General features: G+C 63.1%; 104 protein-coding genes and 1 riboswitch (2 of these 105 only partly in view). Of the genes, 43 read left to right on the top strand and 61 right to left on the bottom strand.

Features of this window, described 5'->3' with window-relative positions:
• Positions 1-16, bottom strand: the 5' portion of a protein-coding gene (locus ABD847_RS06540) for a sensor domain-containing diguanylate cyclase (protein ID WP_345011198.1). The gene continues 1,523 nt to the left of window position 1, outside the view; the window shows 16 of its 1,539 coding nt (coding positions 1-16); it begins with the start codon at positions 14-16; its stop codon lies beyond the left edge, outside the window.
• A 248-nt stretch (positions 17-264) separates the two neighbouring features.
• On the opposite strand from ABD847_RS06540, the gene cydD reads away from it, so the two are divergent.
• The 6 genes from cydD (at position 265) to ABD847_RS06570 (ending at position 6,905) form a co-directional block, all read left to right on the top strand.
• The gene (cydD, locus tag ABD847_RS06545; RefSeq protein WP_345011200.1) at positions 265-2,043 is read left to right on the top strand and encodes a heme ABC transporter permease/ATP-binding protein CydD; all 1,779 of its coding nucleotides are present in this window, start codon (positions 265-267) and stop codon (positions 2,041-2,043) included.
• An 8-nt stretch (positions 2,044-2,051) separates the two neighbouring features.
• On the top strand, positions 2,052-3,785 hold the full coding sequence (gene cydC / locus ABD847_RS06550) for a heme ABC transporter ATP-binding protein/permease CydC (RefSeq protein ID WP_345011469.1): 1,734 nt from the start codon (positions 2,052-2,054) through the stop codon (positions 3,783-3,785).
• Between the two features lie 64 nt (positions 3,786-3,849).
• Positions 3,850-4,239, top strand: coding sequence for an Rcs stress response system protein RcsF (gene rcsF, locus ABD847_RS06555; RefSeq protein ID WP_345011202.1), 390 nt, complete (start codon positions 3,850-3,852; stop codon positions 4,237-4,239).
• Complete coding sequence (gene tsaA, locus ABD847_RS06560; protein ID WP_345011204.1) at positions 4,236-4,958, top strand: tRNA (N6-threonylcarbamoyladenosine(37)-N6)-methyltransferase TrmO; 723 nt, start codon at positions 4,236-4,238, stop codon at positions 4,956-4,958. Before rcsF ends, tsaA begins: the two co-directional genes overlap by 4 nt.
• A gap of 97 nt (positions 4,959-5,055) precedes the next feature.
• Complete coding sequence (locus tag ABD847_RS06565) at positions 5,056-5,262, top strand: hypothetical protein (RefSeq protein ID WP_345011206.1); 207 nt, start codon at positions 5,056-5,058, stop codon at positions 5,260-5,262.
• 89 nt (positions 5,263-5,351) lie between these two features.
• Positions 5,352-6,905, top strand: coding sequence for a SulP family inorganic anion transporter (locus ABD847_RS06570; RefSeq protein WP_345011208.1), 1,554 nt, complete (start codon positions 5,352-5,354; stop codon positions 6,903-6,905).
• Positions 6,906-6,958: 53 nt separating this feature from the next.
• Here the strand turns inward: ABD847_RS06570 and ABD847_RS06575 are convergent, their stop codons facing one another.
• On the bottom strand, positions 6,959-7,699 hold the full coding sequence (locus ABD847_RS06575; RefSeq protein WP_345011210.1) for a phosphatase: 741 nt from the start codon (positions 7,697-7,699) through the stop codon (positions 6,959-6,961).
• 205 nt (positions 7,700-7,904) lie between these two features.
• Here ABD847_RS06575 and ABD847_RS06580 point away from each other — a divergent pair, with 205 nt between their 5' ends.
• Complete coding sequence (locus tag ABD847_RS06580) at positions 7,905-9,629, top strand: proline--tRNA ligase (RefSeq protein WP_345011212.1); 1,725 nt, start codon at positions 7,905-7,907, stop codon at positions 9,627-9,629.
• 235 nt (positions 9,630-9,864) lie between these two features.
• A complete protein-coding gene (locus tag ABD847_RS06585; protein WP_345011214.1) occupies positions 9,865-10,743 on the top strand; it encodes a GGDEF domain-containing protein in 879 nt (292 codons plus the stop codon).
• Here ABD847_RS06585 and tilS read toward each other — a convergent pair.
• The 18 genes from tilS to rpsB all read right to left on the bottom strand — a co-directional run bounded on the left by tilS (position 10,740) and on the right by rpsB (position 31,093).
• Positions 10,740-12,065 carry a tRNA lysidine(34) synthetase TilS gene (gene tilS, locus ABD847_RS06590; protein ID WP_345011216.1) on the bottom strand — a complete coding sequence of 442 codons (1,326 nt, stop codon included), beginning with the start codon at positions 12,063-12,065 and terminating at the stop codon, positions 10,740-10,742. The genes ABD847_RS06585 and tilS overlap by 4 nt on opposite strands.
• 70 nt (positions 12,066-12,135) lie before the next feature.
• Positions 12,136-13,092 carry an acetyl-CoA carboxylase carboxyl transferase subunit alpha gene (gene accA, locus ABD847_RS06595; RefSeq protein WP_345011218.1) on the bottom strand — a complete coding sequence of 319 codons (957 nt, stop codon included), beginning with the start codon at positions 13,090-13,092 and terminating at the stop codon, positions 12,136-12,138.
• A 21-nt stretch (positions 13,093-13,113) separates the two neighbouring features.
• Positions 13,114-16,593, bottom strand: a complete 3,480-nt coding sequence (gene dnaE, locus ABD847_RS06600) for a DNA polymerase III subunit alpha (protein WP_345011220.1) — start codon at positions 16,591-16,593, stop codon at positions 13,114-13,116.
• Positions 16,594-16,613: 20 nt separating this feature from the next.
• Positions 16,614-17,213, bottom strand: a complete 600-nt coding sequence (gene rnhB / locus ABD847_RS06605; RefSeq protein ID WP_345011222.1) for a ribonuclease HII — start codon at positions 17,211-17,213, stop codon at positions 16,614-16,616.
• Positions 17,210-18,355, bottom strand: coding sequence for a lipid-A-disaccharide synthase (gene lpxB, locus ABD847_RS06610; protein ID WP_345011224.1), 1,146 nt, complete (start codon positions 18,353-18,355; stop codon positions 17,210-17,212). Before lpxB ends, rnhB begins: the two co-directional genes overlap by 4 nt.
• Before the next feature lie 2 nt (positions 18,356-18,357).
• The gene (lpxA, locus tag ABD847_RS06615; RefSeq protein WP_345011226.1) at positions 18,358-19,146 is read right to left on the bottom strand and encodes an acyl-ACP--UDP-N-acetylglucosamine O-acyltransferase; all 789 of its coding nucleotides are present in this window, start codon (positions 19,144-19,146) and stop codon (positions 18,358-18,360) included.
• A gap of 3 nt (positions 19,147-19,149) precedes the next feature.
• Positions 19,150-19,611 (bottom strand): 3-hydroxyacyl-ACP dehydratase FabZ, encoded by a 462-nt coding sequence (fabZ, locus tag ABD847_RS06620; protein ID WP_345011228.1) that lies wholly within the window; start codon positions 19,609-19,611, stop codon positions 19,150-19,152.
• A 13-nt stretch (positions 19,612-19,624) separates the two neighbouring features.
• The gene (gene lpxD / locus ABD847_RS06625; RefSeq protein WP_345011230.1) at positions 19,625-20,656 is read right to left on the bottom strand and encodes a UDP-3-O-(3-hydroxymyristoyl)glucosamine N-acyltransferase; all 1,032 of its coding nucleotides are present in this window, start codon (positions 20,654-20,656) and stop codon (positions 19,625-19,627) included.
• Between the two features lie 3 nt (positions 20,657-20,659).
• Positions 20,660-21,163, bottom strand: a complete 504-nt coding sequence (locus tag ABD847_RS06630) for an OmpH/Skp family outer membrane protein (RefSeq protein WP_345011471.1) — start codon at positions 21,161-21,163, stop codon at positions 20,660-20,662.
• A gap of 33 nt (positions 21,164-21,196) precedes the next feature.
• Positions 21,197-23,626, bottom strand: coding sequence for an outer membrane protein assembly factor BamA (bamA, locus tag ABD847_RS06635; RefSeq protein ID WP_345011232.1), 2,430 nt, complete (start codon positions 23,624-23,626; stop codon positions 21,197-21,199).
• A gap of 31 nt (positions 23,627-23,657) precedes the next feature.
• The gene (gene rseP, locus ABD847_RS06640; protein ID WP_345011234.1) at positions 23,658-25,007 is read right to left on the bottom strand and encodes a sigma E protease regulator RseP; all 1,350 of its coding nucleotides are present in this window, start codon (positions 25,005-25,007) and stop codon (positions 23,658-23,660) included.
• On the bottom strand, positions 25,004-26,197 hold the full coding sequence (gene ispC / locus ABD847_RS06645; protein WP_345011236.1) for a 1-deoxy-D-xylulose-5-phosphate reductoisomerase: 1,194 nt from the start codon (positions 26,195-26,197) through the stop codon (positions 25,004-25,006). Before ispC ends, rseP begins: the two co-directional genes overlap by 4 nt.
• Before the next feature lie 10 nt (positions 26,198-26,207).
• Positions 26,208-27,044: a phosphatidate cytidylyltransferase gene (locus ABD847_RS06650; protein ID WP_345011238.1), complete on the bottom strand. Its 837-nt coding sequence runs from the start codon at positions 27,042-27,044 to the stop codon at positions 26,208-26,210.
• Between the two features lie 23 nt (positions 27,045-27,067).
• Entirely contained in the window at positions 27,068-27,841 is a 774-nt protein-coding gene (gene uppS, locus ABD847_RS06655; protein ID WP_345011240.1) for a polyprenyl diphosphate synthase, read from the bottom strand.
• 88 nt (positions 27,842-27,929) lie between these two features.
• Entirely contained in the window at positions 27,930-28,487 is a 558-nt protein-coding gene (gene frr, locus ABD847_RS06660) for a ribosome recycling factor (RefSeq protein WP_345011242.1), read from the bottom strand.
• Positions 28,488-28,562: 75 nt separating this feature from the next.
• Complete coding sequence (pyrH, locus tag ABD847_RS06665) at positions 28,563-29,297, bottom strand: UMP kinase (protein WP_345011244.1); 735 nt, start codon at positions 29,295-29,297, stop codon at positions 28,563-28,565.
• 71 nt (positions 29,298-29,368) lie between these two features.
• The gene (gene tsf / locus ABD847_RS06670; RefSeq protein WP_345011246.1) at positions 29,369-30,247 is read right to left on the bottom strand and encodes a translation elongation factor Ts; all 879 of its coding nucleotides are present in this window, start codon (positions 30,245-30,247) and stop codon (positions 29,369-29,371) included.
• Positions 30,248-30,364: 117 nt separating this feature from the next.
• Positions 30,365-31,093: a 30S ribosomal protein S2 gene (rpsB, locus tag ABD847_RS06675; RefSeq protein ID WP_345011248.1), complete on the bottom strand. Its 729-nt coding sequence runs from the start codon at positions 31,091-31,093 to the stop codon at positions 30,365-30,367.
• 297 nt (positions 31,094-31,390) lie between these two features.
• On the opposite strand from rpsB, the gene map reads away from it, so the two are divergent.
• Genes map through dapD form a run of 3 tightly spaced genes read left to right on the top strand, consistent with a single transcriptional unit; the run spans position 31,391 to position 35,714 of the window.
• Complete coding sequence (map, locus tag ABD847_RS06680; protein ID WP_345011250.1) at positions 31,391-32,179, top strand: type I methionyl aminopeptidase; 789 nt, start codon at positions 31,391-31,393, stop codon at positions 32,177-32,179.
• 44 nt (positions 32,180-32,223) lie between these two features.
• Positions 32,224-34,854, top strand: coding sequence for a bifunctional uridylyltransferase/uridylyl-removing protein GlnD (gene glnD, locus ABD847_RS06685; RefSeq protein ID WP_345011252.1), 2,631 nt, complete (start codon positions 32,224-32,226; stop codon positions 34,852-34,854).
• A gap of 35 nt (positions 34,855-34,889) precedes the next feature.
• Positions 34,890-35,714 carry a 2,3,4,5-tetrahydropyridine-2,6-dicarboxylate N-succinyltransferase gene (dapD, locus tag ABD847_RS06690; protein WP_345011254.1) on the top strand — a complete coding sequence of 275 codons (825 nt, stop codon included), beginning with the start codon at positions 34,890-34,892 and terminating at the stop codon, positions 35,712-35,714.
• A 145-nt stretch (positions 35,715-35,859) separates the two neighbouring features.
• Here dapD and ptsG read toward each other — a convergent pair whose 3' ends face one another.
• The 5 genes from ptsG to ABD847_RS06715 all read right to left on the bottom strand — a co-directional run bounded on the left by ptsG (position 35,860) and on the right by ABD847_RS06715 (position 41,681).
• The gene (gene ptsG / locus ABD847_RS06695) at positions 35,860-37,332 is read right to left on the bottom strand and encodes a PTS glucose transporter subunit IIBC (RefSeq protein ID WP_345011256.1); all 1,473 of its coding nucleotides are present in this window, start codon (positions 37,330-37,332) and stop codon (positions 35,860-35,862) included.
• Positions 37,333-37,822: 490 nt separating this feature from the next.
• A complete protein-coding gene (locus ABD847_RS06700) occupies positions 37,823-38,890 on the bottom strand; it encodes a MalM family protein (protein ID WP_345011258.1) in 1,068 nt (355 codons plus the stop codon).
• Between the two features lie 69 nt (positions 38,891-38,959).
• On the bottom strand, positions 38,960-40,183 hold the full coding sequence (locus ABD847_RS06705; protein WP_345011260.1) for a maltoporin: 1,224 nt from the start codon (positions 40,181-40,183) through the stop codon (positions 38,960-38,962).
• Between the two features lie 443 nt (positions 40,184-40,626).
• Positions 40,627-41,349: a tRNA pseudouridine(65) synthase TruC gene (truC, locus tag ABD847_RS06710; RefSeq protein ID WP_345011262.1), complete on the bottom strand. Its 723-nt coding sequence runs from the start codon at positions 41,347-41,349 to the stop codon at positions 40,627-40,629.
• Positions 41,350-41,351: 2 nt separating this feature from the next.
• The gene (locus ABD847_RS06715; protein WP_345011264.1) at positions 41,352-41,681 is read right to left on the bottom strand and encodes a YqcC family protein; all 330 of its coding nucleotides are present in this window, start codon (positions 41,679-41,681) and stop codon (positions 41,352-41,354) included.
• Between the two features lie 85 nt (positions 41,682-41,766).
• Here ABD847_RS06715 and ABD847_RS06720 point away from each other — a divergent pair, with 85 nt between their 5' ends.
• From ABD847_RS06720 to ABD847_RS06730, 3 genes are all read left to right on the top strand, one after another.
• Positions 41,767-42,123, top strand: coding sequence for a DUF3301 domain-containing protein (locus tag ABD847_RS06720; RefSeq protein ID WP_345011266.1), 357 nt, complete (start codon positions 41,767-41,769; stop codon positions 42,121-42,123).
• Positions 42,124-42,195: 72 nt separating this feature from the next.
• Positions 42,196-42,498: a DNA-binding protein gene (locus ABD847_RS06725; protein WP_345011268.1), complete on the top strand. Its 303-nt coding sequence runs from the start codon at positions 42,196-42,198 to the stop codon at positions 42,496-42,498.
• The gene (locus tag ABD847_RS06730; RefSeq protein ID WP_345011270.1) at positions 42,495-43,268 is read left to right on the top strand and encodes a Zn-ribbon-containing protein; all 774 of its coding nucleotides are present in this window, start codon (positions 42,495-42,497) and stop codon (positions 43,266-43,268) included. The genes ABD847_RS06725 and ABD847_RS06730 overlap by 4 nt, the downstream gene beginning before the upstream one ends.
• Here the strand turns inward: ABD847_RS06730 and syd are convergent.
• Complete coding sequence (gene syd, locus ABD847_RS06735; protein WP_345011273.1) at positions 43,233-43,805, bottom strand: SecY-interacting protein; 573 nt, start codon at positions 43,803-43,805, stop codon at positions 43,233-43,235. The genes ABD847_RS06730 and syd overlap by 36 nt on opposite strands.
• A gap of 54 nt (positions 43,806-43,859) precedes the next feature.
• Here syd and queF point away from each other — a divergent pair, with 54 nt between their 5' ends.
• The 6 genes from queF (at position 43,860) to ABD847_RS06765 (ending at position 51,642) form a co-directional block, all read left to right on the top strand.
• Complete coding sequence (gene queF, locus ABD847_RS06740) at positions 43,860-44,708, top strand: NADPH-dependent 7-cyano-7-deazaguanine reductase QueF (RefSeq protein ID WP_345011275.1); 849 nt, start codon at positions 43,860-43,862, stop codon at positions 44,706-44,708.
• A 35-nt stretch (positions 44,709-44,743) separates the two neighbouring features.
• Positions 44,744-47,050 (top strand): tetratricopeptide repeat protein, encoded by a 2,307-nt coding sequence (locus ABD847_RS06745; protein ID WP_345011276.1) that lies wholly within the window; start codon positions 44,744-44,746, stop codon positions 47,048-47,050.
• Between the two features lie 33 nt (positions 47,051-47,083).
• Positions 47,084-48,682, top strand: a complete 1,599-nt coding sequence (locus ABD847_RS06750) for a GGDEF domain-containing protein (RefSeq protein WP_345011278.1) — start codon at positions 47,084-47,086, stop codon at positions 48,680-48,682.
• A 69-nt stretch (positions 48,683-48,751) separates the two neighbouring features.
• Positions 48,752-50,107, top strand: a complete 1,356-nt coding sequence (gene ppnN, locus ABD847_RS06755) for a nucleotide 5'-monophosphate nucleosidase PpnN (RefSeq protein ID WP_345011280.1) — start codon at positions 48,752-48,754, stop codon at positions 50,105-50,107.
• A 3-nt stretch (positions 50,108-50,110) separates the two neighbouring features.
• Entirely contained in the window at positions 50,111-50,899 is a 789-nt protein-coding gene (gene xni / locus ABD847_RS06760) for a flap endonuclease Xni (protein WP_345011282.1), read from the top strand.
• Positions 50,900-50,946: 47 nt separating this feature from the next.
• Complete coding sequence (locus tag ABD847_RS06765; protein WP_345011284.1) at positions 50,947-51,642, top strand: SDR family oxidoreductase; 696 nt, start codon at positions 50,947-50,949, stop codon at positions 51,640-51,642.
• Positions 51,643-51,722: 80 nt separating this feature from the next.
• On the opposite strand, the gene rlmM is transcribed toward ABD847_RS06765, so the two are convergent.
• The 7 genes from rlmM to hemA all read right to left on the bottom strand — a co-directional run bounded on the left by rlmM (position 51,723) and on the right by hemA (position 59,247).
• Positions 51,723-52,823: a 23S rRNA (cytidine(2498)-2'-O)-methyltransferase RlmM gene (rlmM, locus tag ABD847_RS06770; protein WP_345011286.1), complete on the bottom strand. Its 1,101-nt coding sequence runs from the start codon at positions 52,821-52,823 to the stop codon at positions 51,723-51,725.
• Positions 52,820-53,788, bottom strand: coding sequence for a transcriptional regulator GcvA (locus tag ABD847_RS06775; protein WP_345011288.1), 969 nt, complete (start codon positions 53,786-53,788; stop codon positions 52,820-52,822). Before ABD847_RS06775 ends, rlmM begins: the two co-directional genes overlap by 4 nt.
• Positions 53,789-54,331: 543 nt before the next feature.
• The gene (kdsA, locus tag ABD847_RS06780; RefSeq protein ID WP_345011290.1) at positions 54,332-55,186 is read right to left on the bottom strand and encodes a 3-deoxy-8-phosphooctulonate synthase; all 855 of its coding nucleotides are present in this window, start codon (positions 55,184-55,186) and stop codon (positions 54,332-54,334) included.
• A 13-nt stretch (positions 55,187-55,199) separates the two neighbouring features.
• Positions 55,200-56,000 carry a SirB1 family protein gene (locus tag ABD847_RS06785; RefSeq protein ID WP_345011292.1) on the bottom strand — a complete coding sequence of 267 codons (801 nt, stop codon included), beginning with the start codon at positions 55,998-56,000 and terminating at the stop codon, positions 55,200-55,202.
• Positions 55,991-56,857: a peptide chain release factor N(5)-glutamine methyltransferase gene (prmC, locus tag ABD847_RS06790; protein ID WP_345011295.1), complete on the bottom strand. Its 867-nt coding sequence runs from the start codon at positions 56,855-56,857 to the stop codon at positions 55,991-55,993. Before prmC ends, ABD847_RS06785 begins: the two co-directional genes overlap by 10 nt.
• Positions 56,857-57,945 (bottom strand): peptide chain release factor 1, encoded by a 1,089-nt coding sequence (prfA, locus tag ABD847_RS06795; protein WP_345011297.1) that lies wholly within the window; start codon positions 57,943-57,945, stop codon positions 56,857-56,859. The genes prmC and prfA overlap by 1 nt, the downstream gene beginning before the upstream one ends.
• A 45-nt stretch (positions 57,946-57,990) precedes the next feature.
• Positions 57,991-59,247, bottom strand: coding sequence for a glutamyl-tRNA reductase (gene hemA, locus ABD847_RS06800; RefSeq protein WP_345011299.1), 1,257 nt, complete (start codon positions 59,245-59,247; stop codon positions 57,991-57,993).
• A gap of 118 nt (positions 59,248-59,365) precedes the next feature.
• Here hemA and lolB point away from each other — a divergent pair, with 118 nt between their 5' ends.
• The 4 genes from lolB (at position 59,366) to ABD847_RS06820 (ending at position 62,396) form a co-directional block, all read left to right on the top strand.
• Positions 59,366-59,959, top strand: a complete 594-nt coding sequence (gene lolB / locus ABD847_RS06805) for a lipoprotein insertase outer membrane protein LolB (RefSeq protein ID WP_345011301.1) — start codon at positions 59,366-59,368, stop codon at positions 59,957-59,959.
• Positions 59,941-60,807 carry a 4-(cytidine 5'-diphospho)-2-C-methyl-D-erythritol kinase gene (gene ispE, locus ABD847_RS06810; protein ID WP_345011303.1) on the top strand — a complete coding sequence of 289 codons (867 nt, stop codon included), beginning with the start codon at positions 59,941-59,943 and terminating at the stop codon, positions 60,805-60,807. Before lolB ends, ispE begins: the two co-directional genes overlap by 19 nt.
• 84 nt (positions 60,808-60,891) lie before the next feature.
• Positions 60,892-61,839: a ribose-phosphate pyrophosphokinase gene (locus tag ABD847_RS06815; RefSeq protein WP_345011305.1), complete on the top strand. Its 948-nt coding sequence runs from the start codon at positions 60,892-60,894 to the stop codon at positions 61,837-61,839.
• 128 nt (positions 61,840-61,967) lie between these two features.
• Positions 61,968-62,396 (top strand): META domain-containing protein, encoded by a 429-nt coding sequence (locus ABD847_RS06820; protein WP_345011307.1) that lies wholly within the window; start codon positions 61,968-61,970, stop codon positions 62,394-62,396.
• A gap of 60 nt (positions 62,397-62,456) precedes the next feature.
• Here ABD847_RS06820 and ribB read toward each other — a convergent pair whose 3' ends face one another.
• Together ribB and serA are read right to left on the bottom strand one after the other, a co-directional pair.
• On the bottom strand, positions 62,457-63,110 hold the full coding sequence (ribB, locus tag ABD847_RS06825; RefSeq protein WP_345011309.1) for a 3,4-dihydroxy-2-butanone-4-phosphate synthase: 654 nt from the start codon (positions 63,108-63,110) through the stop codon (positions 62,457-62,459).
• An 84-nt stretch (positions 63,111-63,194) separates the two neighbouring features.
• Positions 63,195-63,353, bottom strand: a riboswitch (FMN riboswitch).
• A gap of 135 nt (positions 63,354-63,488) precedes the next feature.
• Positions 63,489-64,721, bottom strand: a complete 1,233-nt coding sequence (serA, locus tag ABD847_RS06830) for a phosphoglycerate dehydrogenase (RefSeq protein ID WP_345011311.1) — start codon at positions 64,719-64,721, stop codon at positions 63,489-63,491.
• A gap of 144 nt (positions 64,722-64,865) precedes the next feature.
• On the opposite strand from serA, the gene ABD847_RS06835 reads away from it, so the two are divergent.
• Positions 64,866-65,762 carry a LysR family transcriptional regulator gene (locus ABD847_RS06835; protein WP_345011313.1) on the top strand — a complete coding sequence of 299 codons (897 nt, stop codon included), beginning with the start codon at positions 64,866-64,868 and terminating at the stop codon, positions 65,760-65,762.
• Between the two features lie 59 nt (positions 65,763-65,821).
• Here ABD847_RS06835 and tyrS read toward each other — a convergent pair whose 3' ends face one another.
• Entirely contained in the window at positions 65,822-67,021 is a 1,200-nt protein-coding gene (tyrS, locus tag ABD847_RS06840) for a tyrosine--tRNA ligase (RefSeq protein ID WP_345011315.1), read from the bottom strand.
• Between the two features lie 131 nt (positions 67,022-67,152).
• On the opposite strand from tyrS, the gene ABD847_RS06845 reads away from it, so the two are divergent.
• Positions 67,153-68,463 carry a peptidoglycan DD-metalloendopeptidase family protein gene (locus ABD847_RS06845; RefSeq protein WP_345011317.1) on the top strand — a complete coding sequence of 437 codons (1,311 nt, stop codon included), beginning with the start codon at positions 67,153-67,155 and terminating at the stop codon, positions 68,461-68,463.
• A gap of 3 nt (positions 68,464-68,466) precedes the next feature.
• Positions 68,467-69,570: an anhydro-N-acetylmuramic acid kinase gene (locus ABD847_RS06850; RefSeq protein ID WP_345011319.1), complete on the top strand. Its 1,104-nt coding sequence runs from the start codon at positions 68,467-68,469 to the stop codon at positions 69,568-69,570.
• A 61-nt stretch (positions 69,571-69,631) separates the two neighbouring features.
• Here the strand turns inward: ABD847_RS06850 and ABD847_RS06855 are convergent, their stop codons facing one another.
• The 9 genes from ABD847_RS06855 to ABD847_RS06895 all read right to left on the bottom strand — a co-directional run bounded on the left by ABD847_RS06855 (position 69,632) and on the right by ABD847_RS06895 (position 79,057).
• On the bottom strand, positions 69,632-70,267 hold the full coding sequence (locus tag ABD847_RS06855) for a DUF2057 family protein (RefSeq protein WP_345011321.1): 636 nt from the start codon (positions 70,265-70,267) through the stop codon (positions 69,632-69,634).
• 205 nt (positions 70,268-70,472) lie between these two features.
• On the bottom strand, positions 70,473-72,467 hold the full coding sequence (locus tag ABD847_RS06860; protein ID WP_345011323.1) for a TonB-dependent receptor domain-containing protein: 1,995 nt from the start codon (positions 72,465-72,467) through the stop codon (positions 70,473-70,475).
• Between the two features lie 98 nt (positions 72,468-72,565).
• A complete protein-coding gene (locus tag ABD847_RS06865; protein WP_345011325.1) occupies positions 72,566-73,345 on the bottom strand; it encodes a 2,3-dihydro-2,3-dihydroxybenzoate dehydrogenase in 780 nt (259 codons plus the stop codon).
• Positions 73,342-74,133 carry an ABC transporter ATP-binding protein gene (locus ABD847_RS06870; protein ID WP_345011326.1) on the bottom strand — a complete coding sequence of 264 codons (792 nt, stop codon included), beginning with the start codon at positions 74,131-74,133 and terminating at the stop codon, positions 73,342-73,344. The genes ABD847_RS06865 and ABD847_RS06870 overlap by 4 nt, the downstream gene beginning before the upstream one ends.
• Before the next feature lie 3 nt (positions 74,134-74,136).
• Positions 74,137-75,180, bottom strand: a complete 1,044-nt coding sequence (locus tag ABD847_RS06875) for a FecCD family ABC transporter permease (protein WP_345011328.1) — start codon at positions 75,178-75,180, stop codon at positions 74,137-74,139.
• 27 nt (positions 75,181-75,207) lie between these two features.
• A complete protein-coding gene (locus tag ABD847_RS06880; protein ID WP_345011330.1) occupies positions 75,208-76,239 on the bottom strand; it encodes a FecCD family ABC transporter permease in 1,032 nt (343 codons plus the stop codon).
• Positions 76,236-77,198 (bottom strand): iron-siderophore ABC transporter substrate-binding protein, encoded by a 963-nt coding sequence (locus tag ABD847_RS06885; protein WP_345011332.1) that lies wholly within the window; start codon positions 77,196-77,198, stop codon positions 76,236-76,238. The genes ABD847_RS06880 and ABD847_RS06885 overlap by 4 nt, the downstream gene beginning before the upstream one ends.
• A gap of 18 nt (positions 77,199-77,216) precedes the next feature.
• Complete coding sequence (locus tag ABD847_RS06890; protein ID WP_345011334.1) at positions 77,217-78,041, bottom strand: siderophore-interacting protein; 825 nt, start codon at positions 78,039-78,041, stop codon at positions 77,217-77,219.
• A gap of 59 nt (positions 78,042-78,100) precedes the next feature.
• Positions 78,101-79,057, bottom strand: coding sequence for a hypothetical protein (locus ABD847_RS06895; protein ID WP_345011336.1), 957 nt, complete (start codon positions 79,055-79,057; stop codon positions 78,101-78,103).
• A gap of 73 nt (positions 79,058-79,130) precedes the next feature.
• Between ABD847_RS06895 and ABD847_RS06900 the strand changes: the two genes are divergently transcribed.
• Complete coding sequence (locus ABD847_RS06900; protein WP_345011338.1) at positions 79,131-80,351, top strand: MFS transporter; 1,221 nt, start codon at positions 79,131-79,133, stop codon at positions 80,349-80,351.
• A gap of 97 nt (positions 80,352-80,448) precedes the next feature.
• Here ABD847_RS06900 and erpA read toward each other — a convergent pair whose 3' ends face one another.
• Together erpA and clcA are read right to left on the bottom strand one after the other, a co-directional pair.
• Positions 80,449-80,799: an iron-sulfur cluster insertion protein ErpA gene (gene erpA, locus ABD847_RS06905; RefSeq protein ID WP_345011340.1), complete on the bottom strand. Its 351-nt coding sequence runs from the start codon at positions 80,797-80,799 to the stop codon at positions 80,449-80,451.
• Positions 80,800-80,853: 54 nt separating this feature from the next.
• Positions 80,854-82,263, bottom strand: coding sequence for a H(+)/Cl(-) exchange transporter ClcA (clcA, locus tag ABD847_RS06910; RefSeq protein WP_345011473.1), 1,410 nt, complete (start codon positions 82,261-82,263; stop codon positions 80,854-80,856).
• Positions 82,264-82,422: 159 nt separating this feature from the next.
• On the opposite strand from clcA, the gene hemL reads away from it, so the two are divergent.
• From hemL to tpx, 5 genes are all read left to right on the top strand, one after another.
• Positions 82,423-83,742, top strand: a complete 1,320-nt coding sequence (gene hemL / locus ABD847_RS06915; RefSeq protein ID WP_345011342.1) for a glutamate-1-semialdehyde 2,1-aminomutase — start codon at positions 82,423-82,425, stop codon at positions 83,740-83,742.
• Between the two features lie 15 nt (positions 83,743-83,757).
• Complete coding sequence (gene msrA / locus ABD847_RS06920) at positions 83,758-84,393, top strand: peptide-methionine (S)-S-oxide reductase MsrA (protein WP_345011343.1); 636 nt, start codon at positions 83,758-83,760, stop codon at positions 84,391-84,393.
• Between the two features lie 135 nt (positions 84,394-84,528).
• The gene (locus tag ABD847_RS06925) at positions 84,529-85,431 is read left to right on the top strand and encodes a DMT family transporter (RefSeq protein ID WP_345011344.1); all 903 of its coding nucleotides are present in this window, start codon (positions 84,529-84,531) and stop codon (positions 85,429-85,431) included.
• Between the two features lie 44 nt (positions 85,432-85,475).
• Positions 85,476-85,964 (top strand): GNAT family N-acetyltransferase, encoded by a 489-nt coding sequence (locus ABD847_RS06930; protein WP_345011346.1) that lies wholly within the window; start codon positions 85,476-85,478, stop codon positions 85,962-85,964.
• A gap of 120 nt (positions 85,965-86,084) precedes the next feature.
• Positions 86,085-86,585: a thiol peroxidase gene (gene tpx, locus ABD847_RS06935; protein ID WP_345011347.1), complete on the top strand. Its 501-nt coding sequence runs from the start codon at positions 86,085-86,087 to the stop codon at positions 86,583-86,585.
• 73 nt (positions 86,586-86,658) lie between these two features.
• Here tpx and ABD847_RS06940 read toward each other — a convergent pair whose 3' ends face one another.
• The 4 genes from ABD847_RS06940 to dgcN form a co-directional block, all read right to left on the bottom strand.
• Positions 86,659-87,219 (bottom strand): gamma carbonic anhydrase family protein, encoded by a 561-nt coding sequence (locus ABD847_RS06940; protein WP_345011349.1) that lies wholly within the window; start codon positions 87,217-87,219, stop codon positions 86,659-86,661.
• Positions 87,220-87,348: 129 nt separating this feature from the next.
• Positions 87,349-88,209: a D-amino-acid transaminase gene (locus ABD847_RS06945; protein ID WP_345011351.1), complete on the bottom strand. Its 861-nt coding sequence runs from the start codon at positions 88,207-88,209 to the stop codon at positions 87,349-87,351.
• Positions 88,210-88,240: 31 nt separating this feature from the next.
• The gene (gene dgcA, locus ABD847_RS06950) at positions 88,241-89,218 is read right to left on the bottom strand and encodes an N-acetyl-D-Glu racemase DgcA (protein ID WP_345011353.1); all 978 of its coding nucleotides are present in this window, start codon (positions 89,216-89,218) and stop codon (positions 88,241-88,243) included.
• Positions 89,219-89,227: 9 nt separating this feature from the next.
• Positions 89,228-90,232: an N-acetyltransferase DgcN gene (dgcN, locus tag ABD847_RS06955; RefSeq protein ID WP_345011355.1), complete on the bottom strand. Its 1,005-nt coding sequence runs from the start codon at positions 90,230-90,232 to the stop codon at positions 89,228-89,230.
• A 638-nt stretch (positions 90,233-90,870) separates the two neighbouring features.
• Between dgcN and ABD847_RS06960 the strand changes: the two genes are divergently transcribed.
• Together ABD847_RS06960 and alr are read left to right on the top strand one after the other, a co-directional pair.
• On the top strand, positions 90,871-92,244 hold the full coding sequence (locus ABD847_RS06960) for an alanine/glycine:cation symporter family protein (RefSeq protein WP_345011357.1): 1,374 nt from the start codon (positions 90,871-90,873) through the stop codon (positions 92,242-92,244).
• Positions 92,245-92,316: 72 nt separating this feature from the next.
• Positions 92,317-93,408: an alanine racemase gene (gene alr, locus ABD847_RS06965; RefSeq protein ID WP_345011359.1), complete on the top strand. Its 1,092-nt coding sequence runs from the start codon at positions 92,317-92,319 to the stop codon at positions 93,406-93,408.
• A gap of 88 nt (positions 93,409-93,496) precedes the next feature.
• Here alr and ABD847_RS06970 read toward each other — a convergent pair whose 3' ends face one another.
• From ABD847_RS06970 to ABD847_RS06990, 5 genes are all read right to left on the bottom strand, one after another.
• Positions 93,497-94,045 (bottom strand): PEP-CTERM sorting domain-containing protein, encoded by a 549-nt coding sequence (locus tag ABD847_RS06970; protein ID WP_345011361.1) that lies wholly within the window; start codon positions 94,043-94,045, stop codon positions 93,497-93,499.
• Positions 94,046-94,229: 184 nt separating this feature from the next.
• Positions 94,230-95,141: a DMT family transporter gene (locus tag ABD847_RS06975; RefSeq protein ID WP_345011363.1), complete on the bottom strand. Its 912-nt coding sequence runs from the start codon at positions 95,139-95,141 to the stop codon at positions 94,230-94,232.
• A gap of 78 nt (positions 95,142-95,219) precedes the next feature.
• The gene (locus ABD847_RS06980; RefSeq protein ID WP_345011365.1) at positions 95,220-96,014 is read right to left on the bottom strand and encodes a helix-turn-helix transcriptional regulator; all 795 of its coding nucleotides are present in this window, start codon (positions 96,012-96,014) and stop codon (positions 95,220-95,222) included.
• 1 nt (position 96,015) lies between these two features.
• Positions 96,016-97,392 carry an anti-phage deoxyguanosine triphosphatase gene (locus ABD847_RS06985; protein WP_345011367.1) on the bottom strand — a complete coding sequence of 459 codons (1,377 nt, stop codon included), beginning with the start codon at positions 97,390-97,392 and terminating at the stop codon, positions 96,016-96,018.
• Between the two features lie 124 nt (positions 97,393-97,516).
• Positions 97,517-100,381, bottom strand: coding sequence for a choice-of-anchor Q domain-containing protein (locus ABD847_RS06990; protein ID WP_345011369.1), 2,865 nt, complete (start codon positions 100,379-100,381; stop codon positions 97,517-97,519).
• Positions 100,382-100,648: 267 nt separating this feature from the next.
• Between ABD847_RS06990 and ABD847_RS06995 the strand changes: the two genes are divergently transcribed.
• Positions 100,649-101,818 carry a hypothetical protein gene (locus ABD847_RS06995; protein WP_345011370.1) on the top strand — a complete coding sequence of 390 codons (1,170 nt, stop codon included), beginning with the start codon at positions 100,649-100,651 and terminating at the stop codon, positions 101,816-101,818.
• A 256-nt stretch (positions 101,819-102,074) separates the two neighbouring features.
• A complete protein-coding gene (locus tag ABD847_RS07000) occupies positions 102,075-102,644 on the top strand; it encodes a DVUA0089 family protein (protein ID WP_345011372.1) in 570 nt (189 codons plus the stop codon).
• Positions 102,645-102,745: 101 nt separating this feature from the next.
• Here the strand turns inward: ABD847_RS07000 and mrcB are convergent, their stop codons facing one another.
• Both mrcB and hrpB read right to left on the bottom strand, forming a co-directional pair.
• A complete protein-coding gene (mrcB, locus tag ABD847_RS07005) occupies positions 102,746-105,097 on the bottom strand; it encodes a penicillin-binding protein 1B (RefSeq protein ID WP_345011373.1) in 2,352 nt (783 codons plus the stop codon).
• Positions 105,084-107,540, bottom strand: a complete 2,457-nt coding sequence (gene hrpB / locus ABD847_RS07010; RefSeq protein ID WP_345011374.1) for an ATP-dependent helicase HrpB — start codon at positions 107,538-107,540, stop codon at positions 105,084-105,086. The genes mrcB and hrpB overlap by 14 nt, the downstream gene beginning before the upstream one ends.
• 109 nt (positions 107,541-107,649) lie before the next feature.
• On the opposite strand from hrpB, the gene thpR reads away from it, so the two are divergent.
• Entirely contained in the window at positions 107,650-108,171 is a 522-nt protein-coding gene (gene thpR, locus ABD847_RS07015; protein ID WP_345011376.1) for an RNA 2',3'-cyclic phosphodiesterase, read from the top strand.
• A 1-nt stretch (position 108,172) separates the two neighbouring features.
• On the opposite strand, the gene ABD847_RS07020 is transcribed toward thpR, so the two are convergent.
• The 3 genes from ABD847_RS07020 to sfsA are packed head-to-tail and all read right to left on the bottom strand — an operon-like array spanning position 108,173 to position 110,305.
• A complete protein-coding gene (locus ABD847_RS07020) occupies positions 108,173-108,649 on the bottom strand; it encodes a heme-degrading domain-containing protein (protein ID WP_345011378.1) in 477 nt (158 codons plus the stop codon).
• A 37-nt stretch (positions 108,650-108,686) separates the two neighbouring features.
• Entirely contained in the window at positions 108,687-109,583 is an 897-nt protein-coding gene (locus tag ABD847_RS07025) for an ion transporter (protein ID WP_345011380.1), read from the bottom strand.
• Entirely contained in the window at positions 109,577-110,305 is a 729-nt protein-coding gene (gene sfsA, locus ABD847_RS07030; protein ID WP_345011382.1) for a DNA/RNA nuclease SfsA, read from the bottom strand. The genes ABD847_RS07025 and sfsA overlap by 7 nt, the downstream gene beginning before the upstream one ends.
• Before the next feature lie 406 nt (positions 110,306-110,711).
• Between sfsA and dksA the strand changes: the two genes are divergently transcribed.
• The 5 genes from dksA to panB form a co-directional block, all read left to right on the top strand.
• On the top strand, positions 110,712-111,161 hold the full coding sequence (gene dksA, locus ABD847_RS07035; protein WP_345011384.1) for an RNA polymerase-binding protein DksA: 450 nt from the start codon (positions 110,712-110,714) through the stop codon (positions 111,159-111,161).
• A 144-nt stretch (positions 111,162-111,305) separates the two neighbouring features.
• Positions 111,306-112,208: a tRNA glutamyl-Q(34) synthetase GluQRS gene (gluQRS, locus tag ABD847_RS07040; RefSeq protein ID WP_345011386.1), complete on the top strand. Its 903-nt coding sequence runs from the start codon at positions 111,306-111,308 to the stop codon at positions 112,206-112,208.
• A 96-nt stretch (positions 112,209-112,304) separates the two neighbouring features.
• The gene (gene pcnB / locus ABD847_RS07045; RefSeq protein ID WP_345011388.1) at positions 112,305-113,711 is read left to right on the top strand and encodes a polynucleotide adenylyltransferase PcnB; all 1,407 of its coding nucleotides are present in this window, start codon (positions 112,305-112,307) and stop codon (positions 113,709-113,711) included.
• A 1-nt stretch (position 113,712) separates the two neighbouring features.
• Positions 113,713-114,210 (top strand): 2-amino-4-hydroxy-6-hydroxymethyldihydropteridine diphosphokinase, encoded by a 498-nt coding sequence (gene folK / locus ABD847_RS07050; protein WP_345011390.1) that lies wholly within the window; start codon positions 113,713-113,715, stop codon positions 114,208-114,210.
• Positions 114,211-114,221: 11 nt separating this feature from the next.
• Positions 114,222-114,316: the start of a 3-methyl-2-oxobutanoate hydroxymethyltransferase gene (gene panB / locus ABD847_RS07055; protein WP_345011392.1), read on the top strand. Its footprint extends 700 nt past the window's final position; 95 of the gene's 795 nt are visible here — the first part of the coding sequence; its start codon is at positions 114,222-114,224; its stop codon lies beyond the right edge, outside the window.

Genomic DNA, 114,316 nt, shown 5'->3' on the forward strand with positions numbered 1-114,316 from the left:
GCAGGCAAAGCAGCAAAAACTTGTGCCAAATAGATAACTGTCGCCTTGGCAACCCAGCCACCCCCTTGTTATTTAAGGAAGAAATTATCACCACACCCGATAATGCCCTTCAATCATAGCCCAAGGCGCTCCTCGCAGACGAGGTCAGGCGCACAGGCTGCGTCTGCTGCTGTAAAACAAGCATACAAAAGGCTTCTAATTGCCAAGGTAACGGGCTCGGGGTAGGCTTGCACGGCTATTTTCACGAGTGAACCGCCTGGTCCCATGGATAAATCACGTCAACGCACCCTGACCGGCTGGCTGCGTCAGGGCAGCCGCCTGGCCCGCCCCTGGCTGGGCATCACACTGCTGCTGGGCACCCTGTCAGCCCTGGTCATCATAGCCCAGGCCTACCTGCTGGCCCGCCTGCTGCACGGCATCATCATAGACCAGCAGGACAGGCACAGCCTGCTCATGGGCATCACAGGCCTGCTGCTGCTGGCCCTGCTGCGCGGCCTGCTGGCCTGGGCCAAGGAGCAGAGCGCCTTCCGTGGCGCCGCCCGGGTACGCCAGGGGGTGCGGCGTCAGGTGCTGGACGCCCTGCAGGCCAGAGGCCCCGCCTACCTGCAGCAAAAACCCGCCGGCAGCTGGGCCAGCCTGCTGCTGGAACAGGTCGAAGAGCTGCATGACTTCTATGCCCGCTATCAGCCCCAGGCCATGCTGGCGGTGCTCCAGCCCCTGCTGATCCTGCTGGTGGTGTTTCCGGTGAACTGGGCCGCCGGCCTGATACTGCTGGCCACCGCCCCCCTGATCCCCTTCTTCATGATCTTGACCGGCATAGGTGCGGCCGACGCCAACCGGCGCAACTTCCAGGCCCTCTCCCGCCTGTCGGCCCATTTTCTCGATCGTCTCAAGGGCCTGGCCACCCTGCGCCGCTACCACAGGGCCCAGGCCGAAGGTGCCGCCATCACCGCCGCCTCGGAGGATTTTCGCGAACGCACCATGGAAGTGTTGCGCATGGCCTTCCTCAGCTCGGCGGTGCTGGAATTCTTCGCCTCCGTCTCCATCGCCGTGGTGGCGGTCTATTTTGGCTTCTCTTATCTGGAACATCTGAATTTCGGTGATTACGGACGGGGCGTCACCCTGTTCGCCGGCCTGTTTGTGCTGCTGCTGGCACCGGACTTCTTCCTGCCCCTGCGGGAGCTGGGCAGCCACTATCATGCCAAAGCCCAGGCCATCGGCGGCGCCGATCAGCTCGAAGCCTTCCTGGCGCAACCCCTGCTGCAACTGCAACAGGGGGACAGCCCCTTCCTGGCCGACGGCCCCGTCAGCATCGAAGCCCGGGATCTGGAGGTGCTGAGCGCCGACGGCCAACGGCTGCTGGGCCCATTGAGCTTCAGCCTGCCCGCCGGTTGCCGCACCGCCCTCATAGGTCGCACCGGCGCCGGCAAGAGCAGCCTGATCCAGGCCCTGCTGGGCTTTGCCCCCTATCGCGGCAGCCTGAAGGTCAACGGCCAGGAGCTGGCCAGCCTGGAGATGACCAGCTGGCGCCGCCATCTGGCCTGGCTGCGCCAAAACCCGCGGCTCATTCACGGCAGCCTGCGGGACAACCTCTGTCTGGGGCTGGACGCGGTCGACGAGGCGGCCAGGCTGGACGCCCTGCGCCAGGCCGGCGCCCTGGCCCTGCAGCAGGACAAGGGCTGGGACTACCCCATAGGTGAGCAGGCCGCCGGGCTGTCGGTGGGTCAGGCCCAGCGGCTGGCCCTGGCCCGCACCCTGCTGCACTCGGCCCAGCACCCGGCTGGCCTCTGGCTGCTGGATGAACCCACCGCCAGCCTGGATCGCCATACCGAGCAGCAGATCATGGACGCCCTGGCTCCGCGGCTGGCTGGCCCCACCAGCCTGATGGTCAGCCACAGACCCGAACAGTTGCAACAGGCCGAACGCTGGCTGCTCATCGAGGCCGGCCAGCTGGTGGCCGACGGCAGCCCGGCGGAGCTGGCCACCCATCCGGCCTATCAACGGCTGGTCATTCACCACAACGCCCAGGAGCCGCGCCCATGATCGCCGCCATCCAGGCACTCTGGCCCTACTTGCGCCTGTATCGCCAGCACGCCCTGCCCCTGCTGTTGGGGCTGTTGCTGAGCCTATTCACCCTGGCCGCCGGCATCGGCCTGCTCTCGCTGTCCGGTTGGTTCTTGAGTGCCTGTGCCGTGGCGGGGCTGACCCTGGCCACCCGGCAGAGCTTCAACTACCTGTTCCCCGCCGGCGGGGTGCGCTTCTTGTCCATCATGCGTACCGCCGGGCGCTGGGCCGAGCGGGTGGTGAGCCACGACGCCACCTTCCGCCTGCTGACCAGCCTGCGCAGCCGCTTCTGGCAACAGCTGCTGCCCCTGCCGTCGGCGCGGCTGCAGGGCTTCCGCCAGGCGGATCTGCTCAACCGCCTGGTGTCGGACATAGATGCCCTGGATCACCTCTACCTGCGCCTCATCACCCCACTGCTCAGCGCCCTGCTGATGTTGCTGGCGCTGTTCGGCTTCCTCTGTCTGTTTGACCCCAGCCAGGCGGCCGTGCTCACCGGGGTGCTGAGCCTGCTGGTGGTGCTGCTGCCCCTGCTCTTCTACCGCCTGGGCCAGGCGCCGGGCCGCGCCCTGGCCCTGAGCCGGGCCAGCCTGCGCACCCAGCTGGTGGACTATGTGGACAACCAGGCAGAGCTGCTGCTGTGCGGCGCCGAACCCAGCTGGCGGGCCAAACTGGAAGCAGACGAAGCCCACCTGCTGACCCAGCAACGCCGGCTGGCCAGCCTTGGCGGGCTGGCCACCGGCCTGTTCCAGTCCCTGCTGGGCATGGTGACGGTATTGATGCTCTGGCTGGCCGCCGATGGCGTGGGTGAGGCGCCCCCCGGCCCCCTCACCGCCCTGATGGTGTTCGTCAGCCTCGCCGCCTTCGAGCTGGTGCTGCCATTAGCCAATGCCTTCACCCACCTCTCCACCACATTGACCGCCGCCCGCCGTCTCAACGAGATCACGGCCCCCGGAGAACGGCTGACCTATGGTGAACACCCAACACCGGCCCAGACGGGCCAACTGCATATCCGCGATCTGGCCTTTGCCTACGGCGCCGCTCCCCGGGTGCTGACGGATCTGTCGCTGGAGCTGGCGCCCGGTCAAAAGGTGGCGATTCTGGGCCCCACCGGCTGTGGCAAGTCCACCCTGCTGAGCCTGCTGACCCGGGAGCTGACCCCGGCCAGCGGCAGCCTCACCCTGGACGGCAGGCCCCTGGCCGACTATTCAGAAGGCGCCTTGCGCGCCTCCATGGCGGTGGTAGGCCAGCGGGTTCACCTGTTCAGCGCCACCCTGGCGGACAATCTGCGGCTGGCCAAGCCCACGGCCACGGACGACGAACTGCTGGCGGTGCTGGCGGCGGTGGAGCTGGATCGCCTGCTGCCGGAAGCCGACCCCCGCAAGGCCCTGGCCCTGTGGCTGGGGGAAGGTGGCCGGCAGCTCTCCGGCGGCGAGCTGCGCCGGCTGGAGCTGGCCCGCGCCCTGCTGCACGACGCGCCCCTGCTGCTGCTGGACGAAGCCACCGAGGGGCTGGATCCCGCTACCGAGCAGGCGATCCTGGCGCTCATCCTGCGCCACGCGCAGGACAAGAGCCTGCTGATGATCACCCACAGACTCACCGGCCTGGCCCAGATGGACAGCATAGGTCTGCTGGAGGATGGGCGTCTGCGCTGCCTGGCCCCCCACGCCGAGCTGCTGGCCCAGGACGACCATTACCGCCGTCTGCATCAACAGTTGGCCTAGCCGACTGGAGCCCAAGGGGAGGCTGGCCCTATAATGGTCGCCTCCCTAACGCTCAGGATGCCCCATGCGCAGATTACCCCTTGCCCTGCCCCTTTCGCTCTGTCTAACCCTGCTGACCGGCTGCAGCTACTTCAGCGTTCACACCAACATCGATAAAGAGAACTTCACCGAATACTTCAAGCCGGGCTCGGTGGCCCTGGTGGAGAAGGCCCAGCTAGAAGATCTCAACTACCAGGTGCTGGGCACGGTAGAGGCCGAGTCCTGCCAGGCCGATGCCGACCAGCCGGTGCCCAATCTGGGGGATGCCAGAACCGAGGCCCGCCGCAAGGTGGCGGACATGGGGGGGAACGGTTTGCTGATGGGCAAGTGTGTCACCCTGGCGCAGACCGCCGATTGCCTCAGCAGCCTGCTGTGTTACGGCCAGGCCCTCAAGGTGGCGGAGCCGGCACAGTGAGCCCGTTACCCCAGCTGCAGGCGGTGGGGCGAATCCACTCCCCCTACCAGGAGAAGTTCTCCGTGCCCCGCCAGCCGGGGCTGGTGACCGCAGGTGAAGCCCGGTTGCAACTGCTGCCCCCCTTCGACGATCCCCTGACCCTGGAGGGGATCACCCAGTTCTCCCATCTCTGGCTTATTTTCGTGTTCCATGAGTGTCTGGCGCAGGGCTGGCAGCCGCGGGTGCGGCCGCCGCGCCTGGGCGGCAATCAGAAGGTGGGGGTGTTCGCCACTCGCAGTCCCTTCCGGCCCAACGGCCTGGGGCTGTCGGTGGTGCGCCTGCGGGGCGTCACCCAGGATGCCGACGGTCTCTGGCTGGAGCTGGAAGGGGTGGATCTGGTGAACGGCACCCCAGTGGTGGACATCAAGCCCTATGTGCCCTTCGCCGACAGCCTGCCGGAGGCCGACGGCGGCTTTGCCCCGGCGCCGCCCACCACCCGGGAGGTGATCTTCACCCCAGCCGCCCAGGCGCAGCTGGCCCAGGCCAGCGCGCAGCATCCGCAGCTGGCGACCTTCCTCATTCAGGTGCTGGGCCAGGATCCCCGCCCCGCCTACAAGCAGCTGGCCGAGGACCCCAAGGAGTACGGCGTGCACCTGTATGACTACAATGTGCGCTGGCAGGTACAAGATGGCCGCATCCAGGTGCTGGCGCTGGATCCCTGGCCAGGGTCCCAGGCATAGGCCCCCTGGCAAGAGTCCCAGGCATAAGCCCCCTGGCAAGGGCCCCTGGCATAGGCCCCCAGGCAAACGACGACAGGCAAGACACCGAGGTGACCGAATGAAGATACTATTCCTGCTGCTCCCCCTGGCCCTGGCCGCCTGCGGCCCCGCCAAACCCGACAAACCGGCCCAGGCCAAGCCACGCCCGCTGGAGAGCCAGCATCAGGCCCTGGATCAGGCCCGCGCGCTGGAGCAGCAACTGCAGCAACAGGCGGACGCCCAGCAAACGGCCATCCGCCAGCAAACCGACGCCGCCAGCCAGTAATCCGATCCGGTTTAGGGTTGTGATCCGCCGGTCATGCCGTTAGCATGACCGGCTTTTTTATGACCAGCGCAAACCCTAGGGATGGCACCATGTTTCAATTTCCACACTTCGCCCGGGCCAACACCCGGCAGGATCTGCTCTCCGGCCTGACGGTGGCCCTGGCCCTGGTGCCGGAGGCGGTGGCCTTCGCCTTCGTCGCCGGGGTCTCCCCCATGGTGGGCCTGCACGCCGCCTTCATGATGGGGCTCATCGCCGCCCTGTTTGGCGGCCGGCCGGGCATGATCTCCGGCGCCACCGGCGCCATGGCGGTGGTGGCCGTCGCCCTGGTGGCCGAACACGGGGTGGAGTATCTGTTTGTGGCTGTGTTGCTGGCCGGCCTGCTGCAGCTGGGTGCCGGCCTGCTCAAGCTGGGCAAGTTTATCCGCCTGGTGCCCTACCCGGTGATGATAGGGTTCGTCAACGGCCTGGCCCTGGTGATCTTCCTGGCCCAGCTGGGGCAGTTCAAGGTGCCGGATGCCAGCGGCCAGCTGCATTGGCTCGGCGGCCCGGATCTCTACCTGATGCTGGGGCTGGTGGCCCTCACCATGCTGATCATCTGGGGCCTGCCCAAGCTCACCACCGCGATTCCCGCCTCCCTGGTGGCCATCCTCACCATCACGCTACTGGTGCAGGGACTGGGGCTGGAGACCCGCACCGTCATCGATTTTGTCCGCGGCATGACGGGGGATGCCGGCGCCAGCCTGGCCGGCAGCCTGCCGGCCTTCCACCTGCCCCAGGTGCCCTGGAGCCTGGAGACCCTGCAGATAGTGCTGCCCTATGCGGTGATCCTGGCCTCGGTGGGCCTGATCGAGAGCCTGCTGACCCTGAACCTCATCGACGAGATGACCCAGACCCGGGGCAACGGCAACCGGGAGTGCCTGGGCCAGGGGCTGGCCAACGTCACCAACGGTCTGTTTGGCGGCATGGGCGGTTGCGCCATGATAGGCCAGTCCATGATCAACATCGAATCCGGCGGGCGCGGTCGCCTCTCCGGCATCAGTGCCGCCCTGCTGCTGATGGGCTTTGTGCTGTTCGGCGCGCCGCTCATCGAGCAGATCCCCCTGGCGGCCCTGGTGGGGGTCATGTTTATGGTGGTGCTGGGCACCTTCGAGTGGGCCAGCTTCAAGATGATGGGCAAGGTGCCCAAGCAGGACGCCTTCGTCATCCTGCTGGTGACCCTGGTGACCCTGCTGACCGATCTGGCCCTGGCGGTCTTTACCGGCGTCATCGTCTCGGCCCTGGTGTTTGCCTGGCAGAACGCCCGCCAGATCCGCGCCCAGCGCTGCCAGGAGGGCGAGATCCTGGTCTACCGGCTGAGCGGTCCCCTGTTCTTCGCCTCCAGCCGCCGCTTCGGTGAGCTGTTCAGCCCCCAACAGGATCCCCAGCGGGTGATACTGGACTTTGCCGACTCCCGGGTGTGCGACCACTCGGCCATCGAGGCCATCGACAGCCTGGCGGAGCGCTATCAGCAGGCCGGCAAGCGGCTGCAACTGCGTCACCTGAGCCCGGACTGCCGCCGCCTGCTGCGCCGGGCCGGCGATCTGGTGGAGGTAGACCTGGCCGAAGATCCCCTGTATGCGGTGATCAGCGAGCTGCAGGACTAGCCGCCCAGCAATGACAAGGGGACCCTAGGGTCCCCTTGTTGTTTTTAACGGCCTTACAAGTTCGCCAGCTCGGCGATGGGCGGCTTGCCGCGAGACTCCAGAAAGTCCAGCAGGGCGCGGGGCGAGCGGTTAAGCAGGCGCTCCTCCGGGAAGCCCACCGCCGCCAGCAGGGCCTCACCCTTGGCGTGGTTGCCCAGATCGAAGGCGATGTGGGCATCTGAGCCCAACACCAGGGTGGCCCCCAGATCCCGCGCCAGCTCGGCGATGCGCCGGCAGTTGCTTTCACTGCCCACTCGGGACTGCAGGAAGGAGGAGTTGTTGATCTCCAGCGCCACGTTGAACTGCACCGCCGCCGCCACCACCGCCTCCATGTCGATGGGGAAATTGGGGTTGCCCGGATGAGTGATGATGTCCACCACGCCACCGCGCATGGCATTGATCATGGCCCGGGTATGATCCTCCTGGCAGCTGGGCGGAAACACCGGCTGGTGAAAGCCCGCCAGCACGATATCCAGGCAGCCCTGCAGCCGCTCGTCACAGTCGGTCTCACCGAACAGGTTCTTGATGTTGGCTTCCATGCCTCTGAGGATGCCGATGCCATCCACCAACCTAGGCACCACCTTCATGTTGATGAAGTGCCAGGGATGGGGGGCGTCGGCCATGGCCGGGCCATGATCCGTGGTGGCAAACAGGCGGATGCCCTTTTGCCGGGCCTCTGCCAGGTAGTCATGCAAGGTGCTGTAGGCATGGGTGCTGGCGACTGTGTGGCTGTGGACATCAACGAGATACGGCATGGTGATAACCCTCTTAAGCGACCGGCCACAGGATACCACAGGCGGCCTCCCCGGCGGCACAATGCCGGCCAGTGAGTGACGGCTTACGGTCCTGGCGCCCACGCCGGCAATTTCCCCTTTATGCCCAATACCCTGGCCTGCTAGAATTTCCGGCCATTCTGTTGTTAAGTCTATCGCCCGTGGCGGCGCCCAAAGGTCCAAGGATATGCGTACCAGTCAATATCTGCTCTCCACCCTCAAGGAAACCCCCTCCGACGCCGAAGTGATCAGCCACCAGCTGATGCTGCGGGCCGGCATGATCCGCAAGCTGGCCTCCGGCCTGTACAACTGGCTGCCCACCGGCCTGCGGGTGCTCAAGAAGATTGAAAACATCGTGCGGGAAGAGATGAACAACGCCGGCGCGGTGGAAGTCTCCATGCCGGTGGTGCAACCGGCCGAGCTGTGGCAGGAGTCCGGCCGCTGGGAGCAGTACGGCCCCGAGCTGTGCCGCCTCACCGACCGCCACAACCGTCCCTTCGTGCTGGGCCCGACCCACGAGGAAGTGATCACCCACCTGGTGCGTTACGAGGTCAGCAGCTACAAGCAACTGCCCCTGAACCTCTACCAGATCCAGACCAAGTTCCGTGACGAGGTCCGCCCCCGTTTCGGCATCATGCGTGGCCGCGAGTTCCTGATGAAGGACGCCTACTCCTTCCACATTGACAAGGCCAGCCTGGTCGAGACCTACGGCAAGATGCACGCCGCCTACTGCGCCGCCTTCAGCCGCATGGGACTGGATTTCCGTCCGGTGCAGGCCGACACCGGCTCCATCGGCGGTACCGGCTCCCATGAGTTCCAGGTGCTGGCGGACAGCGGCGAAGATTTGATCGCCTTCTCCACCGGCTCCGATTACGCCGCCAACATCGAGATGGCCGAGGCCCTGGCGCCGGCCGGTGAGCGTCCGGCCCCCACCGCCGCCCTGACCCAGGTGGCCACCCCCGATGTCCATACCATCGACGAGGTGTGTGCCTTCCTCAAGGTGGACGCCAAACAGGTGGCCAAGACCCTGCTGGTGCTGGGCGAAGCCGACGAAGCCGGTGAGCAGCCGGTGATCGCCCTGGTGCTGCGCGGTGATCACGAGCTAAACGAGGTGAAGGCCGAGAAGCAGCCTGGCGTCGCCAAGCCGCTGACCTTCGCCAACGACGCCCAGATCCAGGCCGCCGCCGGCTGCGACGCCGGCTCCATCGGTCCCAAGGGGCTGAGCTGCCGGGTGATCGTGGATCGTAGCGCCGCCCATCTGGCGGACTTCGTCTGCGGCGCCAACCTCAACGGCCATCACCTCACCGGCGCCAACTGGGATCGTGACATCCAGGGCTACGAGGTGGCCGATCTGCGCAACGTGGTGGAAGGCGATCCCAGCCCCTGTGGCCAGGGCACCCTGCTGCTCAAGCGCGGCATCGAAGTGGGCCACATCTTCCAGCTGGGTACCAAGTACTCCGAGGCCATGAAGGCCACAGTGCTGAACGAAGAGGGCAAGGCCACCATCATGGAGATGGGCTGCTACGGCATCGGCGTCTCCCGCCTGGTGGCCGCCGCCATCGAACAGAACAATGACGCCGCCGGTATCATCTGGCCGGACGCCATAGCGCCGTTTGAGGTGGCCATCATCCCCATGAATATGCACAAGTCCCACCGGGTGGCCGAGCTGGCCGAGCGTTACTACGCCGAGCTCAAGGCCGCCGGGGTGGACGTGCTGTTCGATGACCGCAAGGAGCGCCCGGGCGTCATGTTCGCCGACATGGAGCTCATCGGCATTCCCCACGCCATCGTCATCGGCGAGCGGGGCATCGACAACGGCGTGGTGGAATACAAGTCCCGCCGTGACGGCAGCAAGCTGGAGGTGGCCATCGACGCCATAGTAGCCGAGCTCGTCGCCCGTCTGGGGCGCTAAGCCCAACGCCAACAAAAAGGCCCTCACCGGGCCTTTTTTGTTGGCCGTGCGGCGAGCCGTCACCCGACGACGAGCCCTCCTCACTCCCGGAGACAAATCTTCCGGAGAAAATCGGGCCACCACGCCGCCATTGCCACTCCCCTGGCCCGTCCCCGACAAAATCCCGCGCAATAGGCAGATTGGCACAGCTTTTGCGATATATGGCCATATCGTCAAAAAAATGTGGAGATGTCGGATGGAGAGCCTTCAACTGGTTGCCGCCTATGGACGGGCCCCCGAGTTGCCGATCGGCCGGTTCACCGGCTTTAGCGCCATCTCCAGCCTGGAACGGCTTGAACTGATGGAAAGTCTGATGGGTCAGGATGAGCCCCTCCGCCTGCTGCAAACTTTTGCCGGGTGGGTCGTCAATTTCTTGCCGGTTTGCCGCCTGGAATACAGCCACCGCGGGCAAGACCAGTTGCTGGTAGAAGGTCCCCAAGGGGAAATGCAGCTGCTGATCCCCTTGCAGGATCGTCTCAATCACAACATGGGGGAGCTGTGCTACGGCCTGACCGCCCCCCTGCAACAGCATCACCACCGTCTGCTGCAACAGCTGCACCAGATACTGATCTATCCGTTGCGCCTGCTGCTGCGCATTGAGGAGATGGATCTGCTGAGCCGGCAGGATCACCTGACCGGCATCGGCAACCGGGCCAGCTTCGACGAATCCCTGGCCCGGGCCATAGATCTGAGTCAGCGTCAGGACAACGGCCTGCTGCTGCTGTTGCTGGATCTGGATCACTTCAAGCAGATCAACGACACCCACGGCCACCCCGTGGGGGATCGGGTGCTGGTCCGTTTCGCCAGCCTGGCCAATCAGGCCATCCGCAGCACGGATCTGGCCTTTCGCTTAGGCGGCGACGAGTTTGCCCTGTTGCTGCAGCCGGCGGACCCCTTCGCCGCCCATCGAGTGGCCAGTCGTCTGCAGCATCTGCTGGCCCAGGACAGCGAACTGAGCGCCTGGCAGGTGGACTTCAGCTTCGGTCACGCTGCCTGGCAAGCTGGCATGGACGCGCAGAGCCTGTACCAGCAGGCGGATCAGCAGCTCTATCTCAACAAGGCCCGCCCGCGCTAAGCCGCAGGCGGCACCCAGATGAGTTCAGCCCGCGCCTCGCCTGGCCGAGGCGCACCCGCCTCGCAGACCAGCTTGCCGGCAATCGCCACCGGCACCTCGCCGTAATACAGTACCGGCCAGCGGCCTCGCAGCCAGGGCGCTACCCCCAGCTCCTGCCACAACTTCTTCAGCGGCCGAGAGCCGCCTCGCCCCACCGGCCGCAGGCGAGTGCTACCGGGCAAGCCCCAACGCAGGCTGACCGACTCTGATCCAGAAGGTAGCCGTAGTTCGCCCCTGTCACACATCCTCAGCCCAGCCCACCCCAGCTCCGCCGGCAGCCGGCACAGACCATCCCGCGTCAGGGAGACGGTGCCAGGCGACAAGACCCCTTGCCTGGCCACCTGATGCAATGCCTCGGCAAAACGATACAGGGTGCCGCCGGCCCACTGCAGCGCCGGCATGGCATCGGCCTGGGCCTGTACCAGTTGCGGCCAGATGCTGCGCAGCTGGACTTCGCTGGGCACGGTGCCGGTTTGTTGACGCAGCCAGTGGCGCAGCAGATTGTGCCGCCGGGGCTCGGAGAGGCTCGCCAGCGGCGCCAGCGCCAAACTGGCGCCGTCCCCCCGGCACAGCGCCAGATCGGCACGGGCGATCTCCTCCGCCAGCGCCTCCTGCTCGGCACACAGGCGGGCCGAACGGCTGGCCGCCTGGGTAAAGCCGGGCCAACGCGCCTGCAACGGCGGCACTATGGCATGACGCAGGAAGTTACGATCAAAACCCAGGTCCGCGTTGCTCTCATCCTCGATCCAGCTGAGCCCCGCCGCGTTGGCCCAGGCCGCCAGTTCGGCGCGGCCATGACTCAGCAAGGGCCGGATCAGCTCGCCACCGGCAAAGGCTTGCCGCAATCCCATGGCCGCCAGTCCGCGCGGGCCCGCACCGCGTTTGAGGGCCAGCAACAGGGTCTCCAGCTGGTCATCCTGGTGGTGCGCCGTCAGTAAGCGCTCACCGGGGGCCAGCCGCGCTGCCAGGGCCCCATAGCGCGCCTGCCGCGCCACCGCTTCCAGGCTCTGCCGCGGGCCACACGTCAGCCGCAGCCGCACCACCTCCAGCGGCACGGCGTGGGCGTCGCAGAGCTGCTGGCAGTGGGTCGCCCAAGCATCGGCATTAGGGCTGAGCCCATGGTGCACATGCACGGCCCTGAGTGAATAACCCGGATAGGCATCCCGCAGGGCCACCAGCCAGGCCAGCAGCACCCTGGAGTCCAGGCCGCCGCTGTAGGCCAGCAGCAAGGGGCCCGGCGGCAGCAGTTGGCGCAATTCGGTCAGCGGCACGGCGGGGGACATGTGAGCTCCTTAGTGAAAGACCCAGACAAAAAGGCCGCCCCGAGGGACGGCCTGTTGCGGCTGAGCAGACTTAGCAGTAGCCATAACCCATCAGACGCTGATAGCGCTTGGAGATCAGCTCCTCAGCGGTCAGCAGCCGCAGCTCGGACAAGTCCGCCAGCAGGCGGGTCTTGAGGTGCGCCACCATCTCGTCCAAGTTGCGGTGGGCGCCGCCCAGGGGCTCGGGAATGATGTTGTCGATGAGCCCCAATTCTTTCAAGCGTTGGGCCGTGATGCCCATGGCCTCGGCGGCCAGGGAGGCCTTGTCGGCGCTCTTCCACAGTATGCTGGCACAGCCTTCCGGGGAGATCACCGAGTAGGTGGAGTACTGCAGCATGTTGACCCTGTCCCCCACGCCGATGGCCAGGGCACCGCCGGAGCCGCCCTCGCCGATCACGGTGCAGATCACCGGCACCTTGAGGCCGGACATCACCTTGAGATTGCGGGCGATGGCTTCGGACTGACCACGCTCCTCGGCCCCCACGCCAGGGTAGGCGCCCGGGGTGTCGATGAAGGTGATGATGGGCATCTTGAAGCGCTCGGCCATCTCCATCAGCCGCAGGGCCTTGCGGTAGCCTTCGGGCCGCGGCATGCCGAAGTTGCGCTTGATCTTCTCCTGAGTGTCCCGCCCCTTCTGCTGGCCAATGACCATCACGGGCTCATCGTCGAAACGGGCCACCCCGCCGACGATGGCCTTGTCGTCGGCATAGGCACGGTCGCCCGCCAGCTCGTCGAATTCGGTGAACAGGCGATCGATGTAATCCTGGGTATAGGGACGCAGGGGATGGCGGGCCAATTGGGAAATCTGCCAGGCACCCAGATCGCTGAACAGCTTACGAGTCAGCTCCTCGTTTTTCTTCTCCAGCCGCGCTATCTCTTCGGAGAGATCCACGTTGCGGCCCACGCCGCTGCTCACATGCTTGAGCTCGTCGATCTGTGCCACCAGCTCGGCGATAGGCTGTTCAAACTCAAGGTAATTCAGATTCATAGTCAATTCCGAAATCGCTACTTAAAACAAGAGCTCGACCGCGGACTTGCCCAGCAAGCTCCGCAGGTCGTCCAGTAGTTGATCGGTCGGCGTCACCCGCCACTGGGTGCCCAAGGCCAATTGCGCCTGGACGCCCGGTTTGCGATAGCATACCTGAACCGGGCAGACCCCGGCACGGTGTGGCTCCATTATTTCCATAAAACGTTGGAAAAAACGGCCGTCGATCTGATTGTTATCCAGTTGCAGCCGCAGTTGCCGGGCATGTCTGGCCCGGGCCTCGGCAATATCCATGACATCACGGGCCGACATTTTAAGGCCACCGGAGAAGTCGTCAAAGCCGACCTGTCCGCTGACCACCAGAATCCGGTCCTTTTCCAGCAAGGGTTCGAAACGCTCCAGCGCCTCGGAGAACAGGGTGACATCCAGGCGGCCGGAACGATCGTCCAGGGTCATGATCCCCATGCGGGTCCCCCGCTTGGTCACCATGACCCGGGTGGCGATCACGAGTCCCGCCGCCGTGGTGATCTTGTCCCGCTCCGTGGGGTGCAGATCGCACAGGCGCGCCGAGGTGTAGTGCCTGAGCTCCGCCTGGTATTGGTTGATGGGGTGACCCGTGAGGTAAAGGCCCAGCGTCTCCCGCTCGCCATCCAGCCAGACCTTGTCCGGCCACTCGGGCACCTGGGCGAATACCGGCGGCGGCACCACGGCGTCGTCGGCGAACAGATCGCCAAACAAATCGTTCTGCCCCAGCGCCTGATCCTTGGCCTTCTGCTCGGCGGCCTTCATGGCCTCCGGCAGCGATGCCATCAGGGCGGCTCTGTGGGGCCCCAGGCGATCCAGGGCGCCGGCCAGGATCAGCTTCTCCATCACCCGCTTGTTCAGGCGCTTGATGTCCACCCGGTTGCAGAAGTCGAACAGATCCCGGAAGGGGCCGCCGGCGTCCCGCGCCTCGAGAATCGCCTCGATGGGGCCTTCCCCCACCCCCTTGACGGCGCCGATGCCGTAGACGATGTGGCCCTGCTCGTTGACGGTGAAGCGGTAGCGCCCCGTGTTCACATCCGGCGGTATGATGGTGAGCCCCATGCGCTGACACTCATCCACCAGGGTCACTATCTTGTCGGTGTTGTCCATGTCCGCCGTCATCACCGCCGCCATGAATTCGGCCGGGTAATGGGTCTTGAGCCACAGGGTCTGGTAGGAGACCAGGGCATAGGCGGCGGAGTGGGACTTGTTGAAGCCGTAACCGGCGAACTTCTCCACCAGGTCGAAGATCTTCATCGCCAGCTCGCCGTCGACGCCGTTCTTCACCGCCCCTTCCTCGAAGCCGGCCCGTTGCTTGGCCATCTCCTCGGGCTTCTTCTTACCCATGGCGCGACGCAACATGTCGGCGCCCCCCAGCGTATAACCCGCCAGGGTCTGGGCGATCTGCATCACCTGCTCCTGATAGAGGATGATGCCGTAGGTGGGCTCCAGGATGGGCTTGAGGCTCTCGTGCTGCCAGGTGGCATCCGGGTAGGAGATGGCTTCCTTGCCGTGCTTACGGTCGATGAAGTTATCCACCATGCCCGATTGCAAGGGGCCCGGCCGGAACAGGGCCACCAGGGCGATCATGTCTTCGAAGCAGTCGGGCTTGAGGCGCTTGATCAGATCCTTCATGCCGCGGGATTCCAGCTGGAACACAGCCGTGGTTTCGCAGCCCAGCAGGCTCTTGAAGGAGGTGGGGTCATCCAGCGGGATGGCGGCAATGTCCACCGGCGGCTTGCCTTCTTGCGCCAGCCGCGGGTTGATCATCCCCAGGGCCCACTCGATGATGGTGAGGGTGCGCAGCCCCAGGAAGTCGAACTTCACCAGGCCCGCGTATTCCACGTCGTTCTTGTCGAACTGGGTCACCGGGTTCTTGCCTTCGCCGTCGCAATACAGGGGGGCGAAGTCGGTGATCTTGGTGGGGGCTATGACCACGCCACCGGCGTGCTTGCCGGCGTTGCGGGTCACCCCTTCCAGCTGGCGGGCCATGTCGATGAGGGCCTTGACCTCCTCATCCTGGTTGTAGATCTCCGGCAGCTTGGGCTCGGCCTCGAAGGCCTTCTCCAGGGTCATGCCCGGATCCGGCGGCACCAGCTTGGAGATGCGATCCACGAAGCCATAGGGATGCCCCAGCACCCGGCCCACATCACGGATGGCCGCCTTGGCCGCCATGGTACCGAAGGTGATGATCTGGGACACCGCCTCCCGACCGTACATGTCCGCCACGTGCTCGATCACCTTGTCCCGGCGATCCATGCAGAAGTCCACGTCGAAGTCAGGCATGGAGACCCGCTCCGGGTTCAGGAAGCGTTCGAACAGCAGGTCGAATTCAAGCGGGTCCAGGTCGGTGATCTTGAGGGCATAGGCCACCAAGGAGCCCGCCCCCGAGCCACGGCCCGGCCCCACCGGGATGCCGTTATCCTTGGACCACTGGATAAACTCCATCACGATGAGGAAGTAGCCGGGGAAGCCCATCTGGTTGATCACCTTGAGCTCCACGTCCAGCCGCTCGTCATATTCCGTGCGGCGCTGGGCCCGTACCGCTGGATCCGGGAACAGGAATTCGAGGCGCTCCTCCAGCCCCTCCTTGGACTTCATCACCAAAAAGTCTTCGGTGGTCATGTCGCCGGTGGGGAAGTTGGGCAGGAAGTATTCCCCCAGACGTACCGTGACGTTGCAGCGCTTGGCGATCTCCACCGTGTTGGCCAGGGCCTCGGGCAAGTCGGCAAACAGCGCGACCATCTCATCAACGCTGCGCAGGTATTGCTGGCGGCTGTAGCGTTTGGGCCGGCGGGCATCGTCCAGGGTGTAGCCATCGTGGATGGCCACCCGGATCTCGTGGGCCTCGAAGTCCGACTCGTCACGGAACACCACCTCGTTGGTGGCCACCACTGGGATGCCCTGCTCGCCGGCCAGCTTCACCGCCATGTGCAGGTAGCTCTCCTCGTCGGTGCGCCCGGTGCGGATCAGCTCCAGATAGTAACGGTCGGCAAAGTGCTGCTGATAGAAGCCCAGGGTCTGGGCCACCATGGCCTGATTGCCCTTGAGCAGGAAGCGCCCCACGTCCCCCTCGCGGCCGCCAGACAGCAGAATGAGGCCGGCGGAGAGCTCCGCCAGCCAGGCCTTGTCCACCACGGGACGGCCCTGCACATGGCCGCGCAGGTAGGCGCGGGAGATGAGTTGCACCAGGTTCTGCTGGCCGTCGTTGTCCATGGCCAGGGCGGTGAGGCGGTAGAGTTCGTCCCCCAGCTCTGGGCTCTGCAACCAGAGATCGGCGCCGACGATGGGCTTCATGCCCTTGCCATGAGCCTCACCGTAGAAGCGCACCAGGCCGCACTGGTTCATCTGATCCGTCAGGGCCATGGCCGGCATGCCAAACTCGGCGGCGCGGGCCACCAGGGGTTTGACCTTCTGCAGGCCATCGATCATGGAAAAGTCGGAATGCACCCGCAGGTGAATGAAGCGTGGTTCCGCCATGGTGGGGCTCCCTCCAGTGTTCAGGCCAGGCCCAACGCCAGGCGCACGGGTCTGAAGCTACGACGATGGAACTCGGTCACCCCGAACTGGGCGAGGCGCTCCAGGTGCAGGGCGGTGGGGTAGCCCTTGTGCTGGGCAAACCCGTATTGGGGGAAGCGGGCATCCAGCGCGTCCATCTCGGCATCCCGGGTCACCTTGGCCAGGATGGAGGCGGCACTGATCTCGGCCACCAGACCATCGCCCTTGACCACCGCCAGGGAGGGCACACCGAAGTCCGGGCTGCGATTGCCGTCCACCAGCACCGCCTGGGCGGCGATGGGCAGGGCCGCCACCGCCCGCTGCATGGCCAGCAGGGTGGCCTTGAGGATGTTGAACTCGTCGATCTCGGCGGGCGAGCAGCGGCCGATGGCAAAGGCCCGGGCCTTGTCCCGGATCTCGTCATACAGCGCCAGCCGCTTCTTCTCCGAGAGCTTCTTGGAGTCCGCCAGGCCTGTGATGGGCCGAGCCGCATCAAGAATGACGGCGGCAGTCACCACGTCCCCCACCAGGGGGCCGCGGCCCACTTCGTCCACGCCGGCCACCCGCAGCAGGGCCGGATCCCAGGGATAGTTAAAGCTCATGCCACCTCCAGCAGTTCCAGCACCGCCTGGGCGGCCTGGCTGTCGGCATCACAGCGGATAAGCTGATGCAGCCGGGTGAATTCATCCAGCAGCTGACGATTGTCGCCGACCAGCCGCTGGGCCAATGCCGCGGCGATGGCCTCGGGGGTGCAGTCGTCCTGAATGAGCTCCGGCACTATGTGACGACCGGCCAGCAGATTGGGCAGCGAGAAGGTGCGGATCTTGACGAGCTTCTGCGCCAGCCAGTAGGTCAGCGGCTTCACCTTGTAACCCACTACCATGGGGCGCTTGACCAGCATGGCTTCCAGAGTGGCGGTGCCGGAGGCCAGCAAGATGGCCTCGCTGGCCGCCATCACCTCCCGGGCCTGCCCGTCGAACAGCTGCACCGGCAAGTGAGGGAATGCCTGCAACATGGCTTCGAACTGGGCGCGGCGCCGGTCGTTGACCAGGGGCACGATAAAGGTCAGCTCGGGGAAGCGCCCATGCAGCAGGGCGCAGGCCTGCAGAAACACCTGACCCAGCATGCCCACCTCCGCCTGCCGGCTGCCCGGCAGCACCGCCAGATAGCGGCCCTGCGGGCTCAGGCCCAGGGCCTGACAGGCCGCAACCCGATCACTCACCAGGGGGATGGCATCGGCCAGGGTATGACCGACAAAGCGGCAGGGCGCCTGATGCTGGTCGTAGAAGGCCTTCTCAAATGGCAGGAAGGCCAGCACCAGATCCGTGGCCGCCTTGATCTTGTGAATGCGGGATTGGCGCCAGGCCCATACCGAGGGACTGACGTAATGCACCGTCTTGATGCCGGCGTCTTTGAGTACGCGCTCCACCCCCAGGTTGAAGTCCGGGGCATCCACACCGATATAGAGATCCGGCGGGTTGGCCTTCAGCGCCCGGATCAGCTGGCGGCGCACCTGCAACAGACGCGGCAGGCGACCCAGCACCTCGACAAGGCCCATCACCGCCAGCTCTTCCATGTCGAACAGGCTGTCGATGCCCAGGGCCTGCATGCGCGGGCCGGCAATACCGACAAATTCAATCTGGGGGTGGCGGCTGCGCAGGGCCTGCATCAGACCGGCAGCAAGAATATCGCCGGAGACTTCTCCGGCGACAATGGCGATACGCAGAGGGCGAGACGCGGCCATGATCAGCGAACGATGCCGCGCTCGTTCTGCTTGAGGAAGTCCACCAGCGGTTGCACCGCGGCCTCTTCAGCAGCCAGCGCCGTCAGCTCGGCCATGGCTTCTTCCACCGTCAGCCCCTGACGGTAAAGCAGCTTGTAGGCCTTCTTCACCGCCGAAATGGCCTCGGGGGTAAAACCGCGACGCTTGAGGCCTTCGCTGTTCACGCCGAAGGGCTTGGCATAGTGACCGGCGGCCATCACGTAGGGCGGCACGTCCTTGTTCAGGGCGGCCATGCCGGCGACGAAGGCATGAGAGCCGACACGACCAAACTGGTGAATGGCGGACAAGCCGCCGAAGATCACCCAGTCACCCACGGTGACGTGGCCGGCCAGGGTGGCGTTGTTGGCGAAGATACAGTCATCGCCGATCACGCAGTCGTGGGCCACATGAACGTTGACCATGAAGAGGTTGCGGCTGCCCACCTTGGTGAGGGCCTGATCCTGCACGGTACCGCGATGGAAGGTGCAGTGCTCACGGATGACGTTGTCATCCCCCACTTCCAGGAAGGTGCGCTCACCCTTGTACTTCTTGTCCTGGCAATCCTCGCCGATGGAGCAGAATTGATAGATCTTGTTGCGCCGACCCAGCTTGGTCGGGCCCTTGATCACCACGTGGGAACCTATCCAGGTCCCCTCCCCGATCTCCACTTCGGCCCCGATATGGCTCCAGGGGCCTATCTCCACCCCAGGGCCAATCTTGGCATCGGGATGGACGATGGCGGTTTCATGAATCACGGCACTGGCATCGATCACGTATCAGCTCTCGCGTTTGGCACACATCAGTTCGGCGGTACAGACAATCTCGCCATCCACGGTAGCAACGCCGGTAAACTTGGCGATGCCACGACGCTCCTTCAAAAACTCCACATCCAGCACCAGCTGGTCGCCCGGTACCACGGGACGCCGGAAACGGGCATTGTCGATGGAGGCAAAATAGTACAGCTCGTTAGGACCCGGCTTGCCCACCATGCGGAAGGCCAGGATGCCGGTGGCCTGGGCCATGGCTTCCAGGATCAGGACCCCGGGCAGCACCGGTTTCTGGGGAAAGTGGCCCTGAAAAAACGGCTCGTTGAAAGAGACATTCTTGATGCCGCGCAACACCTTGCGCTCATCGGAAATCTCATAGCTGACCACACGGTCCACCAGCAGGAAAGGGTAGCGGTGGGGCAGCAATTCCAGGATCTGTTGAATATCCAGCTGATTAAGTTCGTTGCTCAAACCAGGTTCCTTTTTACTTTTGTTCTGGGTCCACCAGCTGCTTTTCCAACCGGCTGAGGCGGGCGTGGAGATCCTCCACATGCAGGAGCCGGGCGGCCATCTTGCGCCACTGCTTGTTGGGCTGGGCGGGCACGCCGGAGGAGTAGATCCCAGGCTCGCTGATGGAACGCATGACCATGGCCATTCCGGTGATGGTGGCCTGATCACAGATGCTAATGTGACCGTTGAGGACGGAAGCGCCACCAATAATACAGTATTTGCCGATCTCCACGCTACCAGCGATGGTAGTACTGCCAGCAATCGCCGTGCCATACCCTATCTCCACGTTGTGGGCGATCTGGCACAGGTTGTCGATGATGACATTGTCGGCAATGCAGGTATGGTCGATAGCCCCCCGGTCGATGCAGGTGTTGGCACCGATTTCCACCCGGTTACCAATGCGCACGCCACCCAGCTGCGGGATCTTGATCCACTCACCACGCTCGTTGGCATAGCCAAAGCCATCGGCCCCCAGCACTGTCCCGGACTGGACAAGACACGCCTCCCCCAGCCAGACATCATGGTAGACGGTGACGTTGGCCCACAGGCGGGTGCCCTTGCCCAGGCGGCTGTCCCGGCCGATGAAACAGCCGGGACCCACCACCACACCTTCGGCCAGCACGGCACCCGACTCCACCACCACATTGGCCCCCAGCACCACATTGGCGGCCAGCTGGGCATCCGGCGCGACCTGGGCCGAGGGATGGATACCTCCGGTGGCTTGTGCCGGCGTGGTGTCCAGCAACTGAGCCACCCGGGCAAAGCCCACGTAAGGATCAGCCAACACCAGGGCATTGGTCTGGCACAAGGGCAGATCGGCGGCCTTGAGCAACACGGCAGACGCCTTGGTCTGCTGCAGGAAGTCCCGGTATTTGGCCGAGGTGAGGAAGGAGATGCTCCCCTCCTGGGCGGTTTCCAGGTTGGCAATCCGCTGAATAACGACCTGCGGATCACCATGCAGCTCGGCACCCAGCTGCTGTGCCAGTTCTCCAAGGGTCATGCTCATGAATTACTTGCCTTTGCTAACTTGATCGATCACTTGCTGAGAGATATCCACCTTCGGACTGGCGAAGATGACCGCCTGACCATTCAGCACCAGATCGTAACCCTGCGCCTTGGCAATGCCATCCACGGCGGTACGCACCTTGGTCAGCACCTGTTGCTGCTCTTCACCATAGCGACGCTGTTGATCTTCCTGCAGAGCCTGACCCTTGAGATTGTAGTCGGACTGCATCTCGGCCAACTTGCGCTGCATCTTGGTGCGCTCATCGGCACTCATGAAGGACTCGTCCTTCTTGAGCTTGGCAGCCATGGCCTGACCATCGCTCTCCAGACGCTGCATCTCACGCACCCGACCTTCGAACTCCTTCTTGAGCTTGGCTTCGATGACCTTCATCTGCGGCAGCTCAGACATGACTCGCGGTACGTTCACCACGGCAATCTTCTCAGCCATGGCGGCAGAAGAGAAACCCAGGCCCATCAGCGCCAGCCCCAGGCCGGCAACACGAAACATCTTATTCACTTACGACTCCTTGCTTAAATCGCATCAGAAGGTGCGGCCAATGTTGAAACTAAACACTTCGGTCTTGTCTCCCGGTTGCTTCTTCAGAGGATAAGCAAACGAGAAAACCAACGGCCCCATGGGAGAGAGCCATTGTAACGCTACGCCGGTCGAGGCCCGGTAGAGGCTGGGATCGGAATAATCGTAAAACTTGTCACAGCCAGAGACGCACTGAGCGTAGGTGGCCGGGTCGAAGGTGGTGTCCCATACCGAACCGATATCAAAGAACACCGAGGTTCTGAGCTGATTACGGTAGGACTCCGGCGCGAAGGGGGTGGGCACGATAAACTCGAGGGACGCCACCGCCTGAGCATTACCACCCACGGCCTGATCCGTGCCTATGGTGCCGGACTGCCCCTGATCGTTCACCAGGTAGATGGCCTTGGGGCCCACCGTGTTGCTCTGGAAGCCACGCAGCCACTCACTGCCACCGGCATAGTAGTTCTCGAAGAAGGGCAACACCTGGCTATAGCCGTCGACGGAACCATACCCATTGCCATAGGCCATGCGGAAGCGACCGGCAATCACCCACTGGTGATCCTGATCCAACGGCAAGTAGTTGCTGTTATCGAAACTGAGCTTGTAGAACTGCAGATCCGAGCCCGGTATCGTCACCTTACCGGTAAACTGCTGGCGGTTACCTGCGGTGGGGAACATCCCCTTGTTCAGGTAGTTGCGGGTCCAGCTGCTGGTGAAGTTAATGTTGTTAAACACCACCCGCCCCTGGGAGTCGGTTTCACCGGAATACAGACTCCAGAACTTGCGGATCTGGGCATAGGCCTTCAGTTGGGACAGCTTGTTGTTCTCAAAGCCCAGACCGTACTCCAGCCGGTTATTTTCGTTGATCGGGTAACCGAAGGTGGCACTCACCCCCAGGGTTTCGTTGTTATAGTCCACCAGGTTGGCATTGCCGGCCTCAAACTTGGTGTAGTAGGCCCGGCCGCCCAGGCTGACGCCATCCATGGTGAAATAGGGGTCGGTATAGCTGACATCATAGGTCTTGCTGTAGTCGTTCATGTTGAAATTGAACGCCACCTTGTTGCCGGTGCCCAGGAAGTTGTCCTGCTGCAGACCAAACTGGAAGCTGACACCGGACTCCGTACCGTAACCCACCCCACCGGAGATGGAGCCCACCGGCTGCTCCTTGACCTTAACGTCCAAGTCCACCTGATCCTGATGGCCAGGGATACGCTGGGGCTGCACCTCTACCGTCTCGAAGAAGCCCAATCGGTTCAGGCGGCTTTTGGAACTCTCCACCTTCTCGTTAGAGAACCAGGATCCTTCCATCTGGCGCATCTCGCGGCGCACCACCTCGTCACGGGTCACCTGGTTACCGCTGATGTTGATACGGCGCACATGGATACGGGCACCCGGCTCCACGTTGATGTTGAGCTCCACCTCGTGAGTCTCGTCGTTGATCACCGGATAGGTATGCACCTGGGGATAGGCATAACCGAAGCGGCCGAGGAACTTGGACAGACTCTCTTCGGTATGGGCCACATCGGCGGCCGAATACAGCTCGCCCACCTGCAGCGGCACCAGGGCCTTGAGCTCGGACTCGCGACCAATGAGATCGCCGCGCAGCTTGACCGCGCTGATCTTGTACTGTTCGCCTTCCTTGAGGTTCAGGGTGATGTAGATGCCCTTCTTGTCCGGGGTCATGGCCACCTGGGTGCTATCCACCCGAAAACGCAGGTAACCCCGGTCCATATAATAGGAGCGCAAGGCTTCCAGATCCCCGGCCAGCTTCTGCTTCTGGTACTTCTGATCGGCGATGAAATTCCACCAGGGCTTTTCGTCCCGCAGCGACATCTGGGCCAGCAGGCGCTCTTCGCTAAACACCTTGTTACCGACGAAGTTGATCTGTTGGATCTTGGCCGACACCCCTTCGATGAAGTTGAACTTCAACGCCACCCGGTTGCGGGGCAAGGGGGTCACCACTGCCTGTATCTTGGCGGAGTACTTGCCCACGCCGTAATAGAAGTCTTCCAGTCCCTGTTCCAGGGTGCGCAACACGGTTCTGTCCAGCGCCTCACCCACCCGGACGCCAGAAGAGTCCAGCGATTGTTGCAGCTGCTCTTCTTTGATGTCCTTGTTGCCGGCGAATTCGATGCTGCTGATGGTGGGGCGTTCCCGCACCTGTACCACCAGGGCGTCGCCATCCCGCATCAACTGGATATCTTCAAAGTTACCCGTGGCATAAAGCTTCTTGATGGCGTTGGCCTGGGCCGCCGCATCCAGTTCATCACCCACCCGAATGGGCAAGTTAAGCAGAGCCGCCCCCAGGGTGACCCGTTGCAGACCTTCAACGCGAATATCTTTCACGACAAAGGAGGAAGAAGCCCCATGGGCACAGGGTGCCATTAGACTGACGCCCAGCAGGCAAGAGGCGGCCAGCGCTTTTCTTACAGCCATGTTGTTCTCTTTTGTCCTTATTCTGAGCCTTTTAGAGGCGAGCAAAATCATTAAACAGGGCAATCGCCATCAAACAGACCAGGATGGCTGCGCCGAACTTGAATGCATACTCCTGAAATTTCTCAGGAACGGGTCGGCCGGTGACGGCCTCCACCAGATAGAACAGCAGGTGACCCCCATCCAGGATGGGGAGCGGGAACAGATTGATAATCCCGAGATTCACACTGACCAGGGCCAAAAAGCCGAGGAAGTATACCAGACCGAATTCGGCACTGCTCCCCGCACCTTTGGCAATCGAGATCGGACCGCTGAGATTATCTAGGGAGAGGATGCCAGTTAGCAATTTACCCAGCATCGCCACTGTGAGGCTGATCATGTTGCCGGTCTTATCCAGCGCCTCAGCCACCGCCTTGAAGGGGCCATAGCGCAACTCAAACCGGTACTGCTCCGGCACCGGCTCCACGCTGGGCGCCAGGCCGGCAAAACCAAACATCCGCTTCCCCTCCTCCTTCAGCACCGGCGTCAGCACCGTCTGTTGCTCCTGGCCATCACGTCGGAAGGTCAGGGTCAGGGGGGTATCAGGCGAGTCTTGCACCCGGTTCACCAAAAATACCCAGTCGGTGATGGGCTGGCCATCCAGGGTCAACAGGGTATCCCCGGCCTGCAGGCCGGCTTGTTCACCCGGACTGCCCGGCACCACCTGTGCCAGGGTCAGGGTCAGCTTGGGGCCCAACGGCGCTATGCCCAGGCTGAGGATGGGCGACTCTTTTTCCGGGTCGAACTGCCAGTTATCCAGCGGCAGGGTCACCGTCTGTTCATCGCCCTGGGGAGTGCGCACCGTGAGGACGGTCTCGTGATCGCCAATCCGGCGCACCAGACCATAGGCCACCGACTCCCAGTCCGCTGTCGGCCGACCATCCACCTGCAGAATTTCCATCTGGGGTTGCAGACCCGCCTGGGCGGCGATGGATTGGGGCGCTACCGCCTCCACCACGGGGTGCACCGCCGGCACACCGATGAGGAACATCAGCCAGAAGGCAAACAGGGCAAACCCGAAATTGGCAAGGGGGCCGGCGGCCACGATGGCAAACCGCTTGGCGACCGATTTGTGATCGAAGGCCGCCGCCTCGTCACCGGGCGCCAGGGGAGCCACTCGGCCATCCAGCATCTTGACGTAGCCGCCCAGGGGGATCAGGGAGAGGGAGAACTCGGTGCCGTACTTATCGGTGCGGCTCCACAGCACGCGACCAAACCCCAAGGAGAACCGCAGCACCCGGACGCCACACAGGCGCGCCACATAAAAGTGGCCCCATTCGTGAACGGCGATCAGGATGGCCAGGGCCACCACAAAGGAGGCCAGATTCCACAAGACAGCTGTCATATACGCTCCTGGATCAATTGCAGCGCTAAACGCCGAGCCTCGTCATCCAGCCCGAGGATGGCCGTCAAGTCATCGGCAGGCGATCCAGCCAGCCGCTCCACCACACCGGCATTGATGGTGTGGATAGTGGTAAAACCGATCTGCCCGGCCAGGAAGGAGGCCACCGCCATCTCATTGGCGGCGTTCAGGGCCGTGGTGGCCCCCTGCCCCGCCCAACAGGCTTCCATGGCCAACTGCAGCCCAGGATACCGCTGATAATCCGGTGCCAGGAAGGTCAACTCACCCAGGCTGCAAAAATCCAGCGGCCCCACGCCGGAGGCGATACGCGCCGGATAGCTCATGACATAGGCGATGGGGGTGCGCATGTCCGGCTGCCCCATCTGGGCCAGCACGGAACCGTCCTTGTACTGCACCATGGAGTGGATCACCGATTGGGGGTGGATCACCACCTGCATCTGCTCGGGTTGGGCGTTGAACAGCCAACGGGCCTCTATGTACTCCAGGCCTTTATTCATCATGGTGGCGGAGTCCACCGAAATCTTGCGGCCCATGGACCAGTTGGGATGGGCCACCGCCTGTTCCGGCGTCACCGCCGCCAGCTGCTCCACCGGGGTATAGCGGAAGGGGCCACCGGAGCCGGTCAGCAAGATCTTGTGTACCCCGGCGGCGGCCAAGTCGCAAAAGCCCAGCTGTTGCTGCACGCTCTGCGGCAGGCACTGGAAGATGGCATTGTGTTCGCTGTCCACCGGCAGGATACGCGCCCCTGAGTCACGGGCCGCCTCCATAAACAAGGCCCCGGACATCACCAGGGCCTCCTTGTTGGCCAACAGCACCGTCTTGCCCGCCTTGACGGCGGCCAGCGCCGGCAACAGGCCGGCGGCCCCCACGATGGCGGCCATCACCTGATCCACCTCGGCCAGCCTGGCCACCTCACACAGCGCCTCGGCACCGCTGAGCACCTCGGTCAGGCTCTGGTGACTGGCCAGCGCTTCACGCAGCTGCTGCGCCGCCGCCTCATCGGCCATCACCGCATAGCGAGGTTCAAACTCCAGACAGTCCGCCAGCATGGCCGTCACATCACGGTGAGCGGCCAGGGCGGTGACAGCAAAGGTCTGCCGATGACGACGGATGATGTCCAGGGTGCTCCGACCGATGGAGCCTGTGGAGCCAAGCACGGTAACGCGTTGCATGCAGCAGACCTTAATTAATCAGCAGGTAACACAAAACAAAGATGGGCAGGGCGGCGGTGAGACTGTCAACCCGATCCAGGACACCGCCATGACCCGGCAGCAGGGTGCCTGAGTCCTTGATCCCCACCTCGCGTTTGAACAGACTCTCGCTCAGATCCCCCAGCACGGAGGCCAGCATGGCCAGCAGGGAGCACAACAGTATGCCCAGCGCCTGCACCAGGGGGAACCCTGCCCACAAGGGCACCACCACCGCCAGGGCGCCGGCGATGATGAGGCCACCCAGCAGGCCTTCGAGGGTCTTGTTGGGGCTGACCCGCGGCAGCATCTTATGCCGCCCCCATTGGCGACCGACAAAATAGGCGCCGCTGTCGGCACACCACACCAGAGCCATGACAAACAGCAGGATGAGCCCACCCTGCCAGCCGGGCGCCGCGCCGCGCAGCAGCACCAGGGCCCAGAAGAAAGGCAGCAGCGTCAGGACACCGAACAGGCCCTTGACGCCATTTTTGCCACGCCACCATCGGGTGGCGGCGGGATAACGCAATACCATAAACAGGGCGAGCAGCCACCACAGGCCGCCGAGACTCAAGATCAGCCACAGCCAGGGATTGGCCTGCCGCTGGGCCTGGCTCAAGGGCGCCAGCACAAACAAGGAGCCGGCCAGCAAGAGACCATAACAGAGCGGGATCAGCCAGCGAGGATACCCAGGGGTAAAGCGGGCCCATTCCCGGCTGGCCATCAGATAAATCAGTACGGCGCCACCCAGGAAAAAGGGTTCAGGCAACCAGAAGATCCAGCCCAAAACCAGAATAACCAGAACCAGGGCGGTGATAATGCGTTGTCTCAAACAGGCGTCCTCAAGAGGCAGGTTCAGGTGGCGGACTCGGCCAGCAGAGTGCGGATCTGCTCGCCAGTACAGCCAAAACGTCGTTCACGACCGGCAAAGGAGGCCACGGCCTCGGTGAAGGCGGCCTCGTCGAAATCGGGCCAGAGAGTAGGGGTAAAATAGAGTTCGGCATAGGCACACTGCCACAGCAGGAAATTGCTGATGCGGTGATCCCCGCCGGTGCGGATCAGCAGATCCACCGGTGACTGATCCGCCAGACAGAGGGCCTGGCCAAGACGGGTTTCATCCACATCGGCGACCGCCAGCTGACCATCTGCCACCTGCTGCGCCAACTGCTGGGCCGCCTGAGCGATATCCCAGCGGCCGCCATAGTTGGCTGCGATATTGAGAATGAGGCCGGTATTGTTGGCGGTCAGGGCTTCGGCTTCGGCAATCTTCTTCTGCAGGCGGGCATTAAACCGGCTGCGATCGCCGATCACCCGCAGACGGATGTTATTGCTGTGCAGCTTGCGCACCTCGCGGCCCAGCACATGGATGAAGAGCTCCATCAGGGCACTCACCTCATCCGCCGGACGGCGCCAGTTCTCACTGGAGAAGGCAAACAGGGTCAGGGATTCCAGACCCAGTCGGTTGGCGACGGAGACGCTCTGGCGCACCGCCAGCACCCCGGCCTTGTGTCCGGCGACCCGCAACTTACCGCGCTGCTGAGCCCAACGACCGTTCCCGTCCATGATGATGGCCACATGCTTGGGAAAGCAGGCCTGGGCCAGTTCATGCAGGGAGGTGGGTAACGACATGCTCTCTCTCCAATCGACAGCGGGCCAAAAAACAAACGGGCACCCAGAGATAGACCCATGGGCGCCCGTACTATAACTGATGTAACAATCAGATTTCCATCAGCTCTTTTTCCTTGGCCGCCAGCATATCATCAATGGTCTTGATGAAGCCGTCGGTCAATTTCTGGATCTCTTCCTGGGCACGACGATCGTCGTCCTCGGTGATTTCCTTGTCCTTGAGCAGGGCCTTGAGATCGTTGTTGCAATCGCGGCGCACGTTGCGCACCGCCACACGACCCTGTTCGGCCTCACCGCGCACCAGCTTGATCAGATCCTTGCGGCGCTCTTCGGTCAGGGGAGGCAAGGGCACGCGGATGGTGGTGCCGGCAGAGCTGGGGTTCAGGCCCAGATCGGAGGTCATGATGGCCTTCTCAACGGCCTGGATCAGGCTGCGATCGAACACGGTGACGGCCAGGGTACGGGCATCTTCGGCGGTGACGTTGGCCACCTGACGCAGCGGGGTGGCGGAGCCGTAATATTCCACCTGAATGCCATCCAGCAGCGCCGGCTGGGCGCGACCGGTCCGGATCTTGGACAGCTGGGACTTGAGTGAATCCACGCTCTTGTTCATGCGATCTTTGGCATCGCTCTTAATTTCATTGATCACGGTCGTTATCCTTTTTCTCTGGCTTGGCCAATCGCGCCTATTCTAGCCCGACCAGCCGCCTCGACGACAGCCGAGTTAGCTTTTTTTGTGGTGGATCAGGGTACCTTCCGGCTCACCCATGATGACTCGACGCAGGGCGCCGGGCTTGTTCATGTTGAACACGCGGATCGGCAGGTTGTGATCCCGGGCCAGGGTAAAGGCCGCCAGATCCATCACCTTGAGTTCCTTGTCCAGCACGTCGCTGTAATCCAGCTCGCTGAACAGCTGCGCGTCCGGGTGTTGCACCGGGTCGGCAGAGTAGACACCGTCCACCTTGGTGGCCTTCAGCACGCAATCGGCTTCGATTTCGATGCCCCGCAGGCAGGCGGCGGAGTCGGTGGTAAAGAAGGGGTTGCCCGTGCCGGCGGCGAAGATCACCACCTTGCCGGCACGCAGCTGGCTGATGCCTTCGGCCCAGTTGTAGGAGTTACAGATCCCCTGCAGACTGATGGCCGACATCAAACGGGCGTTCACATAAGCACGATGCAGGGCGTCCCGCATGGCCAGGCCGTTCATCACGGTGGCCAGCATGCCCATGTGGTCACCCACTACGCGGTTCATGCCCGCCTTCGCCAGGCCAGCACCACGGAACAGGTTGCCGCCGCCAATCACCAGGCCCACTTCCACGCCCAGCTCGACCAGCTCCTTGATTTCCTGCGCCATGCGATCAAGCACCGCGGGATCGATACCGAAGCCTTCATCGCCCTGCAGGGCCTCACCACTGAGTTTCAACAGAATGCGTCTATAAGCAGCTTTGGGATTGGTACTCATCTTCTTATTCCTGGTCATAGAAAGACCGCGACAGGTGTCGCGGTCTGAAACTGGCTTGACGGTCCGGGCGATTAGCCCTTCATGGCAGCGATTTGAGCCTGAACTTCGGCAGCGAAGTCGGTCTCTTCCTTCTCGATGCCTTCACCCACTTCGAAGCGTACGAAGGTCACCACGTCGGCGCCTTCCTTCTTCAGCAGGTCAGCCACCAGAATGGAAGGATCCTTGACGAACGGCTGGCCGGTCAAGGAGATTTCGCCGGTGAACTTCTTCATGCGGCCTTCAACCATCTTCTCGGCGATGTCCTTGGGCTTGCCGGAGTTGATGGCGATTTCCACTTGGATTTCGCGCTCCTTGGCAACCACTTCTTCGGACACATCTTCCGGCTTGACGAACTGCGGGCTGTTGGCAGCCACGTGCATGGCCAGATCCTTGGCCAGCTCTTCGTTGCCCGCCTTCAGGCTGGTAACAACGCCGATACGGCCGCCGTGGATGTAGGTACCCAGAGTCTCGCCTTCCACCAGGGTGACGCGACGCAGGTTCATGTTTTCACCGATCTTGGCGATCAGGTTGTTCAGGGTCACTTGTACGGACTCGCCAGCGCCGAAGTCAGTTTCCTTCAGCACTTCTACGTCGGCAATCTTGCCGGCCAGGGCGATGTCAGCCACCTTGTCACCGAAGGCGCGGAAGCTGGCGTCCTTGGCTACGAAGTCGGTTTCGCAGTTCAGTTCGATCAGGACGGCGACGTTGCCAGCGGAGCGGGCCACAATCACGCCTTCGGCAGCGATACGACCAGCCTTCTTGGCCGCCTTGGCCTGACCGGACTTACGCATGTTCTCGATGGCCAGTTCGATGTCACCATCGGCTTCGGTCAGCGCCTTTTTGCAATCCATCATGCCCGCGCCGGTACGTTCGCGCAGTTCCTTAACCAGAGCGGCGGTAATGTTTGCCATGTCCTCTATCCTCGGTCTGAGTGAATTTGTTTAAAAAACAGGGGCCTTTAAGGGCCCCTGCCAACCATTACGACTGTGGTTAATAAGGGCAACACCCAAGGGTGTTGGGGGTCCTTATTAGTTGCTTTCTACGAAGCCGTCTTGTTCGGCTTGAGCAACGATGTCCAGTTCGCGAGCTGCGTTGACGGCATCGGCAGCAGCAGCCAGGTAGAGCTGAACGGCACGGATGGCGTCGTCGTTACCCGGGATGATGTAGTCAACGCCATCCGGGTTGGAGTTGGTATCAACGATGGACACAACCGGGATACCCAGGTTGTTGGCTTCCTTGATGGCGATGTGCTCGTGGTCGGCGTCGATCACGAACAGCACGTCCGGCAGGCCGCCCATGTCCTTGATACCGCCCAGGCTCTTCTCCAGCTTGTCCATTTCACGGGAACGCATCAGCGCTTCCTTCTTGGTCAGCTTTTCGAAGGTACCGTCTTGGGCCTGGGTTTCCAGATCCTTCAGACGCTTGATAGACTGACGAACGGTCTTCCAGTTGGTCAGCATACCGCCCAGCCAGCGGTGGTTAACATAGAACTGATCGCAGGAAGCAGCGGCTTCCTTGACAGCTTCAGAGGCGGCGCGCTTGGTGCCCACAAACAGGATCTTGCCCTTCTTGGCAGCGGTGCTGCTCAGGAAGTTCAGGGCATCATCAAACATGGGAACGGTCTTTTCCAGGTTGATGATGTGAACGTTGTTGCGAGCGCCAAAGATGAAGGGCTTCATCTTCGGGTTCCAGAAACGGGTCTGGTGACCGAAGTGAACACCGGCTTGCAGCATGTCGCGCATAGAAACTTTTGCCATTTTAAACCTCTGTATTGGGGTTAGGCCTCCACACATCCCGTCACTCCGACCCTAAACAGGCACCCCGGAGCAGGTCTCGATGTGTGTGTGTTGTTGATAAAAGATGGTTTAAGTCGTGACATTGACGACTCGGCGCGCTTTATACCATAAAAACCATGTCAGATGCCACCACCCCACGCAGTCGGCGGGCCGGCGCTGTGATTCTGGAACTTGTGTCGGTTAAACGATAGACTCTCTCATTTAGACACACCCTTTGCGATGGCGCCTGCCGTCGCCGGTTCGGAGCTGTTGCAACCCATGTCAGTGATATTGAAAACCCCGGAAGAGATTGAAAAAATGCGTGTGGCCGGTCGCCTGGCGGCCGAGGTGCTGGAGATGATCGCGCCCCACATCCAGCCTGGCGTTACCACGGCCGAACTCGACCGTCTGTGTCACGAACATATTGTCACTGTGCAGCAGGCCATTCCGGCCCCTCTCAACTACCACGGCTTCCCCAAGTCCATCTGCACCTCCATCAACGAGGTGGTCTGTCATGGCATTCCCAACCATAAGAAGCTGCGGGACGGCGACATCATCAACCTGGACATCACCGTCATCAAGGATGGCTATCATGGCGATACCTCGGCCATGTTCATCGTGGGCCAGGCCAGTCCGCGCAACCGTAAGCTGTGCGACATCGCCCAGCAGAGTCTGTACGCCGCCATCCGCAAGGTGAAAGCCGGCGCCTGCCTCACCGAGATCGGTGCCGTGATCCAGCCGATGGCCGAAGCCGCCGGCTTCTCCGTGGTGCGCGATTACTGCGGCCACGGCATCGGCAAGGGCTTCCATGAGGAGCCCCAGGTGCTGCATTACCGCAACAGCCACAAGCTGACCCTGCAGGCTGGCATGTGCTTCACCATAGAGCCCATGATCAATGCCGGTACCTACCGCTGCAAGGTGGATCGCAAGGATGGCTGGACCGTCACCACCGCCGACCGCCAGCCCTCGGCCCAGTACGAGCACACCCTGCTGGTGACCGACACCGGCTGCGAGGTGTTGACCCTGAGATCCGACGAGCAACTCGAACGCCACATCATTGCCGGATAATCTCAAGGCGCCTGCGGGCGCCTTTTTGTCTTGAGAGGGACCTCATGCTACCCAGTCAGCTGGCTCCGAGCCTGTTACCGGACGACCAACTCACCCTGCCCCTGTGCAAACAATACCTGCAACAATTTCACACCTGGCTGAGCAGCCGCTTCGCCGCCGGTGACAATGTGATGGAGCTGGTGAGTGCCCGCACCCTGTTCACCGACCAGCTGTTGTGCCGCCTGTGGGAGCGCTTCGGCCTGCATCAGCATCCGCACTTGGCCCTGGTGGCCGTCGGCGGTTATGGCCGTGGTGAGCTGCATCCCCACTCCGACATCGACATCCTGATCCTCAGCAAGAAGAGCCTGGATCCGGCCACCGGCGAGACGGTGAGCCAGTTTCTGACCCAGCTGTGGGATCTGCGACTGGAGGTGGGCCATGCGGTGCGCAGCGTCAAGGAGTGCGTGCGCCAGGGCAAGGAAGACATTACCATCGCCACCAACCTGCTGGAGGCCCGTCTGCTCACCGGCAGCCAGGCCACCTTCAAGGAGCTGCAAGCCGCCACCCTGCCCCGCAAGTTCTGGCCCAGTGATGCCTTCTTCCGGGCCAAGCGGGAAGAACAAGCCCTGCGCTACCAGCAGTTCAAGGACACCGCCTACCTGCTGGAGCCGGACATCAAGCACAACCCCGGTGGTCTGCGGGATATTCAGACCCTGGCCTGGGTAGCCAGGCGCCAGCTGGGCGCCACCACCCTCTACGAGATGACCAGCTTTGGCTTCCTCAACCAGGCGGAATACCTGGAGCTCAAGGATTGTCAGGAGTTTCTCTGGCGCATCCGCTTCGCCTTGCATCTGGTCATCGGCAAGAACGACAACCGGCTGCTGTTTGATCGCCAACGGCTGGTGGCCAAGGAGTTGGGCTATCCCGGCGACGGCAATGCCCCGGTGGAGCAGATGATGAAGCGCTTCTACCAGACGGTGCGCCGGGTGGCGGAGCTCAACGACATGTTGTTGCAGCTATTCGATCAGGCCATCCTGGGCAACGATGAGCCTCAGGTCTGTGCCCTGAATGAGAAATTTCTGCTGCGCGGCAAGCTGATCGACGTGCGGGATCCCACCCTGTTTGCCCGGGATCCGGCCAGCATCCTGGAGCTGTTCTACCAGGTGGCCGAGCACCCCCAGGTCACCGGCATCTATGCCGGCTGCCTACGGCATCTGCGGGAGGCGCGCCGCAGCCAGGTCATCGCCCTGCAGGAGCTGCCGGAGTGTCGCCAGCTGTTTATGGCCATACTGCGCCACCCCAACGGCATCGGCCTGCCCATGACCCTGATGCACCGGCACGGGGTGCTGGCCGCCTACCTGCCCCAGTGGGGCCAGATCGTCGGCCAGATGCAGTTCGACATGTTCCATGCCTACACGGTGGACGAACACACCCAGCGTCTGCTGGTGAACATCAACCGCTTCACCCGGCCGGACAATCCCAAGGAACAACCCCTGTTCCGCGAGGTACACAGTCGCCTGGCCAAGCCGGAACTGCTCTATCTGGCAGCCCTGTTTCACGATATCGCCAAGGGCCGTGGCGGTGATCACTCCGAGCTGGGGGCCGGTGACGCCCTCTATTTTTGTCAGCTGCATGGCCTGGATCGTTCCGACAGCCGCCTGGTGGCCTGGCTGGTACGCCATCACCTGCTGCTGTCGGTCACGGCGCAGCGCCGGGATATCTACGACCCGGATGTGGTCACCGAATTTGCCCAGAAGGTGCGGGATGAGCAGCATCTGGCCTACCTCTATTGCCTGACGGTGGCGGATATCTGTGCCACCAACGACACCCTCTGGAACGACTGGAAGGGCACCCTGCTCAAGGAGCTCTACTTCGCCAGCCTCAAGGCCTTGCGTCTGGGGCTGGAGAATCCGCCCGACTTGCGGCTGCGCATCCGCGACAACCAGAGCGCCGCCCTGCAGCTGTTGCAACAGCAAGGCATTCCGGAGGCGGCCGCAGCCTTGCTGTGGCAGCAGTTCAAGGCCGATTATTTCCTGCGCATGACGCCCGAGCAGATCGCCTGGCACACCCAGCACATACTGCGCCACGGTGACAGTGAAGAGCCCCTGGTGCTGTTTGGTCACCACAAGACCCGTGGCGGCACCGAGCTGTTCCTCTATTGCCGGGACATGCCCAACCTGTTTGCCCTGGTGGCCTCGGTGCTGGATCACAAGAACCTGGACATCCACGATGCCCAGATCATGATCTCGAAAAACGACTTCGTCATGGACACCTTCGTGGTGCTGGAGCCCAACGGTGAGCAGGTGGACGCCGAGCGGCTGGCCCTGGTGCGTCAGACCCTGGAGCAACTGTTGCGTCATCCGGAGCAGGCCCTGCCCCGCCACAAGGCGCCGTCACGCCGCCATCGCCAATTTCAGGTGCCGACCTGCGTCAATTTCCTGCCCAGCAAGGGTGACAAGAAACACAGCCTGATCGAGCTCATCACCCTGGACAGACCGGGTCTGCTGGCCAAGATAGGTGCCGTATTCCAGTCCTGCCAGCTGGCGGTGCACTCGGCCAAGATCACCACCATAGGCGAGCGAGTCGAAGACTTCTTCAGCCTGAGTCGCCTCGATGGCAGTCCGCTGGATGACAACGACCGACAGCAGCTGGAAGAAAAATTAGTCACGCAGCTAAATCCGACGACGGATGTGTGATAAAAAGAGAACCATTTTTTGGAAGGGAGACAAAAATGACCGAGTTACAACGCATCATCGAGGACGCTTTTGAGCGTCGTGACGCCATCACCCCCACCACTGTAGATGCAGTGACCCGGGCCGCGATTCTGCAAACCATTGAGTTGCTGGACGCGGGTACCGCCCGTGTTGCCGAGAAGATCGCCGGTGAATGGGTGGTTCACCAGTGGCTGAAAAAAGCGGTGCTGCTCTATTTCCGGATCAATGAAAACCAGGCCATTGCCGCCCCCGGCACCCAGTACTATGACAAGGTACCCCTGAAGTTCGCCGATTACACTCCCGAGCGTTTCAAGCAGGAAGCCATCCGTGTCGCCCCGCCGGCGACCGTGCGCAAAGGTGCCTTTATCGCCCCCAATGCGGTACTGATGCCCTCTTACGTCAACATCGGTGCGCGCGTCGGTGAAGGCACCATGGTCGATACCTGGGCCACCGTCGGCTCTTGTGCCCAGATCGGTGCCAACGTTCACCTGTCCGGTGGCGTCGGGATCGGTGGTGTGCTGGAACCCTTGCAGGCCAACCCCACCATCATCGAGGACAACTGCTTCATCGGTGCCCGTTCCGAAGTGGTGGAAGGTGTCATAGTGGAAGAAGGCTCAGTGATTTCCATGGGTGTCTATATCGGCCAATCCACCCGCATCTACGATCGCGAAACCGGTGAAATCCACTATGGTCGCGTACCGGCCGGCTCCGTGGTGGTCTCCGGCAACCTGCCGTCCAAGTGCGGCAAGTACAGCCTCTACTGTGCCGTCATCGTCAAGAAGGTCGATGCCAAGACCCGCGCGAAAGTCGGGATTAACGCCCTGCTGCGTAGCATCGACTAACCCTCGACGGATTCCGGCACGGTAAAAGGGCGCTTAGGCGCCCTTTTTATTGGGCCCAGCCAGACATCCATTTCTACCGGCTGCCCGCTCAAACACAATAAAAAAGGGAAGCCGAAGCTTCCCTTTTTCAATCTGACCTGGGGTCTTAGTGGGACTTGATCCACTGGTCCATGTCGGTCTTCAGGTTGTCAGACTTGGTGCCGAAGATGGCTTGAACACCGGAGCCTGCGACAACAACACCGGCCGCGCCCAGTTGCTTGAGCTTGGCTTGGTCAACCTTGGCCACTTCCTTCACGCTGACACGCAGACGGGTGATACAAGCATCCAGGTTGGTGATGTTGTCCTTGCCACCGAAGGCAGTAACCAGTTGCTCAGCCATGAAGTGTTCAGCCATGTCGGCAACAGATTCTTCTTCAACGGCATCTTCGCGACCCGGAGTCTTCAGATCCAGCGCCTGGATAGCTACGCGGAAAATCACGTAGTAGATGACCGCGTAGATCAGGCCAACAACCGGGAACAGCCACAGCTTCTGAGCATTGGCAGACAGCACCACGAAGTCGATGAAGCCGTGAGAGAAGGAGGTACCGTGTACCATACCCAGCAGGTTGGTAACCACGAAGGCAGAACCAGCCAGCAGAGCGTGGATACCGTACAGAACCGGAGCCACGAACAGGAAGGAGAACTCGATAGGCTCGGTGATACCGGTCAGGAAAGAGGTCAACGCGGCGGAGATCATGATACCACCGATCTTGGCACGGTTTTCCGGCTTGGCGGCATGCCACATGGCGATGGCAGCGGCAGGCAGGCCGTACATCTTGAACATGTAACCACCGGCCAGTTGACCGAAGCCGTTACCGGCAACGCGAGAAGCCTCGTCAGCAGACAGGTAGCAGGTCAGTACGCCGTGCAGAGTCTCGCCAGCGGCATTCACGCAGGTACCAGCCTGGAAGAAGAAGGGCACGTTCCAGATGTGGTGCAGACCGAAGGGGATCAGTGAGCGTTCCACGATACCGTAGATACCAAAGGCCATCACAGGGTTCTGGCTGGCAGCCCAGTGAGAGAAGGAGTTGATGGCGCCACCAATGGGGGGCCAAATGAACGCCATTACCACGGCAGCCAGGATAGCGGCAAAACCGGTGATGATGGGAACAAAGCGCTTACCGGCAAAGAAGCCCAGGTAGTCAGGCAGCTGGATACGGTAGAAGCGGTTGAACATATAGGCCGCGATACCACCGGCTACGATACCACCCAGTACGCCGGTTTCAGACACCTTGCTGACCATGTCAGCATAGTTGGCGGCGGTCGGATCTAGGCCGGCTACCACAGGGGCAACCACGGTCAGGGTCTTGGTCAGAATAGCGTAACCAACGGTAGCCGCCAGCGCGGAGACACCGTCGTTGTTGGTGAAGCCCAGCGCCACACCGATTGCGAAGATCAGAGCCATGTTGCCGAATACGGCACCACCGGCTTGTTCCATGATTTGAGAAACAATGGCTGGCAACCAGCTGAACTTGGCGGCACCGACGCCCAGCAGAATACCTGCCACGGGCAATACGGATACCGGCAACATCAGCGATTTACCGACTTTTTGCAGGTTGGCAAATGCATTTTTGATCATAGTGTTTGAGCTCCTGAGGAGTGTGCATCCTGTAAGGTTTATTGCAATACACCGGGTTCTGTTTAAACCAGAACCTTCTGATTTTTACGAGTGTATTCAACGAGTGAACTATAACGTGAAGTCAGGATGAGCAAGTGGATTAAATGATGAAAACGGAGGGGGGATCACAAAGAAAAAACCATATAAAACAGCACCTTATAAATTAAAACAGGCGCTCACTATCAGCTTATCAAAAACAAATGACAAATATAGTTTCAGTTTGGTTAGTAATAATTTCGATATAAAACCCTATCTATCACAAACCACACCAAAAGTAACACAACGTAACACCGTGAATTGGTTAACAGAATTATGCGGATGCAGATAAAACAACAAGAGGCTGGCTCTTTTGGAGCCAATCTAGCACCTACCGCTAAAAATGCCTATTTTTTTATCATGAATAAAATAAGAAAAGCCGAGCGAAAGCTCGGCTTAATCATGTAGAAACAAATCAGTGCTGTGACTGTTTAACGGCCTGGATAAAGGTATTTTTTGCGCTAGCAGAACCAGCCCGCTCCGCCTCTGCAGCCAGAGTCATGGCTTTACCAATATCGCCAGCTTGCACCGCTTGCAGGATCATTTGGTTATACATCTGTTCGGTTTCCGCCAGCATGGTGGCAGACGAGTTAGCTACCGGCTGGGCCACAACCTGAGCATTGGGAGCGACTACAGCATTGTTTGCCGCTACAGTGGCCGTCGTTGCAGCCGCGGCGGTCAACTCGGCCGGAACCACAACTTGCAGCTTATTAGGTGCGGCGGCTGCAGCGACAGCCTCTGCAGATTTGGGACGATAAGCCGTATCCTGCGGTCCATATGTGGGCTTGAAAATGTTGGCTAATCCAGTCTCGCTAGAAACATCCGCCAATGAGATCTTAATTAAGCCCCAGGGTGAGTGTGGAATCTCAGGATCTGGCATACCCGGGTCCACCACAGCCATGGACTTGGCCATCAATTTTGCCGCACTGATGGTCTTGGTCATCTCGCCAAGTTTGTCGTATGGCGTGTAAAGGATCATATAGGTTTCATTATTGGGATTACCAATATAGGTACGGTCCACACTGAAGACACCTTCGATGCGATCACCATCCAAGAGTTTTTGTGGCTCGTAGTGGAAGATGCTGTCATCAATCACTCGAGTCACACGGAATTGAGCATCCAACATCACAATCTTTGGCTTAAACACCGTCTTGTCAATTTGTGCTGCAACGGAGATACGCAGGTCACCACTATTTTGCGGCAGCTGGTAGGCAGCGAAGAAGCTCTTGCCATCGGCAAACTGATAGACGGGAGAAGAACCATCGATCACCACCAAAGAGTCAAAATCGGCGGGAATAGCAGTGTAAGGGAAGTTGGCTACATTGGCGCAGCAACTGTTTGCCTGAGACAAGGCATCCATGGCTTGCTGTCGATTATCCAAAACGGCTTTGTATTGGCTGGTAGGCACTACCAGGTCGTCCATGGTGGAACATGCGCCCAGCATCGCGGCCAATAACACTATGGTCAATCTTGTCGCTTTCATCCAAACACCCTATATGGTTAAAAAAAATGCCCCCGTTAGACGGGGGCAGTCTTAACAGCTTGGTTTAGCTTACCACCAGGCTTCGGCTTGTACACCAAAGTTCCAAGCGTCATCCTGTGCAGTGCCGCTCTTATCAGCAGCGAAAGCACCGTCTTGGCTCAGGTAGGATACAAACACACGCAGTTCCGGACGAGCCCAGAAGCCGCTACCGGCAGACCAGGCTTGAGCCAGGGTGAACTTGGTGCCATCGGTAGAGGTCTCAGAACCACCAGCCGGAGTCACGTTGGTCTTGTAGTAGCCACCTTCGAAGATGGTCTTCATCACGTCGTTCCACTTGTACATGGGACGAGCCACGATGGAGAAGGTGTCGCTGTCGTCAAGCTGAGTGCCCCAGGACACACAGTCACTGCAGGTACCGTAAACGATGGCATGGCCCAGTTCAACCTTGTCACCCAGCGGCAGCACACCCCAGTTGATCAGACGCAGGCCATCACCCTTATCGGCAGACGGTTGCAGATCGCTACCAGTACCGGAACCGTAACCAACGGCATCGGCAGCCAGGCCATCGATGAAGTACTGAACCACAGTCTTGTTGAAGCCGCCCATCAGGCTGGCGTTCAGTTCGGCGGTGATCATGTGACCGTCGTTGATGGCATCAGTATCTTGGGCATCGGTCGGGTTAGCCTTGACGAAGTCATAACCCAGCTCCAGGGCAGCACCTTCCCACAGGGGGATACCGGCATAACGCACGTCAAAGGTGTTGGCGTCGGATTGACCCATCCAGGGGTCGTTGCGCAGCCAGGCAACAGACAGTTGGCCCGGGCCAGCACTGATGTTTTCTACACCGGCACCAGCACCAGAAACGTCCCAGTAGTAGAAGTCGGTGATGTGGATGTCGTGACGTTGATAGTAGCGCTTACCAGCCCAGAAGGTCTCGTTGCCGCCGAACAGACCCTTACCCTGCACATTGAACTGAGCCAGGGCGAAATCGGCAGTGGAACCACCGGTGTTTTCCCAGCCACGTACTTGGTTAGAGGACATGGCCACCATGGAGTCAACGTAGAAGGACTTGCCGGCCTTGTTGTAAACTTCTTGACCCAGTTGGATTTCACCGTAGGTGTCATCTTCGTTACCAAGACGACCAACCACTTTCTTGTTCAGGAGTTGCATGCCGCCGTTATCGGACATACCAACGCCGGAACGCATGTAACCATGGAAATCAACGGCGGAAGCGGAGACAGAAGCCAGCGCCATTGCCACTGCTGCAGAAATTGGAAGCCACTTTGCTTTCATAGTTTTTCCTTATATCCCTTGTTGGGTAACTGGATTTAATCGCGGAAACTGATCATCAGATGGAGTCATCTAACGACTGCCCGGGGGCCATTATAGGGATCCCCCCCCAGCGGGGAATTGAGTCTCGTCACAAATTCACAACGCCCCATCCCCTTCAACAAAAAACCACCAAAAGCCAAAATAACAAGATAATAACCCAATAAATTGACTATAATTGGATTACTTATCCTGTTTTTTATGGATTTACAGCATTCGAAAGAGTTTTGATAAGTAGTGCCTCATCCAATGCCAAACGACTTCATGAGGAAGATCACTTATTGGGAGGAACTTTTTTTTTCTTGCGATGTCGCCGGAAAACGGTTTCAAAATCTGATTATTTGCCCCCGTCGCCACCAATTGCGGATATTGCGTACAAGGCGGTGTCGGCGAACTAGGTTAACGCCCTAAAACAACCCCATATGCGTCAGAACTGTCTGCAGCTCGGCATCCAATTCTGTACGGATCTGGAGCGGCACCTGCAGATGCGGATGATGGAAGGTAAGGCTGTGATGGAGTAACAGGAGTCGATGCGAATCGAACTGTTCACGAAAGAATTTGTTATGCCGGCCATCGCCATGGGTCGTATCCCCCACGATAGGGTGAGACAGATGCGCTAGATGGCGTCGCAGCTGGTGCTTACGCCCGGTATGCGGCCGCAGGCGCACTAGGCTATAGCGGCTGGAGGGGTGGCGGGGAGACACGGCAAACGGCAACTCCACCTTAGCCAGCGTCTGCAGCCAGGTCTGAGCAGGCTGGGCAGGCTTGTCGGGATCACAAAAGCGATCCGCAATGGGATCCAGCTCTTCTTTCAGGGGATAGTCAATGTAGTGCGCAGATGGCGTCCAACCACGCACCACTGCCAGATATTCCTTGCTAACCTGATGCTGGGCAAAGGCCAGGCTTAGTTGACGGGCGGTCAGGGAGTCCAGCGCAAACAGCAGTATGCCGGAGGTGGGCCTATCCAATCGGTGGACAGGGAACACATGCTTACCTACCCGGTCTCGGGTCATCTGCATGGCAAACTGTGTCTCTGCCTTATCCAGCCAACTACGATGCACCAGCAAGCCACTGGGTTTATGTACCGCCACCAGGTAATCGTCTTGATACAGCAGCTTGAGATCACTCATGCTCAGCGCTCAACAGCCTTGCCACTCATGGCCTCATCCAGTTGGGCAATGCACTCCAGCAGGGGGCCTCGCAACACCAACTCGTGCTTATAGACTTCACACGCCATAGGATACACAGCCACCTTACTGGGCAAGCGGGCCCCCTGGGCCAGCAGGTCCCGGAGCCTGGGCAGATAGATAAATTGCAGCCATTGATGAAAGTCCAGACTGTCCACCGCAAAAGGCAGTTGGCTGGCCAATTGTGCCGGGGTGGGAGACTCATCACACCATAGTGTCTGGTGCTTCAACTCGACCTCAAGTGCATCCAAAAGACGAAGTAACGTGGCAGACATGCGCCCTCCTGAACAAGGGCGCGCACTATAGCATTAATGCGTCAAACTCCCTATATTGAGTGGCCTCGATTCAAGGGAGGATGGCATGCAAGAACTGCTTGCTCTCATGGGCATGGCGCTACTGATTGCCGAGTTTTGGCAGCGTCGCCGTCAGGCCGAGGCTGCCGAGCGCCACATTCGTCGTTACTGCCAACAGCACGACTATCAGTACCTGTCGATGGCCCGTGGTGCGGGCCTGCCTATGGTGCTGCTGGGATGCTTGTTGCGCCGTCCGCATGGATTCTGGTTTGAATTCAGTGACGATGGTGAAGCCAGCCGCCAAGGCGAATGCTTCCTCACCGGACTGGGCTCACCCATCTTCCGTATTGCGCCGCCGGAATCGGCCAGCGTTCGTAGTGCGCAGATACTTCCCTTCCCCGGTCGACGACAACAAAAGCCGTGAAGCCGGCTTCTTCCTTATATATAGGAAGAGGTCGTTTGCCCGGCGGGTTATCCCGGCTATCAAGAGGTCATCATGAGTTGCGAAGAGATTTTTGCCATCGCCAATGCGTTGCAGGCAGAAGGTAAGACACCGACAGTCGCCCTGATCAAGCACAGGTTGAGCGCACCTGTACCTTTAAATCAGCTCATCAGCACGCTACAGCGCTGGAAGCAATCCCCGTCCAGCCCCCCGGCGGCCAGTGAAGTGGATCTCTCCCCACCCGCGGTGCCAGAGGCCTGGCTGGCCCTGCTCCGCCCTCTGGAACAGGAGATACGCCAACTACGCGGTGAACTGGCGGAACTCAAGGCGCAATTGCAGGACAAGACAGCCCCATGATCCTCTGTCGTCTGCTGTTTGAGTGCTATCAAGACACCCAACTAGCCGCCGCCGAAGAGGCCATCGGCCTCTATCTGGCCGCCTTACGGGATCAGGGACAAATTCAGGGGCGGGAGTTTGCCACCTTGATGGAGGAAGGCGGCTTTGAGGCCCATGTGCTGTGCCCCGAGCCACGCAGCCTGCATCCCGACTTTGCCAGCCACCAGGTGCAACAAGCCGAGCGCGGGCTACACCAGGCCGGTCTGCTGGCGCCCAAGGTGAAAGTATTGGGGCAGGAGTTATTTAGTGATGAAACTGATCCCTGTGCCACGCCAGATGGCCTGATCTTCTTTACCAGCTTCCTGCACACCTGCTCGCCCATCCGTTGCGCCAAGCACTTTGCCCCCGTCCCCCTGTATCGCTTGCCGTCACTCTCCAATGGCGATCAAAAGCAGCTCATTCACTGGCAGGAAGATTGGCAGGCCTGTGATCAGCTGCAAATGAACGGCAGCGTGCTGCAGCATGCCGCCACGCAAGAGATCAGCAATCTGGACAGCGACTTAAGCCGCCGTGGCCGCAAACTGGCACAACGTCTGGCCGAACAAGTGGCCCGCCCGGTCTACTACTATCTGTATCGTTTGGGGGGCACCAGCCTGGCGGAAGAAAAAAACCGCCGCTGCCCCGGCTGCGGGGGCCATTGGTTACTGGCTGAGCCCTGGCATGGGCTATTTGATTTTTGCTGCCCCCAGTGCCAGCTAGTCTCCAACCTCTCCTGGGACTGGCGCGACTAACGGCTCAAGACGATTCAAAAACGTGGCGAGATCCGTAGCCAATACGGCCACGCAGCCCACGCCCAACTGCTCCAGCTGCACGGCTCCACTGAGATTGTCCAGGCTGATCACCCTATCGTCCCGCCTGGTGGTGGCGAGGAAATGGCTCTCGGGCAATTTGAGGCGACGCTGCATCAACCAGTGGGCCAGCAGGTTCTCCTGCAGACGCTCATAATCCGCCTCATTCCAGGGTTGCAACAGGGTCAGGCTGAGCCCTTTAAAGCTGGCTTGGAGGGGCTGAGAAAACCAATGACCATAAAAAGCGGCCACGGCGGGGTGGAAGCGGGTGTTCAAGGCTGATTCCAGGTTCGCCATGCTGCCGGGTGCCTGACGTAATGTGGGGCGCCAGCATTGCTGGCCATCCACCACAGGGCCATGGAGACAGGGAGAGACCCAATCGGGATCTAATGCCACCCTCAGTGGGAGCAACCTGCTTGACTGATAACGCAGCCAACGCTCGAAAAACGCCGACAAGGCGGAAACAACTTGATCCGACATGGGAATTACTCAAAATAGCGATTTAGATACCATCTTATCCCAGCAGAGAATTCCATGTCACAGCAGTCTCGCTACCAGGGTAATAGTGCCCTTGATGGCCTCGCCCTCGGCCAGCGGAGTGACTACATCGCCACCTATACGCCGACCCTGCTTCAGCCGGTCCCCCGCCAGCTCAACCGCGATGATCTCCAACTCCCCCTGCCCTTACCCTTTGCCGGGGAGGATATTTGGACGCTGTACGAGCTCTCATGGCTCAACCTCAAAGGTAAACCCCAGGTGGCCATCGGCGAGGTTCGGGTACCGGCGGACAGCCTCAACCTCATTGAGTCCAAGTCGTTCAAGCTATATCTCAACAGCTTCAACCAGTCGGCCTTTGCCGATAGTGCCACCGTGGCCGCACTGCTGACTCAAGATTTGAGTGCCTGTGCCCAGGGCGAGGTCAAGGTGCAGCTCTATGACGTAGACGCAGCGGACCATACCATTGCCCGCCTGGAAGGCGAGAGCCTGGATGCGCAAGATATCCTCATCGACGACTATGCATTCAACCCAAGTTGGCTTGCGGGGGCGGCGGGGGATGAGGTGGTAGAAGAGACGCTCTATAGCCACCTGCTCAAGTCCAACTGTCTGGTCACCCATCAACCGGACTGGGGCAGCGTGCAGATCCATTACCGCGGACCGCGCCTGGATCGTGCGCGGCTGCTGCGCTATCTGATCTCCTTTCGCCAACACAATGAATTTCATGAGCAGTGTGTCGAGCGCATCTTCATGGATCTCAAGCGCTACTGCCATTGCCAACAGCTGACCGTCTACGCGCGCTATACGCGGCGCGGTGGTCTGGACATCAATCCATTTCGCAGCGATTGGGAGGCGGCGCCCGCTAACCTGCGTCTTATCCGTCAATAATCGGTAGGTCGAGTCAACGAGCGAACAGATAGCCGATGCAGTTAGTCTCCTTGGTATTATTGTTGTCGGGCCTGCAGTTGCCCCCCCCCCTACTGGACAGGCCTGACCTGCCCAGCGAGTTGGCTCATGCCCAGGAGCAGGGGCTCAGCCGTCCGGATCTATGCATCCAGCTCAGTCATAACTTTTTGCGCCGCGACCCACTCAGCAACCGCCCGTTGAGCGCAGGCCGCAGCAATCAAGCACAACCTGAACTTGAGCAATACCGCACACCCAGTCAAACCGTCATGGCCCAGCTGATCCTCAGCCGCTGCCTGAGTCAAAATCAGCAATTTCCACCGGCAGAGCGACTACTGGAGGAGAGCCGGCAACTGGCGCGACGTGGCCACCAACCCGATCTGGAGGCCTTTGCCCTCTACCTGCAGGCTCGTCTGCTGGCCCTGGATACCCGGGATTACATCGGCAGCCAGTTGGCCGCCGAACGATTAGACAAACTTATCCAACGGGGAGCCCGCCTCCCTGATCCCCTGCAGGAGCAACGCTCCTGGCTGCAGATCCTCACCAACATTGAACGTAGCCATATTGATGACGCCCGCAATCAGTTAGAAAAGTGGCAGCAGAGATTGCAACGCTTCCCCACCCCAGGTAGCCAAGCCTGGTATTTTGCCCTGTATGGCGAATTGATGCGTAGCCAGCAACAGGATGATCTCGCCCTAGGTTACTATTCTGACGCCATGAAACTGGCAGGTGAGTATGATGACTTCCTGCTGCAGGCGCAGATGGCCGACCGCATGAGTGACATTCTGCACCGTCGGGGGGACATGACCCAGGCCATTCGCTGGGGCGAAATGGCTGTCGACAATTACCAACGCATCAATAACGGCGTCTGGCTGGCCGATGCCCTGATACGACTTGCCGATCTCGTGCGGGAATCGGGCAATGCCAATTTGGCCCTGGCGCTGTTGTTCAATGCGCTGGATCTGTATCGCAATGTCAACCGCCCCTTGCAGCTGGCGGAGCTCAACCATCAGATCGGCAAAACCTACCTGATGCTGGGCAAATATATCGAGGCCAGGGCCTATCTCATTGCCGCCCGCAACGCCTTCAAGCTAAGCAAGTCCTATTCGGGCGAGCTGCGGACCCTGCTGGCGCTGGGGGATCTCTATCTCGCCCAACAAGATGCCGGCGTCGTCATCCCCTTGGTGGAAAACGCCGTCCAGCAATTGCCCCAAGGTGAAACGCCACCGCCGGAGATCTTCTTGCTGCTCTCCCGCGCCTATGAACAAAAGGGCCTGTTTGCCGAGGCACTGCACAACTACAAACGCTTCAACGCCAGCCTGCGCCAGCAGCAGGAACAACAGCAGTCCCTCGGCAACGAGCAGTTCCGCACCAGTTATGCCCTGCTGGACAAGGAGCGCCAGCTCAAGACCATGGCGGCCACGCAAGCCGACTTGCTGGCCCAAAAGCGTCACTACCTTTGGTACTGTGCCCTGGCCACCTTGGGCCTGCTGACCCTTGGCTTTATCTTGCTGCAAGTCTGGCTGCGCGGCTGCCGAAGAGAAGATGAACTCCAGGCCAGCCGAGCCCGCCTGCTACAGGTGCCGAGCACTGGGTTGCCCAGCATGGAGCAGTTGCTGCAGGACTTGACCCCGCCGACCCCGCAGGGCTATGGCAACCTGAATTATCTGGATATCCACCCGGAACACCCCCTCAACCAGAAGCGGCAGTTTGTTGCCTTACGCCTGCCAGGGTTGGACCAGCTGAGCGATCAGATTGGTGAGCAGCAAACCGAGCGAGTAGAGCAGATACTGGTATCGCGCATCCGGGACCAGCTGCCTGAGCAGGCACAGCTCTATCATCAACCCGGTGGCAAGTTGATGATGCTATTTAGTCAAAGCAGTCCACAATCTGTGACCCACTGGCTGGAGACCATGTTTACGCAGCTCAAGGAACCCCTGCGGCACTTTGGTGTACCCGGACAGCTGGCTGCCGGCCTGGTGAGTTACCCCTTCCTCAGCCGCGCCCCGCGTGCCGTCTCCTCTATCCAGCTACTGGAAGTGGCACAACTGGCCTTGGCCGCCGCTCGCCAACTGGCCGAGAAAACCACGGCCAGCTCATGGGTTGAGCTCTCCGCCATTGACTGTCAGCAGGCGGCATTCTTCAATGGGCAAATTCGTGCCCGCACTTTGCAGGCTATTGACAAAGGATTGGTTAAAGTCAACGCTTTGCACGGAAAACAGCTGATAGACTGGCATCTTCTGGGGCTTAAGGATGCATTGGTGCAACAAGGCGAACTGGCCCCGCTCAGGGTGCCGACGACCGGCGAGCGCACAGCAGAAGAATAACTACGAGATAGAACCGCTTAGGAATAATCACAGATGAATGATGCGTCGGTCATCACAGGGCAGTTGACCCGTCTACGCGAAAAGCTGGAACAGAAGGAACTGGAGCTCGGTCAGCTGTCGGAGCAATCCGAACTGGAGCGCACCCGCAGCATTCAGTTCATTACCCGGCTGATGCAAGCTTGTCGCGGGCATGACAGAGAGCTGGATAACCGGCTGGCCAAGTTGCGTCAGCGCTTTGAAGAAAATCAGCCGATCCACCTGCTGGCCAACGAGCTGCTGGTAGTCGAAAAGCTGTTGCAAAACATCGATATCACGCTGGAAGAATCACTGCGTGCCGGCCGTCAGCAACTCAAGGAAGGCGGACGCACTCTGGGTGCCATTCGCCTGCTGCCCGAGAAGCTGCGCCGTGAAGCCAAGGAGCTGCAACAGGACACCGAGGGACAAACCCTCAGCGAGCTGCAAAAGCGGGTCGCCCACCTGATGGAGCTCTACCAGCAGGCCGTCCGCAATCTGTTGCTGAACAAAGAGATACCCCAGGCAGCAGCGAACATGGCCGAGGAAACGGCCAAGAATGAGTGTCGCACCCTGGATCCCCAGATGCACATCCGCATCTGCGATGAGCTGCAACGCCTGATCACCGAGCTGGACTTCACCGGCCCGGTGGGGGAACAGCTCTCCGAGATACGCCGCAACCTGCTCACCGGTGTGGAAGCCGCCGATCTACCGGCACTGTGCCTGGAGCTGGTAGAACTCATCATCGAAGGGGCTCGTCAGGAGCGCCGTGAATCCCACCTGTTTCTCGCCAGCCTCAATGACAGCCTAAGCTCGGTGCATCTGCAGTTCAGCGAGTCCATGGAGAGCAGTCTGGCCCTCCACGAGCAGGGATTGTCCAACAGCCGGCATCTGCATCGACACTTCGAAGACATCCATTATCAGCTGAGCACCGCCAGCACCCTTGAAGATCTCAAGGGCAGCATCCAGCAGAACATGACGCTCATCCAAACCCTGCTGCAGGAGCGGCAGTGTTTTCAGGAGCGTGAGCGAGAGCTGCTGGACGAGATGATGGCCATGGAAAGCCGGCTCAACCTGCTCAAGGATGAAACCGCCGAGTACAAGAAGCGCATGGCCCAGCAGAAACACAAGCTGCTGCTGGACAGCCTGACCCAGGTCTATAACCGCGCCGCCCTGGATGAACGGCTGGATCTAGAGTTCAAGCGCTGGCAGCGCTATCAGTCCCCGCTGGGCCTGGCCATCGTCGATATCGACTTCTTCAAGTCCATCAACGACCGCTTCGGCCACCTGGCCGGTGACAAGGCCCTCAAGGTCATCGCCCGCGCCATGAGCCGCGCCCTGCGGGAAACCGACTTCATCGCCCGCTACGGTGGCGAGGAGTTCGTGGTGCTGCTGCCCGGCATCGATGCCGACAGCTTCCTGGCGCCGCTGGAGAAGATCCGCGCCGTGGTCAAAAGCATCCCATTCCGCTTCAAGGATGATAAGGTGGAAATCACCGTCTCCATGGGGGCCACCCTGTTCAAGGACGGAGATAAATCCTCAGATGCCTTCGAACGGGCCGATCGCGCACTATACGAAGCCAAAAACAACGGCCGGGACAGGATTATCTACCGCAGCTAAGGCGCCGCCCCGGTCAACCTCAGTGCCCCACTCGGGGCACTGCTCACCCAGCCGTATCAGGGGTATCGCATGATCACCTATATCAATCCCGTCGGCTCCATGGAGCAGCTCTCCCAGCTGGAAGTGGATCGCCTCAAACAGGCCGCCTCGGGCGCCACCTACCAGCTGTTTCGCAACTGCTCCCTGGCCGTACTCAACTCCGGCAGCCAGACCGACAGCTCCAAGGAAATACTGGAGAAGTTCGCCAACTTCGAAATCAACGTCATCCGCCGGGAGCGCGGCGTCAAGCTGGAGCTGTTCCACGCACCGGACAGTGCCTTCGTGGATGGCGAGATCATCCGCGGCATCCAGGAACACCTGTTCTCCGTGCTGCGGGACATCCTCTATGTGAGCAACAAGCGTGAGGCGGACTGCACCATCAACCTGACGAGCTCGGTGCACATCACCAACTACGTCTTCTCCATCCTGCGCAACGCCCGCACCATCCACTCCGGCGAGGAGCCAAATCTGGTGGTCTGCTGGGGCGGCCACTCCATCAACGCCGAAGAGTACCAATACACCCGGGAGGTGGGCAGCGAGCTGGGATTGCGGGAGCTCAACGTCTGCACCGGCTGTGGTCCGGGCGCCATGGAGGGTCCCATGAAGGGCGCCGCCGTGGGGCACGCCAAACAGCGCTATGGCAATCGCCGCTATGTGGGGCTGACTGAACCCTCCATCATCGCCGCCGAGCCGCCCAATCCCATCGTCAGCGAACTGGTGATCATGCCGGACATCGAGAAGCGCCTGGAGGCCTTCGTGCGCATCGGCCACGGCATCATCATCTTCCCCGGTGGGGTGGGCACCGCCGAGGAGCTGCTGTATATCCTGGGGATCATGATGAACCCGGCCAACCAGCACCAGCCCATGCCCTTAGTGCTGACCGGCCCGGCCAGCAGCCGCGAGTATTTTCACAGTCTCGATGAGTTCATCCGCGCCGCCCTGGGCGAAGCGGCCACCCGCCACTACCAGATCATCCTGGATGATCCCGCCGAAGTCGCCCGGGTGATGAAGCAGGCCATGCCCAAGGTGCGGGAGTACCGCAAGGCGGTGGGGGATGCCTATTCCTTTAACTGGTCTCTGAAGATAGAGCCGGAGTTCCAGCTGCCCTTCGAGCCCAGCCATGAGGCCATGACGGCGCTGAACCTGCACTGGGAGCAACCGCCCCAGCAGCTGGCGGCCAACCTGCGGCGGGCCTTTTCCGGCATCGTCGCCGGTAACGTCAAGGAGGCCGGCCTCAAGGCCATTGAGCGCAAGGGCCCCTTCCAGCTCAATGGCGATAAAACCCTGATGGCCATGATGGACAAGCTGTTGCAACACTTCGTCGCCCAGGGGCGCATGAAGCTGCCGGGCAGCCACTATCAACCCTGTTACGAGATCATCCGCTAAGCCATGGCCCACCTGCTGTTACTGGATGCCATGAACCTGATCCGCCGCCTGTACGCCGTGCAAGAACGGCAACAGGCGGACCACCAATCCCGCTTGCTGGCCACCGCCCAGACCATGGAGCGCGCCGTCGGCAGCATACTGGCCGAAGTGGCCCCCAGCCATGTGCTGGCGGTGTTTGACGGCCAGGGTGACAGCTGGCGCAAGGCCCTCTACCCGGACTACAAGGCCGGCCGCAACGCCATGCCCGAGGCCCTCGCCGAGGGGCTGGAGCTGTTGCAGGCCCGGCTCTGGTCCCTGGGGGTGGATGCGCTGCTCAGCGACACCGACGAGGCAGACGATCTCATCGCCACCCTGATGGCCGGCATGGCCAGCCATGGTCAGCCAGTCACCCTGATCTCCACCGACAAGGGCTTCTGCCAGCTGTTACCCCAGGGCTTGCAGATCCGCGATTACTTCAACAAACGCTGGCTGGACGAGGCCTTCGTGCGGCAGCACTTCGGCGTCCCCTCCACGGCCCTGGTGGACTACTGGGCCCTGTGCGGCCTGGCGGGCTCCAACATCAAGGGCGTCCCCGGCATAGGTCCCAAGGGGGCGGCCGAGCTGCTCGGCCAGTATGGCAACCTCGACACCCTCCTCTCGGTCGAGGCCGCTGACAAGCGGCTGCACAAGGTGCAGCAGGCCGCCGACGAGGCTCGACTGGCGCAAACTTTGGTCCGCCTGCGCCAGGATATTCCACTAGGCTTTAACTTGAAGGATATCCGTTATACGCCTCACTCGGCGCCGTCCACCTGAGGCGACACCCGCCGGCTAACGCACCCGATAGCGGCTAAGGAGTCATCATGTCCCTGACCACACTGATCACAGGTGCCAACCGCGGCATAGGGCTGGCCCTGACCCACGCCTGCCTGCGGCGCGATGACCAGGTCATCGCCTGCTGTCGCGATCCCTATCATGCCCAGCAGCTGCACAAGCTGGCGGAGATCTACCCCAAACTCGCCATCCACCAGCTGGATGTCAGTGAGCCGGAGGAGTACCAACAGCTCAAGGAGGCGCTGGCCGGCACCCCCATCGACTGGCTGATCGCCAACGCCGGCCTCTACGGCCCGCCGGAACAGGCACTGGGGCAGACCGACTACTTCGCCTGGCAGCAGGTGTTAGCGGTGAATACCCTGGCGCCCCTGCGTCTGGTGGAGACCTTTATGGACAACTTGCTGGCCGGCGAGGCCAAGAGCATCGTCGTCATCAGCAGCGTCATGGGCTCCATCAGCGAAAATCACCAGGGCGGGCATTACCTGTATCGCTCCTCCAAAGCCGCCTTGAACGCCGTGCTGCGCTCCCTGGCGCTGGATCTGGCCAACCAGGGAGTCAAGGCCTATGCCATGCACCCCGGCTGGGTGAAGACCGACATGGGCGGCCAAGCCGCCCCGCTGGAGGTGGAGGATGCCGCCAGCACCCTGTTGCTGACCCTGGAGCGGCTGGATGCCGCCAGCAGTGGCAAGTTCATCACCTACGATGGCCAGCAGCTGCCCTGGTAGCGGTCACCGTCAACCTTGGTCACAAAAAAAAGCGAGCCAAATGGCTCGCTTTTTTTGTCCACTGTCCGGCGCCATCCGCCTTACTGGATGGCACCGGATTTGCGCCGCACCAGCTGCTGCATGTTGTAGACATGAAGGGTGATCTCTTCCCGGTCGTGATACAGCTGCTTGGCCTGGATGACGAAGTGCTCGTCGATCTCGGCCAGCCAGGTCTTCAGCATGTCCAGGTTGTGCTCCACCTCGGCATAGCGCTTCTTCATCGGCAACTTGAGGTTGAAGATGGCCTCTTGGCACAGGCCGTCGCGGAACCAGCTGGCGATGAGGTGGGTCACCCGCGCCGGCTTCTCCACCATGTCACACACCAGCCAATAGGTGTTCTTCTTGGTGGGCCGATAACGGAAACCATCTTCCTTGATATGTTTGACCTGGCCGGTCTCCATCAGGGACTCGGCCATGGGGCCGTTGTCCACCGAGGTCACCATCATGTCCCGTTTCACCAGCTGATAGGTCCAGCCCCCCGGGCTGGCCCCCAGATCCACGGCATTGAGGCCGGAGCGCAGGCGGATCTCCCACTCGTCGGCCGGCACGAAGACATGCAGCGCCTCTTCGAGCTTGAGGGTGGAGCGGCTGGGCGCATCCCCGGGGAAGCGCAGCCGCGGTATTCCCATATGAAAGGGGGAGTTGTTGGTGGTGTAGGAGTAACCCACCATCAGGTGATTGTTGGCCAGGAAGAAGAGGTGCAGCACGGGGCGGCGATGGGTCTCCTCCTGGGTCAACTTTCCGGCGCCCCGCAGGGCCTGGCGCAGCGGCACGCTGAATTTGCGGCAGAAGGTGGTCAGCTCCTTGGCCTCGTTGGTATCGGCCGTCTCCACCCGCAGCTCACCGCATTGGGGATAGTTCGCCACCGCCGCCAGTATGGGGCTGATGCGGTCGCTGGGATCCAGCTCCGCCAGCTCATGGGTCATCACCAGCATCTGGCGGGCAAACACCAGCTCACGAAATGGCAGGCGACGAGCCAGCTTGTCGGCATCCTCCTCGCCATAGCACTCGAACAGCACATAGCCGCTGTTCTCCACCACGCGGGAAAACCCGAAACAGTCCAGGGCCACCGCCTTGTCCTGGATCTCGGCCGCCATCTCCTTCTCGAAGCCCGGCCGGCAATACAACATCAGATGATTCATTCAACTCTCCCGGATGCCGCATCGGCCGCATCCTCATCAACAGTGGCGCCCACCGGCTGTCCCGGCAAACGTTCCCGCTCCTCCTGCACCACCAGCTCCAGCATCCAGGCACGGAAGGCGGCGATCTTGCCCAGATCCGCCTGGTTTTCCTGGCAGACCAGGTAATAGGCATTCTTGCTCACCAGCACCTGCTCAAACGGACAGACCAGTCGCCCCGCCGCCAACTCGGGCTGAGCCAGCACGCTGTGCCCCAGGGCGACCCCCTGGCCATGCACCGCCGCCTGGATCACCATGGTGGAGTGACTGAAGATGGGTCCCTGATTCACGTTGGGCACCTCCACCCCCACCTGGCGGAACCAGGCGTTCCAGTCGCGCCGGGAGCTGTCGTGCAGCAGGGTATGCCAGGCCAGATCCGCCGGGCTACGCAGCGGCCTGGGCCCCTGCAGCAGCCGTGGCGAGCAGACCGGCACCAGGTATTCGGTGTGCAGCTTGTCGCAGCGTAGGCCGGGCCAGTTGCCCCGGCCGTAATAGATAGCCACATCCACGTCTTCGGACAGGGAGCCTTCGTCCATGTCCACCGCCTTGATCCGCACGTCTATGTCCGGATGCCGCTCGCTGAACTGCATCAGCCGCGGCACCAGCCACTGGATGGCGAAACTTGGCTGCAGGGTCACAGTCAGCGCCCCCTTGGCACTGCGGGCCACCAGCTTCTGGGTCGCCTCGGCGATGGCAGCGAAGATGTCCTTGATATCCAGGAAGTAGCCCTGGCCCTCTTCGGTCAGCAGCAAGGAGCGATTGCGACGCCGAAACAACTTGATACCGAGAAACTCCTCCAGCGCCTTGATCTGGTGGCTGATGGCCGCCTGGGTGACAAACAGCTCCTCTGCCGCCCGGGTAAAGCTCAGATGGCGGGCGGCCGCTTCGAACGCCTTGAGGGCATTGAGGGGAGGAAGTCGTCTGGACATGGCTCTCGTGGATAAGATTTTCTAATGGCGCGGATTATAGGGGCAGTCGCGGCGGCTCACCACTAAATTCGCCAAGACGCGACCGGCCCGTCAACTGCGGACCAGAATAAGACCCAAACCAGTCCCTAATCACCACCTGAAAACGCATTCAAATAAAAAATCAAGTCAGGATGGAAAATATTTGTTGATCTGCGTCACACATCAGACCTAGCATTTACGTGACGCAAGTCACAAACACAGCAATAGAGGAGAAACACCATGTTTAACATCTATCTGAACCTGAACAATCGAGTAAAGGAACGCGGTCAAAAGGAAACCACTGGTGAGCGCTATACCCCGGCCACCCGCCAGTACTATTTCCGCTACGAAGTCCGCTGATCCCCTGCCTTTCTGGCTGTGGGATAGCACTTCTACGGCTTGCCAGGGAGATCCCCTCCCGCCTTTACTCTCCAAACCGGCCTGGTGATACCAGGATGCAAAAAAGCCCCGGTCTCGGGGCTTTTCTTTACCTGCCTGAAGCGGGCAGCCTGTGGCAACAGATTCTTAGCAGCGGGTGTCCAGCGGTTCAAACCCTTTCACCAGGCTGTCGATGGCCTGCATCTGGGCCAAGAAGGGCTCCAGCTTATCCAGCGGCAGGGCGCTGGGACCGTCGCAACGCGCACCATCCGGGTCCGGATGGGATTCGATAAACAGACCCGCCAGCCCCACCGCCATGCCGGCGCGGGCCAGCTCGGCCACCTGCTCGCGGCGGCCACCGGAGGCCGCCCCCAGGGGATCGCGGCACTGCAGGGCATGGGTCACATCGAAGATCACCGGTGAGCCGCCACTGGCCTGCTTCATCACGCCAAAGCCCAGCATGTCCACCACCAGGTTGTCATAGCCAAAGTTCACCCCGCGCTCGCACAGGATCACCCGCTCGTTACCACACTCGGCAAACTTCTCGACTATGTTCTTCACCTGACCCGGGCTGAGGAACTGGGGCTTCTTCACGTTGATCACGTTGCCGGTACGGGCCAGAGCCTCGACCAGATCCGTCTGGCGGGCCAGGAAGGCCGGCAGCTGCAGCACATCCACCACCTCGGACACCGGCTTGGCCTGGTGCGGCTCGTGCACGTCCGTGATGAGAGCAACCTGGAAGGTGCGCTTGATCTCCTCGAAGATCTTCAGCCCCTCCTCCAGCCCAGGCCCCCGATAGGAGTGCACGGAGGAGCGATTGGCCTTGTCCCAGCTGGCCTTGAACACCAGAGGGATGCCCAGCTTGCTGGTAACTTCCACATAGCGCTCGCAGATGCGCAGGGCCAGATCCCGCGACTCCAGCACGTTCATGCCGCCAAACAGCACGAAGGGCTGATCGTTGGCTACCTTGATCCCATTGTCGAGGGTGACGACCTTTTGCATCCTGGATGCCTCCTTAATGAATAACCTGCGGCAGCTCTGCCAACCGCGATACCTGCCCCTTGAGCAAGTCTGCCAGCGGATCCGCCGGGCAGTGCTTGATGAAGTGGCGAAAATCTTCCGCTGCCTGATGCGGACAGTCCAGTTGTTCGTAGATAAAACCGCGATCCCGCCGTTCATAGGGATCGTCCGGGTCCAGCGTCAGCAGCAGCTGACAGCTGCGCAACGCCTCGGCATGAGCCTGTTGCGCCAGGGCGGCGGACTTGCTGACGTTGATGAGCCGCTGCAGTATCTCCCGCTGGCTGGCTGGCTTGAGGTGCTTGGCCTCAAGCCTAGCCAGATCCCCCAGGGCGCCCCGTAGACGCAGCTGCAATTCGGCCCGGCTCAAGGACCGCCCTTCGAAGGGGTCGAAATAGACGGGCCGCTCGCCGTCGAGTCGCAGCAGGAAGTTACCCGGAAAGCAGATCCCCGCCACCGAGAGTCCAAGCCGACGTCCCAGATGGATCAGCAGTATCCCCAGGGTCACGGGTATGCCCTGCCGCCGCAGCAAGACCCGATCCAGCAGGCTGTGATCCAGGGTGTAGAAGGCCCGCCAATCGCCGCCAAAGCCCAGCTCGCCGTAGAAGCGGCTCACCAGGGCCTCCCAACGCAGGGCACCGGGCAGCATCAGCAAGGGCGGCAGCAGCTCGGCCCGCAAGGCCGCCAGGGCCTGCATGGCCGCCGGCAGCCGCCCCAACTGGCCGATATCTTCGGCGGCCAGCAAGGCCAGCTGCGCCAGATCCTCGCTCTCCAGATCCAGCTGTTCGGTCAGATACATGGCACCTCCCGTAGGAGATCGTCGGTGGCCGGCCATTGGCCCAGGCTGACCCGCTCCTGGTCGCCATAGTCCCGACAGGTTTCAACCTGCACGAAGCCCCGCGCGCTGAGCAGTTGCCGCACCGCCATGCCCTGCTGCCAACCGTGCTCCAGCAAGAGCCAGCCGCCGGGCAGCAGGTGATCCGGCGCAAGCTGGATGATGTGGCGCAGATCCGCCAGTCCCTGTTCCTGTGCCACCAGGGCGCTGGCGGGTTCAAAGCGCACGTCGCCCTGGGCCAGGTGGGGATCCGCCCCATCGATATAGGGGGGGTTGCTGGCAATCAGGGCAAAGCGCTGGCCGGCCAGCGGGCCAAACCAGCTACCCTGGCGCAATTCCAGCGGCAGGTTCAGCGCCGCACTGTTGCGACGGGCCAACGTCAGCGCCGCCTCACTGAACTCCACCGCCCACACGGGGCGAGCAGGGCGCTCGGACTTGATGGCCAGGGCGATGGCACCTGTGCCGGTCCCCAGATCCAGCACAGGCTCGGTGCCGTCAACCGGCAGGCGCGCCAGGGCCTGCTCCACCAACACCTCGGTATCCGGACGCGGGATCAAGGTGCTGGCGTCCACCATCAGGGGCAACGACCAGAACTCCCGCCGGCCCAGCAGATGGGCCACCGGCTCGCCCGCCACCCGCCGCGCCGCCAATGCCTGCAGCCGCGCCCACTGTGCGGCATCGAGCTCGCGCTCCGGCCAGGTGAACAGATAGGTTCGACTGCAGTCCAACACGGCACACAGCAGGCAATCGGCATCCAGCGCCGCCGACTCACTGTGCACCAGCTGATCCATGAGCCAGGCCCGGGCGGCGTCGATGCGCATCAATAGCCTTCCGACAGATTGGCCAGCTGATCCGCCTGGTATTCCTGGATGAGGGGCTGCAGCAGGCAGTCCAGATCCCCTTCCATCACCTCGGCCAGGCGATACAGGGTCAGGTTGATGCGGTGATCGCTCACCCGGCCCTGGGGGTAGTTGTAGGTGCGGATCCGGTCGGAGCGATCACCTGAGCTCAAAATGCTCTGGCGGACATCCGCCTCGGCGGCCCGCCGCTTGTCTTCTTCCAGCTGCTCCAGACGGGCGGCCAGCACCGCCATGGCCTTGGCGCGGTTCTTGTGCTGGGAGCGCTCATCCTGACACTCCACCACCAGGCCGGTGGGCAGGTGGGTGATACGGATGGCCGAGTCGGTCTTGTTGATGTGCTGTCCGCCGGCACCGGAGGCGCGGAAGGTGTCGATGCGCAGATCCGCCGGGTTGATGTCCGGCATCTGCGCCTCGGGGATCTCCGGCATCACCATGACGGTACAGGCGGAGGTGTGGATGCGGCCCTGGGATTCGGTTTCCGGCACCCGCTGCACTCTGTGGCCACCGGACTCGAACTTCATGCGGCCATAGACCTTGTCGCCTTCGAGCCGGGCGATGACTTCCTTGAAGCCGCCGTGCTCCCCCTCGTTGGCACTCACCAGCTCCAGCCGCCAGCCGCAACGCTCGGCATAACGGGAGTAGAGGCGGAACATGTCGCCGGCGAAGATGGCCGCCTCGTCGCCACCGGCCCCGGCGCGGATTTCCAGGAAGCAGTTGCTGTCATCCTTGGGATCCTTGGGCAGCAGCAGGATCTGCAGCTGCTGGGCCAGCTGTTCCAGCTGTTCCTTGGCCGGCGCCAGCTCTTCCTGGGCCATGGCCTTCATCTCGGCGTCGTCACCATTGAGCATCTCCTCAATGGCATCCAGATCGGCCTGGGCCTGCTGATAGGCGCGAAAACCCAGCACCACCTCTTCGAGCTGGGCATACTCCCGGGTCAGGTTGCGAAACCGCTCCTGATCGCTCACCACATCGGGTTCGCCCAGCAGGGCCTGCACTTCTTCGTAACGCTCCATCAAGCCTTCCAGCTTGCGGATCACGGATGCTTTCATCGTCTCTTGGTCTCGATAGGGTCGGGTCGTACCCGAAAAATGGGGCTAATGGGACTCCAGTCCCAGGGCCTGGCTCAACAGGGCCAGCGCCTCGCTATCCTGCCGCTGGGCCGCCTCGCGCAAGGCCGCGGTAGGATGGTGTTGCAACTTGTGGGTGAGGCGATGAGCCAGGCCAGAGAGCACCTCGGCCGGCGCCTCCCCCTGAGCCAGGGCCTGCAGCGCCCGGGCCAGCTCCTGCTGCTGCCAGCGTTCGCCCTGATCGCGAAAGCGGCGGATCAGCACCTGGGAGTCCAGGCCGGCGAACCAGGCCATGAAATCATCCCGCGCCTCCCCGATCAGAAGCTCTGCCTGACGGGCGGCCTGCAGACGGGAACTCTGATTCTCTTCGATGATGGACTGCAGATCGTCCACCGCATACAGGTAGGCATCCGCCAGCTCGGCCACCTCGGGTTCCACATCCCGGGGCACCGCCAGATCGATGAGCAGCATGGGTCGGTGGCGCCGCTGCTTGAGGGCTCGCTCGACGAGGCCCTTGCCCAGAATGGGCAGCGGGCTGGCGGTGGAGCTGATCACCAGATCCACCTGGGGCAGCACCTCGGGGATCTCGTTCAAGGTGATCACATCGGCCCCCCACTCCCCGGCCACCGCCTGGGCCCGGGCCAGGGTGCGGTTGGCCACCGTCAGCCCAGTGGCCCCCTGGGCCACCAGGTGCTTGCCCACCAGCTCAATGGTCTCACCGGCGCCGATGAGCAGCACCCTGAGCTTGGCCAGATCGGCGAAGATCTGCCGGGCCAGACTCACCGCCACATAGGCCACCGACACGCCGTGGGCGCCGATGCCGGTTTCGGTGCGCACCCGCTTGGCCACGCTGAAGGTGCGATCCAGCAGCCGACCCAGCAGCGCCCGGATGGCACCTTGCTCCCGGGCCGAGGCCAGGGCCTGCTTGAGCTGCCCCAGGATCTGCGGCTCCCCCAGCACCAGCGAGTCTAGGCCACAGGCCACCCGCATCAGGTGGCGCACCGCCTCCCCATCCAGGTGCTGGTAGAGCGCCGGTTCCAGCTCGGCGGCGTTGACCTTCTGGTATTCTCCCAGCCAGCGCCGCACCCCCTCCGCCGCCCCGGCCTGCACGCAGCAGTACAATTCGGTGCGGTTGCAGGTGGACAGAATGGCCGCCTCGGCCACCCCCGGCTGGGCCAACAGGGCCGGCAGGGCGTCGCTGAGCATCTCGGGGCCAAAGGTCAGCCGCTCCCGCAACGAGAGGGAGGCCGAGGTGTGATTGACGCCGAGCACAAGCAATTGCATGAAAAGAGGGAGTTTACCGCGCAAATAACCGTTGAGCGGCCATTCTACCGAAAAAGCGGCAGGGTTTGAAAGCCGAGGGCCTGGGCCTATACTGTCCGCCTCTTGTCCTGGAGGTGCCGTGTCCATCTTTCGCTACGTTCTGCTGGCCCTGAGCCTGCTGCTGACCGCCTGTCAGCAACCCGTCCCCCACTACAGCGCCCAGCAATGGGAGGCCCAACGTCCACGGGTGGAAGCCCTGACCCAGTGGAGCCTCAACGGCAAGCTGGCCATCGTCACCGCCAAGAAGAAGGGCTCGTTGCGCCTGTTCTGGCAGCAAAACGGTGACGACTACCGCCTGAACCTCTCTACCGTGCTGGGCACCCGGGTGCTGGAGCTGAGCCGTCAGGGCAACCGCATCCTGCTGACCGACGAGGACGGCAAGGAGCATGTCTCCAACGATCCGGCGCTGCTCATCTACCGCCTCACCGGTTGGCTGCTGCCCATCGACGAACTGCCCACCTGGATCAAGGGGCTGCCGGGCGCCGCCCAGTATGGCCTGAGCCAGGATGGCCAGCTGGCCTGGGTGCAGGACAACCAGTGGCAGCTGACCTACCAGGAGTTCGCCAGCCAGACCTCGGGCCAGGGGGAGCTGCGGCTGCCGACGCGCCTGGATCTCAAGGGGCCGGACACCCGCTTGAAGCTCATGATCAACCAATGGAACCTGCAACCATGACGCTGCCGACCCGCTGGCCGGCACCGGCCAAGCTCAACCTCTTCCTGCACATCAACGGCCGCCGGGCCGATGGCTACCATGAGCTGCAGACCCTGTTCATCTTTCTCGATCATGGCGACTGGCTGAGCTTTGCCGTGGACGAGTCCGATGCCATCCGCCTCGAGCCGGCCCTGCCCGGCGTGCCCTTGGAGCAGAACCTCATCTACCGGGCGGCGGCCCTGCTCAAGGCCAGCCAGTCCCGCCCCCTGGGGGTCACCATCACCTTGGACAAGCGACTGCCCATGGGCGGCGGCATCGGCGGCGGCAGCTCGGATGCCGCCACGACCCTGGTGGCGCTCAATCGGTTGTGGGATCTCAAGCTGGATGACGAGACGCTGGCCGAGCTGGGCCGCCAGCTGGGGGCCGACGTACCTGTGTTTGTGCGAGGTCACGCCGCCTTTGCCGAAGGGGTGGGCGAAAAGCTGCAGCCGGTGACGGTACCGCAGAAGTGGTACCTGGTGCTGGTGCCGCCGGTGCATGTCTCCACCGCCGCCATCTTCACGGATCCGGAACTGCCGCGGGACACCCCCAAATACAGCTGGGCGACACTGCAGGAAATGGACTGGAAAAACGATTGCCAGGAGCTGGTTAAAAAGCGCCACCCCGAGGTTGCCAATGCGCTGAGCTGGTTGCTAGAATACGCGCCGTCAAGAATGACGGGGACCGGCGCTTGCGTTTTTGCGGAGTTTGAAACGGAATCGGCGGCCCGGAAAGTCTTGGCAAATGCGCCGAATTGGCTACAGGGGTTTGTAGCACAAGGGGTAAACCTATCACCCCTTCGCTCCGGTTTGCAACCCGTTTGTGCTTGACGCATGTCAAGTTTCCGCCCCCCCTTGTGGTCTTGGATGGCCCCCGCCTGACCCCCCACAGGACGCAACCCAGAGGTTAATACCGTGCCTGACATGAAGCTGTTTACCGGTAACGCCACACCGGAACTGGCCCAGAAAATCGCAGATCGTCTCTTTAGCAAGCTCGGCAGCGCCGCTGTCGGCCGCTTCAGCGACGGCGAAATCAGCGTACAGATCAACGAGAATGTACGCGGCGGCGACATCTTTATCATCCAATCCACCTGTGCTCCCACCAATGACAACCTGATGGAACTGATTGTCATGGTGGATGCTATGCGTCGCGCCTCTGCAGGCCGGATCACCGCTGTGATCCCCTACTTCGGTTATGCCCGTCAGGACCGTCGTGTCCGCTCCGCCCGGGTGCCCATCACCGCCAAGGTAGTGGCCGACTTCCTGTCCAGCGTCGGGGTTGACCGTGTGCTGACCGTGGATCTGCACGCCGAACAAATTCAGGGCTTCTTCGACGTACCGGTGGACAACGTGTTTGGCAGCCCAGTGCTGATCGAAGACATGAAGGCCCGTGAGCTGCACGATCCCGTGGTGGTCTCGCCGGACATCGGTGGTGTGGTGCGCGCCCGTGCCATCGCCAAGCTGCTGGACGATACCGACATCGCCATCATCGACAAGCGTCGTCCCCGCGCCAACGTCTCCCAGGTCATGCACCTGATCGGTGACGTCAAGGACCGCGACTGCATCATTGTCGACGACATGATCGACACCGGTGGTACCCTGTGCAAGGCCGCCGAAGCCCTCAAGGAGCGCGGTGCCCGTCGGGTGTTTGCCTATGCCACCCACCCTGTGTTCTCCGGCAATGCCGCCCAGAACATTGCCGACTCCGTGATCGACGAGGTGATCATCACCGACTCCATCCCGCTGTCCGATGCCATCAAGGCCGTGGGCAAGGTGAAGCAGCTGACCCTGGCCCCCATGCTGGCCGAGGCCATCCGCCGCATCAGCAACGAAGAATCCATCTCCGCCATGTTCCATCAATAAGCCGGCGTGAACGATGAGAAGAAGGGCTCCGAAAGGAGCTCTTTTTTTATCTTTTTTTTCTGCGGGGTCTGCTGTCCCACCGGGATTTGAGGCACACTAGCGCGGATTTTTTCTATCGGAGAGTCAACGTGCGTCTTGTCCTGCTGTCCCTGCTGCTGGTGCTGGCCGGCTGTCAGGCTCCTGCCTCCAACCAGGCATCCCAGCCCAAGGTCCCCACCTTCTACAATCACTGGGAGCTGTTTGCCATCGACGCCGTCAAGGTGCCCAGGCTCAAGCCCGCCCAGCGGCTCGACGTGGATCGCAACTACATGGTCAGCGGCATGGCCGGCTGCAACCGGGTGTTTGGCCAGGGCAAGTTCGAAGCCGGCGTGCTGACCTTCGAGAACCTGAGCACCACCATGAAGATCTGCCCTGCCGAGCTTGACCGCTATGAGCAGAGCATCACTGAGGTGCTGAGCAACGATCCCAAGGTCACCATGTACCGGGGCGATCTGGTGCTGCGGGCCAACCACAGGGTACTGCAATACCGTCTGGTGAAAGAGACCTCGTCACAATAAGCCAGTAACGCAAGAGGCCACCTGTCGGTGGCCTCTTGGTTTACAGCGGTCGGGACAACGTCAGCTGGCCTCGGCCAGCTGTGCCGTCAAATAGCTCACCAGATCCTCGATGGACAGCACCAGCATGCCGTGCTCCTGAGCAAAGGCGACCGCCTCGGGCAGCCGGCCCATGGTGCCGTCGGCCAGGGTCAGCTCGCAGATCACCCCCGCCGGCCGCAGCCCCGCCAGCCGGGCCAGCTCCACCGCCGCCTCGGTATGGCCGCGACGCTGCAATATGCCGCCGGGTACCGCCCGCAGCGGAAACACATGGCCGGGGCGGGAGAGATCCTCGGGCTTGGCATTCGGCGCTATGGCGGTCTTGATGGTGGTCACGCGGTCCTGGGCCGACACCCCTGTGGTGACCCCCTCCTTGGCTTCGATGGAGACGGTGTAGGCGGTCTGGTTACGGCTGCCGTTGTGGCTGACCATCTGCGGCAATTCCAGGGCACGACAGGTGTCATCCGGCAGGCAGAGGCAGACGATGCCGCTGCCCTCGCGGATCATCATGGCCATCTGGGGCACCGTCAGGTGCTCGGCGGCGAAGATGAAGTCGGCTTCGTTCTCCCGATCCTCATCGTCCACCACCAGCACCCCATCACCGCGCCGCAGGGCGGCCAGGGCTAAACGTACCCGGGTATGGGCATCACCAAATTGACTAAGCAGAGACTGACTCATGGTAAGGATCCTCAAAAAAGTTACCAGAATCAGGGCATGAGAGAAGGCACGGCCAAGGCCGAGTGGCAGCACAGCGGCTGCGGCAAGAATTCTCTTTCATCCGGACTATGACCGTCGGCTCTGGAGTCTCACCAGATCTGCTGACCCAGCCTGGGGCTGGCGCTCGCGGGCTTACCCGGTTCGGCCAATGGCCTGGTCGGGATCACCGCCGGTGGGGAATTGCACCCCGCCCTGAGAATGTGCGTCAAACGCCGGCTCAGTCTACGCCCGGTGGGCCTGGCCGCAAAGGGCGGGAAACACTTGGTTACTGAATCGCTGGATCTTTGCGCAAAATGAAAAGGGCAGCTTTCGCTGCCCTCGGGTGACCTGCCGGCTGGCTTAGTAAAGCAGACGGGCACGGATGGTGCCGTCGATCTGCTTGAGCATCTCCAGCGCCTTGTCGCTCTGGTCGGTCTCCACATCCAGCACCACATAGCCGATTTCGGCGGTGGTCTGCAGATACTGGGCGGCGATGTTGATGTTGGCCTCGGAGAAGGCATGGTTGATCTGTCTGAGCACGCCCGGCTGGTTGCGGTGGATGTGCAGCAGACGGGTGGCCTGACGGTGCTCCGGCAGCGACACTTCCGGGAAGTTCACCGCGGTCAGGGTGGAGCCGTTGTCAGAGTACTTGGTCAGCTTGTTGGCCACCTCGATCCCGATGTTTTCCTGAGCTTCCAGGGTGGAGGCCCCGATGTGCGGCGTCAGGATGACGTTATCCAGCCCCTGCAACGGGGAGACAAAGGGATCGGCATTGGTGGCCGGCTCTTCCGGGAACACGTCGATGGCCGCGCCGCCGATATGGCCGCTCTTCAGGGCCTCGGTCAGGGCGTCGATGTCCACCACAGTGCCGCGGGCGGCGTTGATCAGGATGGCACCGGGCTTCATCATGGCCAGCTGCTCGGCGCGGATCATGTTGCGGGTATCCAGGGTGTCCGGTACGTGCAGGCTCACCACATCGGCCATGGCCAGCAGATCGTTTAAGGTCGGCACCTGCACGGCATTACCCAGGGAGAGCTTGTTCTCGATGTCGTAGTAGTAGACCCGCATCCCCAGGCTCTCGGCGATGATGCCCAGCTGGGTACCGATGTGGCCATAGCCGATGATGCCCAGCTTCTTGCCGCGCACTTCCACCGCCCGGCCCACGCTCTTGTCCCAGATGCCCTTGTGGGCCTTGGCGCTCTTGGTGGGCACGCCGCGCAGCAGCACCATGATTTCGCCGGTCACCAGCTCCGCCACGCTACGGGTGTTGGAGAAGGGGGCGTTGAATACCGGGATACCGCGCTTCTCGCAGGCATCCAGATCCACCTGGTTGGTACCGATGCAGAAGCAGCCGATGGCCACCAGCTTGTCGGCGGCCGCCAGCACGGTTTCGGTGATGAAGGTGCGGGAGCGGATACCCAGAAAATGCACGTCCTTGATCTTCTCGACGAGTTCCGCCTCATCCAGGGAGCCCTTGAGGTATTCCACGTTCTTGTAACCGGCGGCAGCGAACTGCTCCACGCTCACCGGGTGTACCCCTTCAAGCAGCAGGATCTTGATCTTGTCTTTGGACAGGGACAGCGGATGACTCATGACGACTCCTTATCGTGATAACCGTGATAATCGTGATCTGGGTGGACGGGCCTGGGCCCATGCGATGACGGCATACTAGGGGCATCCCATCAAGATGAAAAACGGATAATATGCATATCCCTAACCGGTAAATTCGATAACGCCATGCACATTACCCTGCGACAACTGCAAGTCTTCCTGGCGGTGGCCCGTACCCAATCCACCACCCAGGGCGCCAAGGAGCTGGCCCTCTCCCAATCGGCGGTCAGTTCCGCCCTGCAGGAACTGGAGACACAACTGGACGCCAAACTGTTCGAGCGAGCAGGTAAACGTTTGATCTTGAATGAAAACTCCCGGATGCTCTATCCCTATGCCCTGGCCCTGCTGGAACAGGGCAAAGAGATAGAGCGGCTGTTTTTGGGCGGTCGCTGCACCCTGAACCTGGGGGCCAGCAGCACCATAGGCAACTACCTGCTGCCGGCCCTGCTCACCCGCTACCAGCAGCACAACCCCAAGGTGCAGCTGACCCTGCAGGTGGCCAACACCCGCGACATCATACAGGCGTTAAGCAACTTCGATGTGGACATCGGCTTCATCGAAGGCCCCTGTCAGCAGGCGGATCTGGAAGCCTGCCCCTGGCTGCAGGACGAGCTGGTACTGTTTGCCCGGGCCGGTCATCCCCTGGCCGGCAAGCGCCTCTCACTCAGCCAACTGGCGGAGGCCCAGTGGATACTGCGGGAGAGCGGCTCCGGCACCCGGGAGGTAATCGAGCATCAGCTGCTGCCGCAACTGGGTCAGCTGGATGTGATGCTGGAGCTGGGGGACTCCGAGGCCATCAAGCAGGCGGTGCGCCACAGCGACGGCATCAGCTGTCTCTCCCGGCGGGTGGTGGAGGAGGCCATAGCTGCCGGCCTGCTCACCGAGCTGCACACCGCCCTGCCCCCGTTGCAGCGTACCCTGTATCTGGTGCGCCACAAGCAGAAGCACACCTCCACCGGCCTGGAGCGCTTCCTGCAGGCCTGCCAGGAGGAATTAGGCAGCGAGCCGCCCTTTCCCGGCTGAAGCCGCCGATAAAAAAACCCGCCAATCGGCGGGTTCTTCTTTATATAAGGGCAACAAGCTTAGGCCAGGGTGATGCGGGCAAACTTGCGCTTGCCCACCTGCCAGACGGCGGTGCCGGCGGTCACCTGCAGCTTGCCGTCGGTCACCACCGCACCATCACACTTGACGGCGTTCTGCTTGATCATGCGCAGGGCCTCGGAGGTGGTCTCCACCAGGCCAGCCTCTTTCAACAGGTTGGCCACGGCCATACCGTCGGCACCGGCGGCAATGGTCAGCTCCGGCATCTCGTCGGGGATGGCGTTCTTGGAGAAGCGCTGGGTGAAGTCCTCGTGGGCCGCCTCGGCCGCCGCCTGGTCGTGATAGCGGGCGATGATCTCCTTGGCCAGCCAGATCTTCACATCCCGCGGGTTGAGGCTCTGATCTGCAACCCCGGCCTTGAAGCCGTTGATCTCCGCCAGCGGGCGGAAGGAGAGCAGCTCGTAGTAGCTCCACATCAGATCATCACTGATGGACATGATCTTGCCGAACATCTCGCTGGGGGCATCGTGCACGCCTATGTAGTTGCCGGCAGACTTGGACATCTTCTTGACGCCGTCGAGGCCGACGAGCAGCGGCATCATCAGCACACACTGGGTGGCCATGCCGGCGTCTTTTTGCAGCTCGCGGCCCATCAGCAGGTTGAACTTCTGATCGGTACCACCCAGCTCCACATCCGCCTTCAGGGCCACCGAGTCGTAGCCCTGCAGCAGGGGGTAGAGGAACTCGTGGATGGCGATGGACTGGCCGCCGGCGTAGCGCTTCTTGAAGTCGTCCCGCTCCAGCATGCGGGCCACCGTCTGCTTGGCCGCCAGCTTGATCATGCCGGTGGCGCCCAGCTCCTTGAGCCAGCTGGAGTTGTATTCGATGCGGGTCTTGGCCGGATCCAGGATCTTGAATGCCTGCTCGGCGTAGGTCTTGGCGTTTTCCTGGATCGCCGCTTCGGACAGGGGCGGCCGGGTGGCGTTCTTGCCGGAAGGATCCCCCACCAGGGCGGTGAAGTCACCGATCAGCAGGATGACCTCGTGGCCAAGATCCTGGAAGGTGCGCAGCTTGTTGAGGATGACGGTGTGGCCCAGGTGGATATCCGGTGCGGTGGGATCCATGCCCAGCTTGATGCGCAGGGGACGCCCCTCTTTGAGCTTGGCAATCAGCTCCTCTTCCACCAGTATCTCTTCGGCGCCGCGCTTGATCTCCGCCAGCGCGGTTTCCAGCTGGGACATGATTTCTACTCCGTCAAATTGATAAAAAAACCCGCTCATCTTACGGCAATGGCACGCCCCTTGGAAAGACTGTAAACTGGGCGCCGTCTTCTTGCCTTCACCTCTTTTTACAACGAGACCGCCCTTTTCCCATGGCATTCTGGCACTCCCTTACCCTGCTGCCCCTCTGGCACCGTCGTCTCATATTGCTGCTGGGCAGTCTGATCCTGCTGTTGTTGCTCTGGCCGCTGGAGAAGGTGGAAGCCACCCGGGCCACCACAGCCCTGCCCCAGACCAACCCAGCCGCATCGGGCCATCGCCTCGGCGAGGTGGAGCCCGATGAACCGGACGAGGCCCCCCCCGGCCTGCAGGGCGAGACCTTAAAGGTACGCAATGGCGACAACCTGGCGGAGCTGTTCCAGCGCGCCGGCTTCGATCCCGCCACCTTGCACCAGGTGCTGGACTCCGGCGAAGAGGTGGAGAGCCTGATCCGCCTGAAGCCCGGCGAGGAGATCACCTTCTATCAGAACGACGAGGGCGCCCTGCAGGCCCTCTCCTACCCCATGGGACTGGATGAGATCCTCTGGGTCGAACAGGCCCGCGACGGCTTTGCCTGCCGGGTGGAGAAGATCAAGTTGGAGCGCCGCCAGCAGATCGCCCAGGGCACCATCGACAGCAGCTTCTGGGAGGCGGGCCAGACCGCCGGCCTCAACAACAGCCTGATCCTGGGGCTGGCCAACATCTTTGCCTGGGACATCGACTTTGCCCAGGATCTGCAACCCGGTGACAGCTTCAGCCTGATCTACGAGGAGCTGTACCGGGATGACGAGAAGCTCAGCACAGGTAAAATCCTGGCGGCCGAATTTATCAACCAGGGGCAGCGCTACCTGGCGGTGCGCCACCGGGATGGCCACTACTACAGCCCTCAGGGCAAGGCCATGCGCAAGGGCTTCCTGCGGGCGCCGGTGAACTTCCGCTACATCACCTCCAACTTCAATCCCAGACGCAAGCACCCGGTGACGGGCCTTGTCCGCCCCCATAACGGCATCGACTACGGCGCCCCGGTGGGCACCCCCATCATGGCGGCCGGCGATGGGGTGGTGAGCGCCAGCAGCTACAATGGCCTCAACGGCAATTTCGTCTTCATCCGCCACAGTGGCCGCTACACCACCAAGTACCTGCACCTGAGCCAGCGGGAGGTCAAGGTGGGTCAGCGCGTCAAACAGGGGCAGACCATAGGCCGCCTGGGAGGCACGGGACGGGTCACAGGCCCGCACCTGCACTACGAATTTTTGGTGGACGGGGTGCACAAGAACCCCAAAACCGTCGCGCTGCCGGAAGCCACCCCGCTCTCCGGCCAGCCTCTGAACGACTTCAAGCTGCGGGCTCATAGCCTGCTGGCCCGCCTGGCCCTGGTGGAACCCGGGCGCCTGGCCCAGGTCCGCCCCGCGGAGGACAGATAAACCATGGATCTCTACATAGGCCTGATGTCCGGCACCAGCATGGATGGCATAGACGCCGCCCTGGTGCAGTTCGACGGTGACACCCCTACCCTGCTGGCCACCCATGGCCAGCGCTGGCCGGTGCCAGTGGTGAACCGGTTGCATGAACTCTGCACCCCCGGCGCTAACGAGATAGACCGGCTCGGCCGCATGGATCAGTTGGTGGCCATTCACTTTGCCCAGGCGGTGAAGGCCCTGCTGGCCAAGGGGCCCTATCGCCCCGAACAGGTGCGGGCCATCGGTTCCCACGGTCAGACCATACGCCACCGTCCCGAACAGGGTTTCACCCTGCAGATCGGCCACGGCGCCCGCCTGGCGGTGGAAACCGGCATCGACGTCATCTGCGATTTTCGCATGAAGGATGTGGCCCTGGGCGGCCAGGGGGCGCCTCTGGTGCCCGCCTTCCATCAGGCGGTATTCGGCGCGCCGGGCAAGCTGCGCTTCATCCTCAACATCGGCGGCATCGCCAACATCTCTGTGTTGCCGGGCCGGGACGATCAGGTGCTGGGCTTCGACACCGGGCCGGGCAACACCTTGATGGATCTGTGGTACCGCAAGCACAAGGGCGGCAGTTATGACCCCCAGGGCGGCTGGGCCGCCAGCGGCTTTGTCAGTGAGGACTTACTGGGGCGCCTGATGAAGCACCCCTTCCTGGCCCAGTCTGCCCCCAAGAGCACGGGCCGGGAGACCTTCACCCTGGCCTGGCTGGAGCTGTTTTTGGCGGAGCGCCCGCCCCTGCGGCCCGAGGACGTGCAGCGCACCCTGCTGGAGTTCACCGCCCGCACCATAGTGGATGCCCTGCTGCCCCAGGCCGAAGGCCAGGCGGCCGAGCTGTTTATCTGTGGTGGCGGCATCCACAACCGCGCCCTGATGCTGCGGCTGTACGAGATGCTGCCCGGCTGGCAGCTGGACAGCACCGAAGCCCTGGGGCTACATCCGGACTGGGTGGAGGCCATCGCCTTCGCCTGGCTGGCCAAGTGCTTCATCAACCGGCAGACCGGCAACCTGCCGGCGGTCACCGGCGCCAAACGCCCGGCCATCCTGGGCTGTCTCTATCCGGTCGACTAACCGGCAGCCGCCCCAATAAAAAAGGCGCCGTGTGGCGCCTTTTTCATGGCCGAATCAACCATCAAAGCTGACCGATGGCCCAGCTGACGAAGCGCTTGCGCAGCGCCGGATCCGCCTGCAGGAACAGCCGTTGCAGCTCGGCCTCGCTGACGGCCCCCGCCGGACTGGATACCGTCGCGGAGACACTGGGCGTCGCCGTGGCCGCCACGGCCGTGGTGGTTGCCACCGGACTTGCGGACAGGTGGGCGCCCGCCAGGGCCAGCTGCTCTTCCAGCAGGGCCTGGTAATCGGTACCCAGCACGAAGCCCTTGAGCGGCACCGGCTGCTGATCCAGCAGTTGCCCCGCTTCACCGGTCAGCGTGACCCGGGGCGCCTTGGCAAACGCCGCCATGGCCGGCCCATCGGCCAACGCGGGTTCCATGATCTGCAACTGGCCATCGCCCAGGATCTGCACCCGCACCCGCAGAGGTTGCGAGCGGAAGGTCTCATCAAAATCGCTGCTGCTGCGCGCCGGTATTACCCCCTCGTAGCGTACCAACAACTGATACTCGCCGGGGGCCAGCGCCACCCCATGACTGGCAAAACTCTGGCGCGGCATCAGGGCCAGCAACTGCCAGGAGTCGGGCAGACGCAACTGCGCCGCCTGACTAGAGAGGGTCATACCGCTTAACAACAAGGCCCACAGTAACCGCATCATGGTTTCTCCTTCATACCACCGGGGTTTGCAAACCTGCCGAGGTTACGCCGACAAGATGACACTTTTATCTCAGTGCCGTTGGAGGCGGCAAAATTGGCAAAAAAAAGCCGGGGCTAGGCCCCGGCAAACGGTTTTGCGTGGATGGAACTTTGCTAGATGGATCTTTGCTAAATGGAACCTGGGCTCGATAGAACCTGGGTCCCCCTTAAAACTGGGTGTTGAAACTGGCGTAGTAGCGCCGCCCTTCCAGATTGAAATCGGTGGAAGCAGTGGCCTCTATGGTCTTGTCGGTCAGGTTCAGCACACCGAAGCCCAGCTTGGTGCTGGGGGTGACCTGATAGTTGGCACCCAGGTCGAAGGTGGTGTAACCGCCGTTCTTCACCATGTTCTTGCCCGTGGTGGGCACAGAGGTGTACTGGGAACCTGTGTAACTGACCCCGACGAAGCTCTTGAGGGTGTCGCTGGTGGCCCAGTTCACGGTGGCATTGGCTTCGTGTTCCGGCCGGTAAACGAGCGGCAGATCGTAGTCGTAGCTCTTGTTGGTGGCATCCAGGTAGGTGTAGCTGGCGTTCATGTCCCAACGCGCACTAAAGCGGTAGCGACCGGTCAGCTCCACCCCCTTGGTCTCGACACTGGAGACGTTCTGATATTCAAAGATGGGCCGGCCATCGGGCAGGAAGCCGACGAAGTTGTCGTAAGACGGTGCCAGGCTCACGTCCTTGGTGCGGCTGGTGATATCAATCATGTCTTTGATATCGTTGTAGAACAGGGTAATGCCGCCCCCCCAGTTGCTGTAATCCGCCAGCAGGCCCAGCTCATAGCTGTTGGAGGTTTCCGGTTTGAGATCGGGATTGCCGATGATCCAGCAGCCGGCGGTGGCACTGCCGCAGGAGGCGGAGCCCCAGTTCGGGCTATTCTGCAACAGGGTCGGCGCCTTGAAGGCCTGACCCCAACCGCCCTTCATGACCCAATGATCATCCACCAGCCAGTTGAGGTAGGCCCGCGGGCTCAGGTGGCTGCCGAAGTTCTCGTGCTTATCCAGCCGGGTTCCCAGGGTGAGGATAAGGTCGTCCCGCAGGCCGATGCCATCCTCGGCAAACAGGGCGAACTGGGTGACGGACTCGCTGCCCACATTGCCGTAATTGTCTGAACCCGGCAGACCGACAAAGCTGCTGTCGTCATCCAGTGACTGGTAACGCCACTCACCGCCTAGGGTCAGCAGTTGGTTGGCGACATCCAAGGGCAGATCGACGCTGCCGTTGAACAGCAGATTCTGTGCCTTGTTGGGGTTGATCTTGCCGCTGACGTTACCCACCTTGTTCTTGGTCTGATCCGCCTGCACGCTGAACTTGCTGTCACCGAAGCCCCACTGACCATCGTGACGGATCTCGCCGGCCACCCGCTCCAGCTGCTGGAAGTCGTGATAGCGGTCGCTGTAATCCAGGGTGGTGGTAACGCGCTGGTTGGGGGCCGCCTGCCAGCTCAGCTTGCTGCCCACCGACTTGTCGCGCATGGCATCCAGGCCATCCACGCCGGAGGCATTGATGTCATCATCATCGGCCTCGCGCTCGGCCAGGCTGCCGTAAAGGGCCAGGCCGACGGTATCACTGACCTTGCCGGCGGTGTAGAAGCTGCCCTGCCCGGCATCCCCTGACTTGCGGTTTTCCGAGAAGGTGGTGTTGCCCTGCAGGCTGGTGTGCCATTCATCCGGCACCGCCTTGGTGATGATGTTGATCACCCCGCCCATGGCATCGGAGCCGTACAGTGAAGACATGGGGCCCCGCACCACTTCAATCCGCTCGATGGCTTCGAGCGGGATCCAGCCGGTATCGAAGTCGTTGCCGCGGAACACGCCCGTGGTGGAGTCGATGCGGCGGCCATCCACCATCATCAGCACATAGGCGCTGTCCAGGCCCCGCATGACGAGGGTGTCGCGGTTGCCGCTGCGCTTGACGGACAGGCCCGCCTCTTTCTTCAGCACCTCGGTCAAATCACGCACCGGCTCCTTGGCCAGCTGTTCGCTGGTGATGACGGAGACGGTGGCCGGCGCCGTGGCCAGGGTTTGCTCGGTATTGGAGGCAGTCACCACCACGGAGGCCAGTTCGGAAGCAGTGTCGTCGTCGGCCAGGGCGGGCGCCCCGTAGATCAGGCCCAGCAGCACGGCGGCCACCGGGGTCATTGAGGGTTGTTGGATCCGCATGGTTAAAATCCTTTTATTGTTAATGATATTGGTTATCATTATTGATTTTAACCAGAAGCGGCGCTCGAAACAATCCATTTGCGAGTGATTATCACTTACTATTGATCCAGAGTCGCGCCCCCATCCACCCGTAGATCATGCAAGGTGATCTGTGCCGCCTGCTCAGACAGCAAGAACAGCACAGCATCCGCGACCTGTGCAGGCTGGCACAGACGACCCAAGGGGATGCCGAGGCGATAATCCGCCAGGGAGCCCTCAATCACGCGGGCCGGACCTGACTCATCCTGCCAGAGCTGACGCTGCATCCGGGTATCCGTAGACCCCGGCGACACCAGATTGCAACGCACCCCCTGGCCCGCCAACTCCAGCCCCAGGGTGCGCATCCAGGAGAGCGTGGCCGCCTTGCTGGCGCCATATGCCGCCATCTGCACCCTGGGTGTCCGCCCGGCGTTCGACCCCACCGTCACTATGGCGCCGCCGCCGCGGGCCGCCATCCTGCCACCCACCGCCTGGGAGTGGAAAAATGGCCCATGGGTGTTCACGGCAAAGCTGTGTAGCCACTGCTCCGGGGTCAGCGACAAGGCCGGCGCCATAGCCAGCACCCCGGCCACGTTCACCAAGTAATCGATGGGGCCCCAACAGGCCTCCAATTCCGCCACCCGAGGAGCCAACTCCGGCCACTGCGCCATATCGACCTCGGCCACCTGCAAGCCTGCCCCGGCATGCCGTTCGCTGAGTCCATCCAAGGCGCTTTTATCCCGATCCCAGACCATGACCTGTCGCCCTTCGGCCAGCAGCGCCGTCACCACGGCCTCCCCTATGCCTTGCGCGCCACCCGTCACCAGCACCCGTTCGCCACGCCATTGCCAGCGGTTCATACCCGGATCTCCGACCGTTGCCCCAGCACAGGCACCACCACGGGTGAGCCATCCCCCGGCGCAGTCAAGATCTGGGCCTGCACGTCATACAGGGCCGCCACCCGCTCGGGGGTCAGCACCGCCGCCGGCTTACCCGCCGCCACCAGTTGACCGTCCCGCATGGCCACCAGCACATCGGCATAGCGGGCGGCCGCCATCAAGTCGTGCAGCACCATGATGATGGCCCGCCCCTGACGGCTGAGGCGGTGCACCAGCTCCATCACCTCCAGCTGATGCCCCAGATCCAGCATGCTCACCGGTTCATCCAGCAGCAGCAGATCCGCCTGCTGGGCCAGGGCCAGGGCCAGCCAGGCCCGCTGCCGCTGTCCACCGGAGATGGCCTCCAGCCGCCGATCCGCCAGCTCAGAGAGATCCGTGTCGGCCAGGGCCTGCTCCACCGCCGCCTCGTCCACCGCCGACCACTGGCGAAACAAGCCCTGGTGAGGATGACGGCCATAGGCCACCAGATCCCGCACCCTGAGTCCATCGGGCGCCAGCGGGCTCTGTGGCAGGTAGGCGATGCGCCGGGCCAGGGCCCGGGGGCTGAAATCGGTCAGGGGGGTGCCATCGAGCCGGATCTCGCCTTGCTGGGGCGGTAACTGGCCCGCCAGGGACTTGAGCAGGGTGGACTTGCCGCAGCCATTGGGACCTATGAGGATCATCAACTGGCCGGCGGACAGACTCAGGGATAGGCGTTTTACGATGAGCCTGTCATAGCCCAGTTGCAGTTCAGACACCTCAAGTTGCATGACTTACTCCTTGTCGGGGGGCGCCTGCCAGAGCAGCCACAGCAAGAAGGGCCCCCCCAGCAGGGTACAGATAACACCAACCGGCAGCTCACCCTGGGGCAGTATCACCCGCCCCAGGGTATCGGCCAGCATGACGGTGGCACCGCCCAGCAGGGCGCTGCGCACCAGGGGCAGTCGGGTGCCCGGCGCCAGGCGCTGCAGGATCACCGGTGCCATCAGAGCCACGAAGGCGATGGGCCCCGCCAGGGCGGTGGCCAGGCCTGCCGAGGCCGCCGCCAGCAGCAGGGCCAGCCAGCGCAACGGCAGCAGGCGCACCCCCAGGCTGCGAGCCAGGGCCGGCTCAAACCGCAGCAGGGTCAGGGGCTGCCCCAGCCAGCGCGCCAGGGGCAATAAGACAGCCAGCCCCAGGGACACCTGCTGTACCGCCGACCAATCCCGGCCCAGCAGGCTGCCCAGGCTCCAGGTGTAGACGCTGGCCGCCTGATGCAGGGGCAGCTGGGTTATCACCATCTCGCCGGCGGCCCGCAGGGCGATCCCCAGCCCCAGCCCCATCAGCACCAGGCGATGCCCCTGCAAGCCCCGACCACACAGCAGCAACAGCAACAGCAGGGTCACACTGGCCCCCAACCCGGCCAGCAGAGCCCCCCCCAACAAGGGGGAATTGCCCAGCCAGAGCCCCGCCAGCACCGCCAGCAGGGCGCCGTGATTGATACCCAGCAGATCCGGGGTGGCCAGCGGATTGCGGGCCACCGCCTGCAGCAATGAGCCCGCCAGGGCCAGCACGGCGCCAACCCCCAACCCGGTCAAGAGCCGCGGCAGGCGGATGTCCCACACCAGCAGACGCAACCAGGGCGGCGCCTCGCCACGCCACAGGCTCAGCAGATCCGCCGGCGCCAGCCAGGTATCCCCGGCCATCAGGCACAATCCCAGCAGCAGCAACAACAGGCTGCCTCCCGCCAGTGCCCACAACATGGCGCCCAGGGGCAGACGCAGACTCATGCCCCCCTGTCGCCAGACAAGTCCGGCGGTGCGACTCTGATACCACATGGAAAATCCTTAATGTCTGAGGCCGAGCTACCAGTGCAGCCGGGCGCGCCACACCAGGGCGATGAGCACAGGGGCCCCCTGCAGGGCCAGCAGTAGGCTCACCGGCAGATCGTAGGGCCGCAGCACCAGGCGGGCGGCGATGTCCGCCGCCAGCAGCAGCAGGCCACCAAACCAGGCACTCAGGGCCAAACGGGGTAACAGGCGCGGCCCCAGCAGGGCATTGGCGCACAGGGCCCCCAGCAAACCGATGAGCAGCAAGGGGCCGGCCACCGCCACGGCACTGCCGGCCAGCCAAGCCACCAGGGCGCTGACCAGCAGCCGGATAACGCCAGGTCGATAGCCCAGGGCGCGGGCACTCTCCTGGCCCAGCTGCAGGGCGCAGAGCGGTCGGGCCAGGGCCCAGGCCAGCAGGCCACCGATGAGGGCAAAGCCGGCCAGCCAGATCACCATGGGACAGCGGATCCCCACCAGCGACCCTAGTACCCAGAAGCGGTACTGGTCATAGGCATTCTGATCGAACAGCAAGAGCACAGAGGTGATGCCCTGGAAGGTGGCGGAGAGGGCCGCGCCGGCCAGGATGAGGCGCAGGGGCGAGGCCCGGGGGCCAGCCCGGCGCAAGAGCAGCAGTATGCAAGCGTTGCCCAGCAGGGCACCGGCCATGGCCCAGGGGAAATAATCCAACGGCAGCACTATCTGGCCGCAGAACAGCCCCAGCACCACCCCCAGGGCCGCTCCGCCGTTGATGCCCAACAGGCCGGTTTCCGCCAATGGATTGCGGGTGGCGGTCTGCAGCAGGGTGGCCGCCAGCCCCAGCAGGGCGCCGATAAACCAGGCTCCCAGGGTGCGGGGCCAGCGCAACTGGCTCATCACCAGCTGCAGATCCTCCGGCACAGGTCGGCCCAGCAATCCGTCCAGCGCCTGTGCCATAGTCCACTCCCCCGCACCACACAGCAGCGACAGCAACATCAGGCTGGCAGGGGCCAGCACGAGAGCGCCGGTCAGCAGCCAGGGCCTCCCGGCAAACGACGCCGTACTCGGCCAGCACAACGCCTGACTCATGGCGCCGCGCCATCCAGGGCCGCCGCCAGATCCTGCTGTACGCCGAGGGCCGCCAACGGGCCACCGTTACTGGTCCACATGGAGCCGTCCATCAGCACCAGATGACCTGCCTGCACCGCCTTAAGGCGGGCAAACAGCGGCTGGCTCGCCAGCTGATCCAGGGTCTGGGCCTGCTGCCCCTTGGGATCCAGTACCCCCATGAACAGCCAGTCGCCATCCAGGCTGGAGAGGGCCTCCAGGCTCAGGGGCGGCGAATGCTTGACCCCCGGCACCTGCTGGGCAACAGGTCGGCTGAGACCGGCATCCCGCGCCACCAGGCTGGCGAAGCTGTCGGCCTGCATGAAACCGGGCCCCTTGGGATCCCAGCGCACTATGCTGATCTGCCGATCAGCGCGATCTGCCCAGCGGGCCTGCAAGGCGCCAGCCCGGGCCTGATACTCTGCCAGGAAGGCCTGGGCTGTCTCCTCCCGGCCCAGCCAACCGGCCAGGCGGCTGAACACCGTCTTCCAGGGCTCTTCAGGCTTGGCAATGAACAGGGTCGGTGCCACCTGGGATAGCTGCGCCAGGACCCGCGGATCCAGCACGCTGCTGGTGAGGATCAGATCCGGGCGTACCTGAATGAGCTTATCCAGCGAGGGCTGGCTGAACAGGCCCACCAGGGGCAGGCTGCTCACCGGCTGGCCATCGGGCAACCGCTGGCTCTGCAGGTAGTGGGCCACACCCAGCTGGCCGCGACCGGCGGTGGTGGCCACCGGCTGGATCCCCAACGCCAGCAGACAATCCAGATCCAGCTCCCCCAGGGCCACGATGCGCTGGGGCTGGGCCGGCAGGCTGACGCTGCGCCCCAGGGCATCGGTGACCTGGATCAACTCGGCGGCATGCAGGCGGCTCTGGCAGGCATGGGCCAGCAGCACACCGAGCATCAGCGTCAGAACACTGACCTTTCGCCACTTATTCATAGACATTCTCCACCTGGTTCATACCGCATCCTCCGCCTGGGCGACATCCATCAGCCGATGCCGCTCGGCATGAAAGCCCTCTTCGCTGTAGGAGAGCTGCCAGAAGGGGATGGTATAGCTGTGGGGGCGGGTGATGAGCCCCAGCCCCTTGAGCTGACGCCTGGCCTGCTGCAAGGCACCGGCCTCCCCGGCCAGAGTGACGCACACCGGCTCAGTGGGCACCTCGGCCTGGGCCAGGGCCTGGCTCCAGCCCGACTGCGCCGGGCTGGTATCCGTCAGCCAGTGCAACCGTATGCCAGGCGGCACCACCAGCGGCTGTCGATCCGCCTCACTGGGCACGCTGATCCAGGCCTCCCCGCGGGCGCTCTGCGGCAGCCGAGCCAGCAGGGCCGAGAGCATGGGCAGGGCACTGAGATCGCCCCCCAGCAGCTGATAACGCTCAGGGGCCAGCCAGGGCAGGGCCGGCCCGGGAATGCCAAAACCCAGGCGAGCCCCAAGGGGAGCATGGGCCGCCCAGTTGGCCGCCGGCCCCGGTGCCGTGTGGCGCACAAAATCGATGGCCAGGCGCTGGCCGTCGAAGGCGGCAATGGTATAGGTGCGGACCCAGGGCTTGGCGGCGGGATCTGCCCAGCGCATGCCCTTGCCATCCCACTGCGGCAGTTGCGGCTCATCCTCCCCAGGTTGGGGGAACATCAGCTTGACATGGGCACCGGCGCAATCGGCCGGCAGCAGGGCCAGAGCCTCCCCCCGCAACCAGAGGCGGATGAAATGCGGGCCGAGGACCACGCGCTCGGCCAGCCAGAGGTGATGGCAGCGTGGGCCACCGGATGGAACTTGAGTCATTAAGGCCTCCTGAGACACGCCTGGGTGCCGTTGCACTTACACCTTAATGATAACGATTATCAGTTATCTTGTATACCCAGACGTTGCAGCTGTTGCTGCAATGCCTGCCCGGCGTCGGTAGGCAACGCCCGGGCCCGCCGCCAGATCTCCCGGCACCAGGTGCCATCCGCCAACCAGTCGGTCGGCAGCTGCTGGCGGCGGGGCAAGTCGCCCAGATCCAGATAGCCGTCGGTCAATTCCCCCAGCCGCTGGTCGCTGGGCAGGCGCGGGTGCAGCAGGCCGAAGATCTGCTGTGCCAATGAGGTGCCCGCCAGATGACAGAGGCGAGGCCCCTGCCCTTGTGCCTGGCTTTCGGTCAGGGCGTGATTGAGCGCCGGATCCGCGGTGAAGTGCGGCCAGATAAAGTAGATCTGCTCCCCCAGCTGGCGCGCCAATCGCGCCCCTAGTGGATCCAAGATATGTTGGGCCAATTGAGGACTTGTTTCGCCACGCCTACGCAGGTGGAAGGCGCCGAACAGCAGCAGCGCCCGCCGCCCCGGCGCCAGCACCTGCCGCTGCACGCAGTGGTAGTAGTCGTCTTCACGCCGAGCCAGGGCCCGCTGCCAGGCTTGCGCCAGATCGGGGGCCTGCCAGTCAAAGGGCGCCTCGGCCAGACAGACCCGGATCCGCCGCCGGGCAGGCCGGGCCTGATTGAGCTGACGCAGACAGGCCAACAGTCGCAGGTAGGCCGGGTGGCTCCAGGTCAGGCCGAAGAGGGCATCCTGCAGCACGGCCCGCAGGGCGGCCTCGCTCACCGCCTCGCCGGCCAGGTAGGCATCCAGCACGGCCTGATGGCGGCCATTGCCAAACTCCACCACCAGGGTATCCAGCAGGTCGGCATGTCCGGGCGTTGCCAGCCAGTCGCACAGCCAGTCGTAGGGTTGGCCGGTCCAGTGCACCTCACCCAGGGCGACGATCTGGTGCTGGGCCAATCGAGCAGCCAGCGCCTCACCGGCCGGTTGCCAAGGCAGCATCATGTGGCTCTCATGAATTTGATATTAATTCTCATTGGCGATAGAGTGCCAAGCATTCGCGTCTAAGGCAATCATCATGATCCCATCCAGCTCCACGGCCCGGCAGGATGCCTGGCTACTGTGGCCCCTGGCCGCCATTCACTTCTATCACCTGCTGGATCTGCTGATGCTGCAGCCCCTGGCCCCGCAACTGATGAGCCAGCTGGCCCTCTCCAGTGGCCAGTTTGCCAGTCTGGTGACAGCCTATGCCCTGTGCGCGGCCTTGGGAGGCCTGATTGCAGCTCTGTTTATCGACCGGGTGGAGCGCAAGCGACTGCTGCTCTGCCTGTTTGCCCTATTCAGCCTGATGACGCTGCTGTGCGGTCTGGCCAGCGATTATGGCGTCTTGCTGCTGGCCCGGGGAGTCAGCGGCCTGGCCGGCGGCATGCTCAGCGCCATGGTGCAGACCCTGATCGGCGATCTGATCCCGCCGGAGCGGCGCGGTCGCGCCACCGGCCTCATGATGTCCATGTTCTCCCTGGCCAGCATACTGGGGGTGCCCCTGGCCCTCTGGCTCAGCGAGCTGGGCGGTTGGCGGCTGCCCTTTGTCCTGCTCGCCACCCTGGCATTGCCCTGTGCCCTGGTAGCGGCCTGGCGCCTGCCCCGCCGTCCCCCCATGCCACAAGCCGAGCTGCGCCACCCTCTGGCCATGTGGGGACGCATACTGGCACCCCGGCGCCACCGTGCCGCCTTGCTGTTTGTCTGCTGTGGCGTCTTCTCCGGCGCCTGCGTCATGCCGTTTCTGGCCATCTATCTGACCCAAGCGTTGCAGGTCTCCAGCGGCCTGCTCTCCTGGGTCTATCTGCTGGGTGGCGCCGCCACCCTGCTGGCCAGCCGCTGGGTCGGCGGCTGGAGCGACCGGGTGGGCAAGCCCCAGGCCTTCTTGCGCCTCGCCGGCCTCTCCCTGCTGCCCATCACGCTCATCACCCAGTTGCCCCCCCTGCCCTGGTACGGCCTGCTGCTGGCCACCACCTTGTTCTTCCTGCTGGTGCCCTGCCGCTCTGTGCCGGCGGTGGCCCTGGTGACCAGCTCGGTGGATCCGGCGCTGCGGGGCGGCTTTCTGGCCATGAACGCCAGCTGCCAGCAACTGGCCACCGCCGCCGGGGCCGCGGTGGCGGGACAACTGGTTCAGGTGAGCGAACAGGGGGTCAGCGGCTATGGCTATGCCGGTCTGCTGGGCGGGTTGGCCACCCTGGCGGCCATGGTCCTGTGTCTGCGGATCCCGCCCCTGCCCAGGACAGAGCCCCGCACGGCCTGAGGCCGGCGCGCCAACAAAAAGGGCCTGCAACAGCAGGCGCACAAACAAAAAGGGCCTGCAGCAGCAGGCCCTTGGGCAAGGCAATAGCGGGGGCGGCTTAGATGGAGAAGGAGGAGCCGCAGCCGCAGGTGGTGGTGGCGTTGGGGTTGGTCACCAGGAAGCGGGAACCCTCCAGCCCCTCGGTGTAGTCGACGGTGCCGCCCACCAAGTACTGCAGGCTCATGCCGTCCACCACCATGATGACGCCATCGCGCTCCACCACGGTATCGCCGTCATTGACCTTCTCGTCGAAGGTGAAGCCGTACTGGAAGCCGGAGCAACCACCGCCGGTGATGTACACCCGCAGCTTGAGTTCCGGATTCTCCTCTTCGGTGATCAGGCTCTTGATCTTGGCCGCGGCGGCCGCGGTCATCTCGATGGGGAACTGCATCTCAACACTGTCGCTCATGATCAACCTCACATAATGCAATGGGGCGGATTATCCAATACCCGAGTTGGGAGTTCAAGTATTCACCGCTGCCCCGGGCTGACCGGCCTCGGCGGCGGTTTTTTGCCGGGCCAACCGCAGGGTCCGCTCCAGGATCTGACTGTAGATGGGCCGGCCACCCAGCATCTGCGCCACCAGGGTCGCACACAGGGTGGTGATCATCATGGGCAGGATCAGGCCGTAGTTGTTGGTCATCTCGGTGACCAGCACTATGCCCGTCACCGGCGCCCTAACCGAGGCGGCAAACAGCGCCCCCATGCCGGCGATGGCGAAGGTGCCGGTCTCGATGGGCAGACCGGGGAACAGCTGACTGAACAGCTGGCCCAGCATGGCGCCGCACAGGGTGCCCAGCGCCAGGGAGGGGGCAAACACACCGCCGGGAATGCCGGAGCAGAAGCACAACAGGGTGCCGGCCAAGCGCCACAACAGCAGCAACAAGAGCGCCTCGTAGGGCAAGGGGCTGGTGATCCACACGGGGATCTCGTGCATGCCACTGCCGCTGAAGCCCTGGCCATACAGGGAGAGCACGCCGAAGCCGCCGGCCACCATCATCAGCAGGGCCACCACCCGGCTGCGCTGGTTGCGGTGCAGCGCCAGGTAGGTGTCCTGCACCCGGTTCACCGCCCGATTGAAGCCATAGCCGATGACCCCCATCAGGCAGCCCAACAGCACATACAGGCCACCGGTGGACAGATGGGGCGTGGCAAAGTGCGGCAGATGGAACACCGGCTGGGTGCCCAGCAGCAGCTGACGGGTGACGGTCGCCAGTATCACAGCCGTGCTCACCGCCTTCACCGACAAGAAGGAGTAGCGAAACTGGGGCCGCATCTCCTCCAGCACGAACAGGATGCCCGCCAGCGGCGCGTTGAAGGCCGCCGACAGCCCCGCCGCCGACCCCGCCGCCAGCAGGGCGTGGCCGGCATCCTTGGGCAGCTTGAACAGGTCCGCCACCATGCGGCCCACGTTGCCGCCGATCTGCACCGAGGGACCTTCCCGGCCCAGTATCATGCCGGAGCTCAAGGAGAGGGAGCCGCCGAAGAACTTCACCGGGATCACCCGCCACCAGCGTACCGGCCGCAGATCATCCAGCGCCCCTTCGATCTCGGGAATGCCGGAGCCGCCGGCCTCCGGAGCAAACCTGTGGGTCAGGTACATGGCGATGCCGCCGAACAGGGCGCTGATGGCGAAGGCCAGCAGCCAGAGAGTCCAGCCCTCAAACTGATCGAGAAAGTCGAAGCGCCGCTCGATGAGGTAGTCCGCCACAAACTCGAACGCCGCACAGATGGCCCCCGCTAGGCTGCCGGTCAGGGCGGCCAGCGCCAGTATCTTGGGCGAAGTATGGTCCCGCTTGACGAAACGGCGGATCACATTGCGCAGGCGGCGTCTGCGCCGTTTGGTGTGCTGGCGCTGGCGGGCGGGGCTCATGGCGGGCATAAGTAACACTACTCCTGGGGCGTGTCGGGGGGCGGTTTGTCGCTAACCGGCTTTTTGCTATAGTCCGGGCCTATTATCGGGCAAAGCCCGCCTGGGTTGAACCCTGCACCTCAGGTCATTATCCATCTGTTTTAGCCAGAGGAATCCCTAATGAGTCTCTCCCAACCGCCCCTTCGCTCCCAACAGCTCATCAAGCAGGCCCGTCAGCACATTCCCGGCGGCGTCAACTCCCCGGTCCGGGCTTTCAACGGCGTGGGCGGTACCCCCCGCTTCATCCAGCGGGCCGACGGTGCCTATCTGTATGATGTGGACGGTCAGGCCTATGTGGATTACATCGGCTCCTGGGGTCCCATGCTGCTGGGCCATAACCACCCGGCCATCAAGGCAGCTGTGCTGGCGGCGGTGGAACAGGGCCTGAGCTACGGTGCCCCCACCGAGGTGGAGGTGCGCATGGCCGAGACCCTCGCCCGCCTGGTGCCCTCCATGGAGATGAGCCGCATGGTCAACTCCGGCACAGAGGCCACCATGAGCGCCATCCGCCTGGCCCGCGGCTACACGGGCCGGGACAAGTTCATCAAGTTCGAGGGCTGCTACCACGGCCACGCCGACGCCCTGCTGGTCAAAGCCGGCTCCGGCGCCCTGACCCTGGGGCAACCCAACTCCCCCGGCGTGCCGGCGGACTTCGCCAAGCACACCCTCACCTGCACCTATAACGATCTGGCCTCGGTGGCCGCGGCCTTTGCCGAATTCCCCGATGAGATCGCCTGCATCATAGTGGAGCCGGTGGCAGGCAACATGAACTGCATCCCGCCGGAGCCGGGCTTCCTGGAGGGGCTGCGCGCCTTGTGCGACCAGCACGGCGCCCTGCTGATCCTGGACGAGGTGATGACCGGTTTTCGGGTCGCCCTGGGCGGCGCCCAGGCCCACTACGGCATCAAGCCCGATCTCACCACGCTAGGCAAGATCATCGGTGGCGGCATGCCGGTGGGCGCCTTCGGCGGCCGGCGCGACATCATGGAGCAGCTGGCCCCCATCGGCCCCGTCTACCAGGCCGGCACCCTGTCCGGTAACCCGGTGGCCATGGCGGCCGGGCTGGCCATGCTGGAGGCCATTCAGGCCCCCGGCCTCTACGAGGCACTGAACGCCAAGACCGCCCAGGTGGCTCAAGGCCTGAAGACGGCCGCCGACAAGCACGGCATCCCCCTGACCATCACCCAGGTGGGCGGCATGTTCGGCTTCTTCTTCAGCCGCGAGGCCCACATCAGCCGCTTCGAGCAGGTGACCGCCTGCGATCTGGCCGCCTTCAAGCGCTTCTACCACCTGATGCTGGAGGCCGGCATCTACCTGGCTCCCAGCGCCTTTGAAGCCGGCTTCCTCTCCCTGGCCCACGGCGAGGCGGAGATAGCCCAGACCCTGGCCGCCGCCGACGCCGCCTTCGCCCAATTGAAGGCCGACGGCTTCGGTGCCTGAACCTAAGGAGATAGGATGACCGACAAGACCCAGATGATCGACGCCGCCGGCGCCCTGCCTGGCCGCACCACGCCCCTGATCCTCAGTGGCCACCACTTTGTCTCCGGCCAGCCCATGCTGCCGCCCTACCCCGCCCATCTGGAGCGGGTCTACTTCGCCATGGGCTGCTTCTGGGGCGTGGAACGGCTGTTCTGGCAACAGCCCGGGGTGGTGGTCACCGCCGTGGGCTACCAGGGCGGCTTTACCCCGAACCCCAGCTACGAGGAGGTCTGCTCGGGCAGCACCGGCCACGCCGAGAGCGTATTGGTGCTGTTTGATCCGCAGCTGATCGATTTTGCGGCGCTGCTCAAGCTGTTCTGGGAGCAGCATGATCCCGCCCAGGGCATGGGTCAGGGCGCCGATATCGGTACCCAGTACCGCTCGGTGATCTTCACCACATGTGCCGCCCAGCAGGCCGCCGCCGAGGCCAGCCGCGCCGCCTATGCTCAGGCCATGGCCGCCGCCGGGGATGGCCGCACCATCACCACCCAGATAATCCCGGCGCCGGACTTCTACTTTGCCGAGGAGTATCACCAGCAGTACCTGGCCAAGAATCCCGGTGGCTACTGCGGTCTGGGCGGTATCGGCGTCTGCCTGCCGCCACAGGCGTAACGTCCGCCAGCAAATGTTCCCCGGCGACGCGGTCCCTCCGACTCGCCGGGCGGCCATGCCCGCTAGGCGCGGCTATGCTCAAGCCATCTTATTTGCCCTGAACCCGAGGTCGCCCTGCCATGGGATTTACCGCCAATGCACCTTGATCTCGCCACCCTGAGCAACCGTGGCCCCCGGCTGCGCCTCGCCTTGCTGGCCCTCACCATGCTGGCCTTTGCCGGTAACTCCCTGCTGTGCCGGCTGGCCCTGCAATCCGGCGGCCTGGATCCGGCGGACTTCACCCTGCTGCGCCTGGCCTCCGGCGCCCTGATACTCAGCCTGCTGGTGCGCCTGCGGGAGGGCGGTCAGCGCCGCTTAACCGGCAGCCTGGCCGGCGCCCTCTGGCTGCTGGCCTATGCCGGGGGCTTCTCCTTTGCCTACCTGAGCCTGGGGGCCGCCAGCGGCGCTCTGCTGCTGTTCGGCGCCGTCCAGGGCACCATGCTGCTGGCCGGTCTGGCCCGGGGAGAGATCTTGGGATGGCGACAATGGCTGGGGGTCTGCCTGGCCATCGCCGGTCTGGTGGTGTTGTTGATGCCCGGGCTGCAGGCCCCGCCCCTGCCCAGCGCCCTGCTGATGCTGGGGGCCGGGGTGGCGTGGGGCGGCTACTCATTGCGTGGCCGTCACGCCCGGGATCCCCTGGCGGCCACTGCCGGCAACTTCCTGCTGGCCACCCCTTTGGCCCTGCTGCTCTGCCTGCTGCTGCGCCAGGGGCCCCTGCCGGCGGGAGCCGGCCTCATCTACGCCCTGCTCTCCGGCGCCCTGGCCTCCGGCCTGGGATATGCCCTCTGGTATGCCCTGCTGCCACGGCTGCCGGCCACCCAGGCCGCCACCGTCCAGCTGAGTGTGCCGCCCCTGGCGGCGCTGGGCGCCGTCCTGCTGCTGGGTGAGCCGTTGGGAGGCCGCCTGCTGCTGAGCGCCCTGGCCATCCTGGGTGGCATCGCCCTGGTGATCCGCGCGCCAGCCAGGCATGCTGATACTCAGTCCACATCCCGTCCCTAGTTTCCGGCCCCCCGCCTAACCGCCGGCCTCCCGAGGAGTTCTGCATGCCCCCTTGCGCTCATTCCCCTGTCGTACCGCCGCTGCGCCTGCGTCAGGCCAGCCTGGCCGACGGCCCGCAGCTGGCCCGCCTGGCGACCCAGCTGGGCTATCCCAGCACCGAAGAGCAGATGGCCCGCCGCCTGACCGCCCTGCTGCCGCGCGCCGATCATTGGCTCGGTGTGGCCGAGGCCGGGGAACCGGGACAGGTGGTGGCCTGGCTGCACGCCAGCCTGGTGTGCGCTCTGGAGTCGGATCCCCATGCCGAGATCCTGGGGCTGGTGGTGGACGAACAGTGCCGCGGTCAAGGCATTGGCCAGCAACTGGTGACGGCCGCCAGCCACTGGGCCCGCGGCCAGGGCATGGAGCGCCTCTGGGTGCGGTCCAATCTCGTGCGCCAGCAGGCCCACCACTTCTACCGGCGCCTGGGCTTTACCGACCTCAAGGCCCAGCAGGTGTTCGGCCTGCGCCTCAATGAGGCCGGCTCAGCGGCATAACCCTGCCCTTGCTCCGTGTTTGTTGATCCAATGGGAGCCTATACTGAGTCGTCTAGCCCGCCCTGTGCGGTTTATCGGACCCGGTCCCGCAACACCGGGCCCTCAAAACAAGGAGCATTCATGAGCACCATTACCCTGCAAGGCAATCCCGTCGAGGTAGCCGGTCAATTCCCCGCCGCCGGTCAAGCCGCCAAGCCCTTTAGCCTGGTGAACAAGGATCTGGCGGACGTGGGTCTGGGCGACTTTGCCGGCCAGCGCAAGATCCTCAACATCTTCCCCAGCGTGGACACCCCGGTCTGCGCCGCCTCGGTACGCAAGTTCAACGAGCAGGCCAGTGCCCTGACCAATACGGTGGTGCTGTGCATCTCCGCCGACCTGCCCTTCGCCCAGGCCCGCTTCTGTGGCGCCGAAGGGCTGGACAAGGTGGTCAGCCTCTCCACCCTGCGTGGCGCCGCCTTCCTGGCCGACTACGGCGTGGCCATTGCCAGCGGCCCGCTGGTGGGCCTGGCCGCCCGGGCCGTGGTGGTGCTGGATGAGCAGGACAAGGTGATCTACAGCCAGCTGGTGTCTGAGGTGACCGAAGAGCCGGACTACGCCGCCGCCCTGGCCGCCCTGGCCTGATAAGCTCAGCGCCCAGCAAAAAGGCTCCCAAGGGAGCCTTTTTTATTGCCAGCACGGCATCACACAACCGTCATCAGAACTCGTTGGACAGGGCCTTGTAACCGCGCACCAGATCGATGTTGGTGTGGGCCACGTCTTCGGAGAATTCGGTGGCATCGGCGGTGACCCGGGGAATGGTCTCCAGATCGGTCTGCGGGCCGATGCGGGTGGTGGACGGCACATAGAAGCCGGGGGGCAGATCGCAGCCGTCCACCACGGCGTTGTGGCGCACCACGCAACCTTCGCCAATCTTGCAGTTGAACAGCACGCTGTTGAAGCCCAGGAACACCTTGTCCCCCACTTCACAGGGACCGTGGACGATGGAGCGGTGGGCGATGGAGCTGAACTCGCCTATGGTCACGGCACCGCCAGACTTGGAGTGGATCACCACCCCGTCCTGGATGTTGGAGTTGGCGCCTATGACGATGGGCTCCATTTCGCCGTGCTCATCCACCTCGTCGGCGCGGATCACCACGTAGGGCCCCACAAACACATTTTCCTTGATGATGACCTTGCCACAGATGATGGCGGTCTTGTCGACGTAGGCAGACTCGTGGATCACCGGCTGATGGCCGGAAGGGTTCTTGCGTATCATCTTGCTGCTGTCCTTTTTAGGGGAGGGAAGCCGCCGCCCGACAGGTCAGTGGGCGACGGCAACTCAGCTTACGCCTCCCCTGCGGAGGGGAGAAGCCAAAACTGGTCTATCCCCTTCTCCACATGGGTATTACCCTTGGGTGGACTGCTCGGCCAGTTGCAGATAGCGCTGGCGCAGACGCAAGGAGACAGGCCCCGGTTTGCCATCACCAATGGTCTGACCATCTATGCTCACCACAGGCCACACCACTGTCGTGGCGGAGCTGATGAAAGCCTCCTTGGCGGCCAGGGCTTCGGCGATGGTGAAGGCCCGCTCCTCCACCTTGATGCCGCCATCGGCCGCCAGCTGCATCAGCGCCTGGCGGGTGATGCCGTGCAGTATGTCGTTGCTCAAGGGTCGGGTCACCACGGTACCGTCGGCGGTGACGATATAGGCGTTGCTGGAGCTGCCCTCGGTGACGAAGCCATCCTCCACCAGCCAGGCGTCATCGGCGCCACGGGCGTGGGCCAACTCCTTGGCCAGACAAGGGGCCAGCAACTGGACCGTCTTGATGTCGCGGCGATGCCAGCGAATGTCCGGCAGGCTCACCACGTGGATGCCGGCACTGGCCTGGGGTGCATCCTTGAGCGGCCTGGCCTGGGTGAACAGCAGCAGGGTGGGCGACAGATCCGCCGGGGCGCAGAAGTCCCGATCGCCGGCACTGCCACGGGTCAGCTGCAGGTAGATGCCGCCTTCATGCAACTGGTTGCGGATCAGCAGCTCTTGGTGAATGTCCCGCAGCTGCTGCTCGCTCACCGGCAGTGTCAGTCCCAGCTCGGTACAGGAGCGCTGCAGGCGGGCAAAGTGGCCGGCAAAGTCGATGAGCTTGCTGTTCAGCACGGCGGTGACTTCGTAGACGGCATCGGCGAACAGGAAGCCGCGATCAAACACCGAGACCTGGGCCCGGTGCTCTTCCAGATAGCGGCCATTGAGATAAACGATACGGGTCATGATGAAATTCCTTCTTGTTGGTGGCGATGGCCTAGCCCCACAGGGCGGCCTCACAGGGTTGCATCAGGGCGCCGTCGTAGGCGAACCCATCGGGGCGGTCGGTGGCCAACAGCAGGGGGCCGTCCAGATCCACCACCCGCACCCCCTGGGCCAGCACGAAGGCCGGCGCCATGGCCAAGGAGGTGGCCAGCATGCAGCCCACCATGATCCCCAGCCCCGCCGCCTCGGCCTCGGCCTTGAGGGCCAGGGCCTCGGTGAGGCCGCCGGTCTTGTCGGTCTTGATGTTGATGAGATCATAGCTGCCCAGCACGGCCGGCAGGCTGCTGCGATCGTGGCACGACTCGTCGGCACACAGGGGGATGGGACGCGGCAGGGTCGCCAGCAGCGCCTCCTGCCCGGCGGGCAGGGGCTGCTCTATCATCGCCACCCCCAGGGTGGCCAGCTCAGGCACCAGCTCCCGGTACAGAACCTCATCCCAGCCCTCGTTGGCATCGACGATGATCCGCGCCTCGGGGGCGCCGCGGCGCACCGCCGCAACCCGGGCCAGATCCCCGGCCCCGGCGAGTTTGAGCTTGAGCAAGGGGCGCCAGGCATGCTGGCGGGCCACCGCTTCCATGGCCTCTGGCGTGTCCACCGACAGGGTGTAGGCACACACCTGGGGGGCCGGCGCACTCAGGCCGGTCCGTTGCCAGATCCGCTGCCCCGACTGCTTGCACTCCAGATCCCACAGGGCGCAATCGATGGCATTGCGGGCGGCGCCGGCGGGCAGCCGCTGTTGCAGCGCCTGCCGACTGAGGCCCTGTTCCAGGGCCGGCAGCAGTTCGGCGATCTCCGCCATCACCCCCTCGACGGTTTCACCGTAGCGGGCGTAGGGCACACACTCCCCCCGCCCCACGGCGGCCCCGTCCGTCAGTTCCACCACCACCACCCGGGCCTCGGTGCGGGCCCCACGGCTGATGACGAAGCGGCCGGCGATGGGCCAGGACTCTTCAAATACCCTTGCCTGCATGGCGTCTCCTTACAGGGCGTCTATGATGCGATCCACACCCTGGCGAACCGGATCGACGGTGGGCAAGCCGAACTTGGCCTCAATCTCGGCCAGCAGGGCCAGGGCCTCGGCCTCGGCCAGCTTGGCGGTGTTCACCGAGATGCCGACGAAGCAGGCGGCCGGGTTGGTCAGCCGGGCGGTGAGCAGGTTGGCGGCCATGCAGGTCTCCAGATCCGGCACGGCGTACTCGGGCAGGCCGCGCATGTGGCTGCGGGTGGGTTCGTGGCACAGCACCAGGGCATCGGGCTGGGCACCGTGAATCAGGCCCGTGGTCACCCCGGCGAAGGAGGGGTGGAACAGGGAGCCCTGCCCTTCGATGAGATCCCAATGGTCGGCGTCGTTTTCCGGGCTCAGCCACTCCACGGCACCGGAGACGAAGTCGGAGACCACGCAGTCCACGCTGACCCCGGCGCCGCTGATGAGGATGCCGGTCTGGCCGGTGGCCCGGAAGGTGGCCTTCATGCCGCGCTCCTGCATGGCCTTCTCCAGGGCCAGGGCGGTGTACATCTTGCCGCAAGAGCAGTCGGTGCCCACCGGCAGCAACCGCTTGCCGGCCCGCTTGCGACCATTGGCCACGGCGAAGGTGCGGGTGGGATGACGCACATCGAACAGGGCACGGCCCAGGCGGTCGGCGGTTTCCTTCAGCTCAGGCACGTCGGACAGGCGGTTGTGCAAGCCGGCGGCCAGATCCATGCCCAGCTCCAGGGCCTCCTTCAGCAGGGCGATCCAGCCCGGGGCTATGATGCCGCCGCGGTTGGCCACGCCGATCACCAGGGTGCGGGCACCGGCGGCCCAGGCCTCGGCCAGGCTCATCTCCGGCAGGCCACAGTCGGCCTGGCAACCCGGCAGGCTCAGCTGGCCGACACACAGATGGGGGCGCCACTGCTTGATCCCCAGGGCCACCTTGGCGGCCAGGGCATCGGGGGCATCGCCCAGAAACAGGAGGTAGGGTTGCGGGATGATGGACTCACTCATGTTGCGCTCCTTGAAAAGAGATGACCGCCAGGCCTTCCTTGCAGTCCGATTGTCTAGGTTTCACAACAGATACAGCAGCCATCATGCCAATTCTGTATATATCTGGTGATCGATACTAAATTTTGTCAGCATTAAAAAATTAAACGCCAGGCAATATTCCCGTGATTCGGCTTCTCAGCATCTTCTGCCGAGATTAGAGAAATAATCAGATTAAGTTCTGATGATTCAGAGGATCATCCTGGCGTGACCCGACGGGGAGTAAACCTCACAATGCAACAAAATAGCCCACCATTTTGTAGCAACACCACCAAAGTTGCCCATGTCGCCGCCAAATCACCGAGATAACCACTGGCAAACTCGCTGCAAGACCAGACAATATCTGGCTTGGCGCCCGATTGTGGCCAGGATGGCGCAGAGATGGCACCGTAGCGACAACACCACAACAGCGCTAATCGCCAGAGTTTTATTCCATATCATATTGATATATTGAAATGATATATCGTCATTTTTTGTTTGCCAGTTTGGCCCGAATGTTGCGAAGGCTGGTAGAGTGATGGGTTCCTGCTGGCTCGCCCGGCAGGCTGCAGTTCCCCCACAGTCCCCCTGAACTAGATGAAGAAGAAAAGGAGCGTTCCGCCATGGAGGCAATCACCTCATTTATCAACACCCTCAACGGCATCGTCTGGGGCGTCCCCATGCTGGTGCTGATCCTGGGGGTCGGCATCTTCCTGAGCCTGGGGCTCAAGCTGATGCCGATCCTCAAGCTGGGCACCGGCTTCAAGCTGCTGTGGCAGGGCCGCCAGTCCAGCGACAAGGGGGAGATCCCCCCCTTCCAGGCCTTGATGACCGCCCTGTCCGCCACCGTGGGCACAGGCAACATCGCCGGGGTAGCCAGCGCCGTGTTCCTCGGCGGTCCGGGTGCCCTGTTCTGGATGTGGATGACCGCCCTGGTTGGCATGGCCACCAAGTACGCCGAGGCGGTGCTGGCCCTGCACTACCGGGAAAAGGACAAGAACGGCGCCTACGTCGGCGGCCCCATGTACTACATCAAGAACGGCATGGGGGCTAAGTGGGCCTGGCTGGGTGGCCTGTTCGCCCTGTTCGGCGCCCTGGCCGGCTTCGGCATCGGCAATACTGTGCAGGCCAACTCCATGGCCCAGGTGCTGAACACCAACTTCGGTGTGGCCCCCCTGACCGTGGGGCTGGTGACCATGGTGATCGTGGGCCTGGTGCTCATCGGCGGCATCAAGCGCATCGGTAAGTTTGCCGGCGCCCTGGTGCCCTTCATGGCGGTGGCCTATATCCTGGGCAGCCTGGTGGTGTTGGCCATCAATGCCCAGGCCCTGCCCGGCGCCTTTGCCCTCATCTTCCAGGAGGCCTTCACCCCCACCGCCGCCCAGGGTGGCTTCGCCGGTGCCAGCATCTGGATGGCTATCCGCTTCGGTGTGGCCCGGGGCATCTTCTCCAACGAGGCCGGCCTGGGCTCCGCCCCCATCGCTCACGCCAGTGCCCAGAATCAGGATCCGGTGCGCCAGGGTCTGGTGGCCATGCTGGGCACCTTCATCGACACCATCATCATCTGCACCATGACGGGTCTGGTCATCATCAGCGCCGGCAGCTGGACCAGCGGTGAAACGGGGGCGGCCCTGACCTCCCTGGCGTTCTCCTCTGCCCTGCCCAGTGCGGGCAACTATCTGGTGGCCATCGCCCTGGCGCTGTTTGCCTTCACCACCATCATCGGCTGGTCCCTGTACGGCGAGCGTTGCGTCACCTACCTGTTCGGCGTCAAGGCGGTGCTGCCCTACCGCATCCTCTGGGTGCTGGCCATTCCGGTGGGCGCTGGCATGAACCTGGATTTGGTGTGGCTGGTGGCTGACACCCTGAACGCCATGATGGCACTGCCCAACCTCATCGCCCTGCTGGCCCTGAGCCCTGTGGTATTCCGCCTGACCCGTGCCTACTTTGGCGAAAACGATAGCGACAATGCGTTGGCCGTCGAGGCCGCCGACTAACCCGCGTGGCCACCCGCGCCCTGTGGGTGGCCCGCTTTCTCTTCACCTCTGATCTGTTGTACAGGAGGTTCCATGCTTACCGCCGAAGCCAGCCTGGATCTGGCCGCCCTGCGTCATAACCTGCATGTCCTGCGTGGCCGCGCCCCCGGCGCCAAGCTGGTGGCCGTGGTCAAGGCCGATGCCTATGGCCATGGGGTGGCCGGCCTGCTGCCGGCGCTGGCCGAGGCCGATGCCCTCGCCGTGGCCCGCCTCGAAGAGGGGCTCCATCTGCGCAAGCTGGGAGTGACGCGCCCCATACTGCTGCTGGAAGGGTGTTTTTGCGCCGCAGATCTGCAGCTGGCCGCCCAACAGGAGCTGCACAGCCTGATCCACAGTCCGGAGCAGCTCGCGGCTGTGCTAGCTCACCCCCTGCCCAAGCCGCTGCATGCCTGGATCAAGCTGGATACCGGCATGCACCGGTTGGGCTTCTTGCCGGAGCAGCTGGGCGACATCCACGCTCAGCTGGCCGCCTGTCCCTGGGTGGCGGACGAGATAGGGGTCGCCAGCCACTTCAGCTGTGCCGACGAGCCCGGCTCCGCCAGCACCCAGACACAGCTGGCCTGCTTCATATCGGCCACCGCGGACTTCCCTGGGCCCAAGAGCCTGGCCAACTCCGCCGGCCTGCTCTATTGGCCCGGCAGCCAGTTCGACTGGATCCGTCCCGGCATCGCCCTGTACGGCATAGCGCCGGACGGCCAGCGCTGCGGCGCGGATGAAGGGCTGCGCCCCGTGATGAGCCTCCGTTCCCGGCTGATCGCGGTGCGGGATCACCCCGCCGGCGCACCGGTGAGCTATGGGGAGAAGTGGTGCTCGGATCGCCCCACCCGCCTAGGCGTGGTGGCCATGGGTTATGGCGACGGCTACCCGCGCAGCACCGCCAGCGGCACCCCTGTGCTGGTCAATGGCCGCCGGGTCCCCCTGGTGGGCAGCGTCTGCATGGACATGCTGATGGTGGATCTGGGGCCGGATGCCCAGGATCAGGTGGGGGATCCCGTGCTGTTATGGGGCCCGGAGTTGCCGGTGGAAGAGGTGGCCCGCCATACCGGTACCATCCCCTATGAGCTGGTGATCAAGCTCACCCCCAGGGTGGTGCGCACCTACCGGGATTCGGATCGGGAGCGTTAAGCGCCGCCGAGCCAACGAAAAAACAAAAGGCGCCAATGCGCCTCTTTGTCCAGGCAGGTCCCCCCGCCGGTCACACACACAATGCGGTTTAAGCCGGCAGCGCCATGCCCGCGCCCCGACGTCGACGGGAGAGCCCCAGCAAGGCACCGGCGCCCAGCAACAGCAGAGCCCATTGGCTGGGTTCGGGGACGGCAGCTGTGAGGGTAGGCAAGGTCGCTTCGAATCCAAGTGAATAAGCAGACTGAATCGTCATATAGCTTACTCCTGTGAACAAGGTGCCTGGCAGCAGATCCGTATCCAATGACCAGGACATGGATGGCCAAGACCAAACCTGACGCATGCTGTAGCTCTGTATTAGGCCTGAAGCACCGTAGACTGCGACATTCACAGCATCGAATTCGTAAAAGGAATTAGCTTCAAAGCTGTTGAAGCTAAACAAGCCATTGAGGTTACTGAGTTTCACCAACGAATTGACATATTCTGAGTCCGCAGCAAAAAGCCCGTCCGCAAAGTAGTTTCCCCCGCCAATCAATGCCCCTTCGGTGGTACTGGCCACAAAGCCATTATCCAGATACAGCACATCCGCCCGGGCCACGCCCATGGTCAGCAGCAACCCCAACATGATCTTCTTTAACACGTTCATATCTCCAATTGACGCCCATCATTGGGCGGTCACAGCCTAGTCGGCTGGAGACAGGGTGCAACAAAAATCCCGCGTCCTTGGCGCGGGATCACAAAAGATTCAAATGAGAAGGTTTTCCTGAGGGCGATCCGCTCGGCCCTGGGTGCCCGAACCCGTCCGCCGACGCAGATCCGGCAGGCTAGCCCACCTCCGGCACCGCCTGAGCCTTGCGCCCGGGCCGCCATTGCCCCAACAGCACGCCCCCCAGGATCAGCAGGGCCGCCAGACCCTGCAGCGGACTTAAGGCCTCCCCCAGGGCCAGCCAGCCCATCAGAATGGCCAGCAAGGGCACCAGGTTAATGCTCATGGCCGCCTCGGCGGCGGGCAGGGTGCGCATGGCCAGGTTATACAAGCCGAAGCCCCCCAGGCTGACGATGCCCCCCAAATACAACACGCACAGCCAGGCCGACCAGGGCACCTGACTCCAGTGATCCGTCCCAGCGAGCCAGGCCCCCGGCAGGAAGAAGAGGATGCCCAGCAGGTTCTGGCTGCCGGTGAGCCACCAGGTGTCGTAGCGGCTGCTCATGCGCTTGAGGATCACCATGTAGCTGGCGATGCAGAGCATGGCCAGCAGCTGCAAGCTGTTGCCCAACAAGGGATTGGGGGCCGCCTGATCCGCCGAGGCCCCCAACGAGAGCAGCCCCACGCCGATGAGCGAACAGCACAGCCCCAGCAGGGCCGGCAGGCTCAACCGCTCTTTGAGCCACCACCAGGCCAGCAGGGCGACAAACAGCGGCGCCATGGCGGCTATGGTGCCGGCCTGAGCCGAGGTGGTAAACCGAATGGCCTGGGTCTCGCAGGTAAAATAGATGCAGGGCTGCAACAGGCCCAGCAGCAACAACCAGCGGCCATCCCCCTGACGGTAGGCCGGCTTAGGCAGCCGGCGCCAGAAGGGCAGCAGCACCAGGGACGCCAGCACCATGCGCAGCCAGATCAGCTGATTGGGGGAGAAATAACTCAGGGAGGTCTTGGTGGCGGCATAGGAGCTGCCCCACAGCAGCACGGAGCCTGCCAGGGCCAGCCAGGCCCAGCCGCGGGTCATGGTTTGCATCTTGTACTTACCTGTACAACGTAAAACAGGCGGCCATGCTAGCAAGGGTGGCGGAGCGGATCTGGTACGAAATTGTCGTCACAGGCCCTTTTGGTACTGGGCCGGGGTGGCGCCGACGATGGCGGTGAAGTGGCGAGTGAAGTGGCTCTGATCGCTAAAGCCCAGCTCCACCGCCACCTGAACTATGGGCGCGCCGGCCCGCAGCGCCGTCTTGGCCAGCTCGATGCGCTGCTGCAGCTGATAGCGGTGGGGCGGCAGCCCCAGCTCGGCGCCGAACCGCCGATTGAGATAGGAGGGACTGAGCCCCAGAGCCTGACTCAGATGGGTCAATGAGAGCTCCTGGGGCTGGCACAGCAGGGCCTGAGCCCGCGCCAGCCAGGGGCTGGGCGTCCTATCCGCCGACGGCGACTGGGCCGGCCAGCAGGCCAGAACCTCGGCCATCTGCGCCAGCCAGCCTTGCCGCCATTCATCCAGCGACTCGCCGCGCTGCAGCAAGCCGGGCAGGCGAGTCGCCAAGGCCCGCAAGGCGGCAAACGCCTCCGGCTGCGACCAGACCACCTGGCAGGGCGACCGGGCGGTGAGCCCCGGCAGCCAGACCGGATCCAGATAGAACATCCAGTAGCCCAACGGCGCCTCCCCCTGGGGATTGCAGTCGTGCACCGCCTGGGGCGGGATCAGCACCAGATCCCCGGCCCCGGCCTGCCAGCAGGCCTCCCCCAGCTCGAAGTGGGTCTGCCCCTCCAGCACCAGCCCTAATGACCAGACCGGATGGGTGTGGCGGGCGAAGGTCTGGCGGGCATAGCGGGCCCGGCGCAGCTCCAGCCCCGGCAGGGCCGGGGTGCGCCAGAAACGGACTTGGCGGCGCAGGCTCATCTTACCAGGGCTCGAAGATGGAGCCGTTGCCCGGCAGGAACAGCCGCTGATAGATGGCGGTGGCCTCGCCGTCGCTCATGCTGGCGATGTAGTCGCAGACGGTACGGTGCAGCGAGTGGCCGCAGCCCGGCTCGATACGTGCCGACAGGCTGCGGGGCAGCAGATCCTTGGGGTTGTCGCGAAACGCCTCGAACAGCTCGGCGATGATCTGCTGGCCCTTGTATTCCAGGGTACGGATCCGCGGCTGGGCGATGACCTGATCGAACACATAGCCCTTGAGCTGGCGCAGGATCTCAGCCCCCTCAGGTTTGAGCTGCATCTGGTAATCCAACAGTGGATGGTCGAACAGCCCCAGCTCCACCGGCACCGTCTGGGTCACCAGAAAGTGGACCAGGTTGGTGATAGCCTGCTTGAGCAGCCGCGGCTCACCGCTGGCGATGCGGCTGACGTAGTAGTCCGCCTCCCGTCGCTTGCGGCCCTGCTCCAGGGCCGGCACCCGGCGCAGCAGCTCATCCAGATCCGCCACCACCTGCTGGGGGCTCAGCAGCCCCACCGCCAGGGCGTCCTCCAGATCGTGCACCCCGTAGGCGATGTCATCCGCCAGCTCCATGATGCTGCAATCCAGGCTCTTGTAGCGGGCCCGCAGCCCCTTGATGGGGATGCCCGCCTCCACCTTCTCCACCTCCTGGGGGGTGATGAAGCGGCGGCGATCGGCCTCACTGAAGGGCGCCACCAGCCAGTCCCGCACCGCCGCCTCGTCATCCAGCAGGCACTTGGGCGGATGCCAGGCCGTCAGGTTGCGGGGTACCCGTTCTGGCCGGCTGGGGTAGTCCGGCGCCACCTCGGCAAACAGCACGGGGTATTTGACCACCGCCAGCAGGCTGCGGCGGGTGAGGTCGTAGCCATAGCCGTCCGAATACTCCCCCAGCTTGGTGAGCAGCCGCAGGGTCTGGCCGTTGCCCTCGAAGCCGCCGTGATCCAGCATGAAGTAGTTGAGGATCTTCTCGCCGTTGTGACCAAAGGCCGGGTGGCCGATGTCATGGGCCAGGCAGGCGGTCTCGATGAGGTGCTCCGGCGGCAGCCAGGGCACCCAGTGACTCCATTCGGCACGGCCGCTGAACCACAAGAGGCGATCCGCCAGGGTGGCGCCTATCTGTGCCACCTCCAGGGAGTGGGTCAAGCGGGTGCGGAAAAACTCGTTCTCCCCTACCCCCACCACCTGGGTCTTGCCCTGCAGGCGGCGAAAGGCGGCGGAATGGGTCAGGCGGCTGCGATCGATCCGCGCCAGAAAATGAAAGGCGGCCCACGGGCTGCTGATGCCGACGGCATCACTGGAACGACGATCCCCCCATTCGGGGCCACAGGTCACTGCATTCACGGCTCACCTCCTGTTGCGAGGGCTCCAGCATAAAGTAGCCAGCCAGCCGATGCCACGCCTGCCGGCTCGATCTGCCGGCAAAAAAACGGGGGGCCCAAGCCCCCCATGGTCACCATCGTCGCCCTCAAGGGGTCTGATATTCCTGGGCCCCCAGGTCAATCCCGCCCCCCACCCGACGGGGCAGCCCCAACAGATCCAGCTCACCGGCCGGCGCCTCGGCATCCCCGGCGTCCAGCGCCGGGCTGTCGGCGGTCAGGGCATAGCCCTGCTCGGCCAGCACGCCCGGTGTATCGGTATAGAGGTTGTCGCCAGCCAGCGCACTGAAGCGGCTGGGCAACAGGTTATGCTCAACCGTGGCCGTCACCGGATAACTCCCCAATGGTTGAGCGCTGGCATCGGCACTCAACTTCTTCGCGAGGGGGCTATCCAGCCAGAGGTTGTTGCTGAGCGTAAAGGCCACCGGCGCCTCGTCGGCGTTGGTGATCAGGCGATCCACATCCACCAGGGTGTTGTTCACCAGCTGCACTCGGCCACTGGACCAATAGCCCTTGTTGCCAAACAGAGCAACCTGGCGCGAATACTCCACCTGAATATGGTTGTTGCGGATCAGCTGATCCTGCTCGGTAGCAAACAGCGGGCGATCCATCAGTTCCAGATAAATATGATTGGCCTCGATCAGGGGCGCGCTAATTGACGAAGGCTCATAGGCGGTCGCCAGTTGAATATGGCAGTCACGGATGGCCTCGCTGGCCAGGATCTGGCCATCGGCGCCATGGATCTCTAGCCCCTCTATGCTAGGTGCCCTGAGTTTGGCGCGGTAACCGTTGGAGTAGAAACTGGCATTGCCATCCTCCAACCAGAGCACGGCGCCGGGCTGCCCCTTGAGCCGCACCGAGCCAAACTGCCAATCGTCATTCTCACTGCCCTGATACAAGCCGCCCACATAGACCCCAGCCGGGATGACGAGCTCGGTCTGGCCATCGGCCTCTGCCTGGGCCAGCTGGGCCTGCAGGGCAGCGGTGCTGACGCCGTAGGCCAGGGTACGCCGCTGGACCACCTGATTTACCTGGCTGCCCAGCTGCGTCTCCACCGTCAGGGTCAGATCGGTTTTGCCGGGCTGGTTGGGCTTGGCAAACACCAGCGTTGGCACAGAATAGTTGCTCCCCTGGGCCTCACACTCAAAGCCATCGGTCTGGATATCGCATTGCCACCCGTAGCTGTAGGTGTCATCCAGACGCAGCAGTCGAAGATCGCCCTGCTCACTGGACCAGCTACCCCGGATCCGCAAGCCATCGATCGACGCGCCGTCCCATCCATTCACGCTAAGCTGCAGTTGATACTCCCAGCCCTCCGACAGATTGTCCCACAAGTAACCCCGACTGCTGCCGGTCAGGTAGAAGGTCTGATTTGTGGTCAGGGCGTTCAGATAAAGATTGCTGTCACCGAAGGGATCACGAATGGGCAGGGCCGACTCCCAACGAACCGGCATACGGAGGAAACCCGACTCTGCCGGCGTGATGGTCACGCTGCCGATGGCCTGCGTGATATCTCTGCCCGTCTCGGCAAAGGGGCTGAAGTCGATATGGCAGCGCAGCTGCCGAGCGGATGGCTCCCACTGGCAAGGGCCACTGGTCTCGATCTGGGCCTCCCCCAACTGGCTGAGATCGATCAGCAGATCGCCGCTGGACACAGCAGAAAGCAGCCGCGAGTCAATGGCACCATAGATGGTCAAGGGCAGCGTGATGGCTTGGCCTACATACACGTCTGGCGTCTGATAGGGGGAGAAGACACTCTCATCGTACCTGACGGTCATGCTGGCTTGCAGGTAATCCGAGGTAAATCGCCCGCCGGTACCCAGTTGATATTCAAAGCGGTTGCTGACCCCGTCGCCATCGCTATCCTCGTCGGCATCTGCCCGGTAGGGGTCACTGCCATTGACCCGCTCCCAGCCATCGAACAGGCCGTCCTGGTCGCTGTCGGCAAAATCCAGCATCTGGGTCTCAAACAAGAACACCGAATAGATCTCCAGGCTCTGTTCTGCCTGACCATCACCATTGGTATCAAACTCCAGCCGGCTCTTATAGGCCAGATCGTCACTATCGGATGAGGCCGTTCTGGGCTCGCCCCAACTGCTTAAGGTCAGCTTGCCGTAGGCGCTGCTGAGGCTGAGGCTGCCGGCGACGGGCACCATGCTGATCTCAAACAAGAAGGGATTTTGCACCTGACCCAAGGCGTAGTCGGCACTGCTGCTGACCTGGACGCCGCCCAGGCTGCCGTCATAGATCTGGCCAGACAAGCCAACACGGTAGAGCACCAAGGAGGGATGGTCCGGATCCGTATAGCAGGTACTGCGGCGGGTCAGGCCATCCAGCAACACCTCGTGGCCATCCGACCCACTCATCAGCAGGTTCTCCACCTGCCGAATATCACAGGTACCTTCACCACGCACCTGCACCGAGCCGTTCACCGTCTGCTGACCCGCATCGGAGTCGCTGCGCAGATCCTGGTAGCGCTGGGTATAATCCAGCAGGGTGCCGCTGTTAAGATCCCATTTTTCATATTGGGTGATCAGGCGCCCGTTCAGGGTGACGCCTTCGCTCAGGCAATCCTGGTACACCAGGGTCAGGGTGCCGCGACCATCATCGTCGTTCAAGGAGCCGGTCAGGCGCGCCTGACCGGAATCGCAGTACAGCTGCTCATCCACCTTCATGCGACCGTTCTTGGCCTGAGCCAGACGACTGCGGGCCACCCCCGTGACCCTGCGGCTCGCCAGGCTGGACACCTCCTGAACATCAAACAGCCAGCTCAGGTAAGCCCCGGCATTCTGGGCATCCAGCTGAGCATCCTGCCGGTTGCCGGTGTAGGCCGCTTGGGGAGTCGTCGCTTCACCGCCACCACCGCCACCATCTGATTCCCCACCGCCACCACCACAGCCGGCCAACGCCAGGCCCAACAGTCCCATCAGGATCGATCTTCGCCACTGTTTCATCGCTCATCCTTGCCGATACAAAGTAAATATATGTAAACGAGCGCCACTCTAGAGCAAGCCAAAGGGGATGCAATCCGGCCCCGGACTGAATTTTCATTTGCTGGGAGCAATCACAAAAAAATTAGAAAAAACCGCCACTTGATAACAAATTACCAACAAGATGGGACTCATGGATCTATACAAACGAGCAACTAATAACCATTTATTGTTAATTTTGGTTAATTGACGGCCGATAACCAGCTAACCCCAGTTAGAGGGAGCCGTCTCATGCGTATCACCCAGCAGCAAGTCAGTTATCAGACCCAGTATCAGCAACAACAGGTGCAGCTGCGCCAGCAAACGCTGCTGGAGTCTGCCGCCCCGGCCCAGCCACAGAGTCGCCAGATCGAGCTCACCGAGCGCCAGGAACTGGCCCTGAGCCAAAGCCTGGTCAACGGAGCAGACGAGTCTGCTCCCAACGTGGATCTGGCCGAGCTGGCTGGCCCCCCCAAGACCGAGAATGCCGCCCTGTTCGCCCGCCCCCGACCATCCACGCCGCTCAGCGGGCAAGGGCGCACCGATCCGCTCACCCCGGATACCAAGTCAGCCGGCGTGGGCCCAACCACAGGTGAGGACGACACCAGTGACGAGGCGCTGGGGCTGACTCCGCAACTCAAGCTGATGAAGACCATGCTGGAGTCCATTCTGGGCAGGAAGATAGAGCTGGGCGCGCCACTGCGGCTGGGCCAGGACACGGCCGCCTCGCCGGCGGATACCCCAGCCGCAGTCCCCGCCAAGGCCACGCCGGAGCGGGCGGTGCAGGTGCTGGACTTCAGCGCCGAGTCCGAACAGCTGGTGTTTGCCGCCCAGGGCCAGGTCACCACCGCCGATGGTCGCACCATCCAGCTCCAGCTGGGTTTTGCCCTGGATTATCAGCGGTTGCAGCTCAGCGAGCGGATCGTCGGCGAATCCGCCCTCAAGGATCCCCTGGTGCTCAATCTGGATGGCCAGGTAGCCGATCTGCAGCAGGCCACCTTCGACTTTGATCTGGACGCCGATGGCATCAAGGAAGCCATCCCCAAACTGGGCAGCGGCAGCGCCTTCCTGGCGCTGGATCGTAACGGCAACGGCCGCATCGACGATGGCAGCGAGCTGTTCGGCGCCCAAAGTGGCAATGGCTTTGCCGAGCTGGCGGGTCTGGATGAGGACGGCAACGGCGCCCTGGACGAGGGAGACAGCCTGTTCGCCGCCCTCAAGGTGTGGCGCCCTGGCGGCGAACTGTTGGCCATCGGTGAGGTGAACATAGGCGCCATATTGCTGCATCCGGTGGACACCCCCTATCAACACCTGGGTGAGCGGGCCGATGGCCAGAGTGCCGGTGTGCTCCGTCAGACCGGTCTCTATCTGACCGAGTCGGGTCAGGCCGGTACCCTGCAGCAGGTAGATCTGCGGGTGTGAATCCCCCCTGTCAGAAACGACAGGTGTATCTGGTCGGATCTACAGTACAAAACACCGTCAGTACAGACACTGTACGGTGTTAAATTTTTATATGTAAAAATCCCCACCATAAGCCACCAAGAAACCGTCACTCAAACGCCATTGCCTGCCAACACGCCCGCCGTCCCCACCATTTGTGTGCAGATCGCCACTTCCCTACACTTCGAGACCTTGTGTCTGGCACAAGGACTCAAACATCACATATGGAGATATCAAATTGAAAAAAACCAAGCTTGGCATAGCCGCCCTGCTGGCAATGACCGGCACCCTGGCCCAGGCCAGCGTCCTGGATTTCAGCGGCACCCTGAGTTCCGACAAGGATGTGGCGCAAATCAGCTTTACCGCCTTGGAAGATCTGAGCAACGTGCTCCTGTGGACCGACTCTTACAGCAGTGGCACCAATCTGGATCCTGTGCTCACCCTATGGAGTCAGTTGGGTGATGACTGGCAACAGGTCGCCTACAACGATGACAATTCATCTATTGCCAGTGGTCAAACCTCCTGGGACTCTGGCCTCAGCCTGAGCAGCCTGAGCGCCGGCAACTACCTGCTGACCCTGAGTGCCTTCCCCAACTTCGCCAATGGCAACCTGTTGAGCCAGGGTTACAACTACGACAGCCAGACCAGCACCAGCTGGACGCTGAATGGCACCCCCTACTGGCAGGCCCATATCAGTGCCGAGGGTGCCATCACCGCCGCCGTACCGGAGCCGGAAACCTACGCCCTGGGTCTGCTGGGCCTGGGTGCCCTGCTGCTGCAACGCCGTCGCCAGAAGCTCGCCGCCTAAGCCGCTAGGCTCTGGTGGCCGAATTGGCTACCGTCTAAAAGACACAGCCGGGGGATCCCCGGCTGCCTCGTTTCTCTGCCACCGAACGTTGTCCGCCCCACTTATCCCTTGCCAAACAGCGATTCAAACCAGTCCTTGGTCTGCTCTATGGGCGCCGACAGCACGCTGCAGCCCTGAGCCGGCGGCAAGTCCACGGATCGCGCAGGCAGACTGGTGGCGTTGCCGCAGCTGTCTGCCACATGACCACCGGCACCGTTGAAGCGGGCCGTGATGATGCCTCGCGGCGGATTGAGCTGCAGGGAGTTGACCCCGCGGCGCTGCAGGTAGTCGCTAAACAGCCGCAAGGCGCCACCGGCACCGGTCAGCCCCGCCGGCTGGTTGTCATCCCGTCCCACCCAGACACTCACCACCTCGTCGTTATCCAGACCGCTGAACCAGGAGTCCCGCAGGTTGTCCGTGGTGCCCGTCTTGCCCGCCAGCACCGCCTTGGGGAACTGAGCCGCCAGGGAGCGGGCCGTCCCCAGGCTGGCCACCTTGGTCATGGTGTAGAGGGTGAGGTAGCTGGCCTGGGGATCCAGCTGCCGCTTGGCCTGCTCGGCCTTCTCGTAGAGCAGCTTGCCGTCTTCGCTCACCACGGCCCGGATGGCGGTCAGGGGCTGATAGAGCCCCTGGTTGGCCAGGGTCAGGTACATCTGGTTCACCTCGTAAGGCGACAGGGCCAGGGTGCCCAGCAGCAAGGAGGGATAGACGGGAATGGACTGGGTCACCCCCAGGGCCTTGAGGCTGTCCACCACCTTGTCCAGCCCCACATCCATGCCCAGACGCACCGTCGGCAGGTTGAGGGAGTTGGCCATCGCCAGGTAGAGCGGCACCTGACCGCGATACCCCTTGTCGTAGTTCTGCGGCCGCCAGGTCTTGCCGCCGTCGCTCTTCAAGGAGAGGGGCTCATCCTTCAGGGGCGTCGCCAGCCGGTAGCCATTCATCAGCCCTGTGTAGTAGACCGCTGGCTTGATCAGGGAGCCGATGGGCCGGCGGGCATCCAGCGCCCGGTTGAAACCGGCGAAGCGGGTATCCTTGCCCCCCACCATGGCGGAGACCTCACCCGTATGCCAATTGGAGACCACCATGGCCCCCTCCAGACCGGACTTGCTCTTGGCCAGCTTGGCCAGCTCGCCGCTCACCGCCTGCTCGGCCGCCTGCTGCGCCACCGGATCCAGGCTGGTGAAGATCTTGAGACCCGACTGGCCGATGAAGCCCTCGCCGAAGCGCTGCTTGAGCTCCCGGTGCAACAGGTTCATGAAGGCCGGGGTACGACCGTAGGCCATCTGGCCACGGGCCGACAGCCCCAGGGGCCGGGACACATAGCTCTGGTACTCCTGCGGATTGAGCCGCTTGTTATCCAGCAGCAGACGCAGCACCAGATCCCGCCGCTGCTGGGCCCGCTCGGGGAAACGCCAGGGGTCGTAATAGGAGGGGCCCCGCACCATGGCCACCAGCAGCGCCAGTTGATCCGGCTCCAGCTCGTTGAGCGGCAGGCCGAAGTAGAAGTAGCTGGCCAGGCCGAAGCCGTAGACGCCGTCGTTGCCGTTCTGCCCCAGGTAGATCTCGTTAAGGTAGGTCTCCAGGATCTGATCCTTGCTGTAGCGGTAATCCATGATCACCGCCATGTAGGCCTCCTGCACCTTACGCCACAGGCTGCGCTCCCGAGTAAGGAAGAAGTTCTTGGCCAGCTGCTGGGTCAATGTGCTGCCGCCCTGCACCGTGCGGCCCGCCCGCAGGTTGGCCCAGAAGGCCCGACCGATGGAGAGCAGGGAGACGCCGCCATGGTGATAGAAGTCCCTGTCCTCCACCGTCAGCAGGGTATCGACAAACAACTGGGGCACCTCATCGATACGTAGCAGCAATCGGTCCTCCACCTGCTCGGCGCTCAGACGATCCAGCAGCACGGGATCCATGCGCACATAGCCCAGCTCGCGACGGTTATCGGCATTTTGCAGCTTGGTGAGGCGCTGGCCGCTGAAGGTGAGGATCAGCGGCCGCGCCGGCTCCTCGCCATCATAAAAGTGAAAGCCCCGGCGAATGACCACCAGCTGGTTGCCCGCCTCGCCATACTGGCCCGCCCCGCTGGGATGCGGGCTGGGGCGATAGTTGAGCAGCTTGAGCTCGTGCAGCATCTGGGCCTTGGAGAGTCGCTGCCCCGGATAGAGCTCCAGGGGCCGGCTGTAGACCAGGGCCGGCAGCTGCCATTTCTGGCCATCGAACTTGACCCGGATCTTGCTGTCCAGATAGATGCCAAACAGCACCAGGGCGGCCACTCCCACCAGAGCGAGCTTGAAGCCCAGCCAGCCCCAGCGGGACCAGTTGATGGACCAGGCCGATGAGCGGGCACCGCCCTTGCGGGGGGCACTCTTGCGGCTGCGGGAGGACTTGGCGGCAGGTTTACGGCTGGCCATGGTTTTCCTTCATCATTCTTTGTTTGGTGAACCGGGTCGGCATGGCCTCAAGCGGGTCATCCGGCCAGTAATGCTTGGGATAGCGGCCCTTCATCTCTTTCTTGACCTCGGCATAGCTACCCTGCCAGAAGGCCACCAGATCCCGGGTGAGCTGCAAGGGGCGCTGGGCCGGTGACAACAGCTCAATCAGCAGGGGCACCCGCCCCTGGGCCACGGTAGGGGTCACCCGTTGGCCGAACATCTCCTGAATGCGCACCGGCAGCACGGGATCGGCGTCGGCCGCGTAACGAATGCGCAGCCGGCTGCCGGTGGGCGCGGTGAAGTGGCTGGGCAGCTCCTCATCCAGCTGCTGCGGCAGGGGCCAGGGCAGACTCTGCCGCAAGATGGCACTCAGATCCAGTCGCTTGAGCTGCTCCAGCCGGCTCATGCCCAGCAGGTGCGGCAGCAGCCAGGTTTCCAAGCGGGCCAGCAGACCGGCCTCGGAATAATCCGCCAGTGTCCACTCCGGCAGCCAGCGGGCGGCGCAGCGCAAGCGGGCGACGAGCTGCTCGCTCTCCTCGCTCCAGGGCAGGCAGGCCAGGCCGCTGGCGCGAATGCCGGCCAGCAGGCAACGGGCCTTCTGCTCGTCACTCAGATCGGTCAGGGGCGTGCTGGCCACCACGATCTGACCGAGCCGGCGCTGACGCTCGGCCCGCACCCGCCCGGCCTGGGCATCCCACGCGAAGCCCTCCTGCTGGGTAAAGAGCCCGGGCAGGTACTGCTCCAGCTGGCTCAACTCCAGCGCCTCGGCCACCGCAATGCGGATGCCCCGCTCGCCGGCGATGAGATCCGAGGCCAGCAGCCAGGGGCTGCCGGTCAGAGGATGCCCCTCCACCAGATCCGCACTCTGGCCACCGGCGAGCTGGTAGCGCTGGCCGCTACGCAGCCGGGCGATACGATCCGGCCAGGCCAGGGCCGCCACCAGCGCCAACGCCGACTCGCCGCCCTGGCTCTGACAGCCCAGCCGTTGGCGCCAACGGCGCACCAGAGGCGACAAGGCGCCGGCCTCGCGGCTGAGCTGGCCATGCAGGGTGTCACCACCGCGGCGCGGCTCCTCCCACAGGGCCGCCAGCTGGCAGGCCGCCGCCTGAGCCCCCGCCAGACCCGCCGCTTCCAGCGCGCGGGAAGCCAGCAGCATATGGGCAAAGCGCGGATGACAGGGCAGGCTCGCCATCTGACGGCCCCGGGCGGTGAGCCGTCCCGCCTCATCCAGGGCCTCCAATTGGGTTAATAGTGCGCGGGCCGCCGCCAGCGCCTGAGCCGGTGGCGCATCCAGCAGCGGCAGCGCCTCGGGGCTCGTCCCCCAGCAGGCCGCCTCCAGCACCAGATCCGTCAGCTCAGACTGGGCTATCTGGGGTGGGGCCTGGCGGGAGAGCCTGTCCTGCTGCTCCTGAGGCCACAGCCGGTAGGCCACCCCGGGGCCCAGCCGTCCGGCCCGCCCCGCCCGCTGGGTAGCCGACGCTTGGCTTACCTGCCGGCTCTCCAGCCGGGTCAGCCCGGCGGCGGCATCGAAGCGGGCGCGCCGCTCCAGCCCTGTGTCCACCACCAGGCTGATGCCTTCGATGGTCAGGGAGGTTTCCGCCACATTGGTGGCCAGCACCAGCTTGCGCTCCCCGGCAGCGGCCGGCGCTATGGCCTGGCGCTGCTGGGCCAACGGCAGACGACCGTGCAGCGGACACAGCCGAACGTTGGATTCCAGCAGCGGCGCCAGGTATTGCGCCAGCTTGTCTATCTCGCCGGCGCCGGGCAAAAACACCAGCAGGCTGCCGGACTCGCCGGCCACTGCCTCCAGCACCACCTTGCCCCACTGGGGGATCAGGGGCTGCAGGCGGTTCACCGGCCGGTAGCGGTACTCGATGGGATAGGCACGCCCAGGGCAATCCAGCTGACGGGCCTCGGGCAGCAGGCGGGAGAAATCCAGCCCCTCCAGGGTGGCGGAGAGGATCATCAGCCGCAGATCGGGCCGCAGCGCCGCCCGGCTCTCCAGCGCCAGGGACAGCCCCAGGTCGGCATGCAGGCTGCGCTCGTGAAACTCGTCGAAGATGATGAGGCTGACGCCGTTAAGCTCGGGATCGTCCTGCAGCAATCGGGTGAGCACCCCTTCGGTGACTATCTCCAGCATGGTCTGCGGGCTGACGCGACTCTCGCCCCGCACCCGGTAACCGATGCGCTGCCCCAGAGGCTCGCCCAGTTGTTCGGCCAGGTAGGCGGCGATGTTGCGGGCCGCCAGGCGGCGGGGCTCCAGCATCAGGATGCGGCCAGGCAGCACGGACTGTTGCACCAGGCTCAAGGGCAGCAGGGTCGATTTACCGGCGCCTGGCGGGGCCTGTATGATGAGACTCTCGCCGGCCTGCAGTGCCTGTTGCACCGTCGCTAGCAAGGATTGGATGGGCAGTGAAGGCACCCGGTTCGCTCCTGGAGGCCACTGGCTCCATGGTTGGGGGATACGGGATCCCGAAGACACATCTGGCCGGCATTGTGCCAAAGGCTGCCCAGTCCACCAAGGAGAAGCCATGTCTACCGTGCACAGACGCCTGTTTTTTGGTCTGGACGCCACACCGCTAAGCCAGGAACTGATCGCCCTGCAGCAGGCCTGGGGCCTGCCGGCCCGCGCCATCCCGGCCGCCAACTTTCACCTGACCCTGCTGTTCCTGGGTCAGTGTGACGAGCGGCAGTACCGGGCGCTGGCTGCCGGGGCCGACGAGATACTGGCCGCCCCCCTCGCCGTGTCGCTGGATGAGAGCGGCTGGTTTCCCCGTGCCCAGGTGGCCTGGGTGGGGCAAGACAAGGCACCGGCGCCCCTGCTGGCCCTGGCCAGGTCGCTGCATACCCTGGCCCAGGCTCAGGGATTGTGCCCCGAGCCCCTGCGCTTGCGGCCGCACATCAGCCTCTATCGCAAGGCCAAGGCACCGCCGCCGGTGCTGGCCTGCCCGCCGCTGCAGCTGGCGACAGATCAGTTTCACCTCTACGAGTCGGTGAGCACCCCGGAGGGGGTACGGTATCTGAGCCGCAAGCGCTTTGCCCTGCGAGGCTGACTCAGGCGCCGGCCAACTGCCCCAACAGCTGGGCCAGGGCCTGGGTCACCAGCTGGTGATCGCCCTCATCGGTCAGACCGGAGACGGTCACCGCCCCCACCAGACCGCTGCCGCGGATGATGAGCGGAAAGCTGCCCCCGGCGGCACAATACTGGCTGGCATCCACATGGGGTTGGCTCTCGTACACCTTGCCCTTGTTGCGGTAGTACAAGGCCAGATACTGACTGCTGTGGCCATGCAGCAGCACCCCATTGCGCTTGCGCCGTACCCAGTCCTGATTCGCCGGCGCGGTTCCCGCCATGGCGTTGGCAAACAGCACCTGGCCAAAGCCATACACCTCCATGGCCACGGCGGCGCCTTGGCTGCGGGCCAGCTCCCGCAAGCGGCAGCCCAGCTGCCAGGCCAGCTCAGGGTTAAAGCAGGGCAACTGCAACTGCTGCTCCTGCGCCAACAGCACCTCCAGGGGTGACTGACTCATACTGGGTTCTCCTTTATTACCGGGCCCAAACACCGACTCAATGGGTCTCTTGGTCTGCCGAATGACTCGCGGCCCTGTCCGAGGCCCGGCGCCCCTGAGGCAAGGGCAAGGCACTGCCGCAACGGCGACAAAAACGGGCATCGGCCGCATGGCCCTGATGACCGCAGCCACCACAGCGACGCTGGTCGTTAAGCTGTTGCCCCACCACCTTGGCGGTCACCAGGCCCGAGGGCACGGCTATGATGGCGTAACCCACCAGCATCACCAGACAGGCCAGCAACTTGCCCAATACCGAATGGGGCACCAGATCGCCATAACCCACGGTCGTCACCGTGATCACCGCCCAATACATGCCGGTGGGGATGGAGGTGAAGCCGTGCTCCGGCCCCTCGATGACGAAGATCAGGGTTCCCATCAGGCAGATGAGGGTGGAGAGGGAGAGCAGAAACACCAGGATCCGCTGCCGGCTGTGCCACAGGGTGGAGACCAGGTGCCATTCGGCCCCCAGGTAGCCCGCCAGGTTCAGCACCTGGAAGATGCGCAGGATCCGCAGTATGCGGATGGCACTCAAGAAGATGGCCCCCGGGAACAGCAAGGCCAGATAGCCCGGCAGTAGGGCGGCCAGATCCACCAGCCCCCAGAAGCTCAGCACATAGCGGCTGGGACGCCGCACACAGGCCAGTCGCCAGCCATATTCCAGGGTGAACAGGCCCGTCACCAGCCACTCCAGCCCCTGCAGCCCCTGCTCCAGCGGGCCGACGATGCCGTCAAAGCTGTCCAGCACGGCCAGCACCACCCCCAACAGTATGGTGCCAATCAATGCCACATCGAAGCCTCGCCCGGCCGGGGTATCGGACAAGAAGATGATGGTGTAGGCCCGCTGCTGCCAGGGCCGTGGCCCCGCCTCTGGCCCCGTATGCCCGTGTTTCAGCATGTCTCAGCCTCCTTATTGATCTGCACCGGCAGGCGGCGGACGCCCCGCAGGGTCTGGGCCGAGATCTCGCAGCCCAGGGCCCAGACCGCCACCCCGGCAGCGGCCGCCTCGGCCAGGGCCTTGGCATAATCGGGATCGATATGCGCCGCGGGCGCCACCGCCTCAATGCCACTGTGCTGCACACAAAATAGCAGCACCGCCGGCTGGCCGGCCCGCGCCAGGCGAGTCAGCTCCCGCAGGTGTTTGACGCCCCGCACGCTGGGGGCATCGGGGAAGTAGCCCAGCCCTTTATCGCCCAACAAGGTGACACTCTTCACCTCTATGTAGCAATCCTGACACCCCTCCCCCCGGGCCAGCAGGTCGATGCGGCTGCCCTCATCACCATAGGGCTGCTCCCGCAGCAGCTGGCCATAGCCAGTCAGTTCGGGGAACAGAGGCCCCAGCAACACCTCGGCCACCAGACCGTTGGCCCGGGCGGTGTTGACCCCGATCCAGTGACCGGCATCGCTGACGCTCAGCTCCCAGGTGGCGGCATGCTTGCGCTTGGGGTTGTCGCTCAGGGAGTACCAGATCTGCCAACCTGGGTCGGCACAGCCGGTCATCCGCCCCGTATTGGGGCAGTGCAGGGTCAAAGTCTCCCCGGTCGGGGTCAGGGCATCGGCCAAAAACCGCTTGTAGCGTTGCAACAGACGAGCCGGCTGCAAGGGGGGAACAAACTCCATGTTGCGCTCCAGGGGGAAGAGAAATCTGCAGCCAGGGTAGCCTGACCGGCGACGGCACAACAGCAGAAGCCTGACTGAGCTGGCCATTTTTGCAGGCAGAGCCGGCAAGTGTGCATGAGTCTTGCATTGACGCCCACCGCCCGTGTGTCGCTGCCGACGGGGCAGCCGGCGGCGGCTTTTTTGGCAATTGCCCGTCCGTTGTCTTGAAATCGCTCACAATGGCGCCCACAGTCAATGAAAGCGCAGCGGGCGCTGCCCTGGCCGGCCGGTTCCCGGCAAATGCTAACAAGCCCTATAAATTGATACGGGCTATTTGCGAGGGGGATAACCTTCTGTTATAGATACCGGCCTTGAATTTGAGCAGCCAGCAGATCGCTGCTGGATCGTGCGAACTAGGAGTAGAGATATGCCTGTAGGCGATAACACCAAATCTCTGGGCCCCTTGGCCATCGCCGGCGTGGAGCCTTATCAGCCCCAGCCTGGCGAAGAGTACATGAATGAGCAGCAGAAGGCGCATTTTCGCAAGATCCTGGAAGCCTGGCGTACCCAGTTGCGTGAAGAAGTGGATCGCACCGTCGACCACATGAAGGATGAAGCAGCCAACTTCCCGGATCCGGTGGACCGTGCCGCCCAGGAAGAAGAGTTTGCCCTGGAGCTGCGCGCCCGGGATCGCGAACGCAAGCTGATCAAGAAGATTGCCAAGACGCTGCAGAAGATCGAGGAAGACGACTTCGGCTACTGCGAGCAGTGCGGCATCGAAATCGGCATCCGCCGTCTGGAAGCCCGTCCCACCGCCGAGATGTGTGTGGACTGCAAGACCCTGGCGGAGATCAAGGAAAAGCAGATGGCCGGCTAAGCCGCTGCTCGACCCGCAACAGGGAGCCCTCGGGCTCCCTGTTGTGTTTTTACCTCCTGCCATCGGCCTGCCCGGGACAAAAGCACTTTGGTCATGCCCTGGCCTGTGTCATCCTTGTCGCCGGTTTTTCCCAGTATTATCGCCATGTCCAGCCCCAGTCACAGCCCTACTTATATCGGTCGTTTTGCCCCCTCGCCCTCCGGGCCCCTGCACTTTGGCTCCCTGATTGCCGCCCTGAGCAGTTATCTGGTGGCCCGCAGTCAGGGCGGCCGGTGGCGGGTACGCATGGAGGATCTGGATCCGCCGCGGGAGATGCCCGGCGCCGCCGATCTCATACTGCGCACCCTGGAGGCCTACGGCCTGGAGTGGGATGGCGAGGTGGTGTATCAGAGTCGGCGTCATGACCGCTATCAGGCGGTACTCGATGATCTGCACGCCCGCGGCCTCACCTACTTCTGCCACTGCACCCGGGCCCAGATCCAGGCCGCCGGCGGCCTCTACCCCGGTACCTGCCGCACCGCCGGCCTGGGGCCGCAGGGCGCCGCGGTGCGGCTGTGGCAGGAACACCCCGTGTATGCGTTTGAGGATGCGCTGCACGGTGAGATCCGGGTGGATGCGCGGCTGGCGGCGGAGGATTTTATCCTCAAGCGACGGGATGGCCTGTTTGCCTACAATCTGGCGGTGGTGATCGACGATGCCGACAGCGGCATCACCCAGGTAGTGCGGGGCGCCGATCTCATCGAGCCCACGGTGCGCCAGATCAGCCTCTACCAGGCGCTGGGCCGGCCCGTCCCCGGCTGGCTGCACCTGCCCCTGGCCCTGGGGGCGCCGGGCCTGAAACTCTCCAAGCAGAATCATGCCCCGGCCCTGCCATTGGATGAACCGGCCCCGCAGATTTGGCAGGCCTTGAGCTTTTTAGGGCAATGTCCGCCGTTGGAGCTGAAACATCAGCATAAACCACTACTGGCGTGGGCCATTAGCCATTGGCAGCAGGATCGCGTGCCCCGTCAGCAGGGGATCTTGTGGGAAAACCGTGAAATCCGGTGATGGATTTCGCAATTGTGTTGCTGTGCGCTATCATAGCGCCGCTATTTTCATCGGCCTGACTCCACGAGGTGTACCATTTTTTCCCAGATCGCGAATTTGTGCCGCAAGGTGCTGGCCCGCAACGAGGCCAGCGGCCCCCAGGCGGTCCCTGTTACCGAGCCCATCCGCAACACTCGCCGGATCTTGAGCCGTGACCAGCACTCCATCTCCCGCAAGCAGATCAGCGACAACGCCCTCAAGGTGCTCTACCGCCTGAACAAGGCCGGTTACGAGGCCTATCTGGTGGGCGGCGGCGTGCGGGACCTGCTGCTGGGGCGCACCCCCAAAGACTTCGACGTGGCCACCAATGCCACCCCGGAGCAGATCAAGAAGCTGTTCTCCAACTGCCGGCTCATCGGCCGGCGCTTCCGGCTGGCCCACGTGGTGTTTGGCCGGGATGTCATCGAGGTAGCCACCTTCCGCGGCCACCACCATCAGGTGAACACCAGCAAGCATGTGGCCAGCCAGTCTGACGAAGGCATGCTGCTGCGGGACAACGTCTACGGCACCATAGAAGAAGATGCCGAGCGCCGCGACTTCACCGTCAACGCCCTCTACTACAGCATCAAGGACTTCAGCCTGCATGACTTCCACGGCGGCCTGGCGGATCTGGAGCGCGGCGTGCTGGAGCTCATCGGCGACCCGGAAACCCGTTACCGGGAAGATCCGGTGCGCATGCTGCGGGCCATTCGCTTTGCCGGCAAGCTGGGACTCAAACTCAGCGACCGCACCGCGGCCCCCATCGCCGAACTGGCGCCCCTGCTGCAGGATATCCCCGCCGCCCGCCTGTTCGACGAGAGCCTCAAACTGTTCCAGGCCGGTGACGGCCTGCCCACCTACCAGTTGCTGCGCCAGTACGGCCTGTTCGCCCCCCTGTTTCCCCAGGTGGCGGAGCTGCTGACCCCGGCAGGTAACAGCCCGTTCGAACGCTTCCTGGAGTCGGCGCTGGCCAACACGGATCAGCGGGTGGCCCAGGATCTGCCGGTGACTCCGGCCTTCCTCTACTCCGCCCTGCTGTGGGGCGTGGTGGAGCAGCGCCATCGCCAGCTGAGCAACGAAAGCGGCCTGCCGCCCCAGGATACCCTGCAGATCGCCATCAACGACGCCATCGAAAGCCAGATCCGCACCCTGGCCATCCCGCGCCGCTTTACCACCGACATCCGGGAGATCTGGCTGTTGCAGGAGCGCCTGCCCAAGAAGAGCGGCAAGCGGGCCGAACGCCTGTATACCCATCCCAAGTTCCGCGCCGCCTTCGACTTCCTGGAGCTGCGCAGCCGGGTGGATGGCCGCCTCAAGGAGTTGGTCTCCTGGTGGCAGGCCTATCAGGATCAACACGGTGCCCCACCGCGCCATGCCCACCATGACAGTCAGGACGGCGAAGCCCAGAGCGCCGATGACGCTAGCCGACCGGCACGTCGCAAGCCCCGTCGTCGCCGTCGCCGGCCGGCCGGAGGCGGTCAGTAACATGACCCGCGTGTTTGTGGCCCTGGGGGCCAACCTGGCCGATCCCGTCGGCCAGCTGGAACGGGCAGTGGCGGCCTTGAGCCAACTACCCGGCACCCTGCTGGTGGCCTGCTCCCGCTTCTACCGCTCCGCCCCCATGGGGCCGGCGGATCAACCCGACTACGTCAATGGGGTGGCCGAGCTGGCCACCCACCTGGCGCCCCACGCCCTGCTGGATGCCTTGCAAGCCATCGAGCTGAGTCAGGGGCGTGAGCGCAAGGCCGAACGCTGGGGGCCCCGCACCCTGGATCTGGATATTCTGCTTTATGGGCAATGGGTGCTGGACGATGAGCGCCTCACCCTGCCCCACTACGGCATGAAGCAACGGGCCTTCGTGCTGGTTCCATTGAGTGAGCTGGCGGCCGACCTGGTGCTGCCCGATGGCAGCGCCCTGGCCGACTGGGTAGCCGATTGCGATCGGCGTGATCTGCACGCCCTGTCGCTGCCACTCCACCGTTAGAGGTTACGACCATGAGTAAAATCGGTATCAACCAACTGCTGAAGATGAAGCAGGAGGGCATCAAGTTCGCCTCCATCACCGCCTACGATGCCACCTTCGCCAAGCT

It is taken from the genome of Pseudaeromonas paramecii (genome assembly GCF_039540575.1).
Lineage (GTDB): Bacteria > Pseudomonadota > Gammaproteobacteria > Enterobacterales > Aeromonadaceae > Pseudaeromonas > Pseudaeromonas paramecii.

Coding starts and splice junctions, on each gene's coding strand:
- cydD (WP_345011200.1), top strand. CDS start 265: ATGGATAAATCACGTCAACGCACCCTGACCGGCTGGCTGCGTCAGGGC.
- rcsF (WP_345011202.1), top strand. CDS start 3,850: ATGCGCAGATTACCCCTTGCCCTGCCCCTTTCGCTCTGTCTAACCCTG.
- ABD847_RS06565 (WP_345011206.1), top strand. CDS start 5,056: ATGAAGATACTATTCCTGCTGCTCCCCCTGGCCCTGGCCGCCTGCGGC.
- ABD847_RS06570 (WP_345011208.1), top strand. CDS start 5,352: ATGTTTCAATTTCCACACTTCGCCCGGGCCAACACCCGGCAGGATCTG.
- ABD847_RS06575 (WP_345011210.1), bottom strand. CDS start 7,699: ATGCCGTATCTCGTTGATGTCCACAGCCACACAGTCGCCAGCACCCAT.
- ABD847_RS06580 (WP_345011212.1), top strand. CDS start 7,905: ATGCGTACCAGTCAATATCTGCTCTCCACCCTCAAGGAAACCCCCTCC.
- ABD847_RS06585 (WP_345011214.1), top strand. CDS start 9,865: ATGGAGAGCCTTCAACTGGTTGCCGCCTATGGACGGGCCCCCGAGTTG.
- tilS (WP_345011216.1), bottom strand. CDS start 12,065: ATGTCCCCCGCCGTGCCGCTGACCGAATTGCGCCAACTGCTGCCGCCG.
- accA (WP_345011218.1), bottom strand. CDS start 13,092: ATGAATCTGAATTACCTTGAGTTTGAACAGCCTATCGCCGAGCTGGTG.
- dnaE (WP_345011220.1), bottom strand. CDS start 16,593: ATGGCGGAACCACGCTTCATTCACCTGCGGGTGCATTCCGACTTTTCC.
- rnhB (WP_345011222.1), bottom strand. CDS start 17,213: ATGAGCTTTAACTATCCCTGGGATCCGGCCCTGCTGCGGGTGGCCGGC.
- lpxB (WP_345011224.1), bottom strand. CDS start 18,355: ATGGCCGCGTCTCGCCCTCTGCGTATCGCCATTGTCGCCGGAGAAGTC.
- lpxD (WP_345011230.1), bottom strand. CDS start 20,656: ATGAGCATGACCCTTGGAGAACTGGCACAGCAGCTGGGTGCCGAGCTG.
- ABD847_RS06630 (WP_345011471.1), bottom strand. CDS start 21,163: ATGTTTCGTGTTGCCGGCCTGGGGCTGGCGCTGATGGGCCTGGGTTTC.
- bamA (WP_345011232.1), bottom strand. CDS start 23,626: ATGGCTGTAAGAAAAGCGCTGGCCGCCTCTTGCCTGCTGGGCGTCAGT.
- rseP (WP_345011234.1), bottom strand. CDS start 25,007: ATGACAGCTGTCTTGTGGAATCTGGCCTCCTTTGTGGTGGCCCTGGCC.
- ispC (WP_345011236.1), bottom strand. CDS start 26,197: ATGCAACGCGTTACCGTGCTTGGCTCCACAGGCTCCATCGGTCGGAGC.
- uppS (WP_345011240.1), bottom strand. CDS start 27,841: ATGTCGTTACCCACCTCCCTGCATGAACTGGCCCAGGCCTGCTTTCCC.
- pyrH (WP_345011244.1), bottom strand. CDS start 29,297: ATGAGTACCAATCCCAAAGCTGCTTATAGACGCATTCTGTTGAAACTC.
- tsf (WP_345011246.1), bottom strand. CDS start 30,247: ATGGCAAACATTACCGCCGCTCTGGTTAAGGAACTGCGCGAACGTACC.
- rpsB (WP_345011248.1), bottom strand. CDS start 31,093: ATGGCAAAAGTTTCTATGCGCGACATGCTGCAAGCCGGTGTTCACTTC.
- map (WP_345011250.1), top strand. CDS start 31,391: ATGTCAGTGATATTGAAAACCCCGGAAGAGATTGAAAAAATGCGTGTG.
- glnD (WP_345011252.1), top strand. CDS start 32,224: ATGCTACCCAGTCAGCTGGCTCCGAGCCTGTTACCGGACGACCAACTC.
- dapD (WP_345011254.1), top strand. CDS start 34,890: ATGACCGAGTTACAACGCATCATCGAGGACGCTTTTGAGCGTCGTGAC.
- ptsG (WP_345011256.1), bottom strand. CDS start 37,332: ATGATCAAAAATGCATTTGCCAACCTGCAAAAAGTCGGTAAATCGCTG.
- ABD847_RS06700 (WP_345011258.1), bottom strand. CDS start 38,890: ATGAAAGCGACAAGATTGACCATAGTGTTATTGGCCGCGATGCTGGGC.
- ABD847_RS06705 (WP_345011260.1), bottom strand. CDS start 40,183: ATGAAAGCAAAGTGGCTTCCAATTTCTGCAGCAGTGGCAATGGCGCTG.
- truC (WP_345011262.1), bottom strand. CDS start 41,349: ATGAGTGATCTCAAGCTGCTGTATCAAGACGATTACCTGGTGGCGGTA.
- ABD847_RS06715 (WP_345011264.1), bottom strand. CDS start 41,681: ATGTCTGCCACGTTACTTCGTCTTTTGGATGCACTTGAGGTCGAGTTG.
- ABD847_RS06720 (WP_345011266.1), top strand. CDS start 41,767: ATGCAAGAACTGCTTGCTCTCATGGGCATGGCGCTACTGATTGCCGAG.
- ABD847_RS06725 (WP_345011268.1), top strand. CDS start 42,196: ATGAGTTGCGAAGAGATTTTTGCCATCGCCAATGCGTTGCAGGCAGAA.
- ABD847_RS06730 (WP_345011270.1), top strand. CDS start 42,495: ATGATCCTCTGTCGTCTGCTGTTTGAGTGCTATCAAGACACCCAACTA.
- syd (WP_345011273.1), bottom strand. CDS start 43,805: ATGTCGGATCAAGTTGTTTCCGCCTTGTCGGCGTTTTTCGAGCGTTGG.
- queF (WP_345011275.1), top strand. CDS start 43,860: ATGTCACAGCAGTCTCGCTACCAGGGTAATAGTGCCCTTGATGGCCTC.
- ABD847_RS06745 (WP_345011276.1), top strand. CDS start 44,744: ATGCAGTTAGTCTCCTTGGTATTATTGTTGTCGGGCCTGCAGTTGCCC.
- ABD847_RS06750 (WP_345011278.1), top strand. CDS start 47,084: ATGAATGATGCGTCGGTCATCACAGGGCAGTTGACCCGTCTACGCGAA.
- ppnN (WP_345011280.1), top strand. CDS start 48,752: ATGATCACCTATATCAATCCCGTCGGCTCCATGGAGCAGCTCTCCCAG.
- xni (WP_345011282.1), top strand. CDS start 50,111: ATGGCCCACCTGCTGTTACTGGATGCCATGAACCTGATCCGCCGCCTG.
- ABD847_RS06765 (WP_345011284.1), top strand. CDS start 50,947: ATGTCCCTGACCACACTGATCACAGGTGCCAACCGCGGCATAGGGCTG.
- rlmM (WP_345011286.1), bottom strand. CDS start 52,823: ATGAATCATCTGATGTTGTATTGCCGGCCGGGCTTCGAGAAGGAGATG.
- ABD847_RS06775 (WP_345011288.1), bottom strand. CDS start 53,788: ATGTCCAGACGACTTCCTCCCCTCAATGCCCTCAAGGCGTTCGAAGCG.
- kdsA (WP_345011290.1), bottom strand. CDS start 55,186: ATGCAAAAGGTCGTCACCCTCGACAATGGGATCAAGGTAGCCAACGAT.
- ABD847_RS06785 (WP_345011292.1), bottom strand. CDS start 56,000: ATGTATCTGACCGAACAGCTGGATCTGGAGAGCGAGGATCTGGCGCAG.
- prmC (WP_345011295.1), bottom strand. CDS start 56,857: ATGCGCATCGACGCCGCCCGGGCCTGGCTCATGGATCAGCTGGTGCAC.
- prfA (WP_345011297.1), bottom strand. CDS start 57,945: ATGAAAGCATCCGTGATCCGCAAGCTGGAAGGCTTGATGGAGCGTTAC.
- hemA (WP_345011299.1), bottom strand. CDS start 59,247: ATGCAATTGCTTGTGCTCGGCGTCAATCACACCTCGGCCTCCCTCTCG.
- ispE (WP_345011303.1), top strand. CDS start 59,941: ATGGAACCTGCAACCATGACGCTGCCGACCCGCTGGCCGGCACCGGCC.
- ribB (WP_345011309.1), bottom strand. CDS start 63,110: ATGAGTCAGTCTCTGCTTAGTCAATTTGGTGATGCCCATACCCGGGTA.
- serA (WP_345011311.1), bottom strand. CDS start 64,721: ATGAGTCATCCGCTGTCCCTGTCCAAAGACAAGATCAAGATCCTGCTG.
- ABD847_RS06835 (WP_345011313.1), top strand. CDS start 64,866: ATGCACATTACCCTGCGACAACTGCAAGTCTTCCTGGCGGTGGCCCGT.
- tyrS (WP_345011315.1), bottom strand. CDS start 67,021: ATGTCCCAGCTGGAAACCGCGCTGGCGGAGATCAAGCGCGGCGCCGAA.
- ABD847_RS06845 (WP_345011317.1), top strand. CDS start 67,153: ATGGCATTCTGGCACTCCCTTACCCTGCTGCCCCTCTGGCACCGTCGT.
- ABD847_RS06850 (WP_345011319.1), top strand. CDS start 68,467: ATGGATCTCTACATAGGCCTGATGTCCGGCACCAGCATGGATGGCATA.
- ABD847_RS06855 (WP_345011321.1), bottom strand. CDS start 70,267: ATGATGCGGTTACTGTGGGCCTTGTTGTTAAGCGGTATGACCCTCTCT.
- ABD847_RS06860 (WP_345011323.1), bottom strand. CDS start 72,467: ATGCGGATCCAACAACCCTCAATGACCCCGGTGGCCGCCGTGCTGCTG.
- ABD847_RS06865 (WP_345011325.1), bottom strand. CDS start 73,345: ATGAACCGCTGGCAATGGCGTGGCGAACGGGTGCTGGTGACGGGTGGC.
- ABD847_RS06870 (WP_345011326.1), bottom strand. CDS start 74,133: ATGCAACTTGAGGTGTCTGAACTGCAACTGGGCTATGACAGGCTCATC.
- ABD847_RS06875 (WP_345011328.1), bottom strand. CDS start 75,180: ATGTGGTATCAGAGTCGCACCGCCGGACTTGTCTGGCGACAGGGGGGC.
- ABD847_RS06880 (WP_345011330.1), bottom strand. CDS start 76,239: ATGAGTCAGGCGTTGTGCTGGCCGAGTACGGCGTCGTTTGCCGGGAGG.
- ABD847_RS06885 (WP_345011332.1), bottom strand. CDS start 77,198: ATGAATAAGTGGCGAAAGGTCAGTGTTCTGACGCTGATGCTCGGTGTG.
- ABD847_RS06890 (WP_345011334.1), bottom strand. CDS start 78,041: ATGACTCAAGTTCCATCCGGTGGCCCACGCTGCCATCACCTCTGGCTG.
- ABD847_RS06895 (WP_345011336.1), bottom strand. CDS start 79,057: ATGATGCTGCCTTGGCAACCGGCCGGTGAGGCGCTGGCTGCTCGATTG.
- ABD847_RS06900 (WP_345011338.1), top strand. CDS start 79,131: ATGATCCCATCCAGCTCCACGGCCCGGCAGGATGCCTGGCTACTGTGG.
- erpA (WP_345011340.1), bottom strand. CDS start 80,799: ATGAGCGACAGTGTTGAGATGCAGTTCCCCATCGAGATGACCGCGGCC.
- clcA (WP_345011473.1), bottom strand. CDS start 82,263: ATGAGCCCCGCCCGCCAGCGCCAGCACACCAAACGGCGCAGACGCCGC.
- hemL (WP_345011342.1), top strand. CDS start 82,423: ATGAGTCTCTCCCAACCGCCCCTTCGCTCCCAACAGCTCATCAAGCAG.
- msrA (WP_345011343.1), top strand. CDS start 83,758: ATGACCGACAAGACCCAGATGATCGACGCCGCCGGCGCCCTGCCTGGC.
- ABD847_RS06925 (WP_345011344.1), top strand. CDS start 84,529: ATGCACCTTGATCTCGCCACCCTGAGCAACCGTGGCCCCCGGCTGCGC.
- ABD847_RS06930 (WP_345011346.1), top strand. CDS start 85,476: ATGCCCCCTTGCGCTCATTCCCCTGTCGTACCGCCGCTGCGCCTGCGT.
- tpx (WP_345011347.1), top strand. CDS start 86,085: ATGAGCACCATTACCCTGCAAGGCAATCCCGTCGAGGTAGCCGGTCAA.
- ABD847_RS06940 (WP_345011349.1), bottom strand. CDS start 87,219: ATGATACGCAAGAACCCTTCCGGCCATCAGCCGGTGATCCACGAGTCT.
- ABD847_RS06945 (WP_345011351.1), bottom strand. CDS start 88,209: ATGACCCGTATCGTTTATCTCAATGGCCGCTATCTGGAAGAGCACCGG.
- dgcA (WP_345011353.1), bottom strand. CDS start 89,218: ATGCAGGCAAGGGTATTTGAAGAGTCCTGGCCCATCGCCGGCCGCTTC.
- dgcN (WP_345011355.1), bottom strand. CDS start 90,232: ATGAGTGAGTCCATCATCCCGCAACCCTACCTCCTGTTTCTGGGCGAT.
- ABD847_RS06960 (WP_345011357.1), top strand. CDS start 90,871: ATGGAGGCAATCACCTCATTTATCAACACCCTCAACGGCATCGTCTGG.
- alr (WP_345011359.1), top strand. CDS start 92,317: ATGCTTACCGCCGAAGCCAGCCTGGATCTGGCCGCCCTGCGTCATAAC.
- ABD847_RS06975 (WP_345011363.1), bottom strand. CDS start 95,141: ATGCAAACCATGACCCGCGGCTGGGCCTGGCTGGCCCTGGCAGGCTCC.
- ABD847_RS06980 (WP_345011365.1), bottom strand. CDS start 96,014: ATGAGCCTGCGCCGCCAAGTCCGTTTCTGGCGCACCCCGGCCCTGCCG.
- ABD847_RS06990 (WP_345011369.1), bottom strand. CDS start 100,381: ATGAAACAGTGGCGAAGATCGATCCTGATGGGACTGTTGGGCCTGGCG.
- ABD847_RS06995 (WP_345011370.1), top strand. CDS start 100,649: ATGCGTATCACCCAGCAGCAAGTCAGTTATCAGACCCAGTATCAGCAA.
- mrcB (WP_345011373.1), bottom strand. CDS start 105,097: ATGGCCAGCCGTAAACCTGCCGCCAAGTCCTCCCGCAGCCGCAAGAGT.
- thpR (WP_345011376.1), top strand. CDS start 107,650: ATGTCTACCGTGCACAGACGCCTGTTTTTTGGTCTGGACGCCACACCG.
- ABD847_RS07020 (WP_345011378.1), bottom strand. CDS start 108,649: ATGAGTCAGTCACCCCTGGAGGTGCTGTTGGCGCAGGAGCAGCAGTTG.
- ABD847_RS07025 (WP_345011380.1), bottom strand. CDS start 109,583: ATGCTGAAACACGGGCATACGGGGCCAGAGGCGGGGCCACGGCCCTGG.
- sfsA (WP_345011382.1), bottom strand. CDS start 110,305: ATGGAGTTTGTTCCCCCCTTGCAGCCGGCTCGTCTGTTGCAACGCTAC.
- dksA (WP_345011384.1), top strand. CDS start 110,712: ATGCCTGTAGGCGATAACACCAAATCTCTGGGCCCCTTGGCCATCGCC.
- gluQRS (WP_345011386.1), top strand. CDS start 111,306: ATGTCCAGCCCCAGTCACAGCCCTACTTATATCGGTCGTTTTGCCCCC.
- folK (WP_345011390.1), top strand. CDS start 113,713: ATGACCCGCGTGTTTGTGGCCCTGGGGGCCAACCTGGCCGATCCCGTC.